This window comes from Vibrio sp. 1978, from assembly GCF_033344345.1.
Genome location: NZ_JAWPOP010000014.1, coordinates 1 through 115,343, shown reverse-complemented (window position 1 = coordinate 115,343; position 115,343 = coordinate 1). Strand labels below are relative to the sequence as shown.

General features: G+C 39.6%; 104 protein-coding genes (1 of these 104 running past the window's edge). 43 read left to right on the top strand and 61 right to left on the bottom strand.

Annotated elements, in window-relative coordinates; all coding sequences use genetic code 11:
* The 4 genes in view from R8N49_RS15050 to R8N49_RS15035 are tightly spaced (at most 11 nt apart) and all read right to left on the bottom strand, a layout consistent with a single transcriptional unit that may run on beyond the window.
* Nucleotides 1–1,843, bottom strand: partial view of a DotA/TraY family protein gene (locus tag R8N49_RS15050; protein WP_025634141.1) — the 5' portion only. It extends 719 nt beyond the left edge of the window; 1,843 of the gene's 2,562 nt are visible here — the first part of the coding sequence; its start codon is at nucleotides 1,841–1,843; its stop codon lies beyond the left edge, outside the window.
* An 8-nt stretch (nucleotides 1,844–1,851) separates the two neighbouring features.
* Nucleotides 1,852–2,472 (bottom strand): hypothetical protein, encoded by a 621-nt coding sequence (locus R8N49_RS15045; RefSeq protein WP_025634142.1) that lies wholly within the window; start codon nucleotides 2,470–2,472, stop codon nucleotides 1,852–1,854.
* 2 nt (nucleotides 2,473–2,474) lie between these two features.
* Entirely contained in the window at nucleotides 2,475–3,623 is a 1,149-nt protein-coding gene (locus tag R8N49_RS15040) for a hypothetical protein (RefSeq protein ID WP_025634143.1), read from the bottom strand.
* 11 nt (nucleotides 3,624–3,634) lie between these two features.
* Nucleotides 3,635–3,958 carry a hypothetical protein gene (locus R8N49_RS15035; protein ID WP_025634145.1) on the bottom strand — a complete coding sequence of 108 codons (324 nt, stop codon included), beginning with the start codon at nucleotides 3,956–3,958 and terminating at the stop codon, nucleotides 3,635–3,637.
* Nucleotides 3,959–4,099: 141 nt separating this feature from the next.
* Between R8N49_RS15035 and R8N49_RS15030 the strand changes: the two genes are divergently transcribed.
* The 4 genes from R8N49_RS15030 to R8N49_RS15015 are packed head-to-tail and all read left to right on the top strand — an operon-like array spanning nucleotide 4,100 to nucleotide 7,967.
* Nucleotides 4,100–4,552: a hypothetical protein gene (locus tag R8N49_RS15030; RefSeq protein ID WP_203347289.1), complete on the top strand. Its 453-nt coding sequence runs from the start codon at nucleotides 4,100–4,102 to the stop codon at nucleotides 4,550–4,552.
* Nucleotides 4,545–5,336: a hypothetical protein gene (locus R8N49_RS15025; protein WP_025634147.1), complete on the top strand. Its 792-nt coding sequence runs from the start codon at nucleotides 4,545–4,547 to the stop codon at nucleotides 5,334–5,336. The genes R8N49_RS15030 and R8N49_RS15025 overlap by 8 nt, the downstream gene beginning before the upstream one ends.
* 1 nt (nucleotide 5,337) lies before the next feature.
* Nucleotides 5,338–6,657 (top strand): toprim domain-containing protein, encoded by a 1,320-nt coding sequence (locus R8N49_RS15020; RefSeq protein WP_025634149.1) that lies wholly within the window; start codon nucleotides 5,338–5,340, stop codon nucleotides 6,655–6,657.
* 2 nt (nucleotides 6,658–6,659) lie between these two features.
* Nucleotides 6,660–7,967, top strand: coding sequence for a hypothetical protein (locus R8N49_RS15015; protein WP_025634150.1), 1,308 nt, complete (start codon nucleotides 6,660–6,662; stop codon nucleotides 7,965–7,967).
* 90 nt (nucleotides 7,968–8,057) lie between these two features.
* Here the strand turns inward: R8N49_RS15015 and R8N49_RS15010 are convergent, their stop codons facing one another.
* Nucleotides 8,058–8,564 carry a hypothetical protein gene (locus tag R8N49_RS15010; protein WP_025634152.1) on the bottom strand — a complete coding sequence of 169 codons (507 nt, stop codon included), beginning with the start codon at nucleotides 8,562–8,564 and terminating at the stop codon, nucleotides 8,058–8,060.
* A gap of 72 nt (nucleotides 8,565–8,636) precedes the next feature.
* Between R8N49_RS15010 and R8N49_RS15005 the strand changes: the two genes are divergently transcribed.
* From R8N49_RS15005 to R8N49_RS14980, 6 genes are read left to right on the top strand one after another with little or no spacing between them, the layout of a single operon-like run.
* Nucleotides 8,637–9,266 (top strand): hypothetical protein, encoded by a 630-nt coding sequence (locus R8N49_RS15005; protein WP_025634154.1) that lies wholly within the window; start codon nucleotides 8,637–8,639, stop codon nucleotides 9,264–9,266.
* Nucleotides 9,263–10,288 (top strand): hypothetical protein, encoded by a 1,026-nt coding sequence (locus tag R8N49_RS15000; protein ID WP_025634155.1) that lies wholly within the window; start codon nucleotides 9,263–9,265, stop codon nucleotides 10,286–10,288. The genes R8N49_RS15005 and R8N49_RS15000 overlap by 4 nt, the downstream gene beginning before the upstream one ends.
* Nucleotides 10,278–11,399 (top strand): hypothetical protein, encoded by a 1,122-nt coding sequence (locus R8N49_RS14995; RefSeq protein ID WP_025634156.1) that lies wholly within the window; start codon nucleotides 10,278–10,280, stop codon nucleotides 11,397–11,399. The genes R8N49_RS15000 and R8N49_RS14995 overlap by 11 nt, the downstream gene beginning before the upstream one ends.
* A 2-nt stretch (nucleotides 11,400–11,401) precedes the next feature.
* The gene (locus R8N49_RS14990) at nucleotides 11,402–12,886 is read left to right on the top strand and encodes a hypothetical protein (RefSeq protein WP_025634158.1); all 1,485 of its coding nucleotides are present in this window, start codon (nucleotides 11,402–11,404) and stop codon (nucleotides 12,884–12,886) included.
* Between the two features lie 8 nt (nucleotides 12,887–12,894).
* On the top strand, nucleotides 12,895–19,059 hold the full coding sequence (locus tag R8N49_RS14985; RefSeq protein ID WP_077202327.1) for a hypothetical protein: 6,165 nt from the start codon (nucleotides 12,895–12,897) through the stop codon (nucleotides 19,057–19,059).
* Nucleotides 19,060–19,061: 2 nt separating this feature from the next.
* Entirely contained in the window at nucleotides 19,062–19,838 is a 777-nt protein-coding gene (locus R8N49_RS14980) for a prepilin peptidase (RefSeq protein ID WP_025634161.1), read from the top strand.
* Nucleotides 19,839–19,904: 66 nt separating this feature from the next.
* On the opposite strand, the gene R8N49_RS14975 is transcribed toward R8N49_RS14980, so the two are convergent.
* From R8N49_RS14975 to R8N49_RS14965, 3 genes are read right to left on the bottom strand one after another with little or no spacing between them, the layout of a single operon-like run.
* On the bottom strand, nucleotides 19,905–20,348 hold the full coding sequence (locus R8N49_RS14975; RefSeq protein WP_025634162.1) for a hypothetical protein: 444 nt from the start codon (nucleotides 20,346–20,348) through the stop codon (nucleotides 19,905–19,907).
* Nucleotides 20,341–20,658 carry a hypothetical protein gene (locus R8N49_RS14970; RefSeq protein WP_025634163.1) on the bottom strand — a complete coding sequence of 106 codons (318 nt, stop codon included), beginning with the start codon at nucleotides 20,656–20,658 and terminating at the stop codon, nucleotides 20,341–20,343. Before R8N49_RS14970 ends, R8N49_RS14975 begins: the two co-directional genes overlap by 8 nt.
* A gap of 20 nt (nucleotides 20,659–20,678) precedes the next feature.
* Nucleotides 20,679–22,922, bottom strand: a complete 2,244-nt coding sequence (locus R8N49_RS14965) for a hypothetical protein (RefSeq protein ID WP_025634164.1) — start codon at nucleotides 22,920–22,922, stop codon at nucleotides 20,679–20,681.
* 172 nt (nucleotides 22,923–23,094) lie between these two features.
* On the opposite strand from R8N49_RS14965, the gene R8N49_RS14960 reads away from it, so the two are divergent.
* Nucleotides 23,095–23,814 carry a hypothetical protein gene (locus R8N49_RS14960; protein ID WP_025634165.1) on the top strand — a complete coding sequence of 240 codons (720 nt, stop codon included), beginning with the start codon at nucleotides 23,095–23,097 and terminating at the stop codon, nucleotides 23,812–23,814.
* Nucleotides 23,815–23,884: 70 nt separating this feature from the next.
* On the opposite strand, the gene R8N49_RS14955 is transcribed toward R8N49_RS14960, so the two are convergent.
* The 32 genes from R8N49_RS14955 to R8N49_RS14800 form a co-directional block, all read right to left on the bottom strand.
* The gene (locus tag R8N49_RS14955) at nucleotides 23,885–24,541 is read right to left on the bottom strand and encodes a hypothetical protein (protein ID WP_025634166.1); all 657 of its coding nucleotides are present in this window, start codon (nucleotides 24,539–24,541) and stop codon (nucleotides 23,885–23,887) included.
* Between the two features lie 9 nt (nucleotides 24,542–24,550).
* A complete protein-coding gene (locus R8N49_RS14950) occupies nucleotides 24,551–25,636 on the bottom strand; it encodes a ParM/StbA family protein (protein ID WP_025634167.1) in 1,086 nt (361 codons plus the stop codon).
* Nucleotides 25,637–27,509: 1,873 nt separating this feature from the next.
* Nucleotides 27,510–27,935, bottom strand: a complete 426-nt coding sequence (locus tag R8N49_RS14945; RefSeq protein ID WP_025767165.1) for a hypothetical protein — start codon at nucleotides 27,933–27,935, stop codon at nucleotides 27,510–27,512.
* Nucleotides 27,936–28,458: 523 nt separating this feature from the next.
* Nucleotides 28,459–28,704: a hypothetical protein gene (locus R8N49_RS14940; RefSeq protein WP_025636793.1), complete on the bottom strand. Its 246-nt coding sequence runs from the start codon at nucleotides 28,702–28,704 to the stop codon at nucleotides 28,459–28,461.
* A 72-nt stretch (nucleotides 28,705–28,776) separates the two neighbouring features.
* Nucleotides 28,777–29,217: a hypothetical protein gene (locus R8N49_RS14935; RefSeq protein WP_025636794.1), complete on the bottom strand. Its 441-nt coding sequence runs from the start codon at nucleotides 29,215–29,217 to the stop codon at nucleotides 28,777–28,779.
* A gap of 540 nt (nucleotides 29,218–29,757) precedes the next feature.
* Nucleotides 29,758–30,132 (bottom strand): hypothetical protein, encoded by a 375-nt coding sequence (locus R8N49_RS14930; RefSeq protein WP_025636800.1) that lies wholly within the window; start codon nucleotides 30,130–30,132, stop codon nucleotides 29,758–29,760.
* Between the two features lie 10 nt (nucleotides 30,133–30,142).
* Nucleotides 30,143–30,481, bottom strand: coding sequence for a hypothetical protein (locus tag R8N49_RS14925; protein WP_025636798.1), 339 nt, complete (start codon nucleotides 30,479–30,481; stop codon nucleotides 30,143–30,145).
* Between the two features lie 579 nt (nucleotides 30,482–31,060).
* A complete protein-coding gene (locus tag R8N49_RS14920) occupies nucleotides 31,061–32,242 on the bottom strand; it encodes a DGQHR domain-containing protein (RefSeq protein ID WP_025636717.1) in 1,182 nt (393 codons plus the stop codon).
* A 468-nt stretch (nucleotides 32,243–32,710) separates the two neighbouring features.
* Nucleotides 32,711–33,241, bottom strand: a complete 531-nt coding sequence (locus R8N49_RS14915) for a hypothetical protein (RefSeq protein ID WP_025636817.1) — start codon at nucleotides 33,239–33,241, stop codon at nucleotides 32,711–32,713.
* A 1,228-nt stretch (nucleotides 33,242–34,469) separates the two neighbouring features.
* Entirely contained in the window at nucleotides 34,470–34,667 is a 198-nt protein-coding gene (locus R8N49_RS14910; RefSeq protein ID WP_025636691.1) for a hypothetical protein, read from the bottom strand.
* Nucleotides 34,664–35,254, bottom strand: a complete 591-nt coding sequence (locus tag R8N49_RS14905) for a hypothetical protein (RefSeq protein ID WP_077202324.1) — start codon at nucleotides 35,252–35,254, stop codon at nucleotides 34,664–34,666. Before R8N49_RS14905 ends, R8N49_RS14910 begins: the two co-directional genes overlap by 4 nt.
* Nucleotides 35,255–35,729: 475 nt before the next feature.
* Nucleotides 35,730–35,939, bottom strand: coding sequence for a hypothetical protein (locus R8N49_RS14900; RefSeq protein ID WP_025636820.1), 210 nt, complete (start codon nucleotides 35,937–35,939; stop codon nucleotides 35,730–35,732).
* A gap of 36 nt (nucleotides 35,940–35,975) precedes the next feature.
* The gene (locus tag R8N49_RS14895; protein ID WP_025636822.1) at nucleotides 35,976–36,269 is read right to left on the bottom strand and encodes a hypothetical protein; all 294 of its coding nucleotides are present in this window, start codon (nucleotides 36,267–36,269) and stop codon (nucleotides 35,976–35,978) included.
* A gap of 788 nt (nucleotides 36,270–37,057) precedes the next feature.
* Nucleotides 37,058–38,578 carry an LPD25 domain-containing protein gene (locus tag R8N49_RS14890; RefSeq protein ID WP_138058894.1) on the bottom strand — a complete coding sequence of 507 codons (1,521 nt, stop codon included), beginning with the start codon at nucleotides 38,576–38,578 and terminating at the stop codon, nucleotides 37,058–37,060.
* Between the two features lie 513 nt (nucleotides 38,579–39,091).
* Nucleotides 39,092–39,220: a hypothetical protein gene (locus R8N49_RS14885; protein ID WP_257390153.1), complete on the bottom strand. Its 129-nt coding sequence runs from the start codon at nucleotides 39,218–39,220 to the stop codon at nucleotides 39,092–39,094.
* Between the two features lie 50 nt (nucleotides 39,221–39,270).
* A complete protein-coding gene (locus tag R8N49_RS14880) occupies nucleotides 39,271–39,702 on the bottom strand; it encodes a hypothetical protein (protein ID WP_025636572.1) in 432 nt (143 codons plus the stop codon).
* 184 nt (nucleotides 39,703–39,886) lie between these two features.
* Nucleotides 39,887–40,117, bottom strand: coding sequence for a hypothetical protein (locus R8N49_RS14875; protein ID WP_025636573.1), 231 nt, complete (start codon nucleotides 40,115–40,117; stop codon nucleotides 39,887–39,889).
* Nucleotides 40,107–41,297, bottom strand: coding sequence for a class I SAM-dependent methyltransferase (locus tag R8N49_RS14870; protein ID WP_025636575.1), 1,191 nt, complete (start codon nucleotides 41,295–41,297; stop codon nucleotides 40,107–40,109). The genes R8N49_RS14875 and R8N49_RS14870 overlap by 11 nt, the downstream gene beginning before the upstream one ends.
* A gap of 501 nt (nucleotides 41,298–41,798) precedes the next feature.
* Nucleotides 41,799–42,233 carry a hypothetical protein gene (locus R8N49_RS14865; RefSeq protein ID WP_025636763.1) on the bottom strand — a complete coding sequence of 145 codons (435 nt, stop codon included), beginning with the start codon at nucleotides 42,231–42,233 and terminating at the stop codon, nucleotides 41,799–41,801.
* A gap of 26 nt (nucleotides 42,234–42,259) precedes the next feature.
* Nucleotides 42,260–42,652, bottom strand: a complete 393-nt coding sequence (locus R8N49_RS14860; RefSeq protein ID WP_025636765.1) for a hypothetical protein — start codon at nucleotides 42,650–42,652, stop codon at nucleotides 42,260–42,262.
* A 465-nt stretch (nucleotides 42,653–43,117) separates the two neighbouring features.
* Nucleotides 43,118–43,411, bottom strand: coding sequence for a hypothetical protein (locus tag R8N49_RS14855; protein ID WP_025636768.1), 294 nt, complete (start codon nucleotides 43,409–43,411; stop codon nucleotides 43,118–43,120).
* On the bottom strand, nucleotides 43,411–44,055 hold the full coding sequence (locus R8N49_RS14850) for a hypothetical protein (RefSeq protein ID WP_025636769.1): 645 nt from the start codon (nucleotides 44,053–44,055) through the stop codon (nucleotides 43,411–43,413). The genes R8N49_RS14855 and R8N49_RS14850 overlap by 1 nt, the downstream gene beginning before the upstream one ends.
* Nucleotides 44,056–44,496: 441 nt before the next feature.
* Nucleotides 44,497–45,192, bottom strand: a complete 696-nt coding sequence (locus R8N49_RS14845; RefSeq protein ID WP_025636716.1) for a hypothetical protein — start codon at nucleotides 45,190–45,192, stop codon at nucleotides 44,497–44,499.
* Nucleotides 45,193–45,263: 71 nt separating this feature from the next.
* Nucleotides 45,264–45,749: a hypothetical protein gene (locus R8N49_RS14840; RefSeq protein ID WP_025636715.1), complete on the bottom strand. Its 486-nt coding sequence runs from the start codon at nucleotides 45,747–45,749 to the stop codon at nucleotides 45,264–45,266.
* A 514-nt stretch (nucleotides 45,750–46,263) separates the two neighbouring features.
* Complete coding sequence (locus R8N49_RS14835; RefSeq protein ID WP_025636739.1) at nucleotides 46,264–47,337, bottom strand: hypothetical protein; 1,074 nt, start codon at nucleotides 47,335–47,337, stop codon at nucleotides 46,264–46,266.
* Between the two features lie 484 nt (nucleotides 47,338–47,821).
* Complete coding sequence (locus R8N49_RS14830) at nucleotides 47,822–49,678, bottom strand: DNA cytosine methyltransferase (RefSeq protein WP_025636632.1); 1,857 nt, start codon at nucleotides 49,676–49,678, stop codon at nucleotides 47,822–47,824.
* Nucleotides 49,679–50,303: 625 nt separating this feature from the next.
* Complete coding sequence (locus R8N49_RS14825; RefSeq protein ID WP_054574998.1) at nucleotides 50,304–50,885, bottom strand: DUF2913 family protein; 582 nt, start codon at nucleotides 50,883–50,885, stop codon at nucleotides 50,304–50,306.
* A 299-nt stretch (nucleotides 50,886–51,184) separates the two neighbouring features.
* Nucleotides 51,185–51,448, bottom strand: a complete 264-nt coding sequence (locus tag R8N49_RS14820; protein WP_025633930.1) for a hypothetical protein — start codon at nucleotides 51,446–51,448, stop codon at nucleotides 51,185–51,187.
* Entirely contained in the window at nucleotides 51,441–51,614 is a 174-nt protein-coding gene (locus R8N49_RS14815) for a hypothetical protein (protein WP_155486753.1), read from the bottom strand. Before R8N49_RS14815 ends, R8N49_RS14820 begins: the two co-directional genes overlap by 8 nt.
* A 255-nt stretch (nucleotides 51,615–51,869) precedes the next feature.
* Complete coding sequence (locus tag R8N49_RS14810) at nucleotides 51,870–52,187, bottom strand: hypothetical protein (RefSeq protein WP_025633931.1); 318 nt, start codon at nucleotides 52,185–52,187, stop codon at nucleotides 51,870–51,872.
* A gap of 18 nt (nucleotides 52,188–52,205) precedes the next feature.
* Nucleotides 52,206–52,925 (bottom strand): hypothetical protein, encoded by a 720-nt coding sequence (locus R8N49_RS14805; RefSeq protein ID WP_025633933.1) that lies wholly within the window; start codon nucleotides 52,923–52,925, stop codon nucleotides 52,206–52,208.
* Between the two features lie 215 nt (nucleotides 52,926–53,140).
* Nucleotides 53,141–54,220, bottom strand: coding sequence for a hypothetical protein (locus R8N49_RS14800; protein WP_025633934.1), 1,080 nt, complete (start codon nucleotides 54,218–54,220; stop codon nucleotides 53,141–53,143).
* A 742-nt stretch (nucleotides 54,221–54,962) separates the two neighbouring features.
* Here R8N49_RS14800 and R8N49_RS14795 point away from each other — a divergent pair.
* Complete coding sequence (locus R8N49_RS14795) at nucleotides 54,963–55,973, top strand: RepB family plasmid replication initiator protein (protein ID WP_158083951.1); 1,011 nt, start codon at nucleotides 54,963–54,965, stop codon at nucleotides 55,971–55,973.
* A gap of 1,121 nt (nucleotides 55,974–57,094) precedes the next feature.
* On the opposite strand, the gene R8N49_RS14790 is transcribed toward R8N49_RS14795, so the two are convergent.
* The 3 genes from R8N49_RS14790 to R8N49_RS14780 all read right to left on the bottom strand — a co-directional run bounded on the left by R8N49_RS14790 (nucleotide 57,095) and on the right by R8N49_RS14780 (nucleotide 59,465).
* Nucleotides 57,095–57,859: a hypothetical protein gene (locus R8N49_RS14790; protein WP_025633937.1), complete on the bottom strand. Its 765-nt coding sequence runs from the start codon at nucleotides 57,857–57,859 to the stop codon at nucleotides 57,095–57,097.
* Between the two features lie 116 nt (nucleotides 57,860–57,975).
* The gene (locus R8N49_RS14785; protein ID WP_042776211.1) at nucleotides 57,976–58,317 is read right to left on the bottom strand and encodes a hypothetical protein; all 342 of its coding nucleotides are present in this window, start codon (nucleotides 58,315–58,317) and stop codon (nucleotides 57,976–57,978) included.
* Nucleotides 58,314–59,465, bottom strand: a complete 1,152-nt coding sequence (locus R8N49_RS14780) for a DGQHR domain-containing protein (RefSeq protein WP_077202323.1) — start codon at nucleotides 59,463–59,465, stop codon at nucleotides 58,314–58,316. Before R8N49_RS14780 ends, R8N49_RS14785 begins: the two co-directional genes overlap by 4 nt.
* A gap of 147 nt (nucleotides 59,466–59,612) precedes the next feature.
* Between R8N49_RS14780 and R8N49_RS14775 the strand changes: the two genes are divergently transcribed.
* Both R8N49_RS14775 and R8N49_RS14770 read left to right on the top strand, forming a co-directional pair.
* Nucleotides 59,613–63,320, top strand: coding sequence for a hypothetical protein (locus R8N49_RS14775; protein WP_139351517.1), 3,708 nt, complete (start codon nucleotides 59,613–59,615; stop codon nucleotides 63,318–63,320).
* 7 nt (nucleotides 63,321–63,327) lie between these two features.
* Nucleotides 63,328–63,798, top strand: a complete 471-nt coding sequence (locus R8N49_RS14770) for a hypothetical protein (protein WP_025633942.1) — start codon at nucleotides 63,328–63,330, stop codon at nucleotides 63,796–63,798.
* 243 nt (nucleotides 63,799–64,041) lie between these two features.
* Here the strand turns inward: R8N49_RS14770 and R8N49_RS14765 are convergent, their stop codons facing one another.
* Nucleotides 64,042–64,737, bottom strand: a complete 696-nt coding sequence (locus R8N49_RS14765) for a hypothetical protein (protein ID WP_025633943.1) — start codon at nucleotides 64,735–64,737, stop codon at nucleotides 64,042–64,044.
* A 210-nt stretch (nucleotides 64,738–64,947) separates the two neighbouring features.
* Between R8N49_RS14765 and R8N49_RS14760 the strand changes: the two genes are divergently transcribed.
* From R8N49_RS14760 to R8N49_RS14750, 3 genes are all read left to right on the top strand, one after another.
* Nucleotides 64,948–65,583 (top strand): hypothetical protein, encoded by a 636-nt coding sequence (locus R8N49_RS14760; RefSeq protein ID WP_025633944.1) that lies wholly within the window; start codon nucleotides 64,948–64,950, stop codon nucleotides 65,581–65,583.
* A 155-nt stretch (nucleotides 65,584–65,738) separates the two neighbouring features.
* Complete coding sequence (locus tag R8N49_RS14755) at nucleotides 65,739–66,857, top strand: AAA family ATPase (RefSeq protein ID WP_025633946.1); 1,119 nt, start codon at nucleotides 65,739–65,741, stop codon at nucleotides 66,855–66,857.
* A gap of 2 nt (nucleotides 66,858–66,859) precedes the next feature.
* The gene (locus tag R8N49_RS14750) at nucleotides 66,860–67,753 is read left to right on the top strand and encodes a DUF4435 domain-containing protein (protein ID WP_025633948.1); all 894 of its coding nucleotides are present in this window, start codon (nucleotides 66,860–66,862) and stop codon (nucleotides 67,751–67,753) included.
* Nucleotides 67,754–67,815: 62 nt separating this feature from the next.
* On the opposite strand, the gene R8N49_RS14745 is transcribed toward R8N49_RS14750, so the two are convergent.
* The 3 genes from R8N49_RS14745 to R8N49_RS14735 all read right to left on the bottom strand — a co-directional run bounded on the left by R8N49_RS14745 (nucleotide 67,816) and on the right by R8N49_RS14735 (nucleotide 71,741).
* Complete coding sequence (locus R8N49_RS14745) at nucleotides 67,816–69,087, bottom strand: phospholipase D family protein (protein WP_025633950.1); 1,272 nt, start codon at nucleotides 69,085–69,087, stop codon at nucleotides 67,816–67,818.
* Between the two features lie 352 nt (nucleotides 69,088–69,439).
* Entirely contained in the window at nucleotides 69,440–70,486 is a 1,047-nt protein-coding gene (locus tag R8N49_RS14740; protein WP_025633951.1) for a ParB N-terminal domain-containing protein, read from the bottom strand.
* Nucleotides 70,487–70,496: 10 nt separating this feature from the next.
* Nucleotides 70,497–71,741: a ParA family protein gene (locus tag R8N49_RS14735; RefSeq protein ID WP_025633952.1), complete on the bottom strand. Its 1,245-nt coding sequence runs from the start codon at nucleotides 71,739–71,741 to the stop codon at nucleotides 70,497–70,499.
* Between the two features lie 254 nt (nucleotides 71,742–71,995).
* Between R8N49_RS14735 and R8N49_RS14730 the strand changes: the two genes are divergently transcribed.
* Both R8N49_RS14730 and R8N49_RS14725 read left to right on the top strand, forming a co-directional pair.
* Nucleotides 71,996–72,289 (top strand): hypothetical protein, encoded by a 294-nt coding sequence (locus tag R8N49_RS14730; RefSeq protein ID WP_025633953.1) that lies wholly within the window; start codon nucleotides 71,996–71,998, stop codon nucleotides 72,287–72,289.
* Between the two features lie 296 nt (nucleotides 72,290–72,585).
* Nucleotides 72,586–72,837: a hypothetical protein gene (locus R8N49_RS14725; RefSeq protein ID WP_025633956.1), complete on the top strand. Its 252-nt coding sequence runs from the start codon at nucleotides 72,586–72,588 to the stop codon at nucleotides 72,835–72,837.
* A 281-nt stretch (nucleotides 72,838–73,118) separates the two neighbouring features.
* Here R8N49_RS14725 and R8N49_RS14720 read toward each other — a convergent pair whose 3' ends face one another.
* A complete protein-coding gene (locus R8N49_RS14720; protein WP_025633958.1) occupies nucleotides 73,119–73,799 on the bottom strand; it encodes a hypothetical protein in 681 nt (226 codons plus the stop codon).
* A 135-nt stretch (nucleotides 73,800–73,934) separates the two neighbouring features.
* On the opposite strand from R8N49_RS14720, the gene R8N49_RS14715 reads away from it, so the two are divergent.
* The 10 genes from R8N49_RS14715 (at nucleotide 73,935) to R8N49_RS14670 (ending at nucleotide 85,422) form a co-directional block, all read left to right on the top strand.
* Nucleotides 73,935–76,850, top strand: coding sequence for a hypothetical protein (locus R8N49_RS14715; RefSeq protein WP_225455763.1), 2,916 nt, complete (start codon nucleotides 73,935–73,937; stop codon nucleotides 76,848–76,850).
* A gap of 44 nt (nucleotides 76,851–76,894) precedes the next feature.
* Complete coding sequence (locus R8N49_RS14710) at nucleotides 76,895–77,215, top strand: hypothetical protein (RefSeq protein ID WP_025633960.1); 321 nt, start codon at nucleotides 76,895–76,897, stop codon at nucleotides 77,213–77,215.
* Entirely contained in the window at nucleotides 77,208–77,657 is a 450-nt protein-coding gene (locus R8N49_RS14705) for a hypothetical protein (protein ID WP_025633962.1), read from the top strand. The genes R8N49_RS14710 and R8N49_RS14705 overlap by 8 nt, the downstream gene beginning before the upstream one ends.
* Complete coding sequence (locus R8N49_RS14700; RefSeq protein WP_138058891.1) at nucleotides 77,606–78,481, top strand: hypothetical protein; 876 nt, start codon at nucleotides 77,606–77,608, stop codon at nucleotides 78,479–78,481. The genes R8N49_RS14705 and R8N49_RS14700 overlap by 52 nt, the downstream gene beginning before the upstream one ends.
* 366 nt (nucleotides 78,482–78,847) lie before the next feature.
* Complete coding sequence (gene recA / locus R8N49_RS14695) at nucleotides 78,848–79,846, top strand: recombinase RecA (RefSeq protein ID WP_044129452.1); 999 nt, start codon at nucleotides 78,848–78,850, stop codon at nucleotides 79,844–79,846.
* 40 nt (nucleotides 79,847–79,886) lie between these two features.
* Nucleotides 79,887–80,438 (top strand): hypothetical protein, encoded by a 552-nt coding sequence (locus R8N49_RS14690; protein ID WP_025633965.1) that lies wholly within the window; start codon nucleotides 79,887–79,889, stop codon nucleotides 80,436–80,438.
* A 136-nt stretch (nucleotides 80,439–80,574) separates the two neighbouring features.
* Nucleotides 80,575–81,477 (top strand): hypothetical protein, encoded by a 903-nt coding sequence (locus R8N49_RS14685; RefSeq protein WP_025633967.1) that lies wholly within the window; start codon nucleotides 80,575–80,577, stop codon nucleotides 81,475–81,477.
* Between the two features lie 11 nt (nucleotides 81,478–81,488).
* Nucleotides 81,489–82,961 carry a S8 family peptidase gene (locus R8N49_RS14680; RefSeq protein WP_077202322.1) on the top strand — a complete coding sequence of 491 codons (1,473 nt, stop codon included), beginning with the start codon at nucleotides 81,489–81,491 and terminating at the stop codon, nucleotides 82,959–82,961.
* Nucleotides 82,962–83,082: 121 nt separating this feature from the next.
* Nucleotides 83,083–84,588, top strand: coding sequence for a 3'-5' exonuclease (locus R8N49_RS14675; protein ID WP_025633969.1), 1,506 nt, complete (start codon nucleotides 83,083–83,085; stop codon nucleotides 84,586–84,588).
* 36 nt (nucleotides 84,589–84,624) lie between these two features.
* Nucleotides 84,625–85,422, top strand: coding sequence for a hypothetical protein (locus tag R8N49_RS14670; RefSeq protein ID WP_025633971.1), 798 nt, complete (start codon nucleotides 84,625–84,627; stop codon nucleotides 85,420–85,422).
* Between the two features lie 214 nt (nucleotides 85,423–85,636).
* Here R8N49_RS14670 and R8N49_RS14665 read toward each other — a convergent pair whose 3' ends face one another.
* Complete coding sequence (locus R8N49_RS14665) at nucleotides 85,637–85,891, bottom strand: hypothetical protein (RefSeq protein WP_203347291.1); 255 nt, start codon at nucleotides 85,889–85,891, stop codon at nucleotides 85,637–85,639.
* Between the two features lie 474 nt (nucleotides 85,892–86,365).
* Between R8N49_RS14665 and R8N49_RS14660 the strand changes: the two genes are divergently transcribed.
* A complete protein-coding gene (locus R8N49_RS14660) occupies nucleotides 86,366–87,616 on the top strand; it encodes a hypothetical protein (RefSeq protein WP_025633975.1) in 1,251 nt (416 codons plus the stop codon).
* A 107-nt stretch (nucleotides 87,617–87,723) separates the two neighbouring features.
* Here the strand turns inward: R8N49_RS14660 and R8N49_RS14655 are convergent, their stop codons facing one another.
* Together R8N49_RS14655 and R8N49_RS14650 are read right to left on the bottom strand one after the other, a co-directional pair.
* Nucleotides 87,724–89,013 carry a hypothetical protein gene (locus R8N49_RS14655; RefSeq protein ID WP_025633977.1) on the bottom strand — a complete coding sequence of 430 codons (1,290 nt, stop codon included), beginning with the start codon at nucleotides 89,011–89,013 and terminating at the stop codon, nucleotides 87,724–87,726.
* Nucleotides 89,003–89,707 carry a S24 family peptidase gene (locus tag R8N49_RS14650; RefSeq protein ID WP_054574980.1) on the bottom strand — a complete coding sequence of 235 codons (705 nt, stop codon included), beginning with the start codon at nucleotides 89,705–89,707 and terminating at the stop codon, nucleotides 89,003–89,005. Before R8N49_RS14650 ends, R8N49_RS14655 begins: the two co-directional genes overlap by 11 nt.
* Nucleotides 89,708–90,376: 669 nt before the next feature.
* On the opposite strand from R8N49_RS14650, the gene R8N49_RS14645 reads away from it, so the two are divergent.
* The 3 genes from R8N49_RS14645 (at nucleotide 90,377) to R8N49_RS14635 (ending at nucleotide 92,850) form a co-directional block, all read left to right on the top strand.
* A complete protein-coding gene (locus R8N49_RS14645; RefSeq protein WP_025633980.1) occupies nucleotides 90,377–91,309 on the top strand; it encodes a hypothetical protein in 933 nt (310 codons plus the stop codon).
* The gene (locus tag R8N49_RS14640; protein ID WP_025633982.1) at nucleotides 91,299–91,730 is read left to right on the top strand and encodes a hypothetical protein; all 432 of its coding nucleotides are present in this window, start codon (nucleotides 91,299–91,301) and stop codon (nucleotides 91,728–91,730) included. The genes R8N49_RS14645 and R8N49_RS14640 overlap by 11 nt, the downstream gene beginning before the upstream one ends.
* Before the next feature lie 235 nt (nucleotides 91,731–91,965).
* Complete coding sequence (locus R8N49_RS14635; protein ID WP_025633983.1) at nucleotides 91,966–92,850, top strand: hypothetical protein; 885 nt, start codon at nucleotides 91,966–91,968, stop codon at nucleotides 92,848–92,850.
* Nucleotides 92,851–93,485: 635 nt separating this feature from the next.
* Here R8N49_RS14635 and R8N49_RS14630 read toward each other — a convergent pair.
* The 4 genes from R8N49_RS14630 to R8N49_RS14615 all read right to left on the bottom strand — a co-directional run bounded on the left by R8N49_RS14630 (nucleotide 93,486) and on the right by R8N49_RS14615 (nucleotide 97,632).
* Complete coding sequence (locus R8N49_RS14630; RefSeq protein ID WP_025633984.1) at nucleotides 93,486–93,797, bottom strand: hypothetical protein; 312 nt, start codon at nucleotides 93,795–93,797, stop codon at nucleotides 93,486–93,488.
* A gap of 74 nt (nucleotides 93,798–93,871) precedes the next feature.
* Entirely contained in the window at nucleotides 93,872–94,393 is a 522-nt protein-coding gene (locus tag R8N49_RS14625; protein ID WP_025633985.1) for a hypothetical protein, read from the bottom strand.
* A gap of 15 nt (nucleotides 94,394–94,408) precedes the next feature.
* Nucleotides 94,409–97,024 (bottom strand): DNA topoisomerase, encoded by a 2,616-nt coding sequence (locus R8N49_RS14620; RefSeq protein ID WP_025633988.1) that lies wholly within the window; start codon nucleotides 97,022–97,024, stop codon nucleotides 94,409–94,411.
* A 2-nt stretch (nucleotides 97,025–97,026) separates the two neighbouring features.
* Nucleotides 97,027–97,632, bottom strand: a complete 606-nt coding sequence (locus R8N49_RS14615) for a transglycosylase SLT domain-containing protein (protein ID WP_025633990.1) — start codon at nucleotides 97,630–97,632, stop codon at nucleotides 97,027–97,029.
* A 118-nt stretch (nucleotides 97,633–97,750) separates the two neighbouring features.
* On the opposite strand from R8N49_RS14615, the gene R8N49_RS14610 reads away from it, so the two are divergent.
* Nucleotides 97,751–99,994 (top strand): ATP-dependent helicase, encoded by a 2,244-nt coding sequence (locus R8N49_RS14610; protein WP_025633991.1) that lies wholly within the window; start codon nucleotides 97,751–97,753, stop codon nucleotides 99,992–99,994.
* Nucleotides 99,995–100,193: 199 nt separating this feature from the next.
* On the opposite strand, the gene R8N49_RS14605 is transcribed toward R8N49_RS14610, so the two are convergent.
* From R8N49_RS14605 to R8N49_RS14580, 6 genes are all read right to left on the bottom strand, one after another.
* On the bottom strand, nucleotides 100,194–100,970 hold the full coding sequence (locus R8N49_RS14605) for a TfoX/Sxy family DNA transformation protein (RefSeq protein ID WP_025633992.1): 777 nt from the start codon (nucleotides 100,968–100,970) through the stop codon (nucleotides 100,194–100,196).
* 6 nt (nucleotides 100,971–100,976) lie between these two features.
* Nucleotides 100,977–101,855, bottom strand: a complete 879-nt coding sequence (locus R8N49_RS14600; protein ID WP_025633994.1) for a hypothetical protein — start codon at nucleotides 101,853–101,855, stop codon at nucleotides 100,977–100,979.
* Nucleotides 101,852–102,472, bottom strand: coding sequence for a DotI/IcmL/TraM family protein (locus R8N49_RS14595; protein WP_025633995.1), 621 nt, complete (start codon nucleotides 102,470–102,472; stop codon nucleotides 101,852–101,854). The genes R8N49_RS14600 and R8N49_RS14595 overlap by 4 nt, the downstream gene beginning before the upstream one ends.
* The gene (locus R8N49_RS14590) at nucleotides 102,469–103,104 is read right to left on the bottom strand and encodes a DotI/IcmL family type IV secretion protein (RefSeq protein WP_318135555.1); all 636 of its coding nucleotides are present in this window, start codon (nucleotides 103,102–103,104) and stop codon (nucleotides 102,469–102,471) included. The genes R8N49_RS14595 and R8N49_RS14590 overlap by 4 nt, the downstream gene beginning before the upstream one ends.
* A 63-nt stretch (nucleotides 103,105–103,167) precedes the next feature.
* Nucleotides 103,168–103,545 (bottom strand): hypothetical protein, encoded by a 378-nt coding sequence (locus tag R8N49_RS14585; protein WP_025633999.1) that lies wholly within the window; start codon nucleotides 103,543–103,545, stop codon nucleotides 103,168–103,170.
* A gap of 5 nt (nucleotides 103,546–103,550) precedes the next feature.
* On the bottom strand, nucleotides 103,551–103,913 hold the full coding sequence (locus R8N49_RS14580; protein ID WP_025634000.1) for a hypothetical protein: 363 nt from the start codon (nucleotides 103,911–103,913) through the stop codon (nucleotides 103,551–103,553).
* Nucleotides 103,914–104,621: 708 nt separating this feature from the next.
* Here R8N49_RS14580 and R8N49_RS14575 point away from each other — a divergent pair.
* From R8N49_RS14575 to R8N49_RS14535, 9 genes are all read left to right on the top strand, one after another.
* Nucleotides 104,622–106,244, top strand: a complete 1,623-nt coding sequence (locus tag R8N49_RS14575; protein WP_025634005.1) for a hypothetical protein — start codon at nucleotides 104,622–104,624, stop codon at nucleotides 106,242–106,244.
* 1 nt (nucleotide 106,245) lies between these two features.
* Nucleotides 106,246–108,960, top strand: a complete 2,715-nt coding sequence (locus R8N49_RS14570; protein WP_025634006.1) for a type IV secretion system DNA-binding domain-containing protein — start codon at nucleotides 106,246–106,248, stop codon at nucleotides 108,958–108,960.
* 59 nt (nucleotides 108,961–109,019) lie between these two features.
* Nucleotides 109,020–110,096: a DotH/IcmK family type IV secretion protein gene (locus tag R8N49_RS14565; RefSeq protein WP_025634007.1), complete on the top strand. Its 1,077-nt coding sequence runs from the start codon at nucleotides 109,020–109,022 to the stop codon at nucleotides 110,094–110,096.
* A 12-nt stretch (nucleotides 110,097–110,108) separates the two neighbouring features.
* Entirely contained in the window at nucleotides 110,109–111,749 is a 1,641-nt protein-coding gene (locus R8N49_RS14560; protein ID WP_203347292.1) for a DotG/IcmE/VirB10 family protein, read from the top strand.
* A 52-nt stretch (nucleotides 111,750–111,801) separates the two neighbouring features.
* A complete protein-coding gene (locus R8N49_RS14555) occupies nucleotides 111,802–113,157 on the top strand; it encodes a hypothetical protein (RefSeq protein ID WP_025767068.1) in 1,356 nt (451 codons plus the stop codon).
* Nucleotides 113,154–113,561 (top strand): hypothetical protein, encoded by a 408-nt coding sequence (locus R8N49_RS14550; RefSeq protein ID WP_025634011.1) that lies wholly within the window; start codon nucleotides 113,154–113,156, stop codon nucleotides 113,559–113,561. Before R8N49_RS14555 ends, R8N49_RS14550 begins: the two co-directional genes overlap by 4 nt.
* A 2-nt stretch (nucleotides 113,562–113,563) precedes the next feature.
* Nucleotides 113,564–113,950, top strand: coding sequence for a hypothetical protein (locus tag R8N49_RS14545; RefSeq protein ID WP_025634012.1), 387 nt, complete (start codon nucleotides 113,564–113,566; stop codon nucleotides 113,948–113,950).
* A gap of 75 nt (nucleotides 113,951–114,025) precedes the next feature.
* Entirely contained in the window at nucleotides 114,026–114,433 is a 408-nt protein-coding gene (locus R8N49_RS14540; RefSeq protein ID WP_025767067.1) for a hypothetical protein, read from the top strand.
* Between the two features lie 351 nt (nucleotides 114,434–114,784).
* Nucleotides 114,785–115,300, top strand: coding sequence for an SMI1/KNR4 family protein (locus R8N49_RS14535; RefSeq protein WP_203347280.1), 516 nt, complete (start codon nucleotides 114,785–114,787; stop codon nucleotides 115,298–115,300).
* Nucleotides 115,301–115,343 lie beyond the last annotated feature (43 nt).

Genomic DNA, 115,343 nt, shown 5'->3' with positions numbered 1-115,343 from the left:
CTGACAAAGCAGAACTCTCGAGGGCACCTTTGATGACATCTGCGCCTTCAGTTGCCAATACAACGATGTACCAAATGTTCTTAAGCGCTTCACCTAACGTAGATAATAACGCCAAAGCATTTGTAGACCCTGTAACGTCGAATAGAGCTCCATCATAGTCAATGCCGCTCATCCCTGGCGTTTCTATTGCAGATGCCAGATTACCATTATAATTACCAAGGCTTAGAGCTGAGCTTAATATTCCGGAAGCAACAGATACTATTGCAGACTCGTTGCCAGTCGCCGCTGCTTTTGCGTTTTCATTTGTCGAGTGAACGGCCATTAGTGCGGACCAGTTATTCAACTTCTGCGCCTCAGGCCAATCTGATTTTATGTCTCCACTCATTGCAAGTTGTTCAGTTAAGTCCCAAGTGAACTTTGGAAAATTGCTTGCCAGCCAATACGTCTTACATTCGTTTGCTTCATCTATTTCATCATCAAGAGATGAATCGAAAAGGTTTATACTTGGAATCCATGAGAATACAGAACGGCAGAAACTGGTTCTTTCCGGTATATTTGTACTCATTACATTGTCTAATGAAAAACCTACTCCAGATGAAGCTAATTGCATCATTCCATTCATACGGCTAAACGCTAGAGGAGCCATCATCCAGCCCCCTTCTGTTAATTCTTCGACCAGCGAGGATGAGCCTGATATGCTGATATTCGCTTTAGAACTACCGCAACGACTTGCTTCATATTGACCCTGCCAAGACTGAGATAACTCCCCCATATAACCGCGCTCTACAACTTTAGACTTACACATTGCTAAATCAACGTGCGCTTTGAATAGGTTTTCAGCTAACTCTTTAGAGCCTAATTCATTGAGTAAATATTCACGATAATAAGAGTCATCACTTCTTCGCATTGCCGTTACATATTTTGATAAATCTGCGTTCTTCAGCCGCGATAACATACTCGATACAAGCGTGTGTAATTCTGACATGAAAGTGAACGTAGCCTCTGTACCGTAGTAGTTCGAGTAATATGCAAGCTTTTGCTCCACTGATGAGCTAGCAGTAGGTTTACGGGCGAAATCAAACCTGATTGAACCACAGGCTCCTCCACGAAATTCTAAAATAGCGCCAGTATTTTCAGCCCCATTCTTTCCTATAGGCTCATCGACATAATTAAGAGAAGAAGAAGACCCGCTTGAATTAGGGTACATTGAGCTGATTCGTGAAAATGATGGAAATGAGTCGGTTGGGAATATGCTAGATGTCCCATTTGAATTAATCGATTTTAAAGTGAATTTTCTATCATTTGAGCTTTCAAACAACTCAGCACAAGAAAGCATAGAAACCATAGTTTCTCCAACTGAGAACACTTCACCTACATTCGTAGACGCTATTTGCGCTCCAGTATGATTCACATAATCATTTACTCCAGCTTTCCAGAATACATCAGCTGCTCCCGCACCATGGACGATTACATACATCCCAGAAGCTTGTCCTACCGATACAAAGGAACCAGCAGCATGAATCATAGGCGCCAATGACCCCAACGCTATTGCAATTCTTAATGGAACGTATGGTGACATTTTCCCAAAGACATGACCTGTAGCAGCAGCATTCATCATGATGTGACCAGAGTTATATATGACATTTATTGATCCATAGAGTAGGGCTAAGAAATTGAGCCCCCCCAACATGACCATTAAAGGCGTCAATGTCGCTTCTACACTCTGATTACCAAAAAGGTGATGTACCCAACCACCGAATAAAATTGCTAAAAAGTTTGTTGTCGACCCTGTCTGAACATGAGCCTCTATACAAGTAAGAGTAAAATCTGCACAAGTTGCCATAGGGGACCTCAGTTCATGGTTGCAGCTGTGATAGTGTTGCTCAGTGATTGATAGAAGAAATCGATGTACACAAGGAAAATTCCGAACCCCATATGAACAACAATATGACTAAACTTAATTTGTCCTGACATCTGTGGATTGGCTAAGAGAGTTATTCCCATCACACCTCTGAAGTAAGATATAACTCCGTAAATAGACATGACCGCAAAACAAGCTCGTATAGCAATAGAACGAGTTTGCATCCCCGTTCCTACGGTAGAAACATTGACTAGGTTAGTAGCTCGCTGACTTATGTCATCAAACATTGCCGCAGAATAGGGAGTGCTAAAATCTAATCCTGAACCATGCCAAAATAGACTCCCCCAAGCAGCTATTCCTTCTCCAAATTTCCACATAAATGCTGAAGCTATAAAAACTGCCATTATCAATTTAGGTGAGGGAGGACTTCCATACATTTGGCTAACCATGGGGGACGACGTTCTTGTCCTCATGAGGGCAAGCCATAAATAGACACCCTGGACAAATAGATATAAACCCAGCCCCTGAGCTACTAGGATTATTCCATCAACTAAAATGACAAATTCATGCGTCAGAAACCGCTCTAGAACGTCAGTGACCTCTACAGCCATAATTAGTATTTCCTTGCATTTCCAGCTATTTCATTTAGCAGTTGAGTTTGTAAGCCTAAATTGAATTCGCTTGATAACTGGGAATCCAGTATATGACCCAGCAGAGCAAGGACCCTTGCATCAATTTGAGCGTTCATTCTTTGGACTTGTTCCACAGTGGTAAAATTAGCCTTGCAAGCTTGACCAGCTGGTGTGTTTAACCAATCATCCATTTCACGCTGGGTATTTACCATTGCGGCTTTGCGTGAATAACAAGACTTGTCACCACCATTTCCGTAGAGCTTTATTTGCTCAGGAGAGTTATAGAAATCAATATCAGCCTTTATTTGCTCAAGAATAGATTGAATAGGGCGCCCATTTTCATCACGAGGGTTGGTGAGCCCGTTAACTCTAAGAGCTGTATTAAATCCAGCTGTAGTTCTTAGATGACGTTTAAGCCATCGGTTGTAAGCCATCTTTGCATCTGCACCCGAGTTTTCATTGATAACTTGGTTATTCTCACCGCGGGGCATTTTATTTATTTCACCGGAGCTAAAAAGTACTTTAAGCATGGTGTCAGTGCGCTCTTTCTCATCAGTTGATTTGGAGTAGCCACCTTCACCCATGCCGGGTAAAACACCTTTTATATTTAATAAATCGAGTTCAACAGTATCTCCATGCGTAACGCCCTCTAAAAGTGATACAGACTCATCTGCTAATGATTGCAGCCCTGTTTCACATCTATCTCCTTCACAATCAATTTCATCTGAAAGCTGCACAGCAAAATCAAGGCTATTTGTCTGGGCTTCGCAATAAAAGTCATCTGTAGCTTCATAAAGTGCAGACACCGCTGCTATGCCATCACACATCAATGGTGAGGGTTCCATCTTTGCTTGAAGCTCAAGGTTAGAAGTTTCCGAAACACTGTTAGAAATGGCCTGTGTTGATGCGAGTTCGCGCATCGTATCTTGAGATGCTTTCCATTCCTCCATTAGTTCTGTCATTGTCATTTCAGAAATCTTTAAACCCTTTTCTTCAGCCCATAACATCGCATCTTGAGCACTTTGGCTGATTATCTGACCTAAGCCTGTTGGGTCTGTACAGATTACGGCGTTTGCTGTCCCTGGCAATAAGACCGCCAGGGATAAACTTAATAACGTTTTCTTAAACATTAGCGTGCTCTCTATAAATCAAACCCACCAATATCAAATGATAGGTCTTGAGTTGGTTGAGACGGTGAGTTTCCATCATTTGATGGTTTGGATGGAGTTGCTTCGTTGAATAGTTCGGAGAAGTCGAGTTCAGGCACTTGTGTATGTTCAATAGAATGACCAGTCTTCAACGCCCTATCCGTATTCAATGCGTATTCTGAAACACCAATTTGCAGACACATATGTTCGAACTTTGCATCGTTTAGTCCAACCTCGCGATTCGAGGCAGGGTGGTTTCTTAAGATATGCATTTGTGGGTCGACCAATGGGCCGATAATTGAGTTATTGAATTTCATTTCAACCTCTAATAGACTCGAAACTAATGTCATATTACAATAAAAAACAACATCAGCAAAACCCAAAAGTCACCTATGATTAGACTAACGTTCGATAAAAAATGGATAGATGAATACTGGCAAGAGGTTGAGCCAAAAGTAATGAGCAGCATTTCATCCTTTGAGGCCAGAGAAAGCTGGGTTGTTGAGGATCAGTCTCCATCATTAAGAGAACTTAATCGCATTGCTGAAAACCTACCTCAATTAGCAAATTTCCCATTGAATCAGGATGTGCAAGAGCAAGCCGATCGGTTACTCGTAATTTTGGGGTGCTTACCGCTAAAAACGTCTTTAGCTGCTTTTGGTTGGCTGGGGGCTTTTAGTCAAAACGATCACAAATGGAATTACATTGTCTCTATCCACGCGAACCAAACTCTAGCGAGTCAAAGTATAGAAAACCGAAACCGGTATAAGTTTGCCAAAATTCTTCACACAAGATTAAACCTCTTCAACTTTCTAATCGAATTCGACAAGCAATATATGAGTGAGGATGCAACTCGATTGGCACTGGCAACTCACAAAAGATTAATTCAGGAGAATACTAAGGATGGATAATAATAAAATTATTCGTTTTGCACTTCTAGCTTCAGTCATTGCAACTGTCACTCCCTTTAAGAGTGAAGCAGCAAGGGTATGTCGACAAAAAGTCTCATTGCCAGCACCTTCAGCTGGTATATGTGACGTAGATACAAGCAATCCTAAGATGGGAAACCCATTTGCTTATATAGACCCGACTCAAGGGTGTGATTTCTCTTTTAGTTTGCCAGGTCTACCTTCGTTTAGCCTCGATGGTTTACAAGGAGCTCTATGCGATACCATTCAGGATATTGGGCAGCAAGGCATTGACGACGCACTTGGCCCTGTACTTGATGCGATTCCAGATAGTGTAGACCTCGACCTAGATAATTTGATGGAAGGCATCTTCGATGATCAAATTGAGATGCAAAGTAAATTTTGCCCTGTCTATGACGACAAGGGAAAACTGGTTTCGTACGAATGTGCGTCTGATGGGAATGGTGGCGGTGACATTATAGACATAGAAGACCCTGATCATGGAGACAGAGAATGTTATACACAAAATGGAATTACATACTGTAAGGATGATGAAGGAGAGGTAACTGAACCAGACCCAGAACCTTATGACCCTGAGAAAGACCCAACTTTGCCAATATGCTCAGAGTTAGACAGTTTCTTTGACTCTGAAGGTAACTTAATACCTTGTAGAAACGGTACAAGCAGACAAGCCGTTTACCCTCAATCTGAACAAAACCTTCCTAGTTCATCAAGAGATACCAACCAATCTACCAAACCAAAATGGGATGTGAAAAAAGGGTGGTAATGTGAATTTAATACTTGTTGAAAGCAGCCTTAAATCGAAGCAAGTTAACTTGGCTCTAGGTGCACTAGGTATTCAAGAAGAGTTTACTTGCGGATTTACTATGGGGAGAGTTTTCGATTTTAAGGTCGGAGACCCTTCTCTAAAGTGGTCCCCAAGGAACTCTGACGTATACCAGTATCTGTCTACTCAAATTCAACGCTCAGACAATGTTATCGCTATGACAGATGCTGACGAACAAGGAGAGTACATCGCCTACCAATTGCAAACCATAGCAAATCAATATGGTCGTTCACTTGTGAAAGCCGATCTGAGTGAGTTATCACCTTTAGGCATAAAAACAGCACTGAGTAAGGTTAGGCCAATAAACCTAGACGTTGTAGCACAAGCACATACAGAACGACTATTAAATCTTAAAGTAGCCAATTATGGTATTAATCAGGGTATTGGACCAACGAGTATTCATAAGTTAATGGTTGCAAGCCATTTAATGGATACACCTACTCTTAATGTAGCTACATTCTTAGATGATGAAAGTTCCGTTAAAGCCCTAACTTACAACACTTCCCTAAAGTCAGCCGAGTCTGAATTAGTTGAAGTTCCAACGAAACCGCCATCAACCTTAAACATCTACCAGAACGTAGCAATACACTACGATACGCCTGTCTGTGATATCGCAAATAATCTTCAAGACTTATATCAATCTGGAAAGCTTTCATACGGGCGTGTGACCGAGAATTATTGGTATCCAAGTGCAGAGAACTCCGTAGAAGATACCCTAAGCGAGCTTTGTGTAGCTATAGACATGGAAAGATTTGCGGCATTAACAGAAAGAAACCAAGCCCACTCAGCTATTTATGTCGTTGATCATCGTTCCGTGTACAGCAAACATTCAGAAGTAGAAATGGTAACTGAATTTACAAAAAGTGCTTTGGGCTTGAGCGATAAAAAGACGTATCTAGCTGATGCTGGTGGACCTATTTTGTCAACTGAAGAACTAGTTCAGCCTGGTTTAAAACGCAGCTCCCCAGATATCCAGATCTTACAAAGCTTAAATGAACTTGGCCTATATAAGCCTTCTACCAGCCCAACTCTTTGTAGTTCCCTTAGCTCAGCTTTTTACATTAACTCACAACTGAACAAAGAAGCTCTAAAGTTTCAGTTTTCTATCACTAAGCGTCTTTTCCCTTCTCTCTTAGAACATATAGAGATGCGTCAAAATCCAATCACCCAACGAGTAAACCATAAAGTAGATGGGACGGAACTAACTATCACTAACAACATGGCCAACACCTTGTTTGATAATTTAACGATGAGTAGGTAATCATGATCAAATTCCATAAAAAGAAAGGTTTAGCACTATCATTAATGGCCTTAGCCAGTTTCTACGCTTTTGCTGAGTATAAAACTGATAAAGCACCTATAAAGAGTAATCCAACAAGTGAGGTTTATGTAAGTGGCTCGAGTACTTTGCCAATTGAACAACTCGTTGAAGAAAAAATGAGTGTAACCACATACAAAATAATTAAAATCATGGAAGACACTAACCTTTATGCCGCCTTCACAAACAAAGGGACATTCATTGTTGATAGCGATGTTAACTTTGCAATTAAGGGGAAAATGATTGATCTGTCCAATGGCGATAACATCCTTGGTCGTATATTCGGCGCACATAAGGATGAGATACAGTCAATAATCACCAAAGAGAAGGCAATAGTTGCTTTCACAGATAGCAGTCATAAAGCTTCAGTCAAATTGAGCGACACCAAGCCCAAGCCTCAACCAATTCCAGCTGAACCTTCTGAACATAACACCAACTTAAACAGCTCTCATGAAGAAAAGATAAACGAGATTTTACGTAAATCTCCAGGAGTTCAGGCGTTAATCAAAAGAAAGTTGGCCATGGAAGCGAAACAAGAACAGCTTGAGCATCAAGAAAGTTCTGATTCTAGCAAACAACAACCCGTAACTCAGTCATCTATTCCAAGCGTAAGCTCCGAAAAAACATCTAACACAATCATGGATGAATTAAAGAACATCGAGCCTCATATGCGTCAAAAGTTAGGACCTACATACGCTCCGATGCTTCTTCCAGCAATAGATGATGATAGCTTTATTGTTTATGAAAATGATGCAGATGTCCCTTATAAGGGAACTTTGACAGTTGCTACCGATTTTAGTTGTCCAGTATGTAAACAGCTACATACTCTAATTCCTTCTTTAAATGCTGAGGGTGTAAAGGTACGTTACATGCCTTATCCTAGAAAACGGATTATTGATTACCCATTCGAGAATAACTTTACAGTCGATCAGTATATATATCGTACTCACCAAGAGCCCCTTAATAGCTTTGGTGAGTTAGTGCTTAATGGATACTGCTCTGATGATAATAAAGCCGCATACAATGAACTCTTTTCTACTAAGAGCTTAAGAAACTTTCCAAGTAACATTTCGAAGAGTTGTGAAACTAAAATGAGGGAATTCAAGATTTTGGGCGATTTAATGTTCGCAGGTGGAACTCCCTACCTAGTTTGGGGAGACGAAGACACTCCAGCAAGTGAAAGGGGTTATATTCGCGGAGTTATGAGAAGTGATAGAACAATTTTCGATCTACTAAAACGAAAGGAAAGTTAGTAACTAGATAATAACTTTAGAGATCATCCCAAACCCTGAAACTTTATTTGGCCCATCTTGGGCCAAATTTTTATTCAATATAATAAAAGTCTAATCTATGGGAGTTACTACTATTGCATCCGCATCGTCAGACTCATGATTACCGTCATATGGCACTAGAGTAATTAGAGAGGCAGATTCTAACTTGTTACCAACGCTTGCTGTAACAGGTAGGCACATATGAAGTTGACGATTCTCACTCTTTGTCATGTTATGAACCCCTCTGCGAGATCGTTCAGAAACAATCACCTCCGTTTCGACTTCATAATGCAATTGCAATTCGTGACTACTTGATAAAGAGAGTGGTGTTGGTTCTACTTTGAACCCGGTAAACTCAATTTTCTTTACAGCATCCCAAACTTCACCTAGTGGCCAACCTAAATAGTGGTTGTGTTTTGAATCAATAGAATAAGCAATCATAGAAGACATACTCCTTGAAAGTCCTATTCTACCTTCCGACACTTCTTTAATTTCTAGGCTGAAGATAGAGTATAGCTCTATGTCTGCTCGCCCACTAACTGCAGCAATCCAGGCTGCATTTCCCTCATAGTCACCCATTTGACACCATTGTTTTTAATTGATGAATGTCTTATATTATACAACTATTACCCCCCGCGCAACGAGGCAAACATGAGGTTAGAAGATAGCCTACAAGACCATGTTTTTGATTCAATTAGTAGGTCATTAGGTCTAACTATCAATGAAAAGCAACACCTTCAATTTGCAGTTAACTGGAACACGAATGAGTTGATGCTTTCGTCTTACATGGCTGCTAATGCTCTTAACGGAACATCTACGTTTGACTGCCAGCTGCCTATTGTTTCTATTGATGAAGATGGGGATATAACATCGCTCGAACTCCCCCATGAAATTGATTGGAGCAAGCCAAAGCAACAGTCCCTTCTATCCATAATAGAGATGCACGGTATTCGTCTTGATAAAAGCGAACCTAGTGAAAACTTTAAGACATGGCTAAGGGTTGCACAGCTGAATGAACTACATAGTGTTATTAAGCGATCTGTTGAACACCATCGTAGCAGCAATTCACCGAATGCCCATCAGATTCCGTTGTTATTAGATAGAACAGACTATCTCTTCGAACCTTCGTCAGGTTTGGCCGTACCTAACACGCAATCAATGCTAAGTAATCGTGTTGAAAACCAGATAATCAACCAGACAACCTACAAGCACAATCTAATTCCAGATAACGAAATAGTGGTTAACCCAGCATTAGACATTTCTATTGGGGTGGAAAGATGAAGAAATTCTTTACAATTGGGGTGGCTATAGTTGCATTCATTCCGTACACAAGCCATGCATTCTTAGCTTGGACGATTGTAGATCCAGCCAAAACAGGTCAAAAAGCTAGTCAAACAGCCACTGATGGTATGACAGCAGCTGAAAGAGCGCTGACTAAGTCTCAAGAAATGGCAAACGAGATCAATAACGCGATTAAATCATTCCAAAACGACGACAACCTCAAAGCTTTCCATACAGCTACTGTATCAGGTAGTCACTCTGAAACGCACAATTTGCTAATGCAATCAAAGATGGAAGTTACACCAGGCCTTTGTGAATTTGTTGAGAGGGCGTATGTAGCTAATTTTGATGAACAAGGCTGTCTATTCTTTGATGATGATGGCCTAACTAGTTCACTAGTAATTGAGGGGGAGAAGGTACTTCCTGGAAAACTAGCCGAAGAAACCTTTGATAACCTTAAGTCCAGCATATCTCATAGAGCTCCTATTGGCGCACCTAACCTTCACGAAGAATACACAATCCTTCTAAATGACACCTTTGGGCAAGCAGTATTGAGTGAGTTATCGCACGAAGACCGTTTAGCTATGGATCAGTTAGTTGGTCTATTAACAACTCAAAATCAATCTACGATCCCTCACCCAAAAGACATGAAAGGTTCTGACGATGAACTCAGATTAACTAGAAAACTGAATAGATACCTTCGAAGTGACTTAGCGATTGCCACTATGAAATCGAGTTATATAAAACGCTCCCAATTGAGCGATATGAACTCTATTCAGTCAGATATATGGCAAGGCAGAACGGAAGAGCTTAGCGATATGAAATCCTTAGGAATGCCTGTAGAGACAGTTAATGGGCTGTCTCCTAGGCCGACCAGCGAAAGTGTTGCTCGGATGGATGCAATTCAATCAGCACGATTAGCAAGATACCTTTTGGCCTACTACGAATCACTACTTACAAGAGAAGCCAACCTTGCTCTTAAGACTCAAATTTTAGCGGAGTTAGCAGAAAATGGACTATAACAAACACTCAATAACAGACCTTATTAACAGCATCCCGCTAGAGTCTATTAGGCTTGAAACACCTGACTTTGAATTCGCAAGCCAAGGACAGAGCTTAAGCACCTCTTCTGTAGCTCCCAATTTACCAGAAACTATCAACTTCACTCCAATATCAGAAATAACACCTGACACACCAATAAAACGGTATTCATTTTCACCTACCGTTAACATTGAAAGTACTGGTATCGATGCTGGTGGTATTACAAATGTAGCTGCGAGCTTAAAAAATTCAGCTATTGAGCACTCCGTAGGAAAAGGATCACCTTCAACTGAAGAGCATGTATTGAAGCATACTGAACCTGCTGAGGAAAAGCATATAAAAACAAAAGAAGAACCCCCAGAACAAAAAACTGCATCCCCAGACCAACCAGCAACTATTGAACGTAATGTTGAGAATGAAAACGTTCCTAAACAGGATGAAGAGAAACCAAATAATAGAAAAAAAACTACCCCACCAAGTAAGGAAAACGGAAGGGAGCAGGATAGTGTACAAAATAAAGAAAACAAGAAGGTCGACCAGTACAACCAAAACATAAATACAAATAGGAACTCTTATGGCCTATTTAACCTCAACCATAACGGCTCCAAAGCTCAAGGTGGGCCTTCTTTCTTAACAAACTCCTACAACAAATTAAAAGGAGAACAGCCAGGGTTGAAACAAATCAACAGTGTCATTGATAGGTCAAGAGATCTTCAACAGTCCTACCTGGACCTAAAAGGACTGATTGCAGAAGGAGCACCAGCTTCAACACTTAAAAAAGCTGAGAAAAACTTCGAGAAGATAGCTAGTGACCTAAATAAAAGTGTTTCAAAAGTTCAAAAGGGATTGGACAACCTTGGTCCTAATGCGATTGACCAACTAGGCAAAGCCGTAGGCCAAGACAAGCTATCCCAATGTAAAAAATCACTTGAAACTGCAACTAAATTACTTTCTGGAGAAAACGTTCAGGAAGTAGGTATGCAGACTAGCAAGATTGTCCAGAAAGCTGCGGAAAACATGCACAAAACTGTTGAAAACATTACAAATACAATTAACACAACCATCAACATGCTTGGGTTAGGAAGAGGTTAACGATGAGCAATTTTATTGAGTTAATGGAAAGTGAAAACGTACCAACAAACTTTAAATTTCTTCTAGGATTCCATCAAGAGACCAGCAAGCTTTCGCACTTCGGAATCGCAAAGCACATTGGTTTACTAGATCAATACATTGAAGATAGCGTTGACTTAGGTTTGCTTAACAATATGACGCTTGAAGAACTATGCATTCAGTTTCCTCACCTAAATATGAGTAAAGAAAAGTTATCTATCTTGAAATCAGGAGTACCTTACTTCAATGGCTTGTATCAACTAGAAATAAACAAAGAAGCCTACAAGTATAAGGACCTCTATGACTATTGCACTGATGGTAAATCAATTGTTCTGAACCTAAACAATAAACCCATAATATTTTTGCCTAGCGAAAATGATTACTATCAACTACAGCTCGATATTAGTAGCAAAAACCACTCTAACGAAATCGTTTTTTGGCTTGATTGCGCTGGCTTATTACCTACAACAGCCACCGAATCATCGGCTCCCGGTACAGGGATCGCCATACAAGAACAAGTCATGGCAAATAACTACTATATAGCCATAGCACCTGAAAGTGAGATTGTTCGTAACCTTTCTAGGATAGACTCCAGTGTATTCTCGAAAGTTAATGAAAAGCTATATGAAGACCAATTACCACATCAGGCCGAAGGGTGTATTGAATTTCTTTCTTTTGCGGAAAAGCACCTGATACACAAGATCCACTTCAATATTATAGATAGCTCTATCAATAGAGTCGTCTGTCTAAATCAAATGGTTACTGAATCTTTTGATTGGACTTCTCTAGGTATGTATCAGGGGTTAAAGCTATTTTTGCAAGAATCCGGCATACCTACCAAAGCTTTAAATGAAACCCCGTATTCAGGTTTCACGGTTATAGAAATGCTTACATCAGAACATACTGATGAAAGCTTTGAATGCGGCATTAAAATAAACTCAATCCCTATCCCTGGCGGCTATACCCTAATTTTGGACATGATGTACACATCTGAGTTTGAGATAGAGACAAATCAGACAAGCACTCCTGAAATTCAAGAGGGAATTGTTCAGTTAAGCTTCGGGAGTATTAAACAAGATCCACTTGGTGGAATGATCAATAGCGTACGAGAGCATTTGAATGAAGAAAATGGAGATACATTTCTAGCGTATGAAGATTCATTTCCTATCTACTTAACAGATCTTGTTCACACAAACCTCTCAGGTGATATCAATAGTTTACTCTCACAGTACGCTTCTTCAGGTATGCAGTTCCTAATAATTGGAGAAATCTCTAGCGAATTCATTGCCAATACTGCACTGATTGCAGCACAAAATGGCTTTATGGTGTTCGGATGGGTTTATTCGGCCACAGAGTCAGGCGCACTAAAAAAATTCACGTATAAACAATCTATTTATAGACAAAGCGAACCTCATGCACTTGGGCAACTCGTTAGACCTATCCAAATTGAACATGAAACTAGCGAGTAGGGGGAACTATGAATCACAATACACCTAGTAACATTGTAGAAAGACTAGAAGCAAGTCTCCGAGGCACGGTCTATGCCACTAAAAAAGACCGTAACAAAACTATTTTGAGAGATTATGGACATCCATTCGGACGCTCCAAGAACTCAATGGGTGCTAGTTTAAAGCTTTCCGATTACGTGAATGGAAAGTCAAAAAGTCTCAATGAAACTTATTCGAGGGAATTTGCAGAAGTTCATTGGGCTAAAGCCGCTGCATTGGCCATCCATCTAACATCTGGATTTGAAGTCTATTCAAAAAATGGTATTTCTGAATTCTTTGAAGAGCGTAAAAAGCTCGGAAAAATTGCAAGTGAGCTCAGGGCTACCGGAGACGATGTATATAAAAATCCTGAGTATGTGGCCGCTAAAAACAAAGCATATGAAGCATGGCAACGTAGGTTTAGTCCAGAACACAACTCAGCATCAATCTTAGATAAAACTCACAAAGCTCAAGATTCACTTTTAAGTGAGTTCTCTAGCCAAGCAGTTAAACTTGGGTACATAGATCATTCTTCACTTTTTAGATTAGAGAAGCTAGTTAGAGAAAACATAAAGTCTCTAAATAACGGGGTTCATGAAAATGAACTAGCTAATCCTGCTCAAATGTATCAACACAAAGCTGAACTTTATGAGCTAATGTTGAGCGAAACGTATCAAGCAGACACTAAATCACTGCAGCTTCTTGGTAAAAATATGTTTCAAGAGCACTTAAGTGAGATACAAAGTTACGCAGATAGTCAAAAGTACACAAGCTCTAGTGGTAAGCGCGTTGATTTTGACATTGACCTAAACTCATACGCTGACTCTCCAACTATTGGTGAAAATGGTGCAAAAGTCGGAGGTATCGCTAAGGAATTCCACCACAAAGGCGGTAAAAAGTCAGAATGGTCGGTTGCAGCTGGGATTAGGGTTTTTTACAACGACAAAAATCCGAGTGACATAACGCCAACGGTCTCACTTGCCGTCGGTATTTCGCTTATAGGTCGAGACTCTACATTTATCAGTTTTAAACCTGACTTCAAAGGCTGGTGCGAACGTCTACCTTGTGCCCCTTTGGGTAACGAGGCAAACCTAACAGCTGAGCAAGCTCGTCTTGCTCACGAAACTCGTCAAAAAGAACTAGCGGATAAAATAGCTGCCTCCGCAAAAGAAGCAGAGCTTAAGCATCAACAGAAGATGCAAGAGATAGCTGAAGCTAACGCTAAACGTGAGATCGAGGTTAAAACCTTAATTGATGCCAATTTCGAAAAACCAGAACTCACTAAAGATTCCGTAAAAGGCACTTATATCCAAAAAAAACATTTGGAGGCCTTACTAAACTATCCAGAACTCCATGGTCTGATGAGACTAACATCTTTATACGACCAACCAGCGGTTAGCATTCAAATGGGCCCTAATGTGGAGGAGACTAGAGGGTTACAGTTCTTAGCCCATAATGGCTCTCCCTGGAACAAAGAAAATCCCACTAACAAAATGTTTGAAGTCATGAATGACGACATGAAAAACAATTTTGTTCAACTCGGCAATATTACACCTAAGACAACGATCATAACGAGTGAAGGCTTTGCTAATGGAGGGTCTTTGTTTATCGCCGCTAAGGAACGTGGTTTAGATGTTGCTGTTGTTTGTGCGATGTTTGCTAATAATATCTCTCACGCAATAAAGCGGTACAGCCAGGACTACCCTAACAACCCCCTATTAAACGCCTCAGATAATGACTGTTTTTTAAAAGCCCCTACGAGTGAACACTCGATTAGAGCTCTTAATTTGAATACAGGCGCGAAGGTCGCTCTTCAAGCTTACGACGAATTTGGGGTAAAAAGCTTTAGCGTTGATTGGGAAAAGTTAGATGTACTTCCAGAAGCCACTGCAATTAAGGCTACAGACTACAATAATTTATTCGATATTTTTGAATATGATAAAGCTATAGAAGTTATGGGAGACCAGTTAGAGCTGGTAATAAGCAACAATACTACACCATCAAAAGAGTATGTCGCTCCCAGGAAATTTCTGGATGCAGAAAGAGATAAATTCACTGATATCTTTGATGCATATGGCATCGATGGGACCCTACTAACCACTAGCTTTCCCGTTGGAATGCAATTCGAAACTCCAAAAGCAGTATCCGTAGAACAAGAGCGAATAGATCACCGAGTCTCTGAGCTACCTGTTCAAGAAGCTAACGTAGCTCCTAATGAACATAATATAGAACGAATAGTGTCATATTCGCTACAACGTCACATCGACGGAGATTGGCAAACTATTGAGAAAGCAGACACCGCTAAAGAAATTTTAATAAACCTAGAAATTGAAAAGGGACACGCAGTTCAGATAGCTTATGAGAAGTTTTCTCAAGCTGAAAAAAACCTTGATAGTGCTTACACCAAAGCTCTCGAATATGTTGGTTCAACATACAGATGCTTTGACGAGGAATCAAAAGTACCTTTTACTTCCGCAGATACATACAACGATATTAGGGATATTCAATTGGCCCATGATGTCGTTTTGCTTGTTGAGAATGAAACGGGAACATTTGCTAGACCAATAAGAGTTTCTGAAGATGGTGAGCTTGTTATCGGAGGTAGCAAAGGGCTGAAACAACCGAGATACAACAGCAGAGCAGACCTTGCACAAGACATCAACGCTGTAGTCGAATCAATATATTTTAGTAACAATAATTATCAGTGGCTTACTGATCAAAACTTTGTATTACGAGATATTGATGCAGATGGTAAGCCAGACAGAACTACTTCAAGGACATTTGAGGAAGAATTCGGCCTCAGCGTATCGGAAGTAATGTCTACATTAGTGGACCCAAGGTCGATACAAGCAAAGCTCGAAAACTCAAATCAGACAATCAAAATAAATTGTACGACGACAAACGAACTTGAACCAGTAACTGAATTAGAAATTGACAGTAATGAAGTTGCTTATGAGCTTGACAGAATCAGCTCTCAACCAAACATTATTGATATCGATACATCTGCTTTTTCTAGTGCAGATCAAAACTTCTATATCGAACCCGCTGAGCGGCAGTCAAAACCTTACACAGTTAAATCATTTGCACCTAATGGAGCTGTAAACGGTAACTATGAGTTCGATTCATTGGCTCTTGCAGAGAATAAAATTGACGCATTGAATGGCACTAAATTCACCATACCTACAACCGTTTACTATATTTCAAAGCATGGTGAAACGCCTATATCAACAACAATCGACCCTGTGGATTTACCGCTATTGCAGCCAAAAGCACCACTGCAAGAGGAACCTGGTCAACTTTCTCGAGAACTAGAAACCTGCTTAGTACAAATTGATTCAACAGATTGGGGGACGTACGAACTCCCAATATCAAATGATACCCCGATAATGTTGAACCAAGAGGGTAGCTGGGTTAATGCATCAACTGGAGAGCCGACAAAGACTCTTAGCTTAATTGAGCTATACAACATCGAAAACGCCCATACAGAAGGTTTAGATAACGATAATGAATTAACCTTAGATAGTACCAACTTCGCAGAGCTTGCTGCCGATGGTGGCTTCGATATTGATTTCAGAGAACAATATACAGGCTTGGACCATGATCTTATTGAAACCACACATGAAATAGAACCCATTGTCGATGATTTCAACTTTGATATTGACACATTAGCTAACCTTGACATGAATGAACTGGAACCTGAAATAGAGGGAGCCCAGTTAGAACAGCTCAAAGAAAATATAGTTGATGCTATTGACCTAGAAACAGACAACGAGCCTGTAAACCACGAGCAAGAACTGACTAACCCTGACGCTTGGTCCGATGAACTCACTCACGGCAATCATAACCTGGAAGAGAGCATTGAGGTTGAGGCAGAAACGGATAGCCCAGAATTACTCGATAATGCAGATGACTGGTTGGATGAATTATCTGAACTTGACGCCCCATCGTTTAAACCCTCAACAATCGACCCATTAGAGAGCGATATGCCTGATTTTTCAGGTATGGAAGACGTTGAATGGGGTCTTGATGATTTCGGCATAGATGAGGAAGAGCAAACCATTAGTGTTGCTGGCTCAGAACATGTTGAAAACCAGGGCACAATAGATTTGTTTGAGTTAGCTGACCAAGAAGTGGAAGTCCAATCCGTATCTAACGAACAGCCATCATCTGTAAGTCAAGCAGAAAGACACAGTATAGATACGACAATCAATGACGTAAGTATTGAATTGGGTCAAGTTGACCCCAAGTCCGATGGACTGGATCTTAAGCATCAGAAAACTACAGGGGTAGGCGAGCGTTCCTTGGCTGAGCAATCTATGGAGAAGATTGATAGAACGACAGATGTGCTTGTCAACTCTACAACAAGACCACCAAACAGCGATGAACAAGTAATAAAAACTAATACTGGGGCAAAATCATTAAGTCAGCTAGTGTTAGATGAACTAAATGCTACAAGTATTAACTTTAGTGACCAGTTCACACCAAAAGATACTTTTGTTGGAATTTCAAGCTTTACGACGGTAGGTGCCTGGGCCGATAGTTCGAAATATTGGAAATCAACAACCACTGTAGAAGCCTCTACTTTGAATGTTAGAAGTGAAATCGATTTACCTTTAGTAGACGTAGAAGCTCCAGATGTTAATGTGCCAACAACAGAACAATTAACGTCTATATTCGATAAATCTAAGCAGAAAGCTTGGAATGAACAACGAGCCGCAAACTCAATCCAGGCGCAAGTCGAAATGTTTGAGGAAATTGCGCTTTCTGAGAACCAAAACTTTAATGCGAACCTAGATGTTGCACCAGACCTTGATGGTACTTCCTCTTCCTATAACCCTAATAGTGAACAGACATCCTCAGATGCGATACCGTCAAAAGACACAACAAGCCCTGACATAGAAAATACAGCTCCTGCAAACGAGATAAAGGATGAATCCAGAAATGGACAACACCAAAGTGAGATAGAAAAGGAACTTTTAAAAGTACTTCAGTCACTCAAATCCTCAGATAAGGAGAGTGTGGCCCATCTTACTGGACTACTTACAAACATAGCTGAGAGTGCAGCCAAAAATGCCATAGACGTCCATGACGTTAAAAGTAGAATTGAGACACCACATAAAGTAGAAGTGACTAACCAATCAGAGGAGCCTATCCAGGTTGTAACCAAAACATTCTCGGAGACAACAAAGGTCAATATTAATGACTTCGACTTCGATGATAATCCTGATGTAAAAGCTTATGTGAAACTTGCTAATGAACTTGTAGGCGACAAAGGACAGTCAGCTATACAAAAGAAAGCAGCCTTCCTATACGCATCAAAGACATCTCCAGAATCAGATACCAAAGAGCTAACTCAAAAAGCACTTGAAGTATTGGTATCAATAAAAAAACCTGAAGACAACTTAGCTAAACAAGAATATGCATCTAAAGCTAGTGAAATAGGCAATTGGTTGGCGACTGAAGCTAGAGTGGGGATGATGATCGAATCTACACGCAATGAGCAAGGCTACGTGACGAAATTTTCTGCTCTTGATAAAAAGCTACACGCAAAGGTACATGAATATCTTACCACGCCTTCAAGCCCAATTAAGGGCGCTAATGACCCTATATACTTTAGTCGAATTTGTCTAAAGGACGCTATTGAAAAACGTCAAATACCTGAGGATACGCTTAGGCAAGCTCTTTTCGGCATATGGAATAGCCCTGTGGGTAATACAGGTGAACTATCTAAATACTACAACAAAGTTGCTACCAGACTGCACGAAACTGGAGTAAGGAAGGTAGTTAACGATCTTAAAGAGAAAGGTATTATTGAGAATGACCCTAGTAGTAGACAAAATCTACTGTATGAAGACCCACTAGATGGGACACAAAAGTCCTTAAAGATTTCAAGTTTAAAATCTGCAGCAGCTGGTTTGGTAGCAGAACGTGAAATACAAGCTGCAAAAGAAATGCCTCGAACAGCGAAGAAGAATCAACGTGAGCCATACAGCTACTTCGTAGCTAAAGCATTTGAGAATCTAACTGAAATTAGTACTCCTTTAAAAACGGAGATTGATTTAGATAAGCCATGGAGAGCAACATTGCGAAGAGGTGATGGTTCGCGTTCTGATATGAACTCCAAAGAGCAAGAAACTATGGAGATTACAAGATAACAATGATTTCTTATCTGTTCCTGGTAATTACTGGTAGTCTCATTGCAAAGATCACTTATGTCATAGCTGGATTACTGCCACAAATTGAAGAAGATGAGATCAGAAATGATCTCATCACCTATTATCCTGAATACTCTTTAGAACCAAGTAACCGTGAAGGACGGTTTGACTTCACTAGCTTATGCAAAAGTGTTGGATACTGGGTACCTTTCTCCTGCATTGCTGGTGGCCTGAAGGGAAACAACCAAACTTATAAAGAGGTATTTGTATTAGAAATTACCGTAGCCGCTTCAACGGTGACTCTATACCAAATAGCAACTTCATTTGAGCAGTTTCTTTTAATGCTCATTTTCTTTTGCCTAACAGCAATGGCGTTTTTGGTTGACCTAGCGAGTCAATTTCTACCAGAAAAACTAACAAATTTCATTTTATGGTCTGGTTTGGTTCTGGCTTGTACAGAGTATGGCTATCTATCTTCCGAAGAATCGCTTAGCGGTGCTTTATTAGGGTATGGGCTTCTTTACCTTTTCAATACTATGCATAAAGTGCTTTACAAAAATATTGGAATGGCAAATGGTGATTTAAGGCTGGGGGCTGGTATAGGGGCTTGGGCTGGCGTAGAGATAACAATGCTCACAATACTCTTTATGTTTGTGTTCATCGTCATAACATACATAAGAGGAACGAGAGGGCAGTATCCACTGGGGCCATATATAGTGATAAGCTCTTACATAGCATTCATAGTCAACAATCCCAGTTTTTTAACTATTAATTTTTAAATTAAAGCAGCTATCGTAGCTGCTTTATTTTCTAATATGAATAGTAATATGGGCCCTACCAAACCACTACCTCATGTTACTTTCATCCAACCCATATTCTGTCTCCGCTAAATCGAGTAGCAGATTTAAAAACTCATCATTCGTTGAAGACTTAGCTACTCTCTTACATAAGGAATCAAACCTTTTTTTGGTAAGCTTAGACAGTGCCATTGTGGTTGTTGAAGTTTTATCACGAGATTTCGCAGCATGAAACAAACCGACGAACTTATCTACTCTAGACTCTGGAAAGAAAACCAATAATTGCATGAAAGTAGACCGAATCTTCTGTACATCCGTTTCATCAATTTTATTAAGCTGAGATTGAATTGCTTTAGATGTTGTACGAAAACCATCCGGGTCATTGCAGTGGTTAAGTGCCAAAAAATTATCGTTAGCATCCAGAATCCACTTTAAAAACTGGTAGTTATTTGGCCCACGTATGTTAACTTTTTTGCTTAATGAATTAGACATGAGTATCGGCCTTTTTATACAGCGTGAAAAACACGGTCGTCCATAACCAAGCTAAAACGTAAAATCCCTCGCCGGGAGGAGCTGTAAGCAAACATCCAATAGATACAATTACCACTGCAACCTCAACGGCCTTTAAGAGGGTAGGAGATAGTACTCCACCTTTGAACTTATGAATGATGCATAGCAAACCAAGTACAAATGCCGACGTCATAAAGACTAAGACTGCATTTCCTTCAACAACTGATGACACCAAACTTACGGTAGCAAATAGGGCAAGTAACATCATAAATTTGTTAAAAATCTTTAGCATTTGTACTCCTGATCTCTTAGTTATATATACTCAAAGTCAGCATGCTTAGAAGCTTCAGTACCTACGTACGAGTATTCCGCTTTTCTCACACGAACAAAGAGGGGGCTATAGCTATTATGTTGGTTGAAGTGGCCAACAGCATGGTTTCTTTCGTCAGCGATAGCTCTTTCGATTAAAGCTGATTTAAACTCGCTATACGTAGTGCTCCTATTACCATCGGAATCCTCAGGTAACTCCAAAATCAAATTCAATATCAAATCTGAAAATTTATCATTTGGTTCTGGTAGCTCAGAGTCGAGTCTATCGAGTAAGGAAATCGAATCTGATATCACACGGTAGATTAGAATATCAGTAAATTTAAGCTTCTCGAGATCATTAGAAAACTCAGAATCGATGCCTTCAACTCTGTTTAGAATTGAGCCGAGAACATCGTTAATAGCAACGTCTGACTTGGATTTGAGTATTTCTTCATCAACCTCACTACTTTTGAGTGACATCAGAGTAGAACAAAGCTCATCGACAACGATTTGAATTGATTTTTCATAAATTGAGTCTCTTGTAGTTAGCAATCGCTCGCAGAATGACATGTGTCTTTCAGCAATATGAATCCTTTCAAGTTCTGAGTTCAACAAAGATCTCCTAGATTCACCTGCCTTTTCATACTGAGAAACTTTTCTGTTTAATCGTTGCAGTTCCTCTTGTAACTTATCAACTCTTAACGAGAAATCAGAGCACTCTGCTTTTAACAAACGTAAGTCAGAAGAGGTTGATTCAAGAGATTCGATTTTCTCAAGCTTCACCTTCTTATCTGCCTTAGCTTTTCTCAACTGTGTACGATTAGATGCAATTGAAGCGTTAGCTTTCTTGGCTCGTTCAATATATAAACTGGCAAGTTCAATTAGTCTTAGATAAAGAGGTTGTCGAGCGCCTTTATAAATGCTTCTTTGAGATTCAATAGCGCTTCTAGTGCATCTCTTTAAAGAGTCAACGCTATCCCTATTAAAAAGCACGAGCTGGTCTTTCTTAAGAATAATGTCCTTAGCAATAAAATCTTCAAAACGTTCGTCATACAGCTTTGCTGTCCTCTCAGATATCTCTTTTATGCTTTTCTCGCGGAATTCAGAGTTACTTAACGTTTGGTTTGGTGCATTCTTTAGTACGTCCATCATTATTTCTTCTGAACGACGAAGAGAAACATCAACGTTATCCAGTAACAGCTCAGTAGGACGAAGAGTATTGCTCTCATCAATCGTGCATAATCCCGCTCTAACGAAATACATTAAAGCGTCTTGCACTTTGAAAGGTATGTCAGAACCATAAGAGACATTATTCAATAAATTTGAGCGCTCTTGTAGAAACTCTAAATCTGAGTCACTTCTTAATGCGCGAGCTTGGGCCCGTACTGCTCTTGATATTTGGCATGAAAATAGGGCAATTGAAATCTCATCAACAACTTTAAAAATCTTAGCTGCAAATCTTGTAATCCTATTATCTAAAGAGTTAGTTAGGGTCAAGTAGCCTAATCGCTCATCTAGCCACATGAAATCCTTATGACAGATAAGCAAAGAGTGAGCTAATTCCTCTCTTTTATGTACAGGCAGCTTTTTAGGCATGAGAGGTAGTAAGATTTGCTCTTGTATCATCCCATTGAACTTTACAGCTCGTTCTGCGTGGTTAAGAAGGTTTTCTAACTTAACGTTAAAGTTGTTTGGAATAAGGAAAAGCGTAGACTCTTTAGTATTTCTCTCACGACCCTTTATACGTGTGTCATTGAACTCAAAATAGAGCCTCTTAATTTTGAGTTGTCTCGTGTCGACTTTTGGTCTGAACTCTAGGATTTTCATCAGCCCCAAAACATTAAATGGTTTTTCACTAAATGCTTCTTGATGTCCAAGCTTGGGGTTAAAACTCTGATATTTGGGATCGGCTAAACGTTGGGCAAGTAGCCCAATTTCAATTGGGACCTGAGAGTACAGGTAATCAAACAGATTTTCGAAAAACTCATCCCACGATTTAACTAGTTCCTTGCCAAACGAATCTACAAGTACACTCTTGATGACACGGATTCTTTCGGTACTAACAGTTGCTTCTGGGTACTCCACGTCAAGAAATTCTTTAATCTGAGCTTGAGTATGTGGACCCTCACCATTTAGCCCTAGTGCCAACTCTAAAATTCGGGCGTTGCGTTTGGGATTCTCTAGTAGTTCAATCTTTTGAACAATGTCTGCCAGCCTAGAGATAAGTAACTTTTTGGTTTTTGGCATTCTTATCACCTTAAATCAAAGGTTTACTACTTTTGTATTTATTATATTGCGGTAATAACCATATTGCTAAGAATTCTATTATATATTATAGCAAATGTTAAGTCAGCTTTGTGTTAATAAAATTAGATATATGCTATAAATGGACTATAAACAATAGAAAGTGGAGTTCACAATGACTGTAGAGCTAGAAGAGTTAAAAAGCCCTTGGGTGGAACTGTATGAACAATGTTTAGAATCAGCATACGATTACCCTTACAGTGACTTAGAAGGTTTCCCTGGCTTATACGCCAGAAGACTTAAAACAGCAATTTTGCTAAAACAAAATAGGAACAAAAAAATCAGTATAACTGAAGCAAGTACGATTGCAGATAGAGCAGCAAAACACACCCTAGTCGAACTTAGGGCTAAGTTCACAGAGCGTTGTAGTTTTTCACACATCAAAAACGAGCTCAGAAAGGGTAGTGCTAGCCAGATTCCAGGAAGAAAAATAATAGACAATGGTATGGCTGCAAAATTCATGAACATTGTCGTTGGTTTCCCTACCTATAAACTAAGTTCTAACGAGATTAAATTTCTCCTTTCGAAATTCGATAGTGACTTAGTACACTACGATAGTGAGAAGTGGTACATAACGATCAAGGTTTTTGAATTGCATTTAGAAGAGGCGGAACCGACACCACAAGAGATGGCTGTTCTGGATAGCGTTGCACGATCTTCAATTCCTAGCATTATTGCATACACATTGGACTCAGATTACAAGATCGACTGGAAGGACTTTTTTAACGCTGTTAAAGCAAGAGTTAAAGAAACAGTTAAACAAGGTTTTAATAGGTTCAAAAGTCGGAAAGGGGACTTAGACAATGAACAAATTGAGGCTCTCTTTGACGAATAAAATCGCTACCAACTCCTTTCAAAAGTGGGGCTTAACTAAACAGTGCTAAGCCCCATTAGCCCCATTTTTCTTAAGCTATCAGCAATGACTCCATGTTGAAATTATCAATAGCTAAGCTATCAGAGACACCATCTTTACTTTCAAGATAATCATCTTTCGTAGAAAAAGCATCTGGCTGTTCAGTTTGCCCCTCAACAGCTCTAAAGCCAATAGGGTGGTTTGAAAGCTTTTCAATACTTGAAGCTATTTTAGCCAAATGTTGCTCAACATTTTCGAGTGTCTTGTACTCATTACACTTAAACCTTTCTTTATTACTTTGGTTTTGAAGGAAATGAATAGCAGAATTCATCATATTGATAGCATGTTGGTTGACATCATTAAGAGCTTGCTTGGGATCGTTTTCGGAATGTGCAGACAAATAAGTATGAACGAGACCTTGGTGATACACAGAAGAATCCGTTATGTGTATGCTAGCTCTTCTCTTTACTTTATCAATGTGTAACCCTAAGTTGCGGCACCAATCCCAGTCTCTGATCTCATGAGGGAGGATGTTATCAAAATAATACATAAGCTTATCGAACTCACCCTCTTCGATGAAATACCCAATTCTAATTAACTCTTCGACTAACGATTTGAGAGTTATTGATTTTGAATTCGCTAACTCTCGGCATTCTGTTGAGTAATCATTTGGTATCCTTATTTCCACTTTTAATGAAAAGCGCCCCATGACCTTTGCCTACTTATTCTTTTTGTTGTTTTGGTACCAAAGCTCTGCAAACAACTCAAGGCCCCAAGCGTTTAGCTTGTCTGCTTCATCTGGTATGAGGAATGAGTTGTTATCTTTACCGTAATACTCTTCAATTAAAGGTGTAATTTCTTCACGCAATGCGGCAATAGTACCTCCAATGAATATGATTAAATCAATATCTACAGCTTTAGATAAGGTATCAGTGATTGCGCCAAAAATCTTACTAGCTAGCTCCTTCCGTGCATTCTCTGCCCATTCTGAATGATCTTTTTCAACCCCCCGAACTGTAACAATACCTTCATCAATTAACTTACGGCACTGCTGATGTGTGGGTGTGGTGAAACCTAAATCGTAAAGGTAGTTGGATGCTTTTTTGACAATCTGATTGAACCCGATGTCCTGGGTGACAGAACGATCCATATCAATAGTTCCATCGTCAAACACAGCTATATCAGTTGTTTTACCACCAGGATCAGCGATTGCGATCGTTTTTCCTATGTATTCAGGGTTATGTACCAACATCCCTGAATCATCTCTCTTAAATAGGAATACACGAAGGGCTGCTAGTGCTTCGGGCTGAACAAGTAGAGCTTCAATATTTGACTTCCGCAGCTTCGATTCCGGGTCAGTACCTAAGTGATCAAAAGATCTCTGCATAGAGAGCATCTTTTGCTTAACATTGTTTTCGTTGACGGACCCATCTGTTTTAAAGAACTGTCTTAATGGCATTCCAGTACAAAGAACGTACTTTTTATTGAGTAACTCATCTCCAAATTGATTTAAGCCATGCTGCAGTAAAACCTGAGCTGCTTCACTATTGGAGAAGTCATCGTTCCTGGGAATAGGTTGTTTTACCTCACCAATGGTGTAAGCGTTACCTGTAACAGCAGAAGTAAATTTCGTTTGAACAGGAGCATTACTTGATACTGAAAAGGTTTCATCTAGTACCGCAAAACGTTCAGTCGAACGTTGGATGTGTGTAGGAAAGGAGGTTTTAACAGATTCAGCTGAGATCTTATGTTGGGCATTACCGTCATCATACCCAATAAATAGTGTTGAACAGTCGTTAAACATAGTAAAATATCTCTATTGTTTTTTAGTGATAAATGCAATATATAGCATGTCTGTGACAACCTCAAATATTTTCACTTTAGGAGGCAGGTGTTGATTGAAGACTGGCGAGAGAAGTTAAAGGAGAACTTGGAGAGAAATTACCAAATAGAAGTATCATCTCTCTATATATCGAAAAAGAATCGAATGGTATATGTACAATTTTCTGACAGTTCAAATGTACAAAAATACTTAGGTTTAAATTTAGACCTAGTCGATGTAGTGATTAGACAAAATACATGGGAATATTGCCAGAATAGCAAGGTATCAACGTTAATTGAAAAACGACATAGAGTAAAACTACCAAAGAATAAAATGAGTAAATATTGCTTCGAATCTTAGTAAGAGTAATCGAAAACTAAGTTATTTTTTATCAGAAGATCTATTTAACTTTAGTTAAATAGATCTTCTGATAACCTATTTTATGGTAAATGGCCATTATGTTTAATACTCACAAATTTCAAATTCACAGGGGAAAGAGATTTCACATAGTCAACTTTCAAAAGGAGGTATCTAACTTATTGATATTTGGTAGGTGGTAACAACTACGTGTACAAAATTCCAATCGTCGCGAATTTAACATAACATAGATAATATACACTAAGAGTGTAAGAGCAATTTTAATATGTCCTCTTATACTTAATGAACATGCAGAGCTTTGAGTACCTCAACCGATGCTAAATCCCATGATTGACCGAGACTTTAATCGTATTACAGTGATGCAAAATGTTCGCGAACACCGCCTTCGTCAAATCGACGATTTAGGCTGCAAATATATATAATTTAAGCCCTCGACAATTGGAAGCTTATGTAGTCAGTTAAGCCAGTTTGGTGCTTCTACGTTAGCACATACGTCAAGAGCCGAATCAAGCAACCGACGTTTTCTTTGCCTAATCATCTGAACATCATGGGAGCTCAATACTTTGATTTGTAGCTAACATTCGCTTGTGAGGTTCTAACGGAACAACACAACTTGGCTCTGACTGTCTATACACTAAGTCAGTTGATGACAGTCGATGGCCCCACGTGCCACACTAGCCATTTGCTTGCCAACCTCGTTATTCACATAGGTCAAATAATAAATAGTATTTTCAATTTCTGAATACAAAGGTGGAAGGTTATCATTAAGGTTCCAACCTCATTTTAAAGTAAATTGTTCTGAGCTCCTTGCTCTAAGTAGACCTCAGTTGCTCTCCCCAACATCCCCCTGGCCTTCACTCAAAATATTCACATTATTTCAAAAGATACGTCTCTTAACATCTTAAAAATGGACGCACCTATCGCTTTGGCAACATCACACATTGAGCTGTCTAAAGCTAAAACATGCTCTTAAGTTGATAACTTAAGATAAATCCACCACAGCACTTAATTACTCACAGTTGTAGATATGCCCTGGCAAAGGGTCTTTTTTGTCCTGACCGATTAGTGGCTATTTGGTGGGACTGTAATGGCAATTGGATGGCATTAATCAAGCTAATATACCCGATGGACATTTAATAAGTGAGTAAAGCATTACGTCACAGTGAGAGTAATCGGACACTTAAAGGTCATAGAAAGGAGCCCAAAAGGACAGTGTAATTTTTGATATTTACAAATATGGGAGAAAAACAAGTCTGTTAAACAAAACGCAGACCCTTCTTTAGAATTAAAATATTTTAATACTTTTAAATTTAAAATAATTAAAAGGGCTTCGCCAAAATATAGATCGAAATAATCAATGTCAAGTTCTTTGATATTGCATTGTGATCGGGGGATGACGGGTTGGCTGGGGCCGAGCTGTCGGGGGTGACCCCCAAGAAGCGGGAAATTAAGCATTTAGGGCTTTAGCCCTAAGTGCTTAAATGGATAATTCGCTATATCCAGAGTGATCAATTGACTCTGTCATGGTGATCTTGCGACCAAAGAATGACCACTCTAATTTACGTACTAAACGTGTTTTGTACTGGACTTCTGAAATTACAGAAGGCGTAGTTTCCACACCAAACGTTTCTCTCAGTAACTCTTGTGCCTTAGCAACTATTGACCCCTGCGTAATCTCGAATTGAAGATCGAACAACTTTTCTTTCACAAGGTCTCCGATAGGTGTTTCTGAGGCTTTGCCGAATTCATATTTTATTCCCAGTTCACAGTAGACAGCGTTTGGAGTTTTTTTCTGAAATTCCGCGCTAAAGAATCTCCCCTGAGTTAAACCCATATCGTTATCACCAACTTGACCAATAATCTTGCCGTTAGTGATGTAGAAGTTATGAACTGTTACTTTCATTTTTTGTCCCGCCAGTAGTATTCCCAACTGTTTCCATTATACCAAAACCAGATTAAAATACCACATTAAAACACAAACAAAAGTAAAATATACTTAACTATTATTATTGACTTTTATCCAGACAAAGACGACACAATAGGGCTCGATAGAGGGTTAGCTTTTTAGGCGAAGCCGTTAAGAAAAGCGTTGAAATTTCTTTTAGCTGCCGAAGGCAGATCATTTAGGCCACCAGCCCCCTGCCATAGCAATGACAACGGGGTTTATGTTGGCATTGCTATGGCGCTGGAGGTCTAGCAGCCTTGAGCGATACATTGAAATGCATCAAACCTTATTACTGCACTAAGGATGACAACGTCTTTTTGTTGGCGTCCATAGTGAATTAGGTTTGATTGAAATTTCAATGACAACACTTAGCGAGGAACGAGCTTTAGTGATGTAGGGGTAAGTCCGGCGGGTGGGCCTCGGTGGCGACTAGGGGGAACCCCTATTAGTGGAGAGCGTCCAATTGAAACAAATTTACTTGTTACAATTGGATAGTTATTAGTATTAAAATTAAAAGTATCGCCAATTTTACTCTTTGCTTTGTACTCGTTTTCGTTTTGATAGTTTCTACAATTTTATCTATTAGACCGAAAGCCTCTGCAAACCCAACAATTAGTACAAATACTGTAAAAGCATCAGCCACATTTGAGAAACCCAAACGCTCAAAAATAAATGTTAGAGCGTCAGCTACTGCGTAAATGCGTAATAACAATGCTGCTAAATTCAATATGTTCCCCCTACCCTTAATATATTCCTTTTCAATTAGCTAGTATGTTCAATTGATATATGTCAGATATCACTAGATAAGTTTGAAACTAGATAATAATGAATCTGGCTCATTGGTCTGTTCGATTATTAAGGGTTGTCCTGACACATCCCATTCATAAGTAGAAACCGTCTTTCCCCTAAACTGTTTCATCACTTTTAACCTAGGTTCATTAAACTTCTTCCCTAGAAGAAACTTACCTATTGAAATTACTTTTGATAAAGAAGAACCACGATGCCCTTCCTCTGATAAGCAACTTAGGATTTCTACGATATTATGTCTTGTGTCGATATCCGAGTTAGTACCTAAGATAAAAGCTATGTCTGAGTCCATGTATATTGAATCATTGATCACCTTTTCATAGGTAATCGAAATAAACTTACCCTCTACTAAACCGACATTGTTTTTCCCAACATAACCGAATAAACGACTGCAAATAATGGTGTAATTATTGATGATAACTTCTAATTTCATACTGCCCCCAAGCCTATGATATTTATTTGTTCAGAGTATGTATTATAAATAAACGCAACTATAAATACCATATTAGAACACACAATAAAGTAAAATATACTTAACTATTCTAGTTGACTTTAGACCGGACAAAGACGACACAATAGGGCTCGACAGAGGGTCAGCTTTTTAGGCGAAGCCGTTAAGAAAAGCGATACAAAAGCTTCTAGCTCGCCGAAGGCGATTCATTTAGACCACCAGCACCCTGCCATAGCAATGACAACGGGGTTTATGTTGGCATTGCTATGGCGCTGGAGGTCTAACAGCCTTGAGCGATACATTGAAATTCATCAAACCTTACCACTGCACTATGGATGACAACGGATTTTTGTTGGCGTCCATAGTGATTTAGGTTTGAATGAAATTTCAATGACAGCACTTAGCGAGGCACGAGCTTTAGTGATGTAGGGGTAAGTCCGGCGGGTGGGCCTCGGTGGCGACTAGGGGGAACCCCTGTTAGTGGAGAGCAAATATTGCCCAGTAAATCTGAGCAATATTTATCTATTGATGGTCGAATGACAACGCTGCTCTTTCAAGCTCCTTCTCTAGCTCCACAAGGCGTGTCGGAAGTAACGCAAAAGAAAACAAGGTCAATAATGATTCGATTGAATCCCGCCATTGAGCCGTTGACTGAAGTATTTCTAGAACCCCGAAATCTGCACAAATCTGTTTTAGCTTAACTTCATTGTTAGCTTTTTCTTCACGCTTAAGGGCAACCTTCAAGAATTCATCGAATTTATTCTGAGACATTTCTTTGACTGAAACAAAGCCAGTTCCTTTTTCTGTCCATACCATTAGATGCGGTTCTCCGCTGAATACACTGATCTGGTCTTTATAGTGCTTACTAATTAGCTCAATCTGTTTCTCAGTTCTCATAGTGGTGCCCCTACTTCAATAAACTAATGTGATTTGGTTTGTTACTCAATAGCTCTGCGATCTCAAACTGCTCCGCTACATACTCGACATTAGGGATTAAGGTAGGCTCCCATGTACTAAGCGCGACCTTTCTGCCTTGTTGAACATCATCAACAATGTTGTCTAGACTTTTGACGCTACATACCTCATACAAGCTTGTACCAAATTCATCATTCTCTACTACACATGTAGCGAACGTGCCAACGTCCTTAGATTCAATGATTAATAGACGTACTTCTGACTCCTGTTTAACCCCGCCTACTATATGACCAATAGTCACTTTTTCAATGTTTTGAATAACTGTCTTCATAATGCCCCCAAGCAATTTAACAATATAAACAGTAACTTACTTGTATTTATTATATCAAACCACCCAGTTAAATACCACATAATAACACGATGTATTGAAAAATAAGTATTGTCCTTTCGATTGACATTAGCCCCGACAAAGGCGACACAATAGGGCTCGATAGAGGGTCAGCTTTTTAGGCGAAGCCGTTAAGAAAAGCGATACAAATGCTTTTAGCTCGCCGAAGGCGATTCATTTAGACCACCAGCACCCTGCCATAGCAATGACAACGGGGTTTATGTTGGCATTTCTATGGCGCTGGAGGTCTAGCAGCCTTGAGCGAGATAAACTTTTGCACCCTAGGGTAGCAATCTGAATGACAAATTCTTTTCTTTGGCAATCAGATTGCTCTAGGGTTTCATTAAATGAAGCACTTGAAGAGGAACGATTCTTAGTGCTTAGGGGTAAGTCCGGCGGGTGGGCCTCGGTGGCGACTAGGGGAAACCCCTGTTAGTGGAGAGAAAATTGTGAATGCGTTATATTGTTTACTCGCAACAAAAAGCCCTGAACTTAGTCAGGGCTTCTCTAATTAAAGCTTGGTTAAGCGGCTTGTTCTGTTGCTCCATTAATGTCACCACTATCATCGCTCATACTTTGAGAACCAAAGTACTGATCCTCTAACTTTTGCCGTGCTTCAGAAAGTGGTACACCCAGGGTTGTAAGGAGTTTATTTGCAGCCAAGTCAATGCTAGTTTTATTCACTGACATATTGCCACTCTTGTCATCTATGATGCGGCCAGTAAAGTCAGACGTACCTAGATCGCGTGAGTAGTTAAGTTCTTCAAGCTTATCCCACTGAACTGCTTCGAGAGAGCCATAGTGATTCATTGCGATATTTCCAGCTACTGCAACAGCCTTTAGTGTAGCTACATGAGTTAGAATACAGGTATTACGGAATTCTTCTGCTGACGTATCGCTGAATGCTAAGCCTCCCCAACCCATGGCTCTAGAAACAGTAGTCCAAAACTCGTTTGCTAGCTGGTACTTTGAATCAGAGATTTCTTTTACTTCCTTACTCAACCCCAGCAGGATTTGGTTGATATCTTTGATAGCTTTCAAAGGAAAGTACTTTTCAGACTTCTTGGTGATCGTATTGTGCTCCATATCAACCAGGTCTTTAAACGCAACGCAGTTCTCAGTTATGTAACGAGCTAAACATGGAAGAGGGTCACGTGTATTAAAGGCATCTGAAATACTTTGTTGAGGTTTGGCCAAGTTTTGGTTGATGTCACAAAAGCCCAACTGCCTCTCTTTAAGTGTCAAGTTCGTATATAGCATAATAGGAACATCTACGTTCTCTAGATCAAAACCTAACTCGGCGAGTTCATCACACAACATTTCTAGAGCGAAGTCGATTCCAACAGAACGATGTTGGCCATCGAATAGCTTAATGGAACTATCCATAGATATATGAAGTAGACCAACTCGCGCTCCTTCCATAACCTCTTCAAATTCAGGCTTTTTATCTTTCTTCGACACAACCACACCAATGATAGTTGGGATGATGTAAAAACGCTTATAGTTGTTCACAAGGTATTTCGCGAAATCTTTCGCTCGCTTCATATTTACCTCTCGCTGGCTACGTTTAAGTACACTACCCTTGTTATCGATGTTTAGTAGTGAGACCAATACTGAAGCTGGAACATTCACTAGATGAAATGGTTTGAATTGCTTACCTACAGTACAAGGAAGTGAGTATGCGAAGTTTTTATCAATTGACATATTTTAGCCCCCAAGCTATTTAAAAATCAGTTAACATGAAAACTATGCCTTTGTTTTCATGTATTTATTATACACCCTCACCCCAAAAAATACCACATTGTAACACCAAATATTTAATAATTATTGTTGCCTTTTTTGATTGACATTAGCCCCGACAAAGGCGACACAATAGGGCTCGATAGAGGGTCAGCTTTTTAGGCGAAGCCGTTAAGAAAAGCGATACAAATGCTTTTAGCTCGCCGTAGGCGAATCTTATGACCACCAGCATTCTGCTAGGTCGGTGACAACGGGGGTTTGTTGGCAACGACCTAGCGCTGGAGGTCAACAGCCTTGAGCGGCAGCACTTAGTGAGGAACGAACCTTAGCGCTGCAGGGGTAAGTCCGGCGGGTGGGCCTCGGTGGCGACTAGGGGAACCCTGTTAGTGGAGAGCAAATCAACAACCTGCCGCTTTGGGCAGGTTGTTGATATCAAGCACAACAAGAGTCTACTGATACACCTTCTAGGTATTGATGAGCCTTACCAATGTCTGACCAGTAAGTCAGCTTTTTGAGCCTCATTGATGGGAACTGCGTTAATGACCAGATTTTATCAAAAGCGCTATTTGCCTTTTCTTCGTCATCATACGCTGAATGAATACTCCCAGTTATTGAGTTGTATAAGACGATAGCGTTATATTGTTTTGTGTTTGTTGACTTACTAACAGTACCAAATTCTGTTGCTGTGCCTGGTTCACATGAGCCTAGCTTGATTGTTTTTTTAGTGTCCTCTTTCTGTCCTACTTCATAAGCCGATGCTAGTTGAAGAGTACCAGCAACGCCTCCATTGCAAGCTGCTTCAGTGTCAGCTGGTAGGAATAAACCCCCATTGATACAAACAACCGCCTTTAACTCTTCGCAGTACATCACTGATAAGCGCTGGTTCGTGTTAGGGATGAATACCATAGCAGGTATAAAAGTTTCCTCTCCAGTAACCATATGTGTAAAAGTATTTAATTCCATACATGCCCCCAAGCATTTAAATAATTGATTAAACTGGCGTTATTATATACTAACCCTTACAAATATACCATATGATAACACAATATTTTATAAATTATTGTTCCCATATTTTATTGACTTTGGGAAGGACAAAGGCAACACAATAGGGCTCGATAGAGGGTCAGCTTTTTAGGCGAAGCCGTTAAGAAAAGCGATACAAATTCTTTTTGCTCGCCGAAGGCGATTCATATGGCCACCAGCATTCTGCTAGGACGGTGACAACGGGGGTTTGTTGGCATCGTCCTAGCGCTGGTGGACAACAGCCTTGAGCGGCAGAACTTGGTGAGGGACGAGCCTTAGGGATGCAGGGGTAAGTCCGGCGGGTGGGCCTCGGTGGCGACTAGGGGGGACCCCTCTTAGTGGAGAGCTAAAATCTCACAAACCCACCTAATAAAAAGAGGCTCCCTTGGGAGCCTCTTTTTAGCGTATGATAAAAATCATCGATATAGTCATGTTTGAGTAATCAAGCACTCTTTATGACCAAATAGTGTAAAACACCCTGAATATGTCAAATGTTCATTCCCGGTAAATCTATTCAGATACACTCTCATTTGAACTAGGTAGTAACCGGTATCAAAATGCTCGTTGCAAACTTCACAGTCGCCAAACTTACATGTACCACTGCCAAGCTGTGTTAGCCTATACACATGTCGTAGATCACTTGTATCAGTCATCACTCAATTACCTTGTAGTTTAATCTATCCTAGAACTGTAAAGCCTTTAAGTTTTGCAAACTTGTTTGACACACTAAATCCTTTGACGACATCTAAAGGTAATCTCTGTCTTTTTATTATCCACCATGCTTTTCTTATGTGTAGCAATGCGAGTCTACGTTTTTTATTTATCGTCTCTTCTTGCTTTGTTGGTCCGCAATTTCGTAGGTAACTAAGAAGCAAACAATACAGACCATCTAAGCATTCGACCTGAAACCAGATGTCACTGCCAAAACTTGGAATGTCCTCCAGTTCGAAACAAACCTGTTGCTTTCCATCAATTTCTCTAAATTTCATATTGCCCCCAAGCAATTGCTAACAACTATTATATATTATAGCAAGTGGCCGAGTTAAATACCACATTTATACACATGTAATTTTGGTAGTCTATTGAGAGCTTTGATATTGAAAGAGACTGATATTATGTTTTCTTCTGGCTTAAGGCTCGATAGCGGACCTGAGCCGCTATCATAAGGTTATTTTATTCTTAGATGCTCACCACGCTCATCCGGCTTTAGAGTGAAGAGTATGTAATCAACCTGCTCTATACAGATCTCATAATCATCGTTGATTAGTAGCACCTCCCTATCATCAGTACTGGATGTGTATTGCTGGGTAACCTTCCCTTTTAATACTTTATCTTTATTGAATACCTTTAATCCTACTAATCTCATACATTCTCCTTACTAGCAGTGATTGAATGATGAACGGCCTCCTTATGGAGTTCTAATATCTCCTTGCTTGTAAGGTAGCTATGAATCTCATTTATTTTCTTAATTACTTCAGAATGATCGTTGAAAAGTTGTTTGCGCTTATCCCATACGACTTCGTGGTGTGCTAGCTGTCCTGGTAGTGTCTTGTCATGAATGCCATAGACATATGTCCCTTCTCTGATTTTCTTTTTGACCAGCATCTTAGACATTAAAAAAATGATGAGTAGGTCCGTTTCTATGATCTGAGTAGTGAGGATAATACCGAAGAATAGACAGTCCTCCCGGTCTACGTCATCGATGTGAATCCCATTGTAACCATTCGAAAAGTAATACACTGGACTGCCTGGTTCCAGATTGTATGAAAAATAGAGATATGCATTTTCATTCTTCTGGAACAGCTCTTTCCTTCTCGCAATCTGAGTACCATATTGATCCATGTAATTATAGTTACAGATGTGCATTTCAGGGCACAACGATATGGTCTTTCCGCAGGTAGTTATGTACTTCTTTCTCTTGCTTATAGATAAGCTGCTTATTGTTTTGGTCATATTGCCCCCAAGCAATTGTTTTTCAAATGTATTGTTACATTAGCAATTAAAGAAATTATACTAAAACATGCCATAAGATACCACATTCACACACCTAATATGGTTAAATATACTTAACTATATTGATTGACTTTACCTCGGACAAAGGCGACACAATGGGGCTCGACAGAGGGTCAGCTTTTTAGGCGAAGCCGTTAAGAAAAGCGATACAAATGCTTTTAGCTCGCCGAAGGCGATTCTAATGGCCACCAGCATTCTGCTAGGACGGTGACAACGGGGGTTTGTTGGCAATGTCCTGGCGCTGGTGGACAACAGCCTTGAGCGGCAATACTTGGCGAGGCACGAGACCTAGCATTGCAAGGGTAAGTCCGGCGGGTGGGCCTCGGTGGCGACTAGGGGGAACCCCTGTTAGTGGAGAGCAGGTAAGCCGCAATGTTTACTCATTGCGGCTTACCTGGGGTCAAGTACCCATTAATTAGTAAACACTTAGGTTTATTACTTCCGTACCGCTTTCAGCCAATGTGGCAATTTCTGGCTCAATATCTACCAGTTGGTCATATACTGAAAGCTCCTTGGCAGCGGCTATGTCTAGATAATATTCAGTTTTATCGGGGGTAGTAGCAATTGCATTCGTCTCTGGCAACGATTCAGCTTGAAAAGCTGCTATTGGTAAGTACTTAAACATGTCTTTCCTCCTAACATTTACAAATGATCTTGCTTGTCAGATGACACTCATTGCTCTTTCGTAGAACAGACAGAAGTTCGCTCTGTCTGTTTGAATTCTCTCTTTAACCTTATCTTGCGTTGATTCTCTTAGCGCATCTAACACCTTTACTAATATGGAAGCAGTGAATGCGTCTATCAGTAGTGGTTGAAGACCTAGTTCTTTAGATTCATCAGTAAAAGAAATTGTTGTGAGTGATTTATTGATTAATTCATTTGGCCAAACAAAGAGCATTGCTTGGCCTTGAGCGACTTTTTTAAGATTATCGTAATTGCAGAACTCTGTTTTCATATTGCCCCCAAGCAATTGTTTTCAAATAGATAGTTACATAAGCAACTAAGGAAATTATACTAAAACACGCCCTAAAATACCACATTTACACATTTTACATAGTAAAATATACTGAACTATATTGATTGACTTTGGACCGGACAAAGGCAACACAATAGGGCTCGATAGAGGGTCAGCTTTTTAGGCGAAGCCGTTAAGAAAAGCGATACAAATGCTTCTAGCTCGCCGAAGGCGAATCATATGGCCACCAGCATTCTGCTAGGACGGTGACAACGGGGGTTTGTTGGCAACGACCTAGCGCTGGAGGTCAACAGCCTTGAGCGGCAGCACTTAGTGAGGAACGAACCTTAGCGCTGCAGGGGTAAGTCCGGCGGGTGGGCCTCGGTGGCGACTAGGGGTATCCCCTATTAGTGGAGAGAAATTTTTATGTTTCGATTGTAGTTGATTGGTTTTATGTACACCAGAGAAAAAAAAGCCCCGACAATATTGCCGGGGCTGGTCGCTTGGGGAGCGGTTATTCTGGTGCTGGTTCTCTATATACCAGCAATCTTCCACTAATTGACTTTTGATTGCTCTTTCCCTTATGGGGGACACAGATAGAGTACAAGGAAAAATGTTTAGCCTTCACCACTTCTGTTAGGCATTGGCTTTTAAACCTACGCTCGAGAATGTTCAGGCTGTCTTCTAAAGTATGCGAAAGAGGTTCAGGCTTTCTCTCTACTGCTGACCCACCTAAATTGTAATAATATAATTTCCACATAAAAAACAACCCAAAACCAATACCAAGTCTAATGTACATTCAAGCTAATGTTTGCTTCAAGTTCGAGTGTGAAAATCGTATCTTCATAGCTATAAACCACAGTGTTATTACTAACGATTGGTTCTGACATTAAGAACAACTCTGACATATCGAGAAATGACTGCTTATCTATCTGTTCCTGTGGAAAGCTACCCACCTGTACTGTGATAACCTTAGTAAATCCAATCCATTTCTTTACATCTTCATGTTGCTTTTTCTTATTGGCAATCATAGATTTGATGTAGCTACTTCCTTGCCCTTCCTTCTCTTTTCCACTTTCGACGCTGACGACTTCGGAATGATTAAGCTTGATAGGCTCCTTGTTAGAGTTGTCTTGCTGACCATTACTAGATGGCTCGTTAAGGCATGAGTAATCAGCCAACATACCAATGCATTTGAAGAAGCCATTTACATCCGAACGGTCAGTAAAATGAAAACCTGGGATAGCGCCATCAGATTTAAACTTTGAGTAATACCCATTGTTCTCCTTAGCCACTGAAAGCAACGACTTAAAAACATCAGGGCTTTGTTTTTCTTCGAAGTTCACCACGAAAACTAAATGGCCTTTTTTTGTGTGATGCATCACCTCAATTGGCTTGGCCTTCCCAACAATAGAGTTCTTAAGGTCTACTTCGGATTGATTACTACTGTTTTCTGTTTTCTTGCCAGTAACCTTCTTTTCTGGAATAGCTATTTCTCCATAAGGAACACTTGATTTTTTATCGTTCGTGTTGAGCACTATCTTTCTAATTTCTATACCGCAACGAATGTAATCTTTATTTGTCAGATAAAAGCCTCGTCCCATAGAATACTTTTCTCTGTGCTCTGTACTAAGCTCTTTGTCGGATAGGGCTGCGGTGTCTTGGTGGTTTAGCGCTGCTTTACGCATCTCAGAAAATAGATCTCGGGTGTGCTTTGACCATGCCAGGATGATGGTTCTATTAGTTTGTGTTTCATAATAATCAGTATAAGGGTCTGATCTATCACTCATAGAGGTAAATTTGGCAACGATAACCGCCTGGGCATCTTCAGGGATAGATAAGTTGTCCTGGAAAGCCTCTACCGCTTTCCGATGTTCCATTATGCGCTTTTGCCTTTCTTCGTATGCTTTCTTTTCTTCCTCTTCCTTGCGCTTAGCTTCTTCGGCAATAATAGAGGAATAAAGTGCCTTGTTCTTGCTGTTGTCGATATCTTCTAAATCGACCTTAGTTAGAAAACCAAACTCAAGCAGCTCTTCTCGTGTCAATCGCTCCTTGAATTCTTCTACATACGATTTCAACTTCCCTAGGCGCTCTTTTATACTTTTGTCGCAACCACGACCCAGGCTTAGGTCAATATTGAAAATCGTGCCAGAATCGAAAGTTACCTTAACATCTGTCTTTTCATACCCTAGTTCGCATTTTGCAGCTACTTCATGAGCAAGTTGTTCAAAATCTTCGATAGAGTAATCTTTCTCTTCAAGCATTTTTGATTCAGAAAATAATACAGTAACTGAAATTGGTTTAATCATCGTTGCCCCCAAGCATCGGAAAAATAGATTAAGAATAAGTTGTTCTCTTAACTTAAAAACATTATAACTCACACCCCCAATAAATACCATATTAACACACTATAAATAGTAAAATATACTTAACTTTATTTATTGACTTTGGCCCGAACAAGGGCGTCACAATAGGGCTCGATAGAGGGTCAGCTTTTTAGGCGAAGCCGTTAAGAAAAGCGATACAAATGCTTTTTGCTCGCCGAAGGCGATTCATATGGCCACCAGCATTCTGCTAGGACGGTGACAACGGGGGTTTGTTGGCATCGTACTAGCGCTGGTGGACAACAGCCTTGAGCGGCAGCACTTGGTGAGGAACGAGCCTTAGGGATGCAGGGGTAAGTCCGGCGGGTGGGCCTCGGTGGCGACTAGGGGGAACCCCTATTAGTGGAGAGAAAATTCATCTCAATATCTTGTTCACAGGACAAAAAAAAACTCAGTGCTTAACACTGAGTTTTTTTGAGGGGTTTTGAAGTATCTCTACTACTTTTGGTTCAGATGATGAACCGTTGGTATTGAGGTATATTTCACGTTCTCATCGATTTGACCCACCGCGCTGACCGAGGGAGAAAGTGCTGCTATTAATAAGAAAGCGATAATATTGTTACTCATAAGATTAGCTCCTAGTTGCCGAACGAAATAAAACTTTATACTGGTAATCCTCAAGAAACTTTAGCTCGAGGTCGAAGGCTTAAAATTCTCGTGTAAATAGCATATTTCTGTTTTGCCAAATCTTTAGTAGTAACATGTGAGCTCTTACCTAACTTAGGTTCTGTTTGACTGTCAGTGCCTAGCATTTCTTTTAACACTTCAAGCTCAGCCTCGAGGGTGTCATTTGATGAAATGTATCCAATATAGTTGAATACATCCTGGGAAGAGAAACTTAAGCCATCAGCTTTCTGGTGCTCATGCCGGGAGATATAGCAGCGCTTACCGTTAATGATATCGATATGATAAGCCTCTACAATGCGGTCACCGTATCCATCATCCCAGCCATTATCTTTGTTACGGCCATATAGCCGTGAATGTCTGTAATGAAACTTGAGAAATTGCTTCATTTCTTCAAAAGAAATGAGAATATTATTGTGTCTCATATTGCCCCCAAGCAATTGAATTTATTAACAAGCCATGTAAAGAGTATAACAAAACACGAATTAAAATACCACATTATAACATCTATGTTGTGGTATTTTTTCTATTACTCTGTTCGTCTTTAGTGAATTCCTGGGGTGACATGGCCCTTAAAAAATCTAAGGCCATGGCATTCTCAATTAACCACTAAATTTCTGTGCTGCCTATCCATTGCTCGCCTAGATAGACATCTGCATAATCGTATTCAAACTTAGAGCAGCACTCCTCTAAATCTTCGTAGGTCCAACCATCAGCTGGAGCTGGTACCAACTCCTTCAAGATAAAATTTTCCCCATAGCAATATAGATTAGATGCCTCTAGTCCAGTAATTAAACAGCTCTCGCCTTCTTTAGGTCTTGCTATACATTTAACACTCATTAGATTTACCTTTTGAAATCACTATTTTTACAGTCTTCACTTGTGTACCAGATTCGGAGAAAGTCCCTTCTTTACAACTAGTGACCGATGCGCCCAGCTCCTTCAGCCATTCTTGGAATTCTCTTTGAATTCTACGGGTCCCGTTAACCGCTCCATCACTTGCTATGGTAACTAAGCGGCCACCGATGTCTAAGTGATTGAACATCTTTCTTATATGCTTAATGTCCTGGTGCTTATTGAATGGGGGGTTAGCCAAAATACGGTCGAACTTATTACCCTCAGGGTACTCCATAAAGTCCATACAGTGAGTTGCGTATCTATGATGCTTAAGCATGTCGAAGTTCTGAGGGTTCAGCTCGATAGCAACACCATTATCACTAATTCGAGCCATACGATTTGCACACCTACCATCGCCGCAACTAGGTTCCATCCATCTATGTTCAGGCCTGAGATCTAAGTCAATCATCATTTCATCTGCTAGAGTGTCCGGAGAGAAAAACATTTGGTATTTTTTCTTATCATTGAGCTCTTCTCCTTCGATAAGTTTCTTTTGTATATCAACTACGTTTCTATACTCGAAATGAAATGCACCTTTTTTGTATTTGCCTCCAGCCTTAAGTAATAAGTTCTTTATCGCTTTGTAGTGCTTCAGCTGCTTTTGAGGTAATACTAGTGTGTTGTCTATTGGTAGAAGCAATGACAGTTCATGTTCAATGGAGTGATCATCAGATTGCTCTTTCTCATTAAGTTTGTTGAAAAAGAAATGGTCATGTGCATGCTTGATTACAGTCAAAGTATCCTCACTGATGAAGTGAATGTCTGGGTGGAAACCAAGAGCGTTCAAAAAATTGGCTTTATCAATGATCTTATTGCCTGTTACCTGGCGAGTATCGCACTCATTTCTCTCCAGCCATTGGTAATAGAAAGTGTCTTCTAAGGGTGCCGACATTTTCATATTGTTGATAATGAACAGACTCTTTAAGCAATTGGGCTTTGTATCGCTGTGAACAACTATTGCTCTTGAGGGACGACTAGCACCAAATTTTTTTTTGTATTCCGCTTTACTAGGGGTGTCTAGAAGTACGGAAGAGCCGCAGTCATAAAGCACCTCAACATTTCCTAATGATTGTGAAAGAATGAATGACAGACCATCTTCGTCTATAAATGTTGTAATTTCCATAATGCCCCCAAGCAATATATCTAATTGATTAACTGGTAATAATTATATCTAACCCCATAGACAAATACCATATTTAAACACTAAATAAAGTAAAATATAATTAACTAATCACATTGACTTTGCCCCGGACAAAGGCGTCACAATAGGGCTCGATAGAGGGTCAGCTTTTTAGGCGAAGCCGTTAAGAAAAGCGATACAAATGCTTTTTGCTTGCCGAAGGCGATTCATATGGCCACCAGCATTCTGCTAGGACGGTGACAACGGGGGTTGGTTGGAATCGTACTAGCGCTGGTGGACAACAGCCTTGAGCGGCAGAACTTGGTGAGGGACGAGCCCTAGTGATGCTGGGGTAAGTCCGGCGGGTGGGCCTCGGTGGCGACTAGGGGAACCCCCTATTAGTGGAGAGCAATTTTAAGTTTCTATTTTAGTTCTATGATTTCATTAACACGAGAGACAAAAAAAACCCCGACAATATTGCCGGGGCTGGTCGCTTGGGGAGCGTTAATCCCTGGTAGGTTCTGAGTCTAATGCTTTAACATAAACAGCATCAGCAACACCGTTTTCACACATTGAAGTAGCTGAAAAATTGTCTTTTGTGGTTTGACTGTAAAGTTCACTGTATTGCGAGTTACTGAGCCAGATCAGGCTGTTATCATCGTCCAAACCTAAAAATCCTTTGGTTGGTGAGTAGATACGATAAAAAGAGCTCAGCTCATAGGTTTTAAATACCCTGCTATCTGGTAATGAGAACCAATAGCAGTCCCAATCTAAGTGAATATAGGCTTGCCTCTCTTGACACGGTTGTGAGAAACCTATCACTTTGAAGCCTTGCAGAACTAAGCCATAACCATTAACGACAATGACCTCCTCTCCAGAAGTAAACCTTGATTCGCACAATGGTATTGAAGTTAAGCTATTTTCAATATATTTCAGCATGGATATTCCTCTCTTACTCCTTGAGATTAAGCTATTAAGCCAGTAAACAAATCTTGCTCTAGCTCTTTGGATGAGAACTGAAATCCTTGACTGATATTGAATTCCCGGTCAGCTACCAAATCGACAAAAAAGTCATGAACATTTTCATTTTTACAACACTCTTTAATGTTCTGGGCTGCAATATAGGCTGCATGCTTAGGATTGATAGCACTGACAACGAAAGCTTTGCTCTCTGAAGAGCCAAATCGAACTGAAGTTAAAAACTCCGTATATTGGTCAAACTCATTGCCCCGCAAAACAACTTTAATTTCACTACCCTTTGAAGTCTCAAGTTTTACATAAGAGAATCCATCTTCCAGCACTTCAAGTAGTGCTCCCTTGCAACCTTTAAATGCACCTTCAGTTACGATAATTTTCATAAAGCCCCCAAGCCCTGAATATCAATCAACGATTAAAGCATTTCTGCCCCAATCCATAATAGCCATTATACCAAATAGACTATTAAATACCACATAACAACACTAAATTTAGTTAAATATATTTAACTTTATTTATTGACTTTTGGCCGGACAAAGGCGACACAATAGGGCTCGATAGAGGGTCAGCTTTTTAGGCGAAGCCGTTAGGAAAAGCGATACAAATGCTTTTTGCTCGCCGAAGGCGATTCATATGGCCACCAGCATTCTGCTAGGACGGTGACAACGGGGGTTTGTTGGCATCGTACTAGCGCTGGTGGACAACAGCCTTGAGCGGCAGCACTTGGTGAGGAACGAGCCTTAGGGATGCAGGGGTAAGTCCGGCGGGTGGGCCTCGGTGGCGACTAGGGGGAACCCCTATTAGTGGAGAGCAATTTAGCCACCGAGACGATGGCTAAATTCTATAGGTTAGGACCACTCAAAGATCGGCAATGATCGCTCTTCTCCTGCATCTGAATCTAACTCTACACACTTAAAACCCAATTGGGCTGCTTTCGAAAGAATAAAATTTAGCTCGTCAGAATATTCTTTACGGATATTTAAATCGTGTTGTGTATGCAATTTAATGAAATAGCCCGTATTTCGTTTTGCTACTAATGAAAATTCTTCCTTAGAGATTTCATCAAGGGCAACTACATCTCCTTCCTTTATATGGCCAGTGCTAAGCTCAACTGTTGTATATTGGTTGTTGATATCAAACATTAGCCTTCCCCTTGGTCTAAATTGATGTTCGAGTGTGAACAAATGACCATCCTAAATGCGCCCTTTGTTTTGAGCTCTATTACGTGGGAAAAGACTTCTTTCGCCTCAAAAAACAACTCATCTTTAAAATATCCTTTTTGATACGTACCTCGGAGTGTACGAAACCCATCAAACTCCGGTACTCCCTTAATTCCTCGGTCCGTATTAGAGCGAGCTGAAACAACGACTATGCCGCCCTCTTGACTACAGAGCTTAGCTAGGTTTTTCCAGACCTGTTTTCTGGGTAAAGGGGGCAATACATTGGTGCAATATCCACAATATACAAATGAGTAATGCGCTTTAAGAATGTCTAGATCAGGACAAAATGTGTAATCGTACTCTGCACACATACCTGATAAATCGTATATAGCTTGAGTGTCCTTACTTTCTTGTTCACGCCCTTTCGCATAGTTCAAAGCTGGGGCTGACACTAAATGAGGGAACTGTGAGAGAAACTGTTTTAATGGGGCACTAACAGATTTACGTGCGATTGAAGTTTTTGAGGAGACCTCGAACTCCTTCTTGATCTCTTCAGGTGTTTGATAAAAGGATTCTGATTCAAATTGTTCTGAAACGGGTACTAACTTTAATGCTAAATTTTCCATACTGCCCCCAAGCAATGTATATCATTGATTAACTGTTAATAATTATATCTAACCTCACACATAAATACCATATTAATACACATATGATTGTTAAATATAATTAACTATATTTGTTGACTTTGGCCCGGACAAAGGGGCCACAATGGGGCTCGACAGAGGGAAAGCTTTTTAGGCGAAGTCGTTAAGAAAAGCGATACAAATGCTTTTAGCTCGCCGAAGGCGAATCATATGGCCACCAGAATTCTGCTAGGACGGTGACAACGGGGGTTGGTTGGCAATGTCCTAGCGCTGGTGGACAACAGCCTTGAGCGGCAATACTTGGCGAGGCACGAGGCCTAGCATTGCAAGGGGTAAGTCCGGCGGGTGGGCCTCGGTGGCGACTAGGGGGGACCCCTGTTAGTGGAGAGCGCTTGACTGGCCATAATGACCAGTCAAATTTTTCTACAGTATATATAAATCGTAGTAGCTAGCTTCTTCAGCTGTAAGCTTATACCCAGGCTCTACAGAGTGGGTAGATACGCGATCTTTACTACATTTAATGGCTTTAAGTGTGTTATTGATCTCACTGCAAGCATCAACAACAAACAGATCTGGGATAAAGCCATTCTTAAAAAAGCTTGATTGTTTATTGCGGATCATCTTTAGGAAGACTGTTTCAATTTTAGGTGGTAGCCCGTAAACAAGTGCATGCCTTACAGTCATTAAATTTATGAACTCATGAAGTATTTCGTGGAATGTAAATCGACCTACTTGGTGTTCTGAGGATTCTGTAAAAGCGGTACACTTGTAAATCAGATTGGTAAGGAGATTACATGTAATGTAATCAACCTCTAAAAGTTGGCCTTTGCATTCAGATTTTTTGATTCCTAAATCTTGTACTTGATTGACCCACTCCAGGTAAGGGAGCACCGTATTTAAATCATCCAGTAAGTACCCAAGTTTGGTTTCGAATTCACGTACCTGTTTGTACCAGCATGCTAGCACCTTGTCGGAATTTCCGTATTTGCTCTGAATAGGTTGGGTTCGGATGCTTCTAAGACGTTTGCCTTGAATAGCATTTACGCACTTGAATGCTAGTGTAAGTGCTTTTTTTACTTGTGCCTTCTTTTCTTCGTTGATCTTTATGATTCTGTCCATACTGCCCCCAAGCAACTTTTTATAAAAAAGAGGGCCATTGAGCCCTCTATACACGTTAGATTTACCGATTACTATTCTTGACGGAACGGATCAATTACAAAGCCAAGCGCGTCTAGGGGTTGGCTATTGTATGCAGTAAGTGCTTCGCGACCTAAATCCAGTTCGTATCCAGAGCCAACAAAGTCATCACCTACAAAGCCACAAATAACATTGTTTGAGATACCTTCGATACCTTCCCAAGCTCTCCCGGTCCAATATTGCGATTCGACAATCCAAACACCTTCACGATGAACGCGCACTCTAAAAGCACTTTCACTTCGCTTAAGTTCTTCTTTACTTATATCGATGTTCACATCAGGATTAAATAGGTCACCAGATAGAGCTTTTAAATCTACATACTGGTCTTCTTGTTTAATGAATCGGATTTTCCCTAATCGAACAGCTAGGGCTACTTTGTCTATTTCGCCGTTTCTCTCCGTGGATGTTTCAGTCTTTTCGGGTGTCAGCTGATTAAGTAATGAAATGACTACTTTCTTATCGAATGATGAAATCTTCATATTGCCCCCAAGCAATTGTTTTAAAATAGATAGTTACATAAGCAACTAAGGAAATTATACTAAAATACGCCCTAAAATACCACATTTAAACATTAAATATAGTTAAGTATATTTAACTATATTGGTTGACTTTACCCCGGACAAAGGCGATACAATGGGGCTCGACAGAGGGACAGCTTTTTAGGCGAAGCCGTTAAGAAAAGCGATACAAATGCTTTTAGCTCGCCGAAGGCGATTCATGTGGCCACCAGCTTTCTGCTAGGACGGTGACAACGGGGTTTTGTTGGCATCGTACTAGCGCTGGTGGACAACAGCCTTGAGCGGCAGAACTTGGTGAGGGACGAGCCCTAGTGATGCTGGGGTAAGTCCGGCGGGTGGGCCTCGGTGGCGACTAGGGGTATCCCCTATTAGTGGAGAGAAATTTTCTTGCAAGGTCTCTATTTCTTTTATTGAATTTATACGGACAAAAAAAAGCCCCTGCTTTGTAAGCAAGGGCTTTTCGCTTGGGGAGCGTTTAATCAAATGTTTGAGGATCTAGCTGTTCAAGAAATGGTACTACGTCTCTCTTAAATACCGCCTCAGCATTCACAGTATGAGCGCGAACCCATGCATTATTTCGGGTTGGTGAGAATTTGAAGCTAAACTTTCTTAGTCTTTGGGTAACCTCTTTCGGTGGCCTACCACCTAACCAAATACCAATGCGCCCATCAATAACCCCGTGCTTAATTCCATTTTCTAATTCACCTTCTAATGAGTTTGAATTTCGACTTTCTTCGACTCGCTCTGCTTCGACTAAACGTTGTTTTAATCGTCGGATATTAGCATTTGAGTTTGCTAAGCTAAATCGTCCCCAAGTGTTTACTATTGGATTTGGCTCCAAAAACGTTTTAAGGAGGTTTTGAGGTATACCACGTTCAAGCATCTTGTTTTCAAGTACAGCAGCACTATTATCTGTAAGCTCTCCATTTTCAGACGCTTTATATGCAGCTGGCACTAAACGATTAGCTATTTTCATGTAGCCATGCATTGTTTCCGCTTCACTAATTTTAATTCTTAATTGCTCAACCGGGTTATCTGATGACATTTTGACAACTGAACCATCCCCATCGGGGAACAGTTTCTTTGCAATGGCTTTTAAGGCTCTCTGAGGATAATCTGCATATTGATTAAGCTTATCCCTACTATTCTTATTGGCCTTTTCTGCTTTCGCCACAGGGAATCTCGCTGGCCCTGTTACATGCCATGAGATACATTTGGACTCTGCACTTATGTACTCATCGAAGTAGCGTTTTAACTTTCTTTGAAATTCTTCAAACTCAATTTCAACAATTTCTTCCACTGAACAATTAAACGCCTTCGATGGTGCGCTTTCCGAAGTGGACTTGATCAGCTCATGAAGTGAAATTTTGAATGTCCGTAATGCGTTGCAGTAGTCAACTACTGCTTGAGCGGCGTGACGCTCAGGAAATTGAGATTGGCCATTAAAAGCTCGCTCAATTGATGAAGGATCAAGCTGGCTCTTATATTCAAGCAGATCCTTGTCTTCTCCAATGTATTCCTCGATTTTTTTATTAACTAAATTTTGCATCTGTAGCCCCCAAGCTATCTATGTTTAACAAATGATTTAACGTATTTATTTGATGTGTTAATTATACTAACAACCCCCAATAAATACCATATTAACACACAAATAAATGTTAAATATAATTAACTATTTAGATTGACTCTGGCCTGGACAAAGGGGCCACAATGGGGCTCGACAGAGGGAAAGCTTTTTAGGCGAAGCCGTTAAGAAAAGCGATACAAATGCTTTTAGCTCGCCGAAGGCGAATCATATTGCCACCAGCATTCTGCTAGGACGGTGACAACGGGGGTTTGTTGGCATCGTACTAGCGCTGGTGGACAACAGCCATGAGCGGCAATACTTGGCGAGGAACGAGACTTAGTAATGCAAGGGGTAAGTCCGGCGGGTGGGCCTCGGTGGCGACTAGGGGGAACCCCTGTTAGTGGAGAGAAATTCATAACCTGCAATAAAAAAGAGCTCTATTGCAGGTCGATATTCTATTTAGATTCTATGCCGCCATTCGCTCGTATTGTGTGTTTAACACATTGTTAAGCCACTTACCAACCCATTCACCAACCCAACAAAAGGCCGAGTAAATCACCGACTGGCCCAAACATTCGTGGGCTAGTCCTACGGTCAGATCGCGAACGAACGATTCTGGTATTTGCTTGCACTTGGCATGTTCAACAGTTGTAAATAACCTAGCTAATTTACCATTGCTATGGATTAGAAATGGATCGGTAGATCGACACTTTTGGTATGATTTGGTTATGCACCCTACCTTTGTAGCAGTAGGCTTAAGCCACTGGAGTCGAAAGCCTTTCTTTTGAGCAATGTCTCTCTTTTCCTTTTCCACTAAATATGTATAGGGCTTATAGCTTTCATGAGTTTCAGGTATATCATCGAGTACATCAGCTAAGCAGCTATATTTATAAGTTGTCCTTACCTTTTGGGGCATAAAGTCCTTTAAACCCTCTTTGAAGGAGCTGCAGTATCCAATACCACAAAGCCTCTTTCTATCTTCAAGTGCACCAAACTGAGAACCTGCTAATGTCATATTTATAAAGTTGTACCCAAACACTTTACTAAACGTATCTACGATAACAGCGTATGAGTTTGATTTAGTAAATGAAGTAACATTCTCAAAAACAGAAATAATTGGATTCGTTATCGACTGCCAATGCAAGAAATCGATAAAACACCCGCCTGTATTTTTGTGTGCTTCTGCAAATTTATTTCCGTTCTTAGATCTGCCGCTTATGGAACTCCCTTCGCAAGGCAGCGATCCTGAATTGACTTCCGTTCTAACGCCACCTCTGGACAAATCAACACTCTCCAATCGCATATTTAATCCGTATTGCTCTTCCGGTGCCTCCACAGCCCACACAGGATTATTTTGCAGACATGCATTGAAGTACCTTTCACTCGATTCGACAATTACCTTTACGAAAGTAGAAAGCTTACTCCGCTTAAGTCCATCGGAAATACTTGAGCACAATACCCCTATACCATTAAATATATCTGAAGTGGATAAAGGTATATTCGCTTTGTACTTTGACATAGCTCTCTGAACACGCTCTTTTTGTTTGAGATTCCTCCAAGTCTTTATCACTCTATCGAGACTTAACTTCTTGATAGGTGAAGCCGGAGTTAGTTCAACAGAAGCAGAACCAAGCTCAGCCCCTGTGATATTTTTAGATAAGTAACCATTCAATTCATCATTTTTTACGTAACCCATATTTTTCATAGTATGTGAAAATGCGGCTTCAAGAGGATCTGTCCACTGTGTATCTATAAAAATTGCAGATGGTTGAAGTGTTTTGATGAAGGCAGTCATTAAGTAAAAGTAACAATTAGCCTCTGGCGCACCTTGTAAGCTAATCACTTCAGCCTTGATGCTACTCTTCTTTAGATCAAACAGCTCTATTGGCGAGTTGTATTCCAACTCGTTAGAAAGGAGTACTAAATTAGAATTAAAGCTGAATACGGCATGGTTTAAAGGCTTAAGATTTCTCGTCATATCCTTAAACCTCAGCTCTCTGTCACGAATCTCTTGGACTGAATGCAATTCGACAATTCGGATTTCACCATCTTTGATGTAGGCTTTTACATGGTCTCCGAAAATATCTAAATCAGCGTGCTTTAAGTCAATGACAGGTCGCTCTTTACCGTTTCGTCTTGAGTTGGTCACTTGTCGAGAGCCGAAACGATCAATAACTATTTTAATTTCTTTCTTTGTACGGTCAGACTTAAGCTGAAACTTAGCCCCTCCTTTAAAACCCGCCATTAGTAAATACTGCCCTTCGAAGAATACTCTTAGTTTATTTCTATGGAGAGAAACTTTCTTCTCTAATACCTTTATCATACTGCCCCCAAGCAATTGATCTCACTTGCCTTAACTATGTCATAATTATATAAAAAACAACAAATAGATACCACATTTAAACACTAACCTTTGTGAAATATAATTAACTTATTATCTGGACTTTGGGCCGGACAAAGGCGACACAATAGGGCTCGATAGAGGGTCAGCTTTTTAGGCGAAGCCGTTAAGAAAAGCGTTACAAATGCTTTTTAGCTCGCCGAAGGCGGATCATATGGCCACCAGCATTCTGCTAGGACGGTGACAATGGGGTTTTGTTGGCATCGTACTAGCGCTGGTGGACAACAGCCCATGAGCGGCAATACTTGGCGAGGAACGAGACTTAGTAATGCAGGGGTAAGTCCGGCGGGTGGGCCTCGGTGGCGACTAGGGGGAACCCTGTTAGTGGAGAGCTTTCAAACCCATTAACTCCATTTGTTTGTGAGGAATAAAGTTTCGTTACTAAGCAATAAGTTTGATACTGAGTATTAAAGTTTTATACTTAATGGCAGCCATCAGAGTACGCCGCCATTTCTAAAACGTTTATGTCCAACTTAGAACTAGCTGGTGAAGCCAGTTCATGGAAGATAGAATGAGCGGGCGTTTAAATGATGGCTAGCCAGCTTTTTTAAGCTGGGTGTACTAAGATGTGGGCTTGATGTTTCTCGGTGTTCCACTCTTTCATTTCAGCAAGAAATAGGCCGTGAGCATTAATCGATTCAATTAATTCAGGTGCACGCTCTAGTTGGATAAGCATCGATAACGGGGTGAGTTGATTGTGTTCTTGGTCAAAACCGTGTTCGACTTGTTCCTCTAGCATATAAAGAATCCCAGGCTCCGCTTCACTACCCTCCTCAAACAGTCTTGATTCGATACCCTCTACGTCATAAAGGTGTACGAGTAGGTTATAAAGCTTTTCAGCACCGATGAGTTTTGTATGCTTCGATTGTGAATTAAGTTGATGCAGTTTCATTTCTAGGTTCCCACCTTTTTTTCTTGCTAAGCTGATCATCAGTTTGATGTCTTTTTTGATATTCGATAACGACTTATCGTTGAGCTTTGGCTTAAGGTACTTTATCAGTATGTCATTGCGTGATTTTACTGGAACAAAACGGGAAGATGCGGAAACCTGACACAGCAAATGAAGCAGGGCGTGGGTAATGACGTTGTGAAGGTTGTGGTAGTAGTCAAAGTCTCGTTTGATTTGCATAGCCAAGGTAGCGTTGTGGGTGGATTATAAGAATATTGGGGCTGGGCGTTTTAAATCAACCTTAATAATGAGTTCGGGAGTAGTTTCCCAGACATAGAGTTGTTCATGGATTGCTAATGTTTGATTTTCCGAAAATGATAATTGTCCAGAAACGTATTTGAATGGGACCGCTCAATCTGTGGATGCTCAAGACAACCAGCATGAAACTTTATTCCTCTCCTACACCAATACATCCCAGACCAATTAATAAACCAGGTCATCATATTGCATGATATGGGGCCTATTTTTTTATCTAAGGTTCACCTTTTACGATGAAGCCTTTCGTTGGCCTTTTTGTGCTTTTGATAGCAACCCATCGAATCTGTGCCGCTAAACATAGCCTTCCTGCGTCGTTCGTAAGCACTACTAGGATTTGAGTTACCTTTCTTCTCTTTTCGTTGTTCACTTGATAGAAACCTGTTAAGTGCTTCATCAAATGAAGATGTATCACTCTTAAATGCCCATCTCACTGCTAACAAAAAACCTGCAACCAATAATGTGCCTAGAAGTACTTTCTCACTCATTTGGTGACTCTTCTGTTGAGCTCTTACTATCTGTTGTCAACGTTCCAATTAACTCATCATCAACTGGACATTCATTGCATCGGTTCAGACACTGTTCTTTAACAGGGACTGACACACTACAAAGTTCATCATTGCTCTGTTCTATAAGTGTTTCAAGACGACTCATTATTTCCTTCCTATAGTTAGGCATTAAGCGATTGTGATTATAGAAAATTCATCCATTTCCTAAATTTACTGAGACAAAAGGTCATGACAGTTTGAGCAAACACCTTGCTGTTTTTCTCTATCCACTTTTAGCCAATAACATGCCTGGGAGTTCTCAAAACATGCATTATTATCACTACACCCGCAGCCAATGCAGACAGCTTCTTTAGGCTCAGGTCGAATATTATAAATAGATAAATCTACCATGCTTTCCCCTTTAATCATTTGTCTTAACGAAAGGGTCGGGACAATCATCTAAATCAACAAAGTGTCTGTCTGCGATTTCTTCTATCTTCGGATACTCTTCTATGAGATCGAAAACCGACCTACCTTTGAGGTCATAGTCGAACTGAATTCCAGCTCTGAACCAATAATCGATCTGTCTATTCAAGCAGTTCTTTGCTGTAGATTTAGTTGGCTTTTTAAGTAGTTCCTCTAAATCTTCAGAGTCAACATAACCACCCGTCATGTCTTCAGCACAGCCAACTTTTTTAAACAAATACTCCCAGTCGGCGTACAATTCTTCGTATGTCATTGGTGAATCTTCTCCTGGTTAAATAGACTTCATGTTCTTGCGTCGTTTAATTGCATCAACCTCACGATTGTAAGCCTCTAAAGGCTCAAGTAAATGAGCATATAGCTTTTCATTTTTGATGTACTCATCATGATTTATTAGTGCCTTAAGTTGTGCTACGGACTCTTTAATTGGCACTCGTACTACCCAAGAGTCTGTTTCAAAAGAGAATTGCCATGCTCTTTTAAAATAATTTTCGAAAGCGTTTAGAGCCTTACTTCTCATAGTCCAAACATTACGCCTTCTTAATGCGTGATCACTCTCTAAATAGTGATTAGCAATATTATCGTTAATGTCTATCTCCCAACTCTCAGGATCTAAAACAGAACTAGTAAAGTGAGCGACCGTCACCCATAGGCACAGCTGTTCTCGTGTAAAAGTATCCGGATTGGAATTAAGCGAATCTAATACCTCAATAGCATATTTTTTCGCTTGTTTATTGATGTTTGCTAACTCTTGAGCCTTACGTTTTTCGATACGGGCTTTCTTCTCTTTAATTTTGGTAAACTTTTCTTTTGCTTTACTCAAAGCCTTTGCTGCGACTTTCATCGCTTCAATTTCTTCGAGTTCAAACAAGTCTCTAGAGAATGGGTCTTCGACTACTTCTTTTAGAAGTCCATTTGATAGCTTTGTTAGAGCTGTTTGCTTTTTGCGGGTACGTTCGGATGTCCAGTGCTTTGTGAAGTCTAAATCTGACAAAATGTTTCCCTCTGAGTGCTGATTTATTAATTAGTGTCAAACGTTAAATCAAGTCGAAGTGTTTCTGATTAACTTCTATACCCATGCCTAGTTTCTATCCAGTACATACAGCTAAAATCTAGCGCTATGACCTTGTAAGTGCGACAGGGAGCAAAGGGAATCCGAGTTAATGTGTTTAGTTAGTGGAAGCATTAATCGGAATCCCCGAAAATCAACTAAAGCACGTTCGAAAATGCAGATGTATATTGAAACTCATAACCCATATCTTCGAGTTTCCATAGTAAGTCTCTATAAAACCCCCTTAGAGTGTCCAGAAGCTCATATAGAGCTGACGATCCTTTATATTTATAGTCCTTGTCCGTATCTACAGCTAAACGATGACAAAGAGTGGATAAACCATCTAAAGAACTCAGAATGTAACCGGTATTAACTAGTTCAAGTGCACTGCTTATAGTTTGTCGAGTAGATTCTGACTGAGAGCTTGCTTTATACATTGTCGCCAGCTCATCAAAGTACTGCTTACCATCCCAATACTTAACAGCTATTTCTTCTAAAGAGATTGGTTTAAATTGGCAAAATACATCAAGCATTGAACACGCCTTTAGAGCTTCAACCTTCTTGAGTGTATCTTCTAAGCCGCATTCCAAGGTTAATGGAGCGAGTAATGAAAGGTACTTTCCATCTTTTGAAAGTGAGACCTCATCCAGACTTAAATCGTCTAGCGCACCAATTATCGCACTTTGGTTTTCTTTTGGAACATCAGATATATCAAGTTGAACGAGGGTATGATCGTCTTGGTTGATAACATGAGCCTTAGATTGGTGAGACTGCACTTTCTCTAAAGTGAAGATATCCTGGGTTATGGGCAGTTGGATTAACAGATGTGTGTCTGATTTTGGTAACTCGCTAACTTTCAAACACCCATAAATGATATCCAATTGTTGTCGAGCGGATATTAATTTAAGTTCAGTAGCATGAAAGAGCAAAATTGAAAACCTGGCAACCGAGAACTTGTCTAAGCACTTATTTCCACTTTCATACCATGATACCAAGAAGTTCGTTATGTTTAGAATGAACTTGGCACGTGATTCTGGTTTTCCTATAGCTGATATAGCTACATCCAATTCCTTCTTAAATGATCCCATCTTAGCCTGGAACTTTAGGCCAGGCTCAATATCAAGTTCATCTACCATTTGAATTGCGCTGTTAATCACCTTATTCATACAGCCATAAGAGACTAGTAAATTTTTAGCGTAGTTTAGTTCTTCTCTACTTACAAAAGATCTTCTTTTCATTTTAGCCCCCAAGCTATTACATATATTTCAACGGGATAGAACCGTTAATTCCCCATTAGTATAACAGTAAATACCATATTATAACAGTTGTTTGTGTATGATTTTTTAACTTTCTTTGTTTATATGACATGATGGTTCTGGAGAGCCTCGGAAGATTAAACCCATTGTGTTCGTGCGTATGATCCTTAAACCAAATGGTTAATTAAATGAATGATCTAAAGATCGTCATTGAAAATTTAGGGCAAATGCAAGCTGAGAGCGCCTCTATGCTTATGATTGGACACAACCCGGTATATGTGTCTAAATAGAGCAAATTAGCTCATATAGCTCTACTGAGTGGCTTTTTGAGTTAACATGCAAAAAAAGAACTATTACTACTTCTTTGTTCTCCAAGATCGTCCCTTTACCCTTCTAACTGATTAATTTCTAGACACTATTTAATAATAATATTTTTATTGATCTTATTAAGATCTTTTTTAAGATCTTATTAGGGTGTTGATAACTTATCTATGTTTTTATAATTCAAGTAGTTAGGAATTCGTTTAAGATCATCTAGGACGAAACACTATTACATTTAGGAAGATTTGAAGATCGCTTAGGACGACTTACCGTGCCATCTAGGACGCTTTCGGTTGTGGATAAGTCTGTATAAGTATGTATAAGGTTGGTTTGCTTACTTACTGGCACATTTAAGCCTACAATGTTACATTTGGTACAATTTCTTATTGTGTGTATCAGTATCATGACCGAGAACAACAGCAAAAACGATCTTACTGTTAGACAAGCGAACGCTTTAACAACGGCAGCTTATAGCCTTACTCGTTATGAGAAGCGGCTTGTATACATGTGCCTCAAGCGGATTAATCAGGAAAACCCTACTCCCGAACATTTAAAAACAATGGAATATGGTCAGTATCCGATCACTATTTCTAACAAAGAGTTCATCGAATACTTCGAGATAGATGATGAGTCGAAGAAAAACCTATCAAGAGACATACAACGCGCAGCACAATCTTTACATGAGAAAAGTGTGGTTATCTATCTTCCTGATGAAGACAGCAAAGATGGTGAAAAAGCTTATGATGCTATCCACTGGACCACTAAACAGAGCTATCGTCCTAAACGAGGACATGTAGTGCTGTATTTGAATGCTGAGTTGATTAGTATCATTAACCAAACCACATCAAACTATACACAGCTGCTGATAGGTGAAGCAGGAAACTTATCTTCCGTTTATACCATGAGGCTTTATGAGGCTATCAATCAGTGGAAGAATTTAAGAAATAACCTAATTCTAGATGTTGATTGGATGCGCTCTAGGTGGCAACTGCCCTCTTCGTATGACAGAACTGCGGTTCTTAAGAAACGTTGGCTTAACCCAGCAATTGAAGAACTTAATAAGTTGCACATTTTCAAAAGTCTTTCCTACGAGGATGTTCGAAAAGGTACCAAGACTGTCGCATTTAAGTTTACCTGGGAGCTTTCTAAAAAGGCCCCAAGTAAACTATCCCTTGCAAGGTCAGCAATCAAAGCTATCAATGCCAACCTTCAACCAAAGCAGAGTGAAATGGTCGCATTGACTGAGCAGATTGGAGAACTATTGCTGAATGGTGAAGATATATCCCCTGCTGTCCTAAGCGCTATTAAGAAGTTTGGTGAAGAGTCAAAAGATGCTAAAGGTACATCAATGAAGAAATCAGATGACGTCATTGATGTAACCGACTATGAAATAGTCACAGATGATGAAGATTAGCTTCAACTAGCACACCAAAGAAGTAAATTTCCATCCAACTAGCACATTCAACAATCAAGTGTGCTAGTTCTGCCTCAAAATACCGTCCTAAGTGTCACCTTTACCAGATATTGCTGGTGGCTAAACCTCTCAATAACTGTGATCCAACTCCCTAATTGTTGTTTTTTATCCGTGATTGAAGTTGTTTTGTGGGTGATGAAGACCCAATTCTTTCTTTATAACCTGCTTTTTTGCTTCCTTTGAATGAAAACCCTGTAAATGAAGGTTAAGCTAATTTTTCAGAACTCCTTCTAACGTATTGAATTATAAGGATAGTATCTATTGCTTCTAGTTGGAGGGGTGACACTTAGGACGAAAGTAAGGGATCAATGAATATGCAATGCGTTTTTTTCTCTATTTTCGTCCTAGGTGTCACTGTTCTATGGCGATGTTTTAATCGGATTTTTTATAAGTATATGTATTTTAATTGTTTTTCTGTGTCAAGAGCGTGAGGGGTGACATTTAGGACGGTTTTAAAATGATACTTTAAGAAGCAACAATGTGTGTCCAGTACTCTATAGAATAAAGCTCAAACTTAATGATTATAACTGACTGAAAATAAAAGATATTTTATTTGTGCCTTAGGCTGATATAAAAAGCTACACACTGGAGTCATACTTTCTCTACGTTCGATATACAGTAAAGAGTGATAGGTGACATCTAGGACGAAAACATTCGTAGGGGTAAAATGGTTTAGCCCAGTTGGGAATTTAAGAAAAGCTAGTTACTATAGATATCATTGAATATATTTAAAGCATTGAAAATAAAGATAAAAATCTCTTCTCTGTGACATCTAGGACGTAAAGCCTACTTGAGTATAAGAAAGTAGAAAAGCATATCAATGAGTTAAATATATGCGGTGGCACTAGATAGAAAACTTTCGTCCTAGATGTCACACTTAGATAGAGGTGTTCTTCTATCTTATTGATTTACTATGGTCCAATAGTGTCTGGGGTGACATTTAGGACGAAAACTAACGCTTTAAGAAAACGTCCTTGATGTACCACTTGTATATTAAGACCTGGTACACCAAGGAAGGTTTGTTTGAGAGGCCCAGAAAAGCTTTTACAAACTCAAGCTATCTAGTAATAGTAGGTCTTCCCGGATGGAGGTCGAGTGCTTGTGGTACCACCATTTACAGTTTTGTATCTGGAACCGGAAGGTTTGTTGTAATGTGCCCACCCTCTATACCTTACTCTCCATGGATCATCTGCACCCATTGTGTAGTATCCCATGTCAGCAAACGCAGCACGAGTTAAGCTTACTCTACAGCTAGGTGTAGCAGTTGATGTCACTGGCCCGGAAATTTCAAATAAACCAGCATTAGCGATTTCATCAGTGAGATTGTATATTTTACTATGATCAGTGATGGCTATTTTTGTGATCCCTTTGGTTTCCAGGTTATATGTTACAAGGAAATCAATGTTCGACGAGTTAGGCCAATATGAACCATAAGATGAGCTAAAGTACCCACTTGCTTTGCTGTCCATTGCGCTTTTAGCTCTTTTTGGAGAAAAACATGCTCCCCTTGCGACATTCACAGAAGCACATCCACAGTTAATAGTAATATCTACTGCCTCATCTTCATCCTCTCCAGGTTTGGGGATCTCAAAGTCCCCTACTGGATCATCTGGGACGGTTGGGAGCTCAACGATTGTTTCGTCAGAGATGTTTCTGGAGCCTAAAGTATCATCCAAGCCAACTGCACTTGTTTGGTTCATGTGTGAAGGAACCTTAATAACTTTATTGTAGCTCCCTGCATTGTGTGGTGCTTTGATTGAAGCAATTACAGAGGGGGCGGAAACCGCTAAAGCAATCCCCACTGTAATGAGATTAATGTTATTCATTGCAATCTACCATTGTCATTTATGGATAAAAAGCAATATAGGCCTTGAGCGAATTACAATCAACTTTAGTTTTCGAACTAAGGAAATTGGTTCACGGTTTCTTTTAAGGGTTGTACTCAACTTTCACCATAATTTGATTTGTTGGTGAAGGCGATACGGTACCGACAGTAGTGCTCTGCAAACTCGAAATCATCTTCATCAAAGATTGTGCTTTCGTTACACCATAACTTTTTATGTTCGTCACGTATCCTTACCGATTCAATGTGAATTTCAAATTTACATTGGACATCATTTAAGTAAGCAGATATGTGCTTTCCTAACAGTGGTTCTATGCTGTATATGTTGTACTCATTAACACCTTCCTTAATTGCTCGAGATAGACCCATTCTCGCCATTGTCATCGCATTAGGGCATCGATGTGCTTTCAGGTCTAAGTCATTACTCTCTGGTGACTTCATACTTCTTCTCCCACTGAGGGTAGTTCTAGTTCTTTACAAATAGCAGTAGCACAGCTTCTCTCTGAGCTGCGGATCATTCTGTATTTAATACTTCCATTTCTTGAAATAGATTTCTGTACTACATTATTCTCTAGCCAAAAGTCATGTGTAATATCTTTCACAGGCAATCGAACTATCCCATCTAGTACTGACCAATCAATGGGGGCTTTATGCATTCGAGACAAATGCTCTTCAAAGATAGATCGAATTACTATCGCAGTCCCTTTCCAAAATATACTTTTCGTGTACATAACATTTGGCCCTGAGTCTGAAAGAAACCTCATAGGTATAAGAGAAAAAAACTTGGTGAGGAATGGAGTTGTTAAGCGAATTATTTCAGCTTCGGTATCGCTTGAACCTTCAAGCAATTTGTTCATTTTTACAGGAGTTGTACCTAATGCGGTACAAATGAAATCGCCTAACTGCTTCAAGTCCATTAACTGGGATTTCTTGGGTTTTCCTGTGGTACTTATAAACCGCTTTAGTGAATGACCATCAACTAATACATTATCGAGTATCTGGTCCCTAATTAATCTGGAAAAGCTTTGCGAGCTGTCAAAGAATAAGTTTTGTGCTGATGTTGGTTTACGAAGGTGTAAGTGGTAGTCAGAAAATACCTGTCTAATCTTTTGAGTGACTGGCTCTAAGGTGTCCGTGTTTGTAACAATGAATTTAACTCCCAGCGTATGGTACTGAGTAGGACTAGCATTCGTAACTCTGTCCTTAAACAAATTCAAACGGTTCTGACCATCACATACAAGACGGTCAGATGAACTTTCTAATGTGGCTGTGACGACTTCTTTGTTACCAATAGATATTTCCTCATGGAGTTTTAATGAAGAAACAAAGACAGTAATGCTAGGGAGTACTGTATCCTCCCTATTGTCGAAATACTTAATCAAACCTTGTGCACGACCTTTCTCAAGGTCTCTCTGTCTTTTTTGATACTCATTTAAACTATCTGAGCTCTCTTCTTCAGTGAAGTTCTCAGCAAATTCTTTGCCTGTTATTACCCCCTCAAATACAGAAATGCCATTCGTGCAAATACCCTCGTTAGCTCTGAAGAGTACTAATTGAAGGTCTTGTTCAGAATAAATTGGTGTGTACATGTCTTGACCCGATGACTAAAAGAATAGAAGTAAAATACCATATAAATACACCTCCTTCAATATATGTGCACAAAAAAGTGCACTAAGTATATTTAAGTCTATAAAGTGTGTTTAAATATGGTATTATATAGTTGTCGGTCTTTAGTAATGGTTCAGCCAATGGTTAATATTTTTGAAACAACAAACCTAATAGAAAACGAATTGGTGGCTTTGCACGAGAGTGTTAGCTTCAAGTTCAATGCGGTTGTAGAAGAGTTTATAACGATTTTGCGATCTAGTGATTCGCTAGTGTTTGTTCCTTGCAGTATGGGTAAAGACTCCAGCACAGTTTTGAATGCTGCTTCTGAAGCTTATCGAGTTTGTATTCAAAATGGTTGGATCGAAAAAACTCGCCCCTTAATTGTTTCAACGGTTGACACTCTTTCGGAATCACTTCCAATGGTTATGTACACCAGGTGGGTTAAATCTAAGTTTATTGACTATGCAAAAGATAACGATATTAACGTTTACTACGATATTGTCACTCCGTCATTTCATGAAGAGTACGCGAACAAATACCTGACTAGTAATAAGCTAATACCAAATGCACAACGTAATAGTGACTGCAGCTCTATTCTCAAAATTGTTCCTAGCGAAAGATATTTAAAAAACCTATTGGACCGCTTTAAATCAGACGAAGAACTACAGCAATACACCCGTTTTGATGTGATTTGCGCTACAGGGCAAAGAAACAACGAGAGTACAAAGCGAAAAGGTAATATGGTTATTCAGGGAACCAGTGATAAGTCTATAAGTGATTTATTGAAAGAGATGAAAGAGTCTGACTTAAATACAGGCTACCCACTGTTTCTATACGCTCCAATACGTGACTGGTCTACCCAAGAGGTTTTCACTTCCTTAGAACTTTCTGGAGCTAAGCCTCTTACTCGTAGTTTAGCTGGGCTCCCTCCCCTTCCCGGCTTCCTTTCTGATTTCGCCCTGCTTTTGGCCATTTATGGGAATGCTTCTTCTGATGTCTGTGAGATTGCAGTAGGACAAAAGAATTCAAATGGTTGCAATGGATCTAGTCGATTTGGATGCACACTATGCACAATGGTTCAACACGATAAAACCCAAAACTCACTAGCTAAACATACTCGATGGAAAGTGTTTTTACAGGAAGAGGTTCTGCGCATTAGAGATTTCATGTTTCAGCTGAGTTGCAATATGGATGCGAGAATGATGCATGCCAAAGCTATCGATTTTGCAGCATATCAACGAGTAGCATTTCAGCCGAACGTTCTAAAAGTAAAGTATTTAGAAAAGTTGGTTAGGTATTTTGCTCAAATTTCAATTGAGTCATCTAAAAAAGCTGAAGAGTTCAAACGACTATATAAAAGTGGGTACGTCGACCAACATGAAGGCGTTATAGACATCAAAAATGATAGAAGCTTGAACGCTAAAGCCAGAAGAGCATTTCTTGATATGTACATTCAAGAGGCCCAGAAACCCTTAATAAACATTTTTTCTGAAAAGCATGCTGCTTATCTTTCGTTTAGATGGAGTCTAGATGGAGTAAATGCCCTTCCCTATAGACCTTTGGTTATCTGGAATGAACTTTTGAGAGGTAATGGCTGGATTCCTTATCCTAAAAGTAATGCAGAGTACGAATCTATTCATGGAAAAATCAGCATTAACTCATCGAAATTACCTGAAGCCGTATTAATGAAAACTCTTAATGTTGACAATGACCCAGTGCGGTTTATTGATAATCATAAGTCCTTTCTTAGCTACTGGGAGCGTCCAATAGATGCGAGCGATTTGAATGAAAGCGATTTTAACTGCACCACGAAGATCCTCCCTAAAACACAGTTACCTGTAAAAGTGAGTATTGCTCATAATTTAAAGCTGGAACCAATCAGCCAGGACACTTCTCGATCTAAACATTGTGATCTCTTAGGAAGGATTTCAGTGATGGTCAATGCTGAGAGAGTTGAACTCTTTGATTTGATTTCAAGTAACTCTGATAAGGTAATCAAGTTGGAGTGTAATGGACGTAAAGCTTCTAGTGCATTTTCAGAGTACTTTAAAACTAGTCTACTTAAGGGTTATGCAAACAAAAAAGCACTAAATTGGTATAACGAAATTGATGAGCAAATTAGTAGCATTGAATTTAGTTCTATCCAAGAAGCTACGAAAGTGATTTATGCATCCTTTAGTTCTATGTTTGGCGGTGGAAAGATAAACACCAAGCTTTCTATACCCTATCTATCGCATGTTACTGATATCCAATACCAGGAAAAGGCTCGAAAAGTTAAACCTTCATTAGATTTCACAAAACGTGTAGCAAAAATTAGATCAGGTAAACTTACTAAGGGAACAACAAGACTCTCTTTCTATAATCTTGAAACAAATCCAAGACTTCACTATGCGCATGCAGATAATCATAGAGTGCTTCACCCTGACATCGATCTCTTGGGCGAAGAAGTTAAAGATGTTTTTACACCAGCACATTATATTGACCCTAATGCCGCTCTAGGCGACAAGTTAAATATTGTAGTTAATGAAAGAACTCTCAGTCAGTGGCACTTAACCCAACCTTACGAAAGAATTAAAGCTGAACATGATCTTGCACTCATTCAGAACATAAGAAGACGTAGATTGTCTCTCTCTAATAGAAAACAATCAGTACGGTCCACGCAATTAGGAGCTGTGGCACGTTCTATGGTAGAGACAGGGGCCGTTAGGATATCGTTAAAGTACTACCCGACATTCCTCGACATAGCCAAGAGAACAGAGTTACTGTCAGAACTTGGTTGTTTCGACTACCAAGACATGAATGCATCAGAACTAAAACAATTGCCTTTTATGGTTTCTATGCAAAAGCATAGGATCGATAAAGCTAAGCTATTACTTCATGTTCGGGAGCGTAGAAACGCAATAAGACACAAAATAAAGCTGCAACTGTCTAGGCCGTTGGAAGGCTGTGAGAGTAGATTAAGGAATCACTGTGATAGATTGAAGAAATACCTGGCTCGATTTGGTGAATCAACTGTCAAGCTAAACAATCCCACACTATTCTTGACCGATAATCAGCCTCAGATTCATCGAACATTAAAGTGCTGGTCTTTATTAAGCTCAGACTCGTTCAAATCGATTGAAGAGTTCTACAAAAGTTCTCTCTCTACTAACCAACTAACAGAACTGAATGCTAAGCCATCTATTAAGAAGGAAATTACACACTTTACAATCGAACAGCTAAACTCAGTTGTTTCAGTACTAGAGCAATCTATTGCGATGAACTGGGCACTTAAAGGAGTGTATTCAAATGCCATTAATAGTATTGATAGTGAAACAGTTTCAAAAATCGCTAAGGTATCTAAAGACCTATCTAACTTGAAATTTGACGATGTTTTTAAGTATAAAAGTTCAGAGGAATATCTTTGTCTAAAAACTGAATTGAGAAATCTGAATGCAGCTCTATACACGCGACTAAGTAATATCGAAACACCAGCCTCAAATGTGATTAACTTAGACAAACAAGATTTTCTAGCTTCATTTAACCCAAGCGTAGAAAACTACTTAACTCGGTTGGGAGAATATGAGTCAAACCTATCTGAGGCTCTTATCACCCTCGAGTGGTTTAAAGCTCAAATTGAAGATATAAAGAGATTTTCTCTTCGTGAAACAATATCAAAGTTTTCACTCGAACAGCGTCTATCTCTATCAACGGATTTATGTACAATGCCAGTAAATACGAATGTTACAATTTCTCCTGATCGAGTCGATAGTAATATGCATACGACAAAAGTAACTAAACGTTCTACAAGAAATGTAACGCCAAAACCCTTACTCGAATCACTATTAAATCTATAAAACAATTATGTTTACTTATGACTATAAAAACGATTTATCTCTCTTAGCTGAAGCGTTTAAACAGAGTGAAAGCACAATAAAACTGTGGCAGAAATCAAAGCCGAAACAGGCTTTCATGTTGGATAATGCATTCAACTACTGTAATGATTACGATGAACTAAAGCTATTTGTCAACAGGCTGGTGGAATTGGAAACCATAAAAGAGGTTAACGCCGAACTAGGATTGCCTAGTGCTCCAGATCGACTTGTAGATGAAGGCTTCTCTAAGTCTGCCTATTGGAAGTGGTTTAAGGAAAACAGGCACTTGTATGTTGCGATGGTTATGGGGTATTCAGAGTTTAAGGTTCAGAACCTAGTAACCAATACTAACCAGGATTTGATAGCCAAGATACTAACTAACCTAAGTAAAAAGGAGCTGGTATCGCTCTACACCTCTGACCCAGATAGTTTAATTAAGTTAATCAATACGCTTAAGTGATGTGAATTTTTGGGGTGATATACAGTGTATATTCTAATGGGACCAGTATTGATGTCACATTGTAAATATACACTGTATATTTTAAAGGGAGCTATTTGTTAAAATAGTATACAGTGTATATTACTCAGATATCCATCTGGCATAGTGTTCCAGAACTCTTGATTAACTATTAATCAACATGGTTGTTCAAAAAAAAGTATTAGAATATACAATGTATATTCTTAATCTAAAGTGTTTTAAATACTACAATTTTTCAGAATCAAGCGCGTAAGTACCCATCATAGTTGCATCAGCCGAACTGTTTTTCATACTTATGAAAACCACGGACTTACTTTTATCGAATTGGTCATTCGTGCACCCAATTAGACAACGACCCACTTTATGTGGTTTTGTTAATTTGTATATTCCAATGCCGATAGCATTGATTGCTCTAGCGAAACTCTTAGATAGTCCTGCCATAATCAACTTGTTGGCCATTTCGGACAGCTCCTGAGCATATGAATCTGTCATGTTTTCTGCCTTTATCTTTATCATTGAGCTCGAACCAAGCCACCAGTTGTTGTAAGCACCAGACTTACCTTGTGCGAGGACAATGTCTTCGATTGTGTACTCAATACCGAAAATGGTGAGTATGATACAACCACGAATGGCAAAATTGAGTTTACGTGGAATGTCATCCATATAGGTATCTGCTATTGCACCTCCTAGGCCGTTTTCTTTGGGCCAATTTACATTTGACACTAGCCAGTTAGAAACTTCATGTGACCCCTTCCTGCCAGCAAGTACAACCAATTTTGCTGGCTCCTTGTGACAAGCGTTGTAGCAACGGACTCCATCATAAGGTTGACCATGGGTGATACAATGGGATTGTTCTATGAAATTGATATTAGTTAAGCCATCGAGATTAAATTCAAATGCGTTTGAATGAATGGTAGCCACAAAATACTCCTTAGAAAAAGCTCACTTGCCGATACGAATTAATGAATACAGATAAATACTTTCGGAATAACTAATAGTTCATAAGTAAACAGAATGTAAGGTGAGCCTAAGAAAAAAGAATCTAAGTTTGAGCTCTGTTGATACAAGAATGATCTAAGCTTGTTTAGATGAATTAACAAAATAATAGTAAAATTAAGATAAGGGAGATCCATGGAAGGATTGGGTATTATTGTCTTTAACGGTATAGGGATGCTTCTGTGTTTCTCTATTGGTTCTTTCGTTGCGTACTTTGGTTATAAAATTTTCAAAAGAGGCGCCTCGTTAAAGGAAGAGGAGCAACTAATCGAATGGAACAATCTCAAGGTTTCATCAAAAGGTGGAGGAGCAATAGTTACATCATGTTCAGCAATTTGGGCAATTGTGGGCTTATATGTTAGCCCTGGCATTTCAAATACTCCAAATGGGCCGGATTATACATCAATTCATAATAAACAGAATATAGAACTTAAGGTTGCAAGTGCGTACGTTGATGACCCTGAATCTATATTGGATAACCCTGAAGAGTTAAAAAAGTATTTTTCCGAGAGTTTGTCATCAAGAGACTATGACGTTGGAATTATTCACGTGAATGGCCGAATTGGAAGGTTGGATTCAGACTCAACAAACTACTTGGTTGATAGTTCAGGAAATACGACCTTAACAGCTGAGGCAGAAGGGGAGTTTGGTAAAGTACTAGTTTTATTCAGACCAAAAGTTAATGAAAAAAATCAATTGATATTTGATGCAGATGCTTTGGTTAAGAATGTGGATATAAATCGTCTAGATAAAGTAAAGAGTTCAGACTAATAAATCTTTACTATTCAAGCTACGTTGGTCTTTGGTCATTACCCATAAATCACTGAATAACCCACAGAAACAGAAATACCCAGAATCAATATGCACTTTACGACATTACCTCTAATGGTACAATGCGACATAATTTTCAATAAAAATACTACAAAATGTTCCTAAGAATAGAAAAAATTACAGTTAAGAATCTGTTTGGTTTTTTAAACTATGACATTGAACTTCCAGAGTCCGATCATGTGGTTATTACAGGCCCCAATGGCTATGGTAAGACTATGCTTCTCAAATTGATTCATAATGCTATCTCAAATAACTACAAAGAATTATCTAAAATAAGTTTTGATACATTCGAACTGAAAACCAATCTTGGTCTTGTCCGTTACTTCAACTCAGAATCTGGTATGCAGATCGAGTCATTTCTTAATGACGCAAAAAAGATCATCATTCCTTCAACCCAAAACTTGTCTGAAGAAAAGGTATTTGATTACAGAAAAGCTTTTTCTATTCTTATCCATTCTGTACATCTGAATGACGAAACTGAAGCATATAGCATCATTACAAAGCAAAGAGCGTTTCTAGAAGATAAAATGAAGTTTGCGCTAAGTAAATTGCACAAGCTTGACCAGTTGGTTTATGACTTATTTTCATGCATTTCAATAGAATCACACGAAGTTCAAAATAACGCATTACCGTACATGCAGAAAGAGAGGATAGTTGGCCTACAAGACCTGTTAGCACCTTACACTCGTTTCGGATTGCTACCAAAGTCGAGTAAGTATCTCGAATTGAATGACTTAAACCTTGTATCAGACTACACCATTAACTTGAGTGATAAATTGGATGAAATATTCTATGAAGAATCTTTGCATGAAGACTTTGTAGGACGTTTGAGCGAGTTCTCGAAGCTAATTGAGAAGAAAAAGTTTTCATTTAAAACTATAGCAGTTAACCCGGAATACGGCTTCGCATTCTTCAATCATGTTGGTGCTAATATACCTTTAGAAAAGTTGTCTTCAGGCGAGAAGAACCAAGTATCTATTTTCTTTGATCTAATTTTCAAAGCAGAAAATGGTGCAATCATTTTGATAGACGAACCTGAGGTATCTCTACACATTTCATGGCAGAAAGACCTCCTTAATGAGTTCTCTCAAATATCAAAGTTTAATCACTACTCACAGCTTATAGTAACAACGCATTCACCGGATGTGATTGGTGATGAATGGGAAAGTTCAATTGACCTCTTTGACAAGCATGTGATTGCAAAGAGTAACTAGTTATGTCGAGTTTAAGAGATGCTACCAGAGAACGTAGCGATGAAACTAAATTTAGCGCTCTGCTTTTACAGGTCCAAACTGACCACGTAGGCAATAGGATTATATTTGTTGTTGAAGGCGACTCCGATATTACTCTGTTTAACATGGTGTTGAGAAATACAGAGTTCTTTTACTGCACTCCAGCAAGTGGAAAGGCGGATGTCATAGAAGCTGTTGATAGGCTGAGGACTCGTATTTCTAATCAAGTTTACGGTATAGTCGATGCAGACTTCGACCACGTACTAGAAAAGACTTACAACGATACATTTATGACGGACGTGCATGATGCAGAAATTATGATGCTTCATGATGAATTTATCACAGATTTTATAACTGAACATACACAAAATCATATTCTGGGTCCGATGCAGATCGATGAAGTTGGTCAGAGATTAATGAGTAATCTGATGAGCGTCTGTAATGAAATCGGTCTTGTAAAACTCGCTTGTAGGTTGCTGAATTTGAATGTGAGATTCAAAGGTATGAACTACTTTACTAGCGAAGCTGTGACGGTTAACGATTTTAATGTGTCAATAAACATTCAAATCTTAATCGAAGCTGCAATCAGAAGAAGTCCGAGAGTAGAACAAACTCATTGTATCGACATATACAATAAATACGTAGAGTTAAATCAAGCTGGTTATTGTATATATCAGACCGCGAATGGGCATGACTTTTGCCAGTTGCTGGCTCAAGTGTTTAAGCAACCATTATCATCAGATAGAAATGTAACTGTCAAAGGGGTAGAGAAGTATCTTCGAAGCAAATATACAAAGGAGAACTTTGAGCGGACTAATTTATATGAGCAAATGATTAGACTTATTGAGACCGATGCAGAGGTAGAAGAAGTAGCGTAGTTTTTAGGATATCATATTGCCTCATTTCAACAGAAGTGAGGCGTCAATAACTATAACTTTCGTTACTCACTTACTTGAACAACTTTGTTGCCGAAGTATCTTAGTACTTTAGTTGTCCTACCGTTGATGACTGGCAAATCTTCTTTGTTAATCCATCCAATTAGCTCCTGAACATTAGATTTTCCGAATTGGTTCAACTTATACTCACTATCGTATATGCAGTTTGCCATACGTGTTACAGGGTCTCCAGTGCCGTATAGTAGGTATATCAGAGTCTTTTTTACCCTCTGTTCTTCATTACTTCCCATAAAGCTCTCCTTTAATGTATTGAGGCCACCTTTGTAGAAGCGAAACCGGTCATGGAAAGAGTGCAGAACGCAAAGTGCCTCAACTATATCAATCATTGAAGCTGATATGATTGCTTCCTTTGAACCGAGGACTTTTTTTATAAGGGGATAATTATGCGGAACAATGCGATCCTCAAAATGTTCCCATTTTGTATTCATCCATTCATTAATAAGTTTTGCCGTTTTAGACCGTTGTTGTTCATCCCATCCAAGAGGTTGGTGCTTCCAAGTGTCTTGAGTGGCATAGAAGTCGCGAACAAAGCTGAAGAATGAGTCAATTTCTAATCTTAATGGTATTAAGTCACCGTTAACTTTTCTATCGAAGGTTTTGTAGATTTCTACTATTCGATTAAAAGCACTAACTGATTCTTGATATGAACGCTGGTATGTATCTTGGAAAATAGACTTCTGTGATGCTTTCTTTTTACCGCGATTGATGTTCGAGAAGTTCACATCCCCCATGGTGTCGATGACATCGTGTTCCATGTCATTTAATAGTTTATTTGCATGATAGTACTTGTTATAGATACTCCGATAGCATTTGACTGCATCTCTATTGAGCACTTTTGCGTCACGCCAGTATTCACTGAATAACTCTTGCAGTTCTATAAATCTATGATCTTCCGGGTGGATGCCAATCATAACTTCTTGATTAGAATATATGGCGGATCGAGTTAGATTCGCTGAACCCAACAAGATGGACTTATCACCAAAAATGTAAAGCTTAGGATGGAATGAGTTGGTCGTGAAGAACCTAGCTTCAACCTTATTATTGTTTAGTAATCTATCTAGTGCAGATGGTGAGGTTGGAAAACCAAGTCGCACAATGATTTTTAAATTACATCCTTTTCCAAGGACCTCATCTATAACATCAAACTCTGTGAAAAAAGCTGAAGCAATGAATAAGTCCATTCCATCTTCTATATGATCTGTGATGCCATGTTTAATGAAATCATTTTTTGAAGTTCGATTAGTATACAAGTCCATTGGTTTGCTCTCATCACTCTCTTAAAATAGTACAAGCCATTGAGGTTGATAAAAGAGTAACTTATATCAGTAAAAGGATACACTGGCCTAAAGAATTCTGTGGCTACAAGCTTATTTTCGCAAGTTTGGAGTTGATCAAGTAAAGATATTAGGGGAGGGGGAGTTGTATATTTTCTGGTTTGAAAAAAAGAACCCCCTCCTACGCAAAAGCGTAAGAGGGGGACAGAGATAAACGCTTGGGGGCAATTTAACTCCGAAGCGAATTATATACAGGTTTACAGCTTAGTTCAAAGAAAATGACACTATAAACAGTTAAATGCCCAATTTTTCAGCATGATAGATAAACGCCACACTATATGGATAATCCCCAATCTCCTAAAAGCTGATCAAGCTGCTGCTTTTGCTCATCGCTTATATTTTTAACTGTGAAACTGAACTCACCTTTCAAGGAGTCATGTTTTACGTGAACTTCAGAGCCGTTATCAAGTTTCTTCTTAAGTTTCTTTGGCTTTGTCAATGCATCTTGCCCTTGATCCTCATCATGCTCGGCATAGCTGTATGACAGAATCTTTTTTACGATTTGAGCGTTGGCGTGTTTAGCACTTAATGCTGTAAGCCTTAGGTTTTCTGTCTCTTCTAATAAAGATGAGCAAAAATTTTCAAAGCCTGATTTTTCTTTATCAGAAAGGCTAGTTATTTTCTTGTCTAATTCAATTATTGAAGGTCTTCCTAGATCAGGAACACTAGGAATGACATCTATTAGCCATTTTGGTAGCTCTGCCGCTTTTATACCAGCTGAGACTAAGTTTTTGTCATAGCCTTTCTCGGTGGCAATCTGAATATTGTTCAAACCTTGTTCTTTCTTGAGGTTCAGCCATTGCTTACCTAACTCATAGAGAGACATGGGTCTATGTGTATTACTTACTTCAGATAAAGACTGCTTACTTTCGCGTGTAATATTTTGACTTGTAGCATAGATCTTAAAACCGCGCTTACTGTAGAAACAACCGCTTCTGCGTTGAGAGCCATCAATAACTTCATAAGTGACACCCCCTTGTGAATCAGTGTGTTTTATAGCAAGACCGGGATAGAGTTGACCCTTATCAGAGATCTTGTTGGTAATATCTATAACTGACAGCCGAGACATAATTGATTGATCTCGAACATTATCCTCTGATACGAATGTTTCGGCTTCAATTTTATCAAAAGGAATTTCGACCAGTTGAAACAAGACTTCTTGGCCATCAACCGCAATTTCTAGTTCGGATACTCCTGCTTGAGCTGCCTCGTTAAGGAGTTGCTCCTCTTTCGTTGTGATTGCAACACTATCTGATGATAACTTCGAGGTACGATTACCACCTGGTGTATAAGCTTGGACATTTCTTCTATGACTTGACATGGTGCCCTCTTTATAAATCGATATCTTTTAAGTGATCTTTAAGCTCATTTGCTAAATCAATTACTGAGTCCTTAGAGTCACGTAGCTGTCGAGGGATACAAATACCTTCGCTAGAAGCGACATCTAGTACTGTTCGATAATTTTTGGCTGCGGTATCAAAAGCATTTGAGCGAATGATGTAGTTATTGAATACCATGGAACGGTACTCATCTTTGATACGATTTGATAGCTCAGTATCTCGGTCTTTCTCTTCTTCGACGTTGGTACGGGCAATTTTAATCCAACGAATACCTTCTGAACCTTCTGGCAAAGCTCGAACCTGGTTAGGTAAATTATCCAAGAATTGAGTTGTGGAGCTCCAGTCGAGAGCCTTTGGAGATACTGGTACCAACAAACCATTACAAGCGTACAGTGCACTCCAAGTAAGCGGGTTGATTTGAGGTCCTGTATCAATAAAGATTAAGTCGTATTGGTTACGAATAGGGTCGATAACTCGTTCTTTTAATCTTGGAATTAGGTTTTCTTCTCCGAGCCAATGTAAAGACGAAAATCGCTCATCCTCAGGAAACGCTGGCATGATTCGAACATTAGGTAAGAAGGTATTAAGGATTGCTTCATCAATAATATCCTCATGACTTAAACCATAATTCACGAAATTTTGATATAGAGAATCTTTACCCTCAAGATCCGCTGTCATAATGTCAACGGCAGTGAGTTGGTCCAGATCATTTTGTTTGTATTCCTTAGATTGAGCGAACAATTTAAGTGAACCCTGTGGATCTAAATCAATGATTAGAATGCGGATACGTTCAAGGTGCTGTAAACCTAATGCCTGAGCCAGGTTAATAGTCGTCATGGACTTACCTGTACCACCTTTCTGGTTCTGTACATTGATAATATGAGTACCACGATTAAAATCAGACCATTTTGGCTTACCAGCTAAATCGAGAATTTCATGAATATAGTCTGGCGAATACGCATACTTACCACGGATCATTTCAGGTGGTTGATAGCCTTGCTCCACCCAATCTTCTTCCTTTTTCTTAAACGTGTTGACAGAGTCCCAGCCACACATTTTGCTCATTTTGGTTTGTGGAACTGAGTGATTAAGAATGACCTTGCTGACTTCAAACTGTTCATCGAGTACAACCTTCGATTGCTGAAGGATGTTTGCTCGACGTTCTGACTCGGTACGACTTACGCTCTCGTTTGCTTTTTCCAAATTCTGCAAAACGGATTCAGTGACTGATGACATTGTGACTCTCCATAAAATTGACAGTCACATTGTCAATTAACAGGTGATGACTGTCAATGATAATTAATGGGTATCAATGATATGTTGAGGCTATCATTTTTATTTGAGGCTTTCATCACAGAATCCTAATGAAAAAAGTCAAATACAGTGCGAACAGAATCTATAGGTTGATTTTGTCGCTGTATATGGTCAGATATCTGAGTGTACAGAAACACAATGTATAAGCTAAGCTATTAATAAATAGAGAAAAAATAATGAGCGACATTAAAGAGCAATTGCTAGTATTTTTGAGAGAACGGACCGCGGTAGAGGCTGTTGTGTCTCCGAGTGTTTATGTAAAAAGTACTGCAATCCCACGCGAAGATAAGTTAGAAATTGTATTACATCGGCAGTCTACTCCATATAACAGTAAACATTTCATTGATGTGATGATAGAAGTACCTTTAGAAATCAACAGAAAAAATTACGAAATTATTAAGAGCTGGCCTATGTGCAAACTAAACGAATACTCAGATTCTAGTATGTTATTAGTGAAACGCGAAGACTAAAAATCTTGAGTTGTTGAGTAAAGTATGCTTAACGTATATAGTTAAGCATACTTTACAAAGATAGGTTTCTTGTTACCGTGACTAAAGACGAATACATTGAGTGCTATAAACGAAAAGGTTGGACTACAGCACACCTAGCCAATCGGTGGGGGTTTAGCAAGGTAAGAGTCTACCAAATTGCAGAGGAAGTTGAGCTAGGGCATAGTAAGAAACAAGCTCATATAGATATGCTTAACGGGCTACCCAAAGCGCCAAAATCTATTCGAAAACCCTATAAAGAAAACTAGGAGAAGCTTGTGAAAAGGCTTGAGAATGTAATGGAGAATAACAACCTAGCTTTGAGCTTTGGTCCTGCAATAGACTTCTTTGTTGACTGGGGCTTCAAGATAGCGCTTTTAATTTTTGTAGTGGTGTTTATTTCATCTCTAATCACTACTTACTTCAATGGTGCACTACATACTAATGCTCTGTCTGTATTTGGATTGACAGGTTATTTAATCGCTAGTGCTATATATCAAGGCCTGAACGATCATCATCGGGGATACTAATATAAATTTTTCATTTGGCGCTATACAAGAATTGAATCGCGTTCCGTCGCCGGAACGCTGTGAGTCAAAACAAGGTCAAACGTGATATGACATTCAAAGCCGTGCTCCGTTCGGAGACCATTTACTAAGTTGGTGCTCCTCTTTGTTTGGTTCATTTGATAGTGTTTTTGCCTGAGGTTTTTGACCAAGCAAAGCACTTCTTGATCGCTGCTTCTACGATAGATATTTCTACAAAACTACCACTTGTTTAATCCTCTTCGGTATCAAGTGGCATTAGCCATTTATTGAAAGCACCCTAAATCTAACAGTTGCCTTTTTATTTCAGCGAACTGGTCAATGTCAATTATGCTTAGTTGCAGCATTCTATTTGTAATGAATTTTGGTGTTACGTTCATCTGTAAAGCTATCTGCCTCAAACCAATATCTTGACTCAAGTAATTCATCAATTGCTCGTCACTCGAACTGTTCCAGCTATTGGTGGAACGAGGAACACTTTGAGTGATAGTAGTGTTGGTCGAGGTTGCATTTTTCGGCAATTGTTTAGGTTTAATTGATATTTGGTTCTCTGTGTTGTGGCATAAAGAACTTATGCTTTCTACTAGCCCAATTAGACCGTACTCAAAATGAATGTATGGAGTGAAAGTGATAGAAACTATAGATGCATTAGATAGTATCGACTTCGCTAAATCCATTTCGTTGCATTTGTTTTTAGGGATCAACAAATTTATCTTGCCTTCACATTTAGTCTCGATACCAATTACAAGTCCGCCTCTTTTTTCGTGCATTGCATCACTAATAACACCAGCAAAAGTACATTTGGGGCTAAACTTTGATACTCGTTTTCGCCAAGCGTCTCGGTCACGACTTTGCAGTGAAGTAATATATTGCTGACTTGTAGAGGCTGATTTTGGTCCAACAGAGATAATCCATTTAATGAGTGATGGCCAATTTGAGATTTTCATGAGCTGTACCTGAAGGATAATTACACAGTATAAATACCACATTAACACACGCGCGAGTTGAAATAAATCGAATTTATAAAGATTATGGAATATAGTAAATATGTCATTTGAGGATAAATAACAAGGTCTAAAATTATGGTTTATAGCTATATCATTACCCGAGATAGAGAGCGTATTGTAGACAACCTAATGGAACACGGTGAGTTTTCTAATGGTTCAATTAAAGGTAAAGAGTTAAGCCTTGATCATCCATTAGCAAATGAGATGGTAGATACCTTAAAACTAGTGCCTCAAGGCATGGCCAATACCTATTACACCCTTCACCATTTGAAACAGCAAGATTGGGATGTGACTCATGAAAATGGTTATGAGAACTCTCTCATTGCGAGCTTTAGTTTAAATGGAAACCTAAGTTCACTTTTAGATAAAGTCAAAAGTGGAGAGGGGTTTAAGGTAGAAACGAATACCTTCCAGGAGTTCATTGAATCGAATCAAGGTATCGATTTAATCGTAGATTTTCAAAATACGATCACTCAGTCTGATTGTTGGACACCCCAAGGAAAATTAAACAACCCATTAATATCGAACTTCACTGTGGATATGGAGCGTCTTTCAGAGTGGCCCGGCATGCTCGAAGCACTAAATAATCTAGGTATTGATTCAACAAATTTAGAAAACGCTATTAGTGAAATTGGTTTAGAGTCTGCTCTGGAGCTTTGTAAAAGACCAGAAGTACTTTTAGCTTATCAATATAGCCAGGGAAGATTTGCAGACTTGCCAAAGAAGAATCTACCCGGTGCAAGATTTATTCAGAATTTAGATTTAGTAGAAATTGCTGAAGAGTACTTGAAGTTCACTACTGCTCAAAAGCTTGAGGGCGTTGAACCAGACTTTAAACAGTTTTTGTTAGAGCAAGGGGAATCATTAAATGACAAAATTGATAGCGCCGTTAAATCACAAGTTTTATCGTTTATGAATGAGATGCAGCTCGATGACTCCAAAGAAAGTATTGAGTTACTAGACGAAACTGCAACAACACTATACAAACAATTAGATCCGCGAAACGAATTAATGGGCTTAAGGTACCACCTTGAAAAATTACTAGACGTATATACAAAAGAATCAGAAGTAGACCATGAAGCTCTATCATTACAATTAAATTTGCAGTTGGATGAGTACAGTGAGAGGGATGCTTTCAATACTTGGTTATTAAACAACATCTTAGAATGCAAGTTAGAGCCGAGTGTAGAACTAAAAAGTAAACATGAAGCTATGGCCTTCCTTGAAAACTCCAATAATGTCACTATTCCGCAGATGATGGCAGCATTAGTACATTTATCTAACCAAGACCTTAGTAAAATACAAGCGACCCTGGATGGTGAGCTTGTTGGGCCAACTAACCATACATCTGAGTATTATGCGGACCTTATTAAAAAATTTGAAGGGATAGTATCCCAGTTATCGGTGGACCAAGGTATTGATGTATCAAAAGCAAAGGAAGATGTATTCAGTAGAATAGTGGAATCTTTATCGCTAAACAAACCTGTTTCGCAAGAAGCTTTGAGCGATAGTTTATCGAATGAATTATACCAGCTAGCTGAGGCTACAAGGTTTTCGCCAATAGGTTCTGAGAAAGCTGACCCCATTCAAAAACTGACCATAAAAGATGTTCGAGCAATCATTTTACCTGAAGCAGTAACTGAGCCTGAAATTATCGATCAAATGTTGGCAATAGAGAAGCTGAGGGAGGAAGGCTTTAAAGGTAAAACTATTCTTTACAGTGAGCTCGAGCGTGATGGTAAAGCTCAAGCTGTACATTCTTTTATAAAACATAATCCTGACACGTTAAGAACAATAGGTGCTGCTCCCACTTCCCAAGTAGATCCTGAGCTGGATATCCCCAAATCAATAAAGATTCTTGAAGAGATTCAGGCTAATCACCCTTACTTAAAGATTCGTGTACATGAAACGATAGATTCAATGAACTTTCTTAGTAATGATCTGAAAAGTTACAGCTCTACACTCGCTGGGGTTGCCCACAATGGTGAAATGCATGTGAATCTACAAAGTGAACATAACGCATATGAGTCAGGACTTCGAAAGACTATTGCACATGAAGCGGTACACTTGGGATTTAAGAAGATGTTCACAAACTCCGAGTATGTGGACCTTATGGAGACTGTTTGGCAAAACATTTCCACTGAAGACAAGGCTACAATAAAACAAAACTATGGGCACCTTGATGAAAACAAGCCTCTAGATAGACGTAGCCTTGCGGAAGAATGGTTAGCTATGAAGGCTGAAAGTATTGATCTAAGAGATATTGATCGTATACAGCCAGTTATTAAGGTTTCATTGGTTAACAAGCTCCAAGGGTTTAGGGATTCTGTTCTCAAGAAATTAGGCAAGGTTACCGAGACCTCTTTAAATGTGGATGAGCTCCTGGTAAACGCGATTAAAAAGGCTGGAGAGTTCAACCAGTTCATTGATGGTAAAGTAATTGATCAAGGTTTGGTCGTTAGAAAAACAGGTTATGTTGAACATGAGCATCAGTCGTTTGACCTGTATCGTGGTTATAAAGCGAATTTAGACGCTGGTAGAAATTTATCTACAGAGGTGCAGATTGCAGCTAAACAAGACTTTATCCATAAGTACTCGAACAATGGGCACATTAAACTCTTAAATATCACTTTCGATAATAATAATGAACCCAAACTTGAAGGTAGTCAGTTAAGCCTACCGTACTCTGCAAACCCCAAGGACCTTCTTGAGATATTAAGGCAGGTTGAGGTAAGTTCGTGGACAGGTAAACCATCTTTGCATTCTAACATAAGTACTGAAATAGAAGCTGTTGACAGGGCTGAAGCAACTCCACCAGCAGTTGTTAAAGCCAAGCTTGGTAATATAGTTAATGAGTTCACTATAGATACATCTGTGAATAATGAAATTCTCAATAAGCTTTCTGGACCAGTAAAAGACAAGTGCAAACAAGTAGACGAAAAAGTTAAACAAGAGGTTGACACTGATATGAATTTAGGAATTGGATTTTAAATTGTATATGCTGTAACCTATTATAAAACAACAGGAGGCTTCCTATGGTTGCTGCAATTGCTCTTCTTCCATTACTTGGTGTTATAGCGGCTATTTTTTGGGGGTTGAATATGTACTACACACTCGTTCCTAACTGGTTAATTCCAGTAGTGTGCGTCGTGGTAGTCGCCTCAATATTCCAAATTAAGGTGACATACAAAGAACTAAATGAATCGGAAATAGATAGTTTTATTGGGCGGTTCTTGTTCTCAATACATCGAACAGTTCGACAGTATATGAGAGCGGCATTTATGCCAGTTGTACCTGATTTTAGTTTTGTAAAACAAACCCTCAATATCATGACGAAACGAAAAGATGATGAATAAGAAATTAATGTTAGCTGTAATGTTGAGCGCCTCCCTTTTCGGTTGTGCTCAAAATGATAGTCTTGATCCAGTATTTGGTTTTACTGGTGAATATGGTGCTGGTGGTACAAGAATCCCTAATAATCCAGCATACTTAGTTGATCCTGGGTTAACTACTGAAACTGAACTATTTAAGATATTCGGTGAGCCCCAACTAACCCAAAGTTTCCCATGGGGTAGAGTAGTTACTTATAGATATTGGGAAAATAAAATTGGGTTGCCGATGTATGAAGAGTATGTTGACTTTGTTTTTAACGATAGAGGTTTCCTTGATAAGGTGGCAACCTATTCTCAAAGGGGCTCTAAGCGGGTTGAAACAAATCAATCCAAAATGATAGAGAGAGAAGAAGAGTGTCCAAGTCACTACACAGTGTGCCAGTCATACGAAAACTTCAGTCATTAGAATCCTCACTTCATGCGTTTGCTCACTCCTTAGAGCAAACGTACTTTAACGTTCAGTTAAACAATCCCTCTGACATCAAACCAATTAAAGCGGTCATTAGAGCTATAACGGCGATCACTTACGATGAATACCAATCAGGACGAGAGTTAAACCAGTTACCTGGAGTGGTCTTCATTCCTGAAGATGTAGTTCCCAAATTACTAGAAGTAAATCATGCCAAAAAGGCATTTTCAGACGCTGTAAAAGAAGCTAAGGCCTCGAGTAAATGCAAAAGCAATACTGCCGCATTGAATTATGTAAGAAAATTATTAACAGAGATAGGCATGCAAAGGGTTCACTTTAAACAATGTGAACGCTTGCTGGTGGTAGAAGAGGCGCTACCTAAAAAAATAGTTTTTTATAACGAATCAAAAGGGTGGGGTAACCAAAAGAAATACTCAAAAGAAGAAGCGCTTGAGTTAGCTAAAGAAATCATTGATAACGGTTCTGATAGCTTTGACATCGTTTCTAAGAAAATTGCAGAGATTTCTGATTCGGAGTTTCTTGTGCACCGGACGCCAAGTCCAACAAGTATTAAAGCGAACATCACTAGATATGTACCAGGAGTGGGAGAGAAAAGTCATTCAAGAGTTGCTTCGTTACCAATATTTGTTGTAACTACCGATATGGATTCAGCGAGAACGGTACTCATTGGTTCTATGGTTTCGATTGAGTCTACCCCAAAGTCTAAAAGACTGGGGTCTAGTAAAGCTCGTAGTAAGTTTGAAGAGCAACCCTATATCTCAACTTTGCGTCTATATCGATATAAGCCCGAATATAGATAGAAAAATTTACAAACCAATCTATAATATATGATATTAAATTGGAGGGTTAGAGATGCACAAGCGTAGAGATAATTTGCAAAAGACGATACTCATTGTTTGGTTTCTGTGTTCTAGCATTGTACTTGGGATTCAGCTATTACCTAGCCCAATTGATAATGCAAGTGCAAGTCAGATAGAGTCAAAAGCCGGAAATCTGGAGCCAGATGACAGCCTGATCAATCTGGATACAATTCTTACCTATATGCCTACCGAAGTACCTCATTCCAGAAATAAACAGTAGCTATAAAATGATTTAATATGGTATTAAATACCATTGACAAACACTTTGCTCAACTATAATATATAACAAAACAGAGCGAGGTAGTTATGGTTACAATAGCTAGCAATAACAGCAATCCTTCACCTAAAAGCGTGGCTCTTGCTGCTGCTTTAGGGCAAATTGAAAAACAATTTGGCAAGGGTGCTGTGCAAAGCCTTGGGGGCGAAGCAACAACTAACAATCTTGACATCGTATCTACAGGCTCACCTAAGCTTGATAAAGCTTTAGGAGTGGGCGGGTTAGCGCGAGGTCGTATTCATGAAATTTTTGGCCCGGAGAGCTCCGGAAAGTCGACATTGGCATTGGAAGTCATTGCTGAAGCACAAAAGAAAGAAAGTATTTGTGCCTTCATTGATGTTGAGCATGCGCTTGATCCTGGATATGCCAAATTAATTGGCGTTAATAGCGAAGAATTGTATGTTTCGCAGCCCAATAGTGCGGAGGAAGCTCTGTCTATTGCAGAAACTCTTGCTCTATCGGGAGCAGTAGACATTATTGTTATCGATAGTGTCGCAGCAATGTGTCCTAAAATGGAGTTAGAAGGAGAGATGGGGGCAGCTAGTATGGGCCTTCATTCGAGGTTAATGTCGCAAGCATGCCGGAAGCTAACAGGTATTCTAAAGAAAACGAATACCATGGCTATTTTCATAAACCAAATTCGTTTTAAAATTGGTGGTTTTGGAAACCCTGAGACAACAACAGGTGGAAATGCTTTAAAGTTCTACGCTACAACGCGAATTGATATTCGCAGAACGGGGAGCTATAAAGTCACCGATTGTACAATGGGTAATGAAACCAGGATTAAGGTTGTCAAAAACAAACTTGCCCCTCCATTTAAACAAGCTGAAACCAAAATATTGTTTGGTAAGGGTTTCGATTACTACGGTGAAGTTCTTGATTTAGGCTTAGATGCTCGAATTATAGACAAACGTGGTACTTGGTACCTTTACAAAAACCTTAAGCTTGGGCAGGGCAGATTGTCAGCGACAGAGGCCTTAGAAAACGACAAAGTCCTTCTTGAAGAGATATTATCTCGGATTAATTAGATTAAGGTATGTTGCGGGAAAACCGCAACATAAAGGCATAATGTTATTTAGTGACTTTCAGAAAAATCTAGACAAATTACCTTTTGATGAATTGCAATCACGGAGAAAGGGGCAGTCTGTACGCTCATTAGCTTATTTTCTTGGCTCAAATGAAGTCGCGATTCAAAAGTACAAAAATAATCCCGACGAACCTGTAAAGGAATCGCATATTCGATGCGTTGATTTTCTTTTGAAAATGCCAAAAGAGCAACAGATCCACATTCTATCTCAGAGTGTAAACAATCCTATCTTAAGCGTTACAGAGTCACAGCGCTGTAAAGTGAAGCATTATGATGCTCTGGAGAGTCGTCTCCTGAAGCTGGGTATGTCGAAGTTAGGGGTGTATTCATTATTGGGTACTCGTAATAGCGTTGTGGATAACGCACGAAAAAAAGGCGCCATGTCAAAAGGCTTGGCAGCGATCGTTGGGTTAACGAGTCGATTTAGTAATGATGAGCTCTTGGAACTAGCTGTCGAATACGAGACATCTGAGCGAAAATTGCCCGCTTTGAAAGAAAAGCTTATGAAAAAGCATTCTAAGTCCTCAACTTAACGACAAAAGTTGAACTGCAAGCTCAAAACGTGAATCTGGATAAGGATAATCTGAGAGCAATCAATAAACTAGCGAAATCGCTGGTTTATTTAGAAAACTAATCTATGTCATTTACGTATAAAAAAAAGGATTTGAAGTGAAAAACTACTTAGCACTCTCGATTTTAGTAGTCCTATCTGGCTGTGGTGGTGGCGGAGAAGGTGGTGGCACCAATAGCAGTAGTGGCGATAAGTCACTTGTACTTACTGTAACAGATCCAACTCAATCACTAGTGGAGAATGGGGAGTCAATAACCGTCCAATTAGAAACAAACTCAAAATCAGATAACTACACTCTTACTGTAAGAGATCCACAGTCGGTTCTCAATCAAATTCCTCTAAGTGAATATGAAAAAAATATTCATTGGTCTGTAAATAAATCGAATTTAATTCTTTCAGCAGATGAATTACTTAAGTCTTCAGGTGATTTGAGCCTCACACTGACACTTGAAGATGGCAGCGAGCAAATATCTACGAACTTTAGCCTTGATATTGTTAACACAAGTCTTAATGAGCGTCTTGAAGTCGCTTCAACGTACATCGATAACAGTGAAGAGATTAAGCAGTTTTCGGAGCTACAATCACTCCAACATGCTTATGAAAAGGTTTTTTTATTGATGGGTCATGGTCAGCTCCCATTTACACCCGAATTTGATGAGCAGGTATACCTGGACAAACTAAACGACATCAAGTTGGCAGTAAGCAAGGTGCATAATGGTGGTATAGAGACTCTACTTGTTAATCCATTATCAAGTTTTGAATCTGAACTAAACGCAAGCGCTAAACAATACATAGATCATCTGAACAAGATTGCCGCAAAAGAGAATAGCCTGAGTGTACTCCCAGCAGTGGATTTCAATGCCTCTTCGACAGGCTATTCATTCTTTAAAGGTAATGTGAACTACGGTCAGTTTACTGAACTGTCAGTTTTCAAGTTCAACCCTGAATTTCAGTTTGTTGAAAATTTAACTGACCCTACTTACGGCAATTGCAGCATTTAAGGACAAATAGAATGAACAAAATCACCCTATCTCTACTAATTAGCGCTGCAGTTTTTAACGGTTATGCTCATGCGAACATTGCAGAACCTATCTTATTTAAAGGAGTCGATCCTTTAGCGATGTCAGACTCAACTGGTTACCACCAGTCACAGTTAAATACCTATTGGGCAGACCAAGACTTACTTAAAGGGGCGAATAGTATTTCTAAGGCCAGAGATACTGCAAAAACCAATAACGTGACACGTGTGGGTGTTATAGATGGAGGCTTTTTAAATACTCCAGAGCTTCCTTTTGTTGATGGATATAGTTTTATCGGAACTGAAGGTTACACAGCAAATTTTGACACACCGATATCTGACCGTGGTGAACACTGCGATATAGGTCATGGCAATATGGTTGCATCACTAATTGGTGCCAACCCTCAAGGGGATGGCGTAAAAGGTGTAGCTGATGTTGAATTGGTTGCAGCTCGAGCACTGAAATGTAGTGAAGCAAAAGTTGAAGACTTAACTGCTGCAATCAAGTGGCTGAGTGGACAAGAGGTTCCTGGTGTACCGCTAATTTCAGAGCCAGTTGATGTTATAAATATGTCGTTAACGTTGCGGAACACAATGTGTGGTGGTGACGTTCAAGACGCGATTCGAGTAGCGCAAGATAAGGGGATTACTTTTGTGGCAGCGCAAGGGAATCGAGGCGTTAATTATGAAACAGGGTTACCAAAAGATTGTCCCGGTGTGATCGGAGTAGGCTCAAACCAATTAGATGGATATAAGTCTGGGTTTTCTAACTTTGATGTTAACGTAGACATTGTTGCTTATGGTGACCGCCTCTCATTGCCGACAATCGTTGATTCGAATAATGATGGAGCTTTGGACTACACCGAAACGGCTGGAACGAGTCTTTCGACACCTCTAGTAACGGGCACAATTGCACTAATGCTCAACGAAAGTCCCGATTTAACTCCTACAGAAATCATTACCATTCTTAAACAATCGACAGGCAAACCAATGGTCGGTGAAGCGGGAAGTGGTTTTCTTAATTATTCTTGTGACAATGGATATTGCGGCTATGGTGTTTTGAATGCATATGAGGCAATGCTTCAAATGAGAAAGTTGTCAGAGGAAGGGGTAGCGTTAAAAAGTCCACTAGCTGGTGAGTGTGATGTAGAGTTTTACTTAGATACTCTCGGTGGTTCTATTGATGTTTGTTCAATGGGGGAGTTTAAGTTAAATGATCATGTCACTAGCGATAACACCAAAATAGAAGTTTATAAAGTTTCAAGCCTTGATTCATTAGATGTGGCAGGTGCTGAATTAGTTACAGACACTACAAATGGAAAACTTATGCTTCCAAATGTGGGTAATGAGCTCTTTGCCTACCGTATGTGTGAAAAGAACTTCGTTGATGAGTACCATTGCTTTAGCGATGAATTAACGCCACTAACGGTTTCTAATCTCGAAAAACCTCACCAATGTAATCTCTAGAAACTGAAATCTAACTAATTGATAAACCCTGGATATTTTCCGGGGTTTATTATATATGATAGTTGACTGCTTTTTGTTTTGCTGTCACAATATACCATATTAAAACGGCTTTGGGGGCAGAATGAAACCAACGTTAGAACAACAAAACGTCATATACAAACCTGTTAGGCTTGCTGTGATCAAAGCGCTTGCAGGAACTGGTAAAACTACATTATTTAGATTGTTCGCGAATGCATATCCAGAGCTAAGAATGCTCTATATTACTTATAATCGTCCGATCGCAGATGCCGCTAATTTACCTCCCAATTGTCTATCACTCACTGGCCATCAGTTAGCATATCAATTCGTAGGAAAATACTACCGCCACAAGTTTGCAGAAAACCTCAGCATGGGGCTGATTAGAAAGCACCTCAGGTGCGACTGGTCCATCGCAAACGGGACTATGGTTACTTTAGAAAACTATTTTTGTAGTGAAGACCAAGAAATAGAAAAAAAACACGCTCCATACAACCCCAAAAATAAAAAATCATTGGATATTCAAGAGCAGCTAGTTTCTAGTGCCAAGCAAATCTGGAATGAAATGCAGTTATTGGAAAGTCCGGTTCCCATGACGCACGATGGTTACCTAAAAGGTTTCTCTATTGCCCAAGTAGATTTGAGCGAGCATTTTGATGTGCTACTTGTAGATGAGGGGCAAGACCTTAACCCTGCAGTGAGAGCTTTTATGAAAGCTCAAACTAATATGAGAGTCTATGTATGTGGCGATGAGTCGCAACAAATTTATCGTTATCGCGGTGCCGAAGATGCACTGAAAGTTCAAGAAAATAGTGGAGCCGAAGTTTTCTCATTAACCCAGTCATTTCGCTTCAATGAACAGGTTGCTACATATGCCAATGCCTTTCTGAACCAACTTGGTGTTCATGAACGGCTTAAGGGGACCGATAATGGCATTATCGAGTCTGTTTTAACTTCAGAAAACGATTTAGATGAAAATCTCCAGATAGCCTATATCAACCGTACGATCGTATTAACGATTGAAGTCGCGATAGAAGCTGACGAACGTGGCAAGAGCATTTACTGGACTGGAGGTTTTAATAACTATCCATTTAACGAGCTCTTTGATTTACTCTACTTGAAGCTAGAGCAGTACGATAAAATACGCTCACGTGACTTTAAGCGTGATTTTACTACATTCGAAGATTTCGTAGAAGTTGCAAAAAAAACGAAAAACATCGATATGGCTAGAATCCTCAGACTTGTCTCTAAATATGATACTGGTTTGTTTGATATTTATGAGAACTTGAAGCGTTCTAAAGTGGATAATATTGAGGCTGCTGAAGTTGTCGTAGGAACTTGCCACAGAACGAAAGGCCTAGAGTTTGACCAGGTGGTGCTAGGGGATGATTTTTGTGACCAATTGAAATTAATCGAGCGTACAGAAGACGAAATTCGAGATGAGTTGAATCTAATGTATGTCGCCATCACAAGAGCCAAGTTACGATTCGTAGAATCCCATCCGTTTCATTCTGTACAACGTTGCTCACAAAACATTTTTGAACTGGCAAGAGAGTTTCAAAAGAACAAAAGAAGTAGCTCAGGCCGTTTTAAAAAGAGACGCCAATCATAATTCTATCGAGATGAGTAAATTAGGAGAAGTAAGTAAATGGCACTATTTGACAGAGAAACGAGAGAGTTGATAGAAAAGTTGATCAATCAGGTTGATGTTGATCTTCGAACCGATTTTAGTATAGGTATCATTTCTAGTGAAAATGAATATACATCTGTCCTAACTGCAGAAATTCGTAATAGGATTAATGCTAGGCTACCGTTAAAATCAGCTGCATTTTCACAGAAGTTGAAATCAAATGAAGAGCAAGCATGGGGCGTTGATGCTTGTGTTTTATTGATTGATTATGACAAGGGAGTCGGGAAACTATGTTTGTTTGAAGCAAAAAGTGATCGGCCAAATTGGGACTATCTGAAACCTAATTATCAACCACCTATCTCTCACTTTTCATCTCAGATAGCCCGTCAGGTAGCACCTAACAAACAAGGATTTGTTGTATGGGAGCAGTTTTATTCCAGCAAACCAAATGGTACACCTATAGGTGACCGAAATCCTAAGGGGTCTACCTGTATTCTCCATCATCTTGCATTCTACCATAATGGTACACCTCCTAATCCGAAAGTTTGGACTGATAATGATATTGATACCCTTGCTCGTGAGTGGCAAAAGGTATCCACAATGGGGGGCCTAGTAAATACGGTTTGCAAATGCAAATTGGGCAAAAGTTTCGATGTTAGTAAACTAGAAGAATTACTCAGTGAACGTATACCTGTGAGGCATATTTTGTTTTTAGAAGGGGGCCGGGCTGTCACAGAAAAAGATAGCTATCATTCTATTGCAAAACAATATCAGGAAAGGTTCCCAGACTATAAAGAGAGCACTGGTAGGCAGTAAGTGCTGATTTATTACTTGGTTTTTTTATCTTAGGTGATTGCTATAACAAGAGCATAATGATTGAAATTCCCTCAATTAGTTAAGTAGACTCGCAAAGTGTAATTCGAACTTTTCCAAATTAGTCAGTTGGTCTTCTCACTTAATGACCAACTGACTAAAAAATAATATGGACTGGATGGCATAGCTTTTGGGGTGCGTTCAGCGTTAGACCTGATTACCTAAGCTTACTGAGCCCGGCACCTAAATGAGAGCCTACTTGTCTTAACTTTTCCTCTTGTTCATGTACCGTGATTTCCAACAACTCACGTTCATTTTCAAGCATGTTGATTCTGTCTTGGCAGTCTTCTACAGCATCGTCATACCCATAGCCGTACATCCTTGCCCCAGTCACTCTGATTAAACCGACTAGCTTTTCTTGTTCGTCGATGTACTTCTCATACTCAGTACTTTGATTATTTACTAAACCCATATTCCCTCCGCTTCATTTCTCTTAGCCTTGTTCGCCCTTGCTCATCGCCAAAAGCCATATCAAACAACTCTCTGGGCGCGAGCTCTTGTACAGTAACTTGTGGTTCTTGACCTGTCTCAAGTTTAGACGTTCGCTTTCCCTTAAAGGGGAGCACATTTGATTTCATTAGTTCTCCTTAAATTGCAATGATTTACCTTGAATGAATGAAACCAATTTATCTTATGGAAAAGCCGTGGACAGTAGCACAAACGCATTAATTCTTGACCTTGACAATTCGTTGAGATTATGGGTGTGAAATGTGTCTGTGATATACATAGATTCCATTAAACAGAACATATTGAATATAAAGAATTAATTTCCAGTTTGGTGTTAGAAAAGTCATAACCTAACGGATCAGTAACTCGATAGGAGTCATTGAAAAAAAAGGTAAATTAGATTAGGTTTGAACTTGTTTTTTTGTTGGAAGTGTAGGTTGTGTCTAGAGAGCTAATTGCCGGATTTAAAAGAAGTTCAGAAAGCAGTTGTTGTGACTTTATTTGCCAAGAGGCTTACAGAGAAGCAATATGCGAGCTTTATCCTGAAGATGTAGCAATTTATAAACAAGCATACGGTCTTCTTCTGGATGCATCTAAAACATGTTTAGAAAGGGTTGAGCTTGAAACTGCATTCTCAGTAAGTGACATAGAACCAGACAAGATCATCGATGGTCCTTTTCATGCATTTGTGTTTAGCGACTATTATTTTGATCTAAACCATTCCGATCGATTTTGGGTTAAAGATATCACTCTGTGTTTACAGCATGAAGTAGAAAGGGCATTAGAGGCTGAGAATTGGGAGGGTGAGAATTTAGAGCAAGAGCTGCAAACAATATCACCTGATTTGGTTAGCATTGCTCAGATGATTGATGAGCAATTTGTCACCGCATTGTCTCCTATTCGAGAATATAAAAACACCTTTTATCACAGGTATTCGCCAACACTTTTCTTTAGTATTTATGATTATAGAGAAGCCTTGCACTACTTCCACCTCCCTTTTGAGAAAAAGAGTGAAGGGCTTTGTTTTTACAGTGCGCCATATACGCTTCATCAGTTCTATCGTGAGTCTTTTGGTTTGGATAACTCTACCAGAAAAAAACTGGTTCCAAAGGAAGCTTTATCTCGGACGTTAGCAAATGAGGAAAGACAATTTACAGTTGAAGAAGAGCACCTCTCTGCTTGGATGGCTCTTGAGTTTTGCGGTTCATCAGACAAAGTGGAACTTATTGATTGGGTCAATATGAGTGTTGATGTTTCTAGGCCTCTTTCCGACAATGAGATAAAGTGGGTAACGGCATGGTTTAAACAATCCCTATATGCCTCTCAAGCAAATAATATCCGAGCTGAAATACAATGCGCTACTTCAATAGAAGAGATTATTAATCTAAACAAGCTGCTAGAATCTATCGGGGGCAGGAAAATAGATGAAACAATAAGTTTGTATCAGTCCAACAACCTTAATTCTCCTCCACGCAGTAAGATTAAAAACTACCTTTGTGGAATGATTTTACACCAAGACCGTTCAATCAACCCTAAAAAACTAACCTACACGGAGTTGGAACAAAACCTCGCTGCTGAACTTTCTGACCTAGGGTATGGCATTGGCTTTTCCGATGAGAGCATTCGTCGCGGATTTAAACTGTATAAAGAAATGATTGAAAAGCAGAAAAAGCGTTACCTTAATGCTTAAACTCGTAATAGGGCAGAAGCAATATAGAACAACCTGTCAGATTTTATCACCCTCAGGAGACCAAACTGACAGATTGCATTCTCACTAATTCACACAACCCAATACATTCAGATACACTTAACCTCAAGTAGCTCATTAAAATCGCTGAAATAATTCTCCAGCTCTAGCAACTTTACATTCCCTGGTCGCTCTGAGTACCGCTTTGTACGTGCTCCAAATTCTATTGTTCCTTTCCCAAAGCGCGTATTAATGCAGTCGATTGCTTTGCTTAATTTATGGTTATTAACATCATGTTCAAATAGATCTGCTTGCTTGTGCTCTGCGTCGATTAAACTAGTAAGGCCAACTCCAACTTTATAAATGCGCGTTTTTGTCGGTTGAGTAGGAATAAGGTCACCCTGAATAGCTCTCAACGTCTTTAGACCTACAGAGGTATCGCATACACCGTAACTTAAGTGTATGCTCCGGCTAGCCTTAAACTGCTCCTGAGGATCGTCATGTATGGATGTGGACACAAATGCTGTTATAGCCAGGGCTTCTGATTTTTGCGCTCGTAACTTAAAAAATGCTTCTGCAAGGTGAAGAGATAATTCCGACATTATGGACTCCCTTGATTGTAAGCGGTCCCGGTATGAGCTGGTGGACCAAATTTGTTGCTTCTTAGGTCGTGTGTCGTTCCAATTGTAGACAGGTGTGCCATTTAACTCATGGACCGTGTTGGCGACGGAAATCGAAAAGGCTTTTTGCATTTTTTTAGGATCTTGGCGAGCTAAATCTAACGCGCTATAAATGCCCATATGAGAAAAGTGTTTAGATAGCTTCCTGCCTACGTTCCAAACCTCTGAAACAGGTACCTTTTCTAATGTCTGAATCAAATTGTCTTTACTAATGACAAATACACCGTTACTACCCTGAAGTTTTTTGGCTGCAAACGAAGCCAGTTTTGAAAGAGTTAAACTAGGACCAATCCCGACTCCTGTAGGAACCCCCGTTGTTTTCCAAATGTGTTCACGCCAACGCCAAGCTTCGCTTTCCAGGTCAATGCCATTCTTCAGTAGCTCCGTAGTCTCCACCCAAGATTCATCGACGCTGTAATGAAAAATGGGTAGCCCCTCGGAAACATCTATAAGTGATTGCTTAAAGTTCCTAGATATCTGCCCTAAGGTATTAAAATTACACTTAAATATTGCGCCATGATGCATGGCAACTTTAGAGTCGATTTCCCAAATAGGAGAGAACTTGGGTATCCCAAATTCCTTTATATTTGCTCCGGCAATACTAATACCTTGGCCTGCTGACACGAGTACTGGTTTCCCTTTTAAACCAGGATGAAATTGAGCACTACTGTGCGCATAAAATCCCGTTCCGTCTATTAGTGCGAATGATTTAACGGCCACGAAGTTCTCTCCGGTAAATTCGGATAGCCATAGAGACACAGCCGTAAATGCGAATTTCGTCACTTGATGATAGATAAACAGATCTGAACTTTGGGTTGTCGCTGTATGCTTTTTTCAGTCTTTTGTTCAACCTCTTACATACCAATTCACCATTTAAAGCCATGATAACGGGATGATCTTCTTTAAATGAGAGGCTGCGGTTAAGGAGTAGCAAATCTCCGTTATCAATGATTGGTAACATAGACTTACCGTTTGCACGCATCAATACACATGTATGTTGTTGCTCAGGAGGTATTAATAACTCATGAAGGTCGAACTCTTTCAATGAGTTATGTATAGGTATCGAATGGCCTTTTCTGTACCAATGAAAACGAGCAGATACAACGCCTTGAACTACAATATCTTCTTGCTTTTGTATCTCTTGAAATGACACAAGAGCGTTTTCGCCAAGGTATTCAACCAAAATACAGTCGTTTGCTTCAGGTTGTAGGCTTGAGTCAACAAGCAGGTAATCGCCATCTGAAATACCGAAGTAAGGTACATCTTGATGAGCAACAGTTAATTTGGTTGCGCTAGGATGATGAACTAGCTGTTTTGACAATGACAGGGATTTACGGACACTCCCGCTTGTTGGGTCTTCAAAGCCTGTTATGCCGCAATTTATTGACTGATCAAATATTTGTAAAACACCCATTTTAAAAACACGTCTGACTGCTGTATGTATATACAGTAATTATATATCCAGCTATGTACTGGTGCAATGTAAGGAAGAGCATGAGCTATTGGGATGGTTAGATGGCCTGGTGCACATCTGTGAACCATAGGTTTTTGAGTATACGATTCATGAGCAAGGAGAGACACTGTAATTGCACTATAGATTCGAGTAGTAAGGTATAAGCCCGGTGGTATGGTAAGGTTTTGTAGCACCATAATGCAGCGTTAAAAGAGAAAATGGAGGCTTCATTGAGCGTAAAAAAAGACAATCACTTTTTACCTGAGATGTATCTAAAAAATTGGTGCAACGAGCAGGGTAAGGTATTCCACTATAGGAAAGTTGTTCAACACGAGAATGTGCCATTATGGAAGGACTACTATCCATCAGCGATCGGTTACCATACACATTAAAGCAACTCAGTGGTCTGAGATGAATAGTATCGATATCATAAATTACATACCAATTTGGGAACTATTCTTTAAAAGCTTTCTACTTGAGTTCAAGTTGATGTGATTTAGGTTTCAATGTGAACATTTAACTAGCCATAATGGCTTTTCTGGCAGTTAAAGCGTAAATCGGCATTGTTGATAATGATAACGTATTGAAAATATTGATATAATCATATTTTTATAGTGTAAGTATGATCCTATGAGATATGAATCTGCCCCTGTTACCCCAGAAGAAAGACGAGAAACCACAAAAGAGCTCTTCGCTCGTCAGCAACGAGAGCGTAGAGCTGAATTAACTCCTTCAGCAAGCGATGAAAAAAGATGGGCAGAAAATCGTGAGAGGGTTCTTAGAGATAGAGAAAAAGCAGGGTTAGGACCTACTTCTCTAGGATTGAATGCTCCTCAGCTTCTCAGTGACTCAATAGGATTACAGTGTTCACTTGGGGATGAAATGGCTAAAAACCACCAGCATGTGTTAATTACAGATTTAGAGGATGCACATAAAATATTACATAACGTTTGGCTGGAGTCTGGTAAGGATGTCGCTGCTATCGCCTTGAGCATTAACACCGCTAAGTCTTGGTTCAATCACACAGAGCCTATGTTTAATGCGATATCAATTGCTAAACAGTTTGGCGATCTAGGCGTTAAAGCTGATTTGGTAGAAAGTCGAGGTAAATTATTTGTCGCATTTTCAGGGACAAACGAGAATGGCAAAGTGCTACGGCATGCGTTTGTCAATGGTACTCGGCTTAATATGAATGGTAAGAAGTACCCTCTAAATTCATTTAAGTCGGTGCAAGCAGGCTTTAGTCCTCAATCTAGAACTGCAAACTTCAAGGGTGCGGGTGCCTTAACCTTTGTGGTGTCCGCTAGTCTAGCCACCAGCGACTTAGTTTTTAAAGACGACTATCACTTAGTGGATTGGTTTGGCAATGTAGGTGCCGATATGTTCAAATTCATGTTGCAAACAGCAGCTGGTGAAGTTCTGTTATTTGCTACGGCAGCTCTGGGAGCTCCCGTAATGGTTGGTGCGCTATTTGTTACAGCAACATATGTCTTAATTGAGGTTGTTTGGGGTGAATACAAAGTTTCTAATCAAGTCGTAAGGATGCTTGAGAATGTCACATAAAACAAGATTACGTTTGGCTGGTATCTTTGTTCTTTTGTTTGGGATAATTTGTTGGGGCTATCCATCTTATGTAGTCTATAGAGACTATCTTGAACTATTGAATAAAGCTGACACTGTTCAGCTATCCGTTCTAACTCTGTGGGTGCCGATTGGATTATTAGGGGCGTTAGGTTGTATTTTTTTTATGGCCCCAAAAGCTATGTTGTGCGGAAAAAAAATTAATGAAGTTTACTCTCAAAGCGCAATGCAGCTAGCTAATAAAATCTGTGTTTATTTTGCCTTGGCTGGTGTAGCCTTTGCCGCTGGCTGGACGTATCACTCAATTGACCTCTTACAAAAGTATGGGTATGTATACAGTCGAGATTTAACCAATATCACTCCTACGGGAATACATTTGAAATACGTTAGAGCAACTCATTGACCAAGAACGTCTCTAATCCTCACTAAGAACTCTTCTAACAAGCGTAAGCTTACTACTTACGCTTGGTCTAATTCCTTCCGAGAGCTCCTCAACCTAATCGGCTATCTAGAGCATAGACACGAAACTATGAACCTCTTAGTTGACTGTGGTTGAGTATCGCGCTCATTATGCATAGAAACGAGTACAATTTGGTAACCTTAAGCTTTAAAAAATTGTTTACTAGGAGTGGTACAACATGGATAAAGAACTATCTGGGGTAGAGAAGCTTCGTGATGGGGCCAATTATCTTCGCAAAGTTATCGGTATCAGTACTGAATTTCTTAGCTCAATACAGAAAAGAATGGGGTCTCCCAAAACTCTCTTGGATACTTTTGTAAGAGTATACTTTTCTACCTTTGGTTGTATTTTGATCGGGGTGTATTTCGTGATGATGATATTAAAGCCATGGTTTGATGGTGGTGGAAATTGGTCATATGTCCAAGAAGTTTGGTCTCATTGGCAAACTCTGAATGCAGCAATGATTGCTTTTACAGCAAGCTTATTGGCGGTTTATGCAGCTAAATATCACGAAGAACAGAATCGAGAGAGCCAACTTTTAGCAGCAAGAGCATTGTTACCTCAAACTCTGTCTGACTTAACTAAATACACAACTGAGATGGCTAGCTTCTACACCGAATCAATTGAATTTTGGAAAGGTATGCCGAAAAGAACAGGTAAGAAGCCTGTACCACCGAAACTAGATTTGGCCAATACAACAGCCATATTCACAAAATGCATGGAAAACGCAGACATAGATGTTGTTCTGGTAATGGCAAAAATACTAAGTAAGACTCAGTACTTATCCGCTAGAGTAGAAAATGAATATGAGAATAAGCAGTCGAGCCGTAGGCCTAGTTGGAGAGAAGATGCGGAATATCAACTAGTTGAGCTGGGAGTATTACAAGCTAAGGTAAATAGAATGTTTGATTATGGTAGATATTTGCAAAGTAAACTTGACCTCTCCGAATTTAAAAGTGATGAAATAGCCCAAGGTCTTTTAAACTTAAAGATTTCTCGAGCCCAATACCCAAATGTGTATAAGAAGTTAGAGCACACGGACTTAACATTTTTGTCTAAATAATGTACACACCTTAAGAAGTGTGTACATACAAATGGATTAGTCTCTAAAAAACTCGACTAGATACATTAACCCTTTGATACATATGTGTGGATTGAGTTTGAATACCGAGACCATTGCTTTCCATACTCTCATAATCAGATAGATAAACCTTTGTGGGTACATATTAATCACCATTAACTATTGAACAAGAAAATTGCCAAATAGGCTACTGGTGATCTATAGTCTCGTGTGTCAGGTGTCGAGAATGATACCCAGCAGCCATAATGAGTAGTTGCAGCTACTCGATTTGGCTTCTCTCTTAAACCCTGCCTATGGTGGGGTTTAAGTGATTTTGAGCTCCAGTTTAATATCACGAAAGAAACTAAGCACAGCTACTATTTGCTTCCATGCACTGAACTACTTGAGCTCACGGGTATCAAGATAGTGCGATAAAAAAAGTTTATCAAGGTGCAGTTCGAGGATCATTTGTGGATAAATAGCAAAATTCAAAATATCAGTCAGTGAACACTAACTAACTGAATAAGACCCTGTCTATAAGTCCAAATTACGGTTTGTTAATTCGATTTAGAAATAACCGCACCTAAAAATATTTATCTTGACAATTAAGAAACCACCCAAAATATAGTTGTGCCGTATTAACTACCTTCAGATGGGGGGCTTACTCTCTTAAACATAAAAGGATAAGGTGTGAACGCATCCCCTTTTCCTACATTTGGTCCACTCACTTCCCAAACCCCTTCGAACTCACTCGGTTCCTCGACCTTTAGGTAGTTATTCGGGTTTTGTTCCACATCATCTTTTGAACGTTGTGAAGGTGTTGGGAGGAAGTGAGCAAGCTTGCGATTTTCAATCTTAGGCGGGTTCAGAATAAACAGGCTACCGCTCTCATCTAAGTAACCTTCCACGTTCCCAATGTTTGTTTTTAATATCGTAGTCACCTTGTGCATAGATCTTCCTAGTTAGTTGATTTGCCAATACTGATAATGTCCTCCAGCATTTAACACCATTAACTCTAAATCTTCTATCCTTGGATATCTTCTTTAAATTCCCATCTCGGTGAGAATCGGAACTCTACCGACCAGCAATCTGAGGAGATAATGAAAGCTTTCCATACAGCTAAAGGGTATTGGCCTGATGCTCGGAAATTATTCGTGAGGTTATTTCTGACGAAACGGATCAATCTATCAATCTGGTCTTCGCTTGCTGTGTCGAAGCTAAGCGTAATAGAGAGATTGTCATAGTTAGGTATGTCGGCAGAACCTCTAAAGTCTAAATTAAGCTCGTCTACAAGTAACTTTAGTTCGGTTAAGAAGCTTTCGAACTTTTCCTGGTTGGTCTCCGCAAAGACTGACTTGGCGAACGCAGAGATATTAGTGTGATTGTCCACTAATAAATCTTCCCCATTAGCATGGAGAAACCCTCTTATCATCGGGACTAAATCATCCGGTGCTAAAACTTTTTGGTCATTATAAAAGTCAGAAGTTAGGAACGCCTGTTTATACTTTTCGAGAATATTATACCTTTTGAGAATATCATTCATCATATCTACTTGAACCCCTTATTTTGATGCTGTAGCAATCATTGCTTTCATACGGCTAAGTATGTTTTTTGCTCTTTCGTCATTTTCTAATTCACTAGCAGGAACCCTAACGTTTAGCTTTTTAGCCAGCTCGTTAATAGCAGCAATAGTCTTTTTACTTGGTTTCTTAATACGTTTTGCCTCTTCTACATATTTAGATAGTAATTTGGCGTTACTAATCGCTTGAGAAGGAATTTTCAGGCCAGTCTTCGATTCCAACTGTTTTGCGTAATCAAGAAACTTTTTAGATGGAGTACTTGGGACATCATCTTCGTGAACTTTTATAAATTCTAGAGCTTTACCAAAGTCAGTCATTTTAAGCGCTGGCGGCTGGATCTTTTTGAAAGAGCATATTTGTGAAATCTTTCTTCGCATAGCGTCAGTTACCAACCAAGGGTGCTCTCGTAGCCATTGCCTCGCTTTAGCCTCACTTGCTAAGGCCTGTCTGGGCATTGGTAGTCCGAGCCCTTTACAACGCTTCTGAAGTTTATCTTTGGTTTGGTTTGAAAGTGGCATGTTAGGATTCACACCGTCTCTTGGTGTTTTATCAAACAGGTTTTTATTCAGGAAACCTATTAGCTTTTCAGTATTTTCAATTTGAGTGTTTATAAATTCCAGAGACGCTGCTTCTGCTTCTCGTTGAGGGAGTTTACTCATGTCAGAAAGTTTGAGTTCCCATTTGGCAGTAGTACCAGGGCTTTTATATGAATCAGGTAGTGCCTTATACAATTCAATCCCTTTTGGGGTGATATCAATCGAAGGGTTTTTACCCTTGCTAGTATACGCTACGAACTCACGCATTAAGATAGTTGCGATTTGAGTTGGCCTAGTAGCTGGTGTCCCAATGCCTTTTGATTCTTTGAGTGAATTCCTAAGAATAGGATTAGGCTCGAATTTTGCCGCATGGTACATCGCAAAAAGTAGTGAGGCCTCAGTGAAGAGAGGGGGCTTAGTTGTAGTAGACTCCTTTAGCTCAACATCTGGAATTGAAACATTGCTTTTGTCTAAATCGTTTAAGCTGATAGTTTGGACGGTCTCTTTACCTTTAAAGTAATGTTCCCACCCAGTTTCTATACAAGATCGCTTTGTGATCTTGAAACTAGATACCGGTTCTCCAAAAAGCCCATGGGTATCGAATTTTAAAACCCCTTCTTGAACTAAATATTTTGATGGAGGTAAATGTGCTTGCAAGTAATGCGACGTAATTTCTTCAAAGACCTGAAGATCTAGCCCCTGTAGCTCTCCTGGTTTAGGTATAACAACAGGAGCTAGAGCATCGTGTATTTTATCTCCTGGCGTATAGCAGCTTGGTTTGAAACTTGCGCAGGTATCGTCTTGTCCCGTTTGAATGGCAGCGATTTTAAGGGCGGCTTGGCCAAATTGGTCCCATTTTGCTAGTTGAGTACATTTGTCCGCAATATCCCTAGGGTTGTAATCTTTGTCAGAAATCTCTTGTTCTTCACCTCTTGGGTAAGTGATAAAACCAGAATCGTATAGGCGTTGTGCTGCATTGAGGACATCAGTGGCACTAGCGTTGCTAATCAGACTCTGTAGTTTGGTCAGTGATAAAGGCTTTGGTGGGGCAGAAGTCGCCATACTTTCATTTATATCTAAATCCAATATGCACGCTTGCTTAAGCCTTTCCGTAAAATCCATCATAATAGATTTGTCGATATAAAGAGGTTTAGGTCTATTGTTTATGGTTAACTCCTCGACTTCTTCCTCAGACATATCAGGCGATATTTTGGATGCTAGATTTTTTTCATCCCACTTTACGCCAGGGATAGGGGAGTCATAGTCGGAGTCTTTTATCTCTGGAAGGTATCGGCCTTCAAAACTTACAGCGCCGTTACACCTGATCAGCGGTACCGGACGAAAGTGAGTTACAGATTTAAAGTTTGCTCTTTCTTGATGACGATGGTAAGTAAAACCTACAACAGTCGACTGAACTCGACCAACAGATGTCGTTGAGCTTTTCTTATCCCCTGAGCCTAGGTACTTTCCAAGCATTCCCCTTCTTGAGTAATAAGTGTAGGTGGCAGTTAGAACCATGGCTGCGTAATCTGCCATACGACGACTAGACCCAGCTAAATATTCGCCGTAGTATTGAGATGCATCGACCATTTCATCGAAAGAGGTTTGTATTGCATCCTTGGATAACCCCTTTGTTAACCAAACTCGTTTTAATGGGCCATCGTATTTAAGGAAATCTAAAATGCTACGGTATATGACTTCACCTTCTCGGTCTGGGTCTGTAGCACCAATGACTAAAGTCGCTTTGTCGACATACTGTTTAAGTAATTGGATTCGCTCTCCTGGTTTTCTTGCCGGGTATCCGTCACGAGCTGGTATGTCCGGACAAACTTTATAAGGAACCTTGCGAGGGATGCGTTCGTGAGTACGTGGATCGTTCCAACTGAAGTTCTGTATTTGCTCTGTAGGGGGAGACAGTTCGAGGAAGTGACCTGCGGCATACCAAAGGATCAGTTCTTGCCCTTTGTAGAAGCCTGAATATAATCCACCTTGCTTTCTAAGATTCAAAGCTGATGCGATCTTTTCAGCTTGAGAAGACTTCTCTGCAATAGCGACCCACATGGCTATTCTCCTAGTTTATTGACTGCGTGTATTCGGTGAGAAATCCAACGACCATACTCAGATTCAATATCAGCAAAGTGCTTCATTGCTTTCAGGCGGTACGAGTAATGAAAATATTTATTGTCTGAAGTTGCATATCGATGGTAGTTAGCGAGGCCTTTAAAAATGTCATTCGTTGCGTTTAATCTTCTGGCCAGAATGACACCACCAATAAATAGATTTGCACATACATCATCTCTGACGTCTTCCCAGTTTATAGTCACACCAAGCTTACGAAACTCTTGATCCCAAACCTTAGGGTTAACTTGTATTATTCCTAAATCACCAGAACCGTTCTTGGCTTTCTGGTCAGCTCCTGGCCAACCATTCTCGCTTCTCATGATTGTACGTATGTATTTAGGATGTATATTGTTTAGCTTGCTAGAGATTAAAGTACACTCTTCAATCTCACCTTTGTAAGTAAGAAGTAAATCTCGTTTACTTTTCCACGGCATGGCTTTGTACAGCCCCGTGTCGCCATGCTCTATTACATATTCGTAATAAGACCTTTCCGGTTCTTTAAGTTGCTCAAGACCGTCAGCTGCTGTTACACCCAAAAATTCAAACATAGACGCAATCCTCCGTTAAATGAAATATATCATTTAGCAACAAAAAACAATAGACTAAAGTTGACTTTGAGGTTGAATTAAAATACCATATATAAACACTTAAATGGGAGGGATGAGAATGAAATTAACCGCGAGTCAGTATGAAGGAGTCAACACGACTGGAGTACCTTGCATGATTAATGCGGGGGCAGGTAGTGGTAAGACTCGCGTTATTGTGGAGAAGGCCGCGACATTCATTGAGTCAGGCTTGGAACCCTGTCGACTTTGTGCCATAACCTTTACCAAGAAAGCTGCTGCGGAAATGTTAGAGCGTCTTTACTTACGTATAGGTATCAAAGCTTATCAAGCTGTTATCTGTAACTGGCACTCCTTTGCACTAAACCAAGTCATAAAACCTGCCATCAAAAAGCAACACCCATATTTTGTAAAGTGCGGTTATACATCGAGTGACTTAGTTATCTTGGATGAAACTGAGTCCCTTACACTAATAAATGAGTCAGCTAAGAAAACATTATCGAACTCAGACTATGAGTTCTTAAAAGAGCACGGTGGTGCAAAGTATGTTCAAAACTTCATGGGGCTATCCTTGTCCTATGGTCGTGGTCCTAAGTCTGAGTTCGAGCACCAGTCCAAAACCAACCCAAATCTGACTTTTGATGAGAAAGCCTTGTTAAGCCATTGCGTTTGTATCTGGAAGGTCTACTACAGACGAATGATTGAGCTGAATGCTATTGATTACGACCACATTCTCGTCCATGCGGTAAAAATTCTCACACATGATGTAGGTTTTAGAACCTGGTTGCAAAACCAGTTTAAAGCAGTACTTGCCGATGAGCATCAGGATGCTAACCCAGTCCAAGGCTTATTGTTAAAACTTATTGTTGGTCAAGGCAATAACCTAACTATGGTTGGTGATGAAAAACAAAGTATTTATGCTTTCAGGGCTGCAGATGTCGGTCAGTTACTAAATGCTCAAAAAGAATTCGGAGACATGAAGATTGTTCAGATGGGAGAGAACTTTCGATCAACTGAACAAGTTGTAAATGTGGCCAATGCTATTGCTGACTTAATGCATGAAGACCAAAAGGTTACAGACGGACATATGATAGCAATGGCAAATATTCAGGGTGATAAGCCAATTGCCCGACAATTTGCCAATGACAAGGATGAGGCAATTACGACAGCCAATGAGATTAAACAGGCTATCGAATCTGGTGAATTAAAACCAGAAGAAATTGCCATTCTGTATCGTTCAAAAGTAATCAAAGACCCAATTGAAGCTCAACTTATTGAGCATGGGGTAGAATACCGAGTTGTTGGCGACAAGGATTTCTTTGATAGTAAAGAAGTAAAGGACTGGAGTGCATTCCTACGTTTCTGTGCTAATGAGAAGGATGTTATGGCTGCTTCACGTGTCATTGATGCAGCAAGCCTTAAAACTAAGGGCGTAACTATGCGCCAAAAGCTCATTGATAAAAACCTAACAGTTATTGAATACTGTAAGTACATGACCACGTATGGAACTGTAAAATCTCAAGATAGAAAGCTTGGATTTGCCTCTTTGTTGGAGTGCCACTCAATTATCAAAGAAGCATTGTTCGAATGCGGTTCAATCACTGACTTAGCAAAAATAAATAACTATGAACTTAGTGATTCTGAACTGAGAAATAAGTGGGGAGAAGTACTTTCTGGCTTAGAGGAAGGTTTGCATCAAATCTGGGTCGAGCTGTTCAAACCCAAAATTATAGATAACGCTAAGAAGAAGTATAAAACTCAAGAGATGACAGCAGAAGTAATCTCAGAAGTTAATAAAAGAGAGCAAAACGTCATTACCTTAACAAAGCGCCTTTTTGCTTTCACTGAGGTTCATGGACACTTACATGATTGTATCAAAGAACTTAACATGCTGGTGGATTCTGGTGAGCAAGGGGCTAGTGCGGTTCAGTTAATGACAGAACACGCTAGTAAGGGCTTAGAGTTTAAGCGTGTATATGTCATTGGCTGCGAAGAAGAAGCACACTTCAAAGGTAATGAGAAAGACAATGTTCATGAAGAGCTTAGGCTATTCTATGTGGCCACCACTCGTGCAGAAAAGGATCTAATTTACTCATATGCACAAAGGCGCTTAGTTCACGGTGAGTTCAAGACACGGAAACCTCTACAATTTCTATGCGCTCTTCCAGTAGACCTTCTTTACTGGGAGTCTTCAATATCACCCAAAGTAGCGTATGAAAAAAGTAATAAAGAAACCACTACAAAACGAACAGGAAATCCTATTCAAATGCTGGCTAGAGGACAGTTACCACACCCCAAGCTAACAGTAGAGGTAAAGGAAACTAGAATCGAAGGATTTAAAATATAGGGTTAATGAGGGAATCAGCACTTGTAGTATGGTGAACGATACCTAGCTAACGTCACCATATGTTTTGTGGAGAATTACATACATTCAACATCTATTGCTGTTTGAAACTAACTAATAAATAGAGGCCTAATGAGCGACTGGTTACCTTGTAACTGATGGTTTAATTGCATGTCGAAAGAAACTAATGCAAGGTTATTTTCTAGCTGTAAAACATATAAGTCAGAGGGGCGTATCCTCTAATTTTGGCGAAAAAATTATAAGAATCAACTAAGCGTTGTTTGGTATCGTTAGATAAGTAAGGAACTTGAGTATCCTCTCTTAAGCAATGTAGCTGAAATAACAAGCGTACCCCTTTATAGCTCTTCGAGTTTCCACTTTTGATCTTATGGAACAAAACATTTAAGTCTGCCTTCCTTAACTCTGATTGCTTATTTATACCGATATCTTTTAGTGACTTAAATATTGTAGGACTGAGGCTAGGCATTGCCGATATATCTAAATCCTCACTTTGTTGTTGTTTTTTTATTGCTGCATTTAGCATGATCTTTAACTGCATTATTGTCTCCACAGCTTGCTGATCTGATACTTTTTCTGAAAGATAGCGCTTCATAAGAAGTCTTGAGGATCTAGAGCTATTGGGTACAGAAATAGGGTACTTTTTACATAGATAAAACCCGTATGATTCGAGTGACTCTAGTAATGGGGAGTCTGTTTCTTGTGGTACATAGATATTGAGAACACCCTCACGCTGGTTAGCTATCATGTATCCACAGTAAGTGAATTGAAACTCGCCAAATGAAGGTCGGCTAAAGACCCCTTCAATTGGCTGAAAAAGGTCTCTATAGTAGTTTGGAGCTTTTGCCAACGCTTTTTTAGTTTTTGACTTTCCTTTGCGTGATTTATGTAAATTTTTTTGCAACAAAGACGGTTGAAAGTTTCTCGGGTTAACTTGAAGCTCTTTATTTTGACTTTTCATGTTCACTCACTCGATATCGCGTATTTTGAAGATAGAAACAGGGAACTCTTTGTTGAAAGCAGATTCTCTGATCATCTCAACTTGCCACAAGGTGGGAGAAGAGACAGAAACTTTCTCCATCGTATAATGCATCTTAAGTTGGTAAATCCAGACAGCGCGGCTACGCATAACGCCGCTGCCAGGTACGGCTTCACGCTGAGCTATTGCTTTGTTCAAAAGTTTAATAGAGCTTGTGTCTACGTGGAGTAATGCAGAAGTCTGGTATTTCTTCATTATATTTATATAGTTACTTGCTCTTAGAAGCTCAATAAATATGTCTTGGGTGTCTGTTTCAGAGTCCAAATGGTTGGACTTGCACCTAGACAGTACTGTTGCTGCATTTAAGTAGTTCATTGAAAAACAGTCTTTAAGGCTATCAACTAGATATTCACGAACTAATACTTCTGACTCTTCTTCAGAGTAAGTTTCGCCAGGGTTTCTTTCTTGGTCCTTAGTCGGCAAGATATGCTTATCTGTGGGTATTGGGTATACAGCAGTATCACTTGTCGTTGATGCAATAAAGTAGTTTGTTGAAGTAATCTTTGTGGTATCTATGAACAGGTTCAAGGCGTATAAAAATGCAACAATAGCTAAGAAAAATAAAACCAGAGCGTAGTATGGAGATCGCTGGACAGACTTAAAATTGTCATAGATTAAATTATGACGTTTATCTGTTTCAAACACGGCATCGTGGTTACGGTTAACCTCGCTGGAGGGTATTGATTGGCAACTAAAGGTATCCCCTTTAACAAAGCTATCCTCAGTAGACTTCGAACTTTGTCTTCCTGTTAACGGAGTCTTCCCCAAAGCTGTACTAATAAAATTGAATAGGTCTTTAACGTTCATCTAAAAACCACCCTGTCGATGAGTAATGAACTTGCGTTATCCGCTCTAGGTTCAGGTAGAACTGTGTAGTGAGCAATGAATGAGGTTGTTTGGTCTCCTGATACCGATTGGACTGTTACCATTATCGGAACCTCAACTACCCAAACTAAAGGCTTACCAGGTTTGTTCTTTAAGGTAACGATAGGATCGTAAGGAACAACAACGTTAGCCTTACCTTCTGACATAAGAATCGCCTCAATCATAGGGTCAGTAGGATAAACATTGAACAGTGATGTGGCGGCTATTGGCGCAAAGTGCTTTTCAATACAGTTGGCATAATCGTTATCGCGTTCACCGTTCATTAGGTGTTGAGCGGTTTTATAATCGACGGTATAGCATGAGCTCACCATACGACGAAGAAACCTGACAACCTTCTCGTCTGTATAGCGTGGGTCACGTGATACAAAGGCCCTTGTGTAACCACCATTACCATCAGAATAAAGAAAAACTCTATCCGGGTTCCCTAATAGTTCTTCATTGAATTCGGAAAGTTTAAAAATAGCTAAAACAGATAAAACGATAGCAAGCACAAATGGCCAGTCGAATTTAAGTATGCGAATAAGTCGTGGAATATTCATAACCAATCAACATCCCAATTAGAAGAACTTATGATCTTAACTGCACTTGCCCCCTTACCCTTTGGCACACGTTGTAAATCAAGCCAGAAAGTTACATTAGCGGCCTGGTGCCTTTGATTCTGAATAGCCTCGAGCTCAGTTTCAGTTGCGTCTTTAACCTTCAAAGATTTTTTCATAATCTTGCCCTGAACTTTAACTCGCCATACCCAGTAGGCATCTTTTGTGAATCTTCCATCAATTTTCCCGTCAACTGTGCCACTGTATTCCATAAAAGGCGCTCGGGTAGGGTAAAACTCAATAATTTCTTTATTAGAGAAAATGGTTGATAAAATTTCTGCTTCTTGAACTGCGCTTGAGAATGACTTCCAGCCAGAAGTAGTAAAGAATAGTAATGCTGATTCTGTCATAGACAATTCATAACTATCGAAAGATAGAGAGAGTGTGTTGTACATAGCTTCAGTTACAAAATCCATAACTTCAGAGTCAGAAAAAAGACGGTCACTTAATGGGACCTGAGGAACTATTCGGGTAATGCCCTTATCGTTGTAAGTGGGGATCTTGTAGTAACCAGATTTATTTGTTGTAAGAGTGTTTAGTGCAAACTCTAAGAAATAGATAATGACCACCAGCACTACGAAACCAGATAGGAGCCCTCGATGATTCTTAATTACGGATGAGCGAAACATATCCTTCCTCTAATCCAAGTTACCGATGCGTACAGGCTTGCCAGTAGGCTCAATCCTTGCGTCATGGGAGGTAGCGCTGATATTTATTCTTTCAAGCAGGTAAAAATTAACCAGCGAACCAGTCAATAAAAGCAGGGTGAGGCCCCACGTAATTGAAGTCAGTGCAAGTAAAGCCTTAGTTGCTCTATTTGCAACATAAGGGTTTCTATTGACACCCAATTCAGCCAATTTCACACCCATTATTCTGCGCGCTGGTCTTGGCTTTATACTTGGTATCTTTTCTAGGCGGCTTCTGACTTCTCCTGGGATGGGAGAAGACCCTGCATGGATAATTAACTCGGCAGATTGGGTAACTGATTTAAAGCCAACAGACTCTTCGTTTTCCATTACATTTATCCTATTAGTTGTAACCTTTCTATTTCCTTGCGCAGATAGGAAAATTCAACACCATCAATCTCTATCGTTTGTTGGTATGACTGGGTTGAGCTTTTAAACTTTTCTAAAAGCTCTGTTAATTCAATGGAATCTGTAGAGATTGATGAGTTAACAAGGAAGCAGCGATCGAGGGTGTCCAACTCTGGATGGTTACTATCGACAATAGAGACAAGAATACTCAAAACAGGTTTGTAGCTATCAGCCGAAGATAGTTGTAACTCAGCAACACGGCGTCCATATTCGACATTCGAGATAATGCATAAAGTTTCTTTTTCTTTTTGAGAAAACAAAATGACGTTGCTTCCTAACAGTGACTCCAAACTACTACTACCTATGACATATTTTATAATCACAAAAATATATGTCTTTTACGGATGAAAAGCAATGCCATATTTTTGGTTGTTTGGTTGTTTGGTTGATTTGATTTTGAGGGTTGACCGAGATGTTAGATTTGGTTGTTTTCGTTTAGCTAAAACCATTCCATCCGTTGATAAATTTGCTATGATGTGAAAAATATATGCCTTAAATGGATTAAAAGCAACGGTGCAAAAATGTTAACTTTAATATTTCTACAGTATCTTTCATTACTCTTAATGCCTGTTTCAGGTGGAGTTTCTCTTCTTGCTCCGGTACTTAGTTTATTCGTCACATATATCGGAATGTGGAAACAGTTCAGAACGATACATCCAGTACTTAAGTCACATTTAGTAGGGCAAGCGATTGTCGGAGCTTCGGTCATATTTTGTGTGATCAGTATCGTCTTAACCTTCGAAATAACTCAAGCTATGCAATCGTTAACAGCTTCCGACAAGAACTTTTCGGCAAAAGTTTTAACGACTTTCGGATGTGTTGTCTTCCTCTATTACTACTTCGTCATAACCGTAAACTTTATACTTCATCGAAAAGGTCTAAGGGCACGGCTTGTGTTACCCATTCCATTGACCAAAGGAAAGTATGATTCTCTAAAAATGATTCTTAAAGAGCGACGTATTGATGACACAAACATAATTTTTAAGGATTCCTAAGTTATGAGTCAGCGTACGCCAGAAAAAGAATCAGAGTTGAATGCTTCAGTCGCCCTAGCTCTAGCATTAGCAATAGGTATGGGTTACGGGGTTTACGCGCACTTTTTCCACATACTTGCTTTTGTGTGGAGAATGCTAAAGATAGCTCAGATGTTTACATTTTTTGCTTTTGAGAACCTCGTGGTTGTAACTACCTCTTGGCTAACAGGATTTCAAGGATGGGGGTTTAAGGAGGGGCTATATCAAATATTAGAATTGCATTATACGATGATTACACCCGAGTATATTGGAGCTTACGACTCTATTTTCGGAAATATACTTAAATGGCCCTTCGCTTTAGCTCTGATCTACTTAGGTTGTAAAGAATATTCAATACGCTCTAAAACCAGAAAAGAACACAACGTTGAATCAATGATACGGGCTGCTTCCAAGGTTCATCCTCATTTAAAACGTATAGTACCGCCCAACTTCTACGATAAATTGATGGGATATTCCATTGGCTGGATGTTTCCTAAATATAAAGAACGTTTAGAGGGTGAAAACCCTTGTGACTATTCACATGATTACAATTTCGAAAATCGCTCTGACTATGAAAACCGATACGCTATGGGTGTATCTCCTTACGAAATGCTCACAGCAAATCCTCCTTTGGGTGTCACATTAGATGAAATAGAACGTGACAAAGAAATGCAAAAAGAAACGGGGTTTGTTAGCAATTTTAGGCCTATTTGTTACTTCTATTACTGCGAGAACCCGAAAGACTCAACAATAGAGTTTTGCTCTCGAACAGCGACTATCAGCTTAGAGAGGCTTCTCCTCTGTCCTTTACCGCAACAACTACATTCGGAAGATAAACTAGCACGGTTGTTTGATGATAATGGGAAAACCATTCCAATTGAATATGTAGATAAACAGGGTAATGAAGCGGATAAGTTTAAGAGAGGAGGAGCGATAATAGGTGGCTTTCGTCCAACAACTTTATTGAATGATGGCGTCCCTTACGCTGGCAGTATCGAAGACACAATACTTTTATTTAACGGTATTGAAAGAAAGGTTCTTACACAGCTTAAGGAAAAAATGGATGGAAAGACAACCCGTACATTCGAAGAAATCCTCTATGCAATGGTAACAAAGAAGCATGCTTATTCTACTACTGTAATCTGGGCGTTGATGCTTCTCTTTAAAGATGTAAACCGTATTGCAGGAAACGAGTTTACTTGGGTAACTAAGCATGACCGAAATTTAGGAATGGTATTGCAGTCTATCGGCAGAGAAACACCTTTCTTAGAAGCAAGTGGTACTCGCTCGCATTTTCTTATGGAAAGAAAAGCCGGATTTCGAATGACAATTCCAAGTGTCCTAGGAGCAGTGCAAGACCTTCACATTAATGCAGAGAGAATATTAACAGCAGGTAAGAAAGGAGAAGACCTCCTGAACATGGATGAGGATGAATTTAGTAGATTATTTGATCTCAGCGAGATAGAGAAAAAGGCTGATGGCCGAGAGAATGAGGCAAAACAGATTCTAAAGTCACTAGGTGTCGATATAGAAAAGGATGAGAAAGTCTTCAATGACCCTTATGAGGATATTCCTGAGTTAATGAAGCAGTACAAGGAAGTTGATTAGTATGGCCAGTTTTAAGAAGCAGTCGGTTCTAAACACAAACCCTGAACTGAATAACCCAGAGCTCTTTCATCGTGATTCTCGCACTATGTGGATGCGAATACAGTCAGCAGTAAATGTGTCATTTCCTTTATTAATTGCTGCATGCGGGATTGCTTTGTTTATGTTCCCTCAAAATGGGGACTTTATTTTTGCATTTGCAATTTGTCTGAAGCTTACAAACTCAAGAGAGAAGCATGAATATCCTTTTGACGCGCCGGAGTGGGAGCAGTTTATTTCAAAAAAGGAGTCGTTAAAAGACGCAGTTAAAGCTGGCCATCTTATTCCCCAGCGTAAAAGAGGAAACGGTACATTAATATTCGGGTTTGAATTTTTTCTACGTAGGTTACTCGTATCCAACCCGGATATGGAAACAAGACATACACTCGTCATGGGCAGTACGGGCTCGGGTAAAACTGTACTTATACTGACATTGCTATTTCAAGCACTTCTCCAGCCAGGAGGAACATCAGCAGTCATAGTTGATGGTAAGGCGGATATAAAATTGTTTTGGACAATTTTCGCTATCTTGAAACGATTAGATAGACTCCACGATTTGTTGGTTCTCAATTTTCTGACTCCCATGGACTCCTTAGATACTACTAACATGCACGACGACGATCGCATTTCGAATAACATGAATATTCTAAATGCGGGAACCCCTGACCAGATGAAGACTATAACCATGGGGTTAGGGCGTGAAACGGATGGAGGGGATAGCTCTTTTTGGGAAGGTCGTAGTTCTACTATGATTGGGGGAGCATATCAGTATCTTGCTTACGAAAGGGATGTGGAAGGCTTAGATTTAAACATCGAAGTGGTTCGAAACTTTCTTGTCATTAAAACTATGCTCAAAAAGGCAGCGCGAAAAGATGTGCCTTTAAAGTACCGACAACCACTCCAGCAGTATTTAAAAACCTTGCCTTCTATTAGTGATGCCATATTTGATATGACTGAGGAACAGATAGACAACCTTGATCTTAATAGTAAAGCAGATGAACAGCACACATATTGTGTGATGATGATTAGTGAAACCATGGCTGACTTGAGTGAAACCATGGGGCATATATTCGTGACAAAACTTTCGGAAGTAAATATGACGGATGTATGCTTAGGGGGGCGAGTATTATTAGTTCTGCTTCCTTCCATTGCCAAAAACCCAGATTCCGTTGCAGCATTGGGTAGGCTTCTATTGCAGGGATTACGGCCTATTTTAATGAGAGCTGCTGGCTATAAGCTACAAGGTTCTCGAATTACTACAGTAGACAATAGACCTTCCAGTGCTAGATATCCTGTACGACTTTTCTTTGATGAGTACGGAATGTATGCGGTTAAAGGTTTTTACATGATTGTTGCCTTGGTTCGTTCATATGGTTTTCACGTTCTTTTTGGAGCTCAGACAGCCGGAATGTTCCAGAAGGTTTGCGGCCGGGATGAATATGAAGCACTAATGGGCAACTTAAACAATAAATTCATTCTTAAAAATGAAGACCATGGTGAATCGTTACAGTTGGCGCTTGGTCGAACTGGCAAGGTATTTGGTTCCCGTCAGGATAGAATAGAGAATAATTTGGCTGGGGCGGTCCATGATAACGATGATGTCCGAGTAGAAGAAAAAGATACTGTAAACGCTAAGATGCTTGCTAGTGCTGAACCTGGAGAAGGCTTATACATTTTTGGTGGTGATGTATACCCATTCCGAGCATTAAAACTCGACTTCCCAGATGTAGAAACTTCTCGTTTGAACTATTTTGCTCAGGTGCTTGAGCCTTCTGACGATGAGGTAGAAACGGCTAAGAGGCAGCAGTTAGTAAAATCCAATGAATATGTTCAACAGGCCAACGATTATATCGATAGCAATGTCGAAATGTTGGAGTTCTTAGAGCTAAAAAATAATCTAACTGAAGTAAGAGCATTAAACCTCACTGAAAACATCTCTAAACAAATGATGATGGCTATTGGTTTAGGGATAATTAAAGAAGACGCAACGTTGATAACGGAGAGCGCCATTGAAGAAGTCGAAGAAATACGACCTGAAGAATCATCAGTAGATGTATTCGATGAAGAGCTTGTTGGTCTTGCACAAACAGATGCTGAAGTACAGATTATGGGCTCTATGGAGGCTTATAATGAAGAAGTTTCAGCCTTTAATGATGAGCTCGATTTTAATGACTTTGAAAACACCTATAGTGATGAGGATTGGCCAGAAGAAGAACACGATTTTGATTCAATTATGCAGTACAACAACTTCTATGCCGAAGGTCCCTTTGAGCACAGTACTAGCGAAGAAGTTGTTTCGCCACCAGCATATTTATCCACTCAAGATTTAGGTACGAACGAAGAGACCTCCGAAGTAGACCTTGCTAATTTTGACAATGATGCATACGGCGAGTTGGATATCGCTTATAACAGTAGATATGTTTCATCTAACCTATCAGATCCATTTCTTGAAAGCGCTCAGGAGAACAATAAAGGCACTATCTCTGGTACTACTATAGATATAAATTTGTTAGCTGGTTTAGATGAGCCTAATGCTGAAAGAGCCACAGAGGCGGCGATCAATCAAGTCAAGGACATATTGGAATATCCTAAAGAAGAACTCCAATCAGAGCCTCTCGGCGACGAAGAAGTCAGTGATATTGTAGAGAAAACACTACAATCGTTAGGTTTGTCTGAGTAGGGTTGTTTTTAATACACAAATGAAATATATTTACGCTTGTTAAACTTCAAGGATTACCAATGCACTCAAGAAACATCTCCTCTCTGAAAGCCTATTTCCGCTTAACAGTAAGTGCGGTGGTGTTGTCATTGTCGGCGTTTTCTCAAGCTAATCAAACTAACCAAGTTAGTCATGCTGCAATTGCGGATGCATTGTTAAAGAAATATGGAAGTATAGAAAATATATTGATTAACATGCGTGAACTTGAGGTGTATGAACAAAATGCAATTCAGACGTACATAACAGATCTAGAATACTCGAAACTCCAGAGTAATTACCAAAATAGAGACAGACTTGAGATACTGAGGGCTGAGAATAAAAAGAATGACATCATTAAAAGTGAGAAAATGAACTCCGACCCTGCTTTTATTGAAAGGATGCGTAAAATAGAAAGGCAGAGGCTAATTGCAGAAAATAAACTTTTAGTAAGGCCCCCGGAAAGTCTAATTGATACGATTAAATTCGATCCTTCACTACCTCAGGAGTTAATTTTGCAGGTGTACCCTGGCTTCCCTGGGTCTATTTCATTTTTCGACCAGACAGGAGCTCCTTGGCCTATTGTATATGTTAAGCTAGGAGCTCAGGGAGCCTTCGAGGCTGGAAAAACACCCGGTAACGCATATAGCTTGGAAGCTCGTTTACCTGGAGTAACTCATTCGGGCTGGTTTCAGCTGAAGGGTTTAGATACAACTATTCCTTTCATGATTAGTTCTGAAAAAACAGATTACTACAATTCTCGAAGACAAGTGATCATTCCACTAATTGGCCCGAACGCCAAGCCAATACAATACCGTTCTACTTCAAGTGTAGATCTTGATAAAGCTGGTCCAGAATTCTTTTCTTTTCTTTCAGGTACGACAACAGGTGTGCCTGGTGCCAAAGAAACTAAATTGCAAGGAATCAATGGCCAAGCCTATTTATATAATGAATTTGTTTATATCAGAACAACAGCCATTTTAAGAAGCAAAGGTAGCTCTTTGGTAAGAGAGGGAAGTGTCGGTGATTACAACCTTTACAAGCTTTACCCCCGTTCATTCTATTGGTTTAGCGATGGTCGACAGAAAGTAAAAGCGTTTGTGGATACAAGTGAACTATAAGGCTTCTCACCGATGAAATTAAAAAAAATAGCAATCGTTGTAGGTTTGTTTGTAGTAGCCGCCGGAGGGATTGGATACGCAATCTATATGGCTTCCAATCAAGTTACAGAAGACCTTTCGGGCAAAGGTGATAAAACAGCGGGTAGACCTGTCGTTAAAACTGACGATGTGATTAAGAACTCAACTGATGGGACAATCAGTGTTCCTGAAAATTCACCTATCGCTAAAGAAACCGAAGAAAGGGAGAAGAACGCGCGTAAACAGGCTGCTACTAATGGCGAGAGCCATATCAGTAAAACTCGCGTACAAGAATCAGCAACGGGACCAGATACAAAAACCGAAGTTGACAAGCCTAAGTCGCAGGAGGTTGATCCCCTGGGGCAAGAAGTTAAGTCTGGCAAAGATGCTGAGTCTAAAAAGACAAATTCAGATACAGAAGAGAATAGTGCAGGTAGAGACGTAAAATTACCGTTGCCTAAACAAGATATAGAAACTTCAAGCCAGCTAGAAGATCTCCGAAACGAACTAGCAACGACTAAAATGAGTTTAAAGGCTCAAGAAATAAAGAATCGAAACGACAAAGCCGATGCTGAGCGACAGCGGTTGATACAATTAGAAGCTGAGCGACAAAAAAAGATATCAGAAGGTGCACAAGCATTATTTTCAGGTCTCCCTTACGCACCAGATACAGGCGAAAAGTACAAAATCACTTATAGTAAGAAGGCTGACATTTATAGTAAAACATCACAGTTCGTTTTTGACCCGAGTGATGCAGAACAAGAAGTGGCCTCAGCATTGTATCGTTCTGATGGAGGTCAGACTCAAATGGGGATTCATCCTAATTATTATAAGAAAGAAAACACAGTTGGGTATACGGACAATGAAAAAGAAACCTCTAATGAAAAATATAGACAGCCACCAGTTGAAGTAGACCAAGAGTCTATAGTATTTGATGCAGGTGAGTTGGTTTATGCCCGTACCACCTTGCCTATCGACTCAGACATTCCTGGCCCAATCAGAATTCGTTTATTAACCGGAAAAGCAGAAGGTAGTATTGCGTTCGGTGAAATGGAGCTTATAGAACAAGCTCCAGGTGTTGCCTTAACTGTAACGTCTGTTATTAGAGATGGGAAACAAATCCCTGTAAAAGCTTGGGTATTATCTGCTGAAACTGAAAAGGCGCTTATAGAAGGTGAAGTAGACCACCATTACATCCAGAGGTTTGGTGGCATGTTTGCTGGTTTGTTTATGACAGGTTTTTTGGATTCACTCATTGATACGACAGTGACAACATCAAATGGGGAAACAACAACTTCGACAGGTGCGATTGATAATACGAGAGACAGAATTGTTTATAGTATCGCCAAAGCTGCACAAGGCTTTTTACCTATCCTATACGATAATGCGAGAAGACCTGTTCAGGTAGAGATACCGAAAGGTCAAACTATGTACTTATTGTTTGAGAATCAAGTACAAGAAACGGATGAAATTCAAACTCCGAATCAGAGCGATCTTCTCAAGATGATGGCGGAGCAAAATAGACTAACAGAAGTTAATTCCGAAGAAACTGACCTAAGCTCTGAAATTCGCAAATCGAATATTGGGCAAAATGTATCAATCCCGAGTGACAACAAAACTCGTTTATGGAATTAATTTAGATCTTTTATATAATACATTATTCAATTAAAAACAAGGAGCGATCATCATGAGCGATAACGAAGCTCAAGACGCAAATGCTGGCAAAGCGAATAAAAGCCAAAGCAGCTCAGCAAAGCCAAAAGTAAAGTTACTCGTTTATGTCGTAGGAGCTACTTTGCTTGTTGGTGGTGCTAGTTTAGCTGCACATAAAATGGGTTTGATACCAGATTTTGGAGGCCCTTCCAAAGTAGAAGAAATACAAAAGCTAGAGAGAAATCTTGAGCGTGAGATCACCGCTCTCAGGCAATCATTGCCTGAACTCATTAAGACTGAAATAGATGTGATTACTAAGTCTGAAGAGTTTGGTGCTATCACTGAATTACAAAGACAAGAAATCGCTCAATCAATCATTACTAAAATAGACATTCCTAGCAAAGTAAAGGATGAATTTGGTAAGCAAAAAAGTGAGATTGTGAAGTCAACCTCGAAAGCTGCGTCACAGAATATTACACAGACGATCAGTTCGACCTTACAGCAACAAATTGATGACTCAATTACAATGAGATTGAAGCCATATCATCAATTTAATTCTGCTCAAGAAACTTTTAACGTTAGTTTAACCAATAGATTGGATAAATTGGAAAGCGATGTAAATTCATTTGAAGGCGAGTTTGCTAAATTAAACAATAGCCTTTCAAACGGACATACGAAAGCAGCGCGAAGTAGTGAGCGTAAACGCTTAAAAGAATTCAACGTTGTGGATGAGATTGCTGAGGGGGTTTTTGCTGTACGTGCACCAGATAGATCCGATAACTCTCCACATTACATCACTCTTTACAAAAGTGAGCCGTTCAAATCAAAAATTGGCAACCATAAAGTCACCAACATTAAAGGTGAGGGAGAAGACGGAGTTTTACTTATTGGCAGCAAATACTTTATTGATAAAGAACGCCAGGAGTACACGCCGACTGAACTAGCCAACCTTCGACGCTCTCAGCAGTCTAAAAAGAAAGTTGTAAAACCTGCTAAAGAATCGATTACAAAGCCAACGGCAGTACAGGTTGCTAAGACTACCACCCAACATATTGGTAAAAATACAGAAGTAAATAGCAAAGTAGTACAGCCAACGATGGCAATAGCATCTAGCTCGACTGTAGTACAGCCAATAGAAGCGCCAAAAATGGTAGTTCCAAGTACGGGAGTAACATACAAGGATGGGCGAATTCTTCTTCCTGACTACGCAATGATCACTAAGTCGCAGGACCTAAACAGTGCGCTAGTCGTAAATCTTACCAAGACCTCTGGCGAAAGAACTATTTCCGTAGAAAAAGGAAAATACTACGACTTCATTGGAACTGTTAGAGAAATCTCGGCTGACGGAACAATCTGTTCAGATACTTACTGTATTGGAGCGCTTCGATGAAAAAGTGGTATTGGATGTTTGTTTACACATTATCCAGTAGTTCATTCGCTTCAGAAACGCATAACTCCACCATTGCAGATGGCGGAATAAATGTAATTAAACATGTTCGACTTTGGATTGCAGTTCTCTGGAATTTGAGAGCAGTACTTGGCCTCGGTCTTGTCGTGTTTGGTTTCATCGGTTGGTACAAAGCAAACAAAGCGGATAATGATGTTTCTGTTCTATGGCCAATATCCTTCTCAATAGCTGGCGCATTATTAACTTTCCACGGTGGTTTAGATCTAGTGGGTGAGGTATTTACCTTTAGTGACACAGTGGACCCAATAACACTCGACTCATCTGGTCGGGCAAACCTCTCTTCTAACACAACTTATATCTTCGATGAAGGAGATAGCACGGAGTAACTATGAATAAACTAACGAAATGGTCCGGTGCCCTGGGTATCGCTCTAGCACTAACCTCTGTAACTACGATGGCAGCCAATGAAACAAAGCTAGAGCAAGCTGCAAAAAACGTGGATGCAATTTCAGCTGCAGGTGGTAGTGCTACATATACCATAGGCTTATGGATTGGTATTGCAATGATTGTCATTAGCCTTGCAACCTGGGCATGGAATAGCCGAGAAAGCTCACCACAAAGTAAGGGCGTAGGAAAATTCGTTCTAATCTGTGGTATAGCAGGGGCCGCTTTGACTTTCCCAAGTGCTTACATAGCAATGTTCGGTGAGGCAGCAAGCATCTCAAGTGCTGATGAGTCTGTTGATTATCGTGACCTTCAAAACGTAAACAATTAGATAAACATACACAACCCCACTATCGAAAGCGTTAATAGATCGTGGGGCTAATTTTATCATCTACAAGGAACAAAAATGAAGAAAATACTACTTATGGCATCGACATTATCAGTTATTGCTGGCTGTGCTAATCAAACCGAACTAAGTGAACCAACAGTAGAGAACCCATCTTACCAATATCCTGGCATATCCAAGATATTATCAATTGATTATTTCGAAGTGGATAAAGGGACATCAGTTGCTCTTACGGAATATTTAGATAATCAAGATAGGTTTTGCTTCCAATGGGTTTCGTCAGCAAAGAAAGTAAATGGTGAAACAAAAAATGAGCATTCAATAGAAGCGAATATTTCTGTTCATTGCGGAGGATACGAGATTAGACAAGTTGATAATAAAGGTGGTGATTACGTTTCTACTGATATAAGAGCCGTTAACAAGTATAAGAATCGTGAAGGGTTATTCGTTCAAAATCTAGAGATGTAACATTTATTTTATTAAAATTCTAATCTACCAGTTTTACACTAATGCGCGCAACACGGTGATGAGCAGTCAAAACTCTCCGACCCAAATATGCCCATGAAACAGAGAAATTTAGAAGTTAGGAAACGGCTCTTTCTTTGCTCATACTCGCTCAAGTTAACCGCATTTCGCATTACCTCTAATTAATAGGGGTAATACGAGTTTCCTATGTTCCGCATAACTAGTACTCATTCTAACTAAGACTTCTGGTATTTGAGTTGGAGCAGTGCAGAAGAAATAGATTAATACCATCGCTTCGATTTTGAAGCTTATTCTTTCAAACCCGAAGATTACAATGAAAACGAGGGAAAATTAATGTTCGAGCAAGTAAGAAAAGAAATACTTAATAAAGCACCACTAGTTGCTGATGCGTTCTTAGAGCCAGCGTCGGAAGAAGAAATAAATTTGCTTCGCTGTAATGTGGGTAGAGAGCTACCACAAGATTTAGTTGAACTGTACAAAACATCTAAAGGGCAGGACCCCGAGAAGCAAGCAAATTTTGCTTATGGCGTCGCTTTACTCTCTATCGGACAGACCTCAAGCCTTGTAGAAAACTATAGCCATGATGGTGATGGAAACGTACTCAGTTATACCGATAAAGGTATAGATAAAGAGTATACCTTCGGCAAAAGTAGAATCCCAATTGCGGATGACTGTTCATCTTGTTTAATTTGCGTTGATTTAAGTCCAACAGAGGAAGGTAGTTTCGGACAGGTAATTCTCATAGATTATGACTACAAGGTCGCTTTAAAGCTTGCCGATTCTCTAGCTGAATTAATTTCTAACTTCAAGAAGGATTTAGAGCCTATCCCAAAAGGAATTATCGTATAATATAATGAATAACGATAATTTCTGAGGGCAACGTATGGCAGGC

Bases quoted from the DNA above. Each gene is read 5' to 3' on its own strand.
- R8N49_RS14860 (WP_025636765.1), bottom strand. From the start codon at position 42,652: ATGAAAATTATCGTAACTGAAGGTGCATTTAAAGGTTGCAAGGGAGCA.
- R8N49_RS14635 (WP_025633983.1), top strand. From the start codon at position 91,966: ATGGATAAAGAACTATCTGGGGTAGAGAAGCTTCGTGATGGGGCCAAT.
- R8N49_RS14595 (WP_025633995.1), bottom strand. From the start codon at position 102,472: ATGAATATTCCACGACTTATTCGCATACTTAAATTCGACTGGCCATTT.
- R8N49_RS14770 (WP_025633942.1), top strand. From the start codon at position 63,328: ATGTTTACTTATGACTATAAAAACGATTTATCTCTCTTAGCTGAAGCG.
- R8N49_RS14865 (WP_025636763.1), bottom strand. From the start codon at position 42,233: ATGCTGAAATATATTGAAAATAGCTTAACTTCAATACCATTGTGCGAA.
- R8N49_RS14935 (WP_025636794.1), bottom strand. From the start codon at position 29,217: ATGAAATTAGAAGTTATCATCAATAATTACACCATTATTTGCAGTCGT.
- R8N49_RS14840 (WP_025636715.1), bottom strand. From the start codon at position 45,749: ATGAAGATTTCATCATTCGATAAGAAAGTAGTCATTTCATTACTTAAT.
- R8N49_RS14565 (WP_025634007.1), top strand. From the start codon at position 109,020: ATGCACTCAAGAAACATCTCCTCTCTGAAAGCCTATTTCCGCTTAACA.
- R8N49_RS14925 (WP_025636798.1), bottom strand. From the start codon at position 30,481: ATGAAGACAGTTATTCAAAACATTGAAAAAGTGACTATTGGTCATATA.
- R8N49_RS14615 (WP_025633990.1), bottom strand. From the start codon at position 97,632: ATGTTTGAATTTTTGGGTGTAACAGCAGCTGACGGTCTTGAGCAACTT.
- R8N49_RS14690 (WP_025633965.1), top strand. From the start codon at position 79,887: ATGTTATTTAGTGACTTTCAGAAAAATCTAGACAAATTACCTTTTGAT.
- R8N49_RS14905 (WP_077202324.1), bottom strand. From the start codon at position 35,254: ATGACCAAAACAATAAGCAGCTTATCTATAAGCAAGAGAAAGAAGTAC.
- R8N49_RS14815 (WP_155486753.1), bottom strand. From the start codon at position 51,614: ATGAGTCGTCTTGAAACACTTATAGAACAGAGCAATGATGAACTTTGT.
- R8N49_RS14665 (WP_203347291.1), bottom strand. From the start codon at position 85,891: ATGGGTTTAGTAAATAATCAAAGTACTGAGTATGAGAAGTACATCGAC.
- R8N49_RS14915 (WP_025636817.1), bottom strand. From the start codon at position 33,241: ATGGAATTAAATACTTTTACACATATGGTTACTGGAGAGGAAACTTTT.
- R8N49_RS14945 (WP_025767165.1), bottom strand. From the start codon at position 27,935: ATGAAAGTAACAGTTCATAACTTCTACATCACTAACGGCAAGATTATT.
- R8N49_RS14715 (WP_225455763.1), top strand. From the start codon at position 73,935: ATGGTTTATAGCTATATCATTACCCGAGATAGAGAGCGTATTGTAGAC.
- R8N49_RS14950 (WP_025634167.1), bottom strand. From the start codon at position 25,636: ATGTTTAACGACTGTTCAACACTATTTATTGGGTATGATGACGGTAAT.
- R8N49_RS14535 (WP_203347280.1), top strand. From the start codon at position 114,785: ATGTTCGAGCAAGTAAGAAAAGAAATACTTAATAAAGCACCACTAGTT.
- R8N49_RS14545 (WP_025634012.1), top strand. From the start codon at position 113,564: ATGAATAAACTAACGAAATGGTCCGGTGCCCTGGGTATCGCTCTAGCA.
- R8N49_RS14705 (WP_025633962.1), top strand. From the start codon at position 77,208: ATGAATAAGAAATTAATGTTAGCTGTAATGTTGAGCGCCTCCCTTTTC.
- R8N49_RS15005 (WP_025634154.1), top strand. From the start codon at position 8,637: ATGAGGTTAGAAGATAGCCTACAAGACCATGTTTTTGATTCAATTAGT.
- R8N49_RS14885 (WP_257390153.1), bottom strand. From the start codon at position 39,220: ATGAGTAACAATATTATCGCTTTCTTATTAATAGCAGCACTTTCTCCC.
- R8N49_RS14675 (WP_025633969.1), top strand. From the start codon at position 83,083: ATGAAACCAACGTTAGAACAACAAAACGTCATATACAAACCTGTTAGG.
- R8N49_RS14575 (WP_025634005.1), top strand. From the start codon at position 104,622: ATGAGTCAGCGTACGCCAGAAAAAGAATCAGAGTTGAATGCTTCAGTC.
- R8N49_RS14610 (WP_025633991.1), top strand. From the start codon at position 97,751: ATGAAATTAACCGCGAGTCAGTATGAAGGAGTCAACACGACTGGAGTA.
- R8N49_RS14605 (WP_025633992.1), bottom strand. From the start codon at position 100,970: ATGAAAAGTCAAAATAAAGAGCTTCAAGTTAACCCGAGAAACTTTCAA.
- R8N49_RS14820 (WP_025633930.1), bottom strand. From the start codon at position 51,448: ATGAGTGAGAAAGTACTTCTAGGCACATTATTGGTTGCAGGTTTTTTG.
- R8N49_RS15025 (WP_025634147.1), top strand. From the start codon at position 4,545: ATGGATAATAATAAAATTATTCGTTTTGCACTTCTAGCTTCAGTCATT.
- R8N49_RS14880 (WP_025636572.1), bottom strand. From the start codon at position 39,702: ATGAGACACAATAATATTCTCATTTCTTTTGAAGAAATGAAGCAATTT.
- R8N49_RS14800 (WP_025633934.1), bottom strand. From the start codon at position 54,220: ATGAAAAGAAGATCTTTTGTAAGTAGAGAAGAACTAAACTACGCTAAA.
- R8N49_RS15030 (WP_203347289.1), top strand. From the start codon at position 4,100: ATGAGCAGCATTTCATCCTTTGAGGCCAGAGAAAGCTGGGTTGTTGAG.
- R8N49_RS14570 (WP_025634006.1), top strand. From the start codon at position 106,246: ATGGCCAGTTTTAAGAAGCAGTCGGTTCTAAACACAAACCCTGAACTG.
- R8N49_RS14995 (WP_025634156.1), top strand. From the start codon at position 10,278: ATGGACTATAACAAACACTCAATAACAGACCTTATTAACAGCATCCCG.
- R8N49_RS14645 (WP_025633980.1), top strand. From the start codon at position 90,377: ATGAGATATGAATCTGCCCCTGTTACCCCAGAAGAAAGACGAGAAACC.
- R8N49_RS15040 (WP_025634143.1), bottom strand. From the start codon at position 3,623: ATGTTTAAGAAAACGTTATTAAGTTTATCCCTGGCGGTCTTATTGCCA.
- R8N49_RS15035 (WP_025634145.1), bottom strand. From the start codon at position 3,958: ATGAAATTCAATAACTCAATTATCGGCCCATTGGTCGACCCACAAATG.
- R8N49_RS14985 (WP_077202327.1), top strand. From the start codon at position 12,895: ATGAATCACAATACACCTAGTAACATTGTAGAAAGACTAGAAGCAAGT.
- R8N49_RS14620 (WP_025633988.1), bottom strand. From the start codon at position 97,024: ATGTGGGTCGCTATTGCAGAGAAGTCTTCTCAAGCTGAAAAGATCGCA.
- R8N49_RS14735 (WP_025633952.1), bottom strand. From the start codon at position 71,741: ATGTCATCAGTCACTGAATCCGTTTTGCAGAATTTGGAAAAAGCAAAC.
- R8N49_RS14540 (WP_025767067.1), top strand. From the start codon at position 114,026: ATGAAGAAAATACTACTTATGGCATCGACATTATCAGTTATTGCTGGC.
- R8N49_RS14970 (WP_025634163.1), bottom strand. From the start codon at position 20,658: ATGCTAAAGATTTTTAACAAATTTATGATGTTACTTGCCCTATTTGCT.
- R8N49_RS14835 (WP_025636739.1), bottom strand. From the start codon at position 47,337: ATGCAAAATTTAGTTAATAAAAAAATCGAGGAATACATTGGAGAAGAC.
- R8N49_RS14670 (WP_025633971.1), top strand. From the start codon at position 84,625: ATGGCACTATTTGACAGAGAAACGAGAGAGTTGATAGAAAAGTTGATC.
- R8N49_RS14740 (WP_025633951.1), bottom strand. From the start codon at position 70,486: ATGTCAAGTCATAGAAGAAATGTCCAAGCTTATACACCAGGTGGTAAT.
- R8N49_RS14980 (WP_025634161.1), top strand. From the start codon at position 19,062: ATGATTTCTTATCTGTTCCTGGTAATTACTGGTAGTCTCATTGCAAAG.
- R8N49_RS14930 (WP_025636800.1), bottom strand. From the start codon at position 30,132: ATGAGAACTGAGAAACAGATTGAGCTAATTAGTAAGCACTATAAAGAC.
- R8N49_RS15015 (WP_025634150.1), top strand. From the start codon at position 6,660: ATGATCAAATTCCATAAAAAGAAAGGTTTAGCACTATCATTAATGGCC.
- R8N49_RS14785 (WP_042776211.1), bottom strand. From the start codon at position 58,317: ATGAAGTCACCAGAGAGTAATGACTTAGACCTGAAAGCACATCGATGC.
- R8N49_RS14600 (WP_025633994.1), bottom strand. From the start codon at position 101,855: ATGAACGTTAAAGACCTATTCAATTTTATTAGTACAGCTTTGGGGAAG.
- R8N49_RS14960 (WP_025634165.1), top strand. From the start codon at position 23,095: ATGACTGTAGAGCTAGAAGAGTTAAAAAGCCCTTGGGTGGAACTGTAT.
- recA (WP_044129452.1), top strand. From the start codon at position 78,848: ATGGTTACAATAGCTAGCAATAACAGCAATCCTTCACCTAAAAGCGTG.
- R8N49_RS14755 (WP_025633946.1), top strand. From the start codon at position 65,739: ATGTTCCTAAGAATAGAAAAAATTACAGTTAAGAATCTGTTTGGTTTT.
- R8N49_RS14855 (WP_025636768.1), bottom strand. From the start codon at position 43,411: ATGTTTGATATCAACAACCAATATACAACAGTTGAGCTTAGCACTGGC.
- R8N49_RS14825 (WP_054574998.1), bottom strand. From the start codon at position 50,885: ATGCAAATCAAACGAGACTTTGACTACTACCACAACCTTCACAACGTC.
- R8N49_RS14890 (WP_138058894.1), bottom strand. From the start codon at position 38,578: ATGATTAAACCAATTTCAGTTACTGTATTATTTTCTGAATCAAAAATG.
- R8N49_RS14810 (WP_025633931.1), bottom strand. From the start codon at position 52,187: ATGACATACGAAGAATTGTACGCCGACTGGGAGTATTTGTTTAAAAAA.
- R8N49_RS14760 (WP_025633944.1), top strand. From the start codon at position 64,948: ATGGAAGGATTGGGTATTATTGTCTTTAACGGTATAGGGATGCTTCTG.
- R8N49_RS14730 (WP_025633953.1), top strand. From the start codon at position 71,996: ATGAGCGACATTAAAGAGCAATTGCTAGTATTTTTGAGAGAACGGACC.
- R8N49_RS14550 (WP_025634011.1), top strand. From the start codon at position 113,154: ATGAAAAAGTGGTATTGGATGTTTGTTTACACATTATCCAGTAGTTCA.
- R8N49_RS14875 (WP_025636573.1), bottom strand. From the start codon at position 40,117: ATGAGTGTTAAATGTATAGCAAGACCTAAAGAAGGCGAGAGCTGTTTA.
- R8N49_RS14640 (WP_025633982.1), top strand. From the start codon at position 91,299: ATGTCACATAAAACAAGATTACGTTTGGCTGGTATCTTTGTTCTTTTG.
- R8N49_RS14745 (WP_025633950.1), bottom strand. From the start codon at position 69,087: ATGGACTTGTATACTAATCGAACTTCAAAAAATGATTTCATTAAACAT.
- R8N49_RS14795 (WP_158083951.1), top strand. From the start codon at position 54,963: ATGACCGAGAACAACAGCAAAAACGATCTTACTGTTAGACAAGCGAAC.
- R8N49_RS14775 (WP_139351517.1), top strand. From the start codon at position 59,613: ATGGTTCAGCCAATGGTTAATATTTTTGAAACAACAAACCTAATAGAA.
- R8N49_RS14900 (WP_025636820.1), bottom strand. From the start codon at position 35,939: ATGTTTAAGTACTTACCAATAGCAGCTTTTCAAGCTGAATCGTTGCCA.
- R8N49_RS15045 (WP_025634142.1), bottom strand. From the start codon at position 2,472: ATGGCTGTAGAGGTCACTGACGTTCTAGAGCGGTTTCTGACGCATGAA.
- R8N49_RS15010 (WP_025634152.1), bottom strand. From the start codon at position 8,564: ATGGGTGACTATGAGGGAAATGCAGCCTGGATTGCTGCAGTTAGTGGG.
- R8N49_RS14920 (WP_025636717.1), bottom strand. From the start codon at position 32,242: ATGTCAATTGATAAAAACTTCGCATACTCACTTCCTTGTACTGTAGGT.
- R8N49_RS14710 (WP_025633960.1), top strand. From the start codon at position 76,895: ATGGTTGCTGCAATTGCTCTTCTTCCATTACTTGGTGTTATAGCGGCT.
- R8N49_RS14845 (WP_025636716.1), bottom strand. From the start codon at position 45,192: ATGGACAGAATCATAAAGATCAACGAAGAAAAGAAGGCACAAGTAAAA.
- R8N49_RS14910 (WP_025636691.1), bottom strand. From the start codon at position 34,667: ATGAGATTAGTAGGATTAAAGGTATTCAATAAAGATAAAGTATTAAAA.
- R8N49_RS14790 (WP_025633937.1), bottom strand. From the start codon at position 57,859: ATGAATAACATTAATCTCATTACAGTGGGGATTGCTTTAGCGGTTTCC.
- R8N49_RS14830 (WP_025636632.1), bottom strand. From the start codon at position 49,678: ATGATAAAGGTATTAGAGAAGAAAGTTTCTCTCCATAGAAATAAACTA.
- R8N49_RS14680 (WP_077202322.1), top strand. From the start codon at position 81,489: ATGAACAAAATCACCCTATCTCTACTAATTAGCGCTGCAGTTTTTAAC.
- R8N49_RS14780 (WP_077202323.1), bottom strand. From the start codon at position 59,465: ATGTACACACCAATTTATTCTGAACAAGACCTTCAATTAGTACTCTTC.
- R8N49_RS14850 (WP_025636769.1), bottom strand. From the start codon at position 44,055: ATGGAAAATTTAGCATTAAAGTTAGTACCCGTTTCAGAACAATTTGAA.
- R8N49_RS14870 (WP_025636575.1), bottom strand. From the start codon at position 41,297: ATGGAAATTACAACATTTATAGACGAAGATGGTCTGTCATTCATTCTT.
- R8N49_RS14650 (WP_054574980.1), bottom strand. From the start codon at position 89,707: ATGGGTGTTTTACAAATATTTGATCAGTCAATAAATTGCGGCATAACA.
- R8N49_RS15000 (WP_025634155.1), top strand. From the start codon at position 9,263: ATGAAGAAATTCTTTACAATTGGGGTGGCTATAGTTGCATTCATTCCG.
- R8N49_RS14585 (WP_025633999.1), bottom strand. From the start codon at position 103,545: ATGGAAAACGAAGAGTCTGTTGGCTTTAAATCAGTTACCCAATCTGCC.
- R8N49_RS14720 (WP_025633958.1), bottom strand. From the start codon at position 73,799: ATGAAAATCTCAAATTGGCCATCACTCATTAAATGGATTATCTCTGTT.
- R8N49_RS14625 (WP_025633985.1), bottom strand. From the start codon at position 94,393: ATGATGAATGATATTCTCAAAAGGTATAATATTCTCGAAAAGTATAAA.
- R8N49_RS14990 (WP_025634158.1), top strand. From the start codon at position 11,402: ATGAGCAATTTTATTGAGTTAATGGAAAGTGAAAACGTACCAACAAAC.
- R8N49_RS14560 (WP_203347292.1), top strand. From the start codon at position 110,109: ATGAAATTAAAAAAAATAGCAATCGTTGTAGGTTTGTTTGTAGTAGCC.
- R8N49_RS14965 (WP_025634164.1), bottom strand. From the start codon at position 22,922: ATGCCAAAAACCAAAAAGTTACTTATCTCTAGGCTGGCAGACATTGTT.
- R8N49_RS14955 (WP_025634166.1), bottom strand. From the start codon at position 24,541: ATGGGGCGCTTTTCATTAAAAGTGGAAATAAGGATACCAAATGATTAC.
- R8N49_RS14750 (WP_025633948.1), top strand. From the start codon at position 66,860: ATGTCGAGTTTAAGAGATGCTACCAGAGAACGTAGCGATGAAACTAAA.
- R8N49_RS14555 (WP_025767068.1), top strand. From the start codon at position 111,802: ATGAGCGATAACGAAGCTCAAGACGCAAATGCTGGCAAAGCGAATAAA.
- R8N49_RS14895 (WP_025636822.1), bottom strand. From the start codon at position 36,269: ATGAAAACAGAGTTCTGCAATTACGATAATCTTAAAAAAGTCGCTCAA.
- R8N49_RS14630 (WP_025633984.1), bottom strand. From the start codon at position 93,797: ATGCACAAGGTGACTACGATATTAAAAACAAACATTGGGAACGTGGAA.
- R8N49_RS14975 (WP_025634162.1), bottom strand. From the start codon at position 20,348: ATGTCTAATTCATTAAGCAAAAAAGTTAACATACGTGGGCCAAATAAC.